Here is a 113,296-nt window from a genome sequence, read left to right as displayed (position 1 = left end):
CGCCGTGCTGGCGTCCTTCGCCCTCCCATCCTTCAATCCGGCATCCTTCCGGCAAAGCACAGGAGCGTACGCCAATGTCCTGGTTTGAATCATCCTTCGGGCCAGCCCTCCCCGGGGCGCAGCTCCTGCTCCTGGTGCTGGGCCTGCCTATCCTGTTCTTCGGACTCGTCAAACTGCTGGTGCTGCCGCTCTCCGTCTGGTTTGAAATCCGTGCCGCCAGGCGGCGGCGGCGGGAAGCCCCCACACTGCACGATGAATGGCCCAGCGTGTCAATCATCGTGCCCGCCTACAATGAGGCAACCGTGATCGAGAACTGCGTCCGATCGATCCAGCTCACCCGGTATGACCGTTACGAGGTGATCCTGGTGGACGACGGCTCAACCGACAACACGGCAGAGCTGATGGCAGGCCTCGCCGCCGGGGATTACCGGATCAGGGTCCTCACCCAGGCCAACGCAGGCAAGGGAGCGGCCCTGAATCTGGGCATCCGCAACGCATCGGGCGACGTCCTGATGTTCGTGGACGCGGACGGCATCTTCTCCCGGTACACCGTAGAGAAAATGCTCCAGGGTTTTGAGGACGGGCGCACCGGGGCCGTCTGCGGCGATGACCGGCCGGTGAACCTGAACCGGGCCCAGACCCGGATGCTGGCCTTCATCAGCCACATCGGCACCGGTATGGTCCGGCGCGCACTGACCGTCATCGGATGCCTGCCCATCGTCTCCGGCAACATTGGTGCATTCCCGCGCAGGGTTGTGGAGGAAATCGGGCCGTTCCGCGAAGACACCGTGGGCGAGGACCTGGAACTGACCTGGCGGGTGCACAAGGCGGGCTACCGCGTTGTCTTCACGCCGCGGGCACTGGTCTATGCCGAATCCCCGTCGACCATCGGAGCGCTGTGGCGGCAGCGGGTCCGGTGGGCCCGCGGCCTGCTGCAGACCATGGCTCTCCACAAGGGCATGATCGGCAATCTCCGGCACGGCAGGTTCGGCGCCTACCTGCTGTTCAACGCCATCACCATGGTGGTCCTGCCCGTGGTCCAGATCCTGGTCCTCCTGGACCTGACGTTCCTCCTCGCCCTGGGCTACAGCCCGCTCGGCGGCGATGCCTGGGCGTTCCTGGGCTGGCTCGGCTTGATTGTGACACTCGTCCTGTCGGTCTGCGCCCTGGGCATGAACCGGGCGTGGAAAGACCTGCGGCACTTCTGGGTGTTGCCGCTGATCCCGTTGTATTCCGTGTTCACCAGCCTGACGATGGTCGCCGCCCTCAGCCAGGAACTGCGCAGGAAGGAAGCCCGCTGGAACAAGCTCACCCGGACCGGGATTGTCAGCGTGAACGTCCCGGCGCCACGCGCGAAAGTCCGGGCTTGAGAGGGGTTGTGGGTCTCCTGTCCGTGCTGGCGCTCGCCGTGACCTCGTGTTCCGGGCCGCAGGAGCAGCCGGCGGCGGTCGCCTCGCCCGCCGCGGAACGGACCGTCGGCGTCGGTTACGAGACCGTCGTCGATGCCGCCCACACCCTGCCGGCGCTGGCCACGAGGCTCGACGAGGTCAACGCCAACAGCGTGACCATCAGCGTCGGACGGCTGGACTGGACGGCCTTCCCCTGGGCCGTCCACCCGGAGTTGGAGGCGGTCCCGGGCCGGGACCACGTCGCCGAGGCGATCAAAGCCCTCGGAACCGGCAGCGACGGCAGTAAGCGGAAAGTCACCCTAACCGTGGACCTGCTGATCCCGGGCTGGATCAGCACGAGCCCCGGCCTGGCGGGCATCAACTTCGACGGCACCCGGTCCACGGACTTTGCCAGCGTCACCGCCCTCACCACCGGGCCCGTCGGGGAACGGCTGGTGGAGTTCGTGGCCGAGGTGACCAAACGCTACCGGCCGGACGCCGTGGCCCTGACCGAGCTGATGTTCGACAACAACACCTACGGGGGCGACGACCGGGATTCTTACATGCTGGCCAGCGGCACCACCGACTGGCCCCGGCTGGCGAACGGGGACATCGACGCCGGACATCCGAGCATCGCGGCGTGGCGCTCCGGGGCGCTGGCCTCCGTGGTGGCGAAGGCCGCGGCGGCGGCACATCAAAACGGGGCCACCCTGGACATGGACGTCCGGGCTCCGTGGGACGATCCGGCCGGCGACCGCCGGGAGAGCGGCCATGACTACGGCCTCCTGGCCTCGGCCGCGGACCGGCTGGTGGTGTGGAACTACTTCGGGCTCAACGGCAAGGAACCCGGATACTCCGCCGAAGTGGCCCGGGCGATGGCGAAGCGCTCTCCCGAGTTCGTTATGTCCGTCGGCATGTGGGCGACGACGGGCAGCATCTCCGCCGAGGACCTGGCCGCCGGGCTGGCGGCGTCCGTCTCAGGCGGGGCGACCGCCGTCGCGGTCACTCCGTCCAGCATGCTCGACGACGACGCCTGGGCGGCACTCCGGACGGCGTGGGGCTAGCCGGCCCGACGGGCGTGTCGTTGCTGGCGTTTGTCTTTCCCTTCCCGCAACGGATGTCGTAGGCTCTCGCCTATCGCGTCTGGGAGCGGTGCACCACCACATCACACAGGAATTGGGGACCTCCATGAATCTTCGAAGCATCACACCGGCCGCGCTCCTTCTCGCGACAACGCTGGCGCTCGCCGGTTGCGGCTCGCCGTCTGCCGCCGGGGGCTCGTCCTCGCCGGCTTCGGGGGAATCGCTGGCGGCCTCGCCGGCCGCGAGCCCCTCCGCCACACCGACTCCCACGCCGAAGGCGTACGCGGAGAAGGAGCTGGCCGCGATCATCGCCGGGCTGAAAGACGCCGCAGGGCAGCCGCTGGCTGCCGTTCCGGCAAGCGAGCTGGACCAGGGCATTGAATCGGCCCGCGAGATGATGGCCGCCGCCAAGATCACTCCGGCGGAATGCGGCGCCCTTGCCGACAGCAGCGCGCAGATTCCCGAGGGCAGCACCTACGCCGCCGGCGGCTCCGAATCGGCCAAGGAGGAAGCCATCACAGTGCTCACCCTCGTGGCGGTCACCGACCCGGAGCTCTTGAGCAGCAACGTCGAGGCCTCCCAGATGAACAGCGCGAAGTGTTCCAACTTCACGTTGGAGCTCCAGGGCCAGAAAATCACCACCAAGACCGAAGTCCTGGACGTGCAAACAGCCGGAGACAATTCGTTCAGCTCCCTGTCCACCCAGACGCTGCCCTCCGGGCAGACGATGAAGACAGTAGTGGTCATGGGAACCAAGGGGACGTTGTCCGCCTCGGCCGTGGCGTCGGGCACCGGGCTCACCGCGGATGCGTCAGAGGACCTGGCCCGTCTCGTGGACGAAGCACTCGCCAAGGGCTGACACCCGGGTCGCGGGGCTACTCGATCGTGGCGTAGAGCGCGTTGAGCTCGGCGGTGAGCTGACGACGCAGCTCCGGGGTGCCGATTTCCTTGCCGTCGATGTGGTTGACGGGCGCCAGCAGCCGGATGCTTGAGATCAGCCAGACGGCGTCGGCGTCGTAGAGGTCGCGGGGTTCCAGCGGGCCGTAGCCCAGCTCCCAGCCAGCGGCCTTGGCCGCGGTGAACAGGGCACCCTGCGAGGTGCCGGGCAGGATCCCGCTGTCGAGCTGGGGGGTGATGAGGCGCCGGATGGTGCGGACCCCGCCGGCGCCGTCGTCGGTGGTCTCCAGGTGCGCGAGCAGCACGGTCGACGTCGGACCCTCCAGGACCCGGCCGTCCGCGGAGGTGAAGATGACGTCGTCCGCACCCTGGGCACGCGCGTACCGCAGTGCCGCCATATTGACCGCGTAGGAAAGGGTCTTGGCGCCCAGGAGCAGCCACGGCGCCCGCTCGCCCACTTCGCTGTCGTAGCCGCGGTCCAGCAGGATGACATCGACGCCGGTCTCGCGCTGGCGTCGCCCGGCGGGGCCGGGGGCGGACGTCTGGACCCAGCAGGTGGGCGCGGCGGATCCTTCGACGCCGCGGGTCACCAGCAGCTTCACCACGAGTTCGTCGTTCTCAACGGACCCCGGCACGTGCTGGCCGCGGTATTCGCTGATGGCCGTTGTGATGGCGCGGCGCCAGGACTCCTCCGCCGGGATGTCCAGCTCCAGCAGCCGGGCGGACCCGGCCAGGCGGTTCAGGTGCGCCTGGAGCTTGCGGGGCTGCCCGCCCACCGCCAGTAGCGACTCGAAAACACCATCGCCGCGGGTGGCGCCCTGGTCCGTCGCCATCAGCTGCGGCTTGGACGCATCGGCCAGCCGGCCGTCCTGGAACGCGGGGTCGAGGAAGACCAGCACCGTGGCGGGGGAGGAAGCGGCAGCAGGAGAAGTCATGGCTTCAGCTTAGTGCGGCGGGCAACGGGTTAGGATTTGACGGTTGCCCGTTCCGGAACTGTTCCGCGGGTCTGGAGCTTGAGGGGTTCGCCTGTGCTGTGGCCATTTTCGCTGGCGGAAACGCTGCCGTCCTGGGTGATCATGATCCTGACCGTGGTGGACCTCGCCATCCGGGTGCTGGCCCTCGGCATCATCCCGGGAAACCGCCGTCCCACCACGGCCATGGCCTGGCTGCTGATCATCTTCTTCGTCCCGGCCGTAGGCCTGGTCCTGTTCCTGCTCTTCGGCAATTTCCGCCTCTCCCGCAAGCGCCGGGCGCAGCAGGACGCAGTGAACACCCGCGTGCGCGCCGGCACCTCCGACCTCGCCATGCTGGAGAGCCGCTACGACGGCCCGGAGTGGGTGGGCTCCGCGGCGGAACTGAACAAGACGCTCGGCTCGCTGCCGATGGTGGACGGCAACTCCGTGGAGCTCCTGCCCGGGTACCCGGACTCGATCAAGGCGATGGCGGCGGCAGTCCGTGACGCAAAGTCTTTCGTCAACGCCGAGTTCTACATCCTGAGCTCGGACCACATCACGGACGATCTGCTGACCGCAATGGAAGAGGCCGCCGAGCGCGGCGTCGAGGTCCGCCTCCTGTTCGACCACCTGGGGACCCTGCGCATCCAGGGCTACAGCAAGCTGATCGCCCGGCTCAAGGCCGGCAAGATCCGCTGGCGTCCCATGCTGCCGCTGCGGCCCGTGCACGGGCAGTGGCGCCGGCCGGACCTGCGCAACCACCGCAAGATCATGGTGATCGACGGCGAGGTGGCCTTCACCGGTTCGCAGAACCTGATCGAGCCCTCCTACAACAACCCGCGGCACCGCAAAGTGGGCCGCGAATGGGTCGAGCTGATGGCCTGCCTGCGGGGGCCGATCGTCACCACGCTCAACGTCGTGTTCGCCACGGACTGGCTCAGCGAGACCGACGAGTCGCTTGAGGAGCAGCTGGCGCACCGTCCCGAACTGCACGCCGGCAACATCACGGCCCAGGTGGTGCCCAGCGGCCCGGGCTTCATCACGGAAAACAACCTGCGGCTCTTCAACACGCTCATCTACTCGGCGCAGCACAAGATCTCGATCTGCAGCCCCTACTTCGTCCCGGATGACTCGCTGCTGTACGCGGTGACGACGGCGGCGCAGCGCGGCGTCGACGTCGAACTCTTCGTCTCGGAAAAAGGCGACCAGTTCCTGGTCCACCACGCCCAGCAGTCGTACTACGAGGCGCTCCTCGAGGCCGGGGTCCGGATCTACCTGTACAAGGCCCCGTCTGTGCTGCACGCCAAACACTTCACCATCGACAACGAGGTGGCGGTGCTGGGGTCCAGCAACATGGACATGCGCTCCTTTTCGCTGAACCTCGAGGTCTCGGTGATGCTCCTGGGGGAGGACATCGTGCGGCGGATCAGCGCGGTGGAGGACACCTACCGGGGCATTTCGCGTGAACTGACCCTCGAGGACTGGATGAAACGGCCCATGGGGGTCAAATACGTGGACAACGTGGCCCGGCTGACGGCCACCTTGCAGTAGCCGCGCTGCGCCCGCGCTGCACTGGTCAGCCCGGTGACGGGGTTGCCGTCAGCCGGGCGGGAACTCCGCGCCGAGCGCCGAGAGGACCCCGAAGGCCTTGGTCCGGATCTCCTCGTACTCCTCCTGCGGCGAGGAATCTGCCGTAATCGCCCCGCCCACGCCGAGGCTGAGCCCGGTGCCGCCGCCGGCCCGCTGCCTGAGCACCAGGGTCCGGATTGCGACGGCGAGGTCGGTGGCGCCGTTGAGCGAAAAATAGCCGATCGCGCCGGAGTACACCCCCCGCGGCGCGCCCTCCAGCCGGTCCAGGATGGCCATGGTGCTGACCTTGGGGGCGCCGGTCATGGAGCCGGCGGGGAAGCATGCCGCGACGGCCTCGGCCCGCGGCATCCCCGGCCGGAGCCGGGCGTCGATGGTGCTCACCATCTGGTGGACAGTCGCGTAGCTTTCGATCGCGCAGAGCCGGCTGACGGACACCGATCCGGGCACGGCGAAGTGACTGAGGTCGTTGCGCAGCAGGTCCACAATCATGATGTTCTCGGCCCGGTCCTTGGGGGAGGACTCGAGGTCCTGCCGCAGCTGCGCGTCCCGCGCGGGGTCCGAATCCCGGTGCCGGGTGCCCTTGATCGGCTCGGCGCGCATCCCGCCGTCGGACGCGATCCGCAGGAACCGCTCGGGCGAGGTGCTCGCCACCGTCAGGTCCCCGAAGCGCAGATAGCTGGCGAACGGGGCCGGATTCCTCCGGCGCAGCGCCAGATAGGCCTGCCGGGGGTCCAGGGCCGCGGCCGGAAGTTCTGCCGTCAGTGCGGTGGTCAGGCAAACCTCGTAGGTGTTGCCTTCGGCAATCTGGTACTGGGCCTCGCTGATTTTGGCCTTGTAGGCGACCTCCGAGTCCCGCGCGGTGAAGTCCGGGCCAGTACGAGCGCCCGTGCCCGGCCCGGAAGATTCGGACGGTTCGACGCCGACGCCGGCGCTGACGCAGGCCCCGGTGACGGCGGTACGGGCGGCCGCGAGCCAGTTCCCGGCGTCGGGCGTGTCCAGCGCCAGCAGCCAGACCGTCTGGTCCACATGGTCCAGCACCACGGCGCGCCCGGCGAACAGCAGGCAGGCGTCAGGGGATTCAGCCGCGACGTCGCTGCCGCCGGTCTCGCGTTTGAGCTCGTAGCCGAGATAACCGATCCAGCCCAGGGTGAACTCGCAGGGGTACCCCTCGGGGCCGTGGACGGTGCGGCCGCCCCAGACGCCGTCGAGCCACCGGAAGAACGGCTCCTCCGTCGTGACAGCGGCGTTGCCGACCGTCACCTGGGTGCTGCCCGCAGCGTGCCGGACCGACTGGCCGAACGGGCCGCCGTCGTCGGCCAGGATGCTGAACCGGCTCCGTTCCGCTGCGGCGCCGGCGTCCGGCGGCAGGGACGAATCGAGCCAGACGGCGTTGGCTGAGCGGCCGTAGAGGGACTCGAACAGCCGGGCAGGGTCCGGCGCGGCTGTGATCCGTTCGGCGCGGACCTCCAGGCCGCGGCGGGCGGCGAGTTCCGGGAGCATCACCGTGGACAAAGCCGGGAGGTACTGGAGGGCCTGGAGCACTTCCGCCGGGGCGGCGCCGTCGGCCAGGTTAAGCACCCGGACATCGGCCCGGGCCGGAACGTCGTCCACGGCCAGCCACTCCTCTTCCTGGGCGGCCCACTCTTCCCAGTAGGGTGCGTAGCTGTCGCCGTCCCGGGCCAGGGCCCTGCTGCGCCGGTCCTGTTCGGGGGAATCGGCCCAGATGACCGCGGACAGGTAGGGACGGGCGGCCGCTGCGGCCGCGCCAACACCTTCCACCAGGACGATTTCGGCGGGCCGGGTGGTGCGGGTATCGCCGTCGTAATGCGCGGCCCAGTCCCAGCTGACCCATTCGGCCGGCTCGCCACGGTGCAGCGGGGCCAGGACGGTCGAGGCGTAGCGTTCGATGCCGGCGGCGAGCCCGTTCCAGCCGGGGTAGATGTCCTCGAGGTGAAACAGGGACACCTTGTGGTGCTCGCGGAGCCGTGCCGCCAGTTCGATCGCCAGGGTGGTCTTGCCTGCGCCGGAGCGTCCGTCGATGGCGATGATGACGGGTGCAGGACTCATGAAGTAGAGCGTACCGGCTGCCCTGCATTGGGTTGATCATGGGCTTGATCACTGCCGGGATGTTGCCCGTCCGGCCGCCGGAGCACGGCGAGCTCGGCCCGGACGTGCGCCACGATCCCGGGAAGCGCCGCGTGGATCAGGTTCCACGTGACGTCGAAGTCCGCGTGGCCGCCGTACCAGGGGTCTTCGATGCCCTGGTCGAGTGCGTCCTTGCCGGCGACGGCCGGATCGAAGCTGCGCAGCATCCTGATCTTGGACAGGCATGCGCGGTCCGGCGCCGCCTGCTGCAGCCAGCCGAAGTGGTCCACGTCCAGGGCGAGGATGAGGTCGCGGTTGTGGAACCATTCCGTGCGCCACTCGCGCGCCACATGGTGGTCCGAGGGGATGCTGTGGGCGGTGAGCTTGCGGGCGGCCCGCGGATCAATCGGCCGGCCCACCTCGTAGGAAGTGGTTCCGGCTGAATCCACGACGGCGCCGGCCAGGCCTGCGGCGGCCAGGGCCTCCGCCAGCATCAATTCAGCCATCGGCGACCGGCAGATGTTGCCGGTGCAGACCGCGATGATCCGGTACTGGTTCGGCCGTGAGGTCCCCGGCGCTGGGGTCCTCGGCGGTGATGTCATAGTGCAATCATGAATCATGCGGTTTCCCCTTGGCTAGTTTCCGGACCGTGAACATTACAAGCTTGTCACACTTATATTCCGGGCCTGTCACGCGGGGCTGCGGCCGGGGGCGTCAGTGGATGAGGGCCAGCATCACGCCGACGGCCATAAACAGCACGCCGAACGTCCGGTTGAGGATCCGCTGTCCGCGGGCATCGTGTGTGAAACGCTGGAAGGACTTGGCCGCGGCTGCGAAGAAGAACCACATCACCAGGATGTCGATCACCACCACGGTGGCTGACAGGACCAGGTACTGCGGCAGCAGCGGTTCCTCCGGGCGGATGAACTGGGGCATAAAAGCCAGGAAGAACACGATCGCCTTGGGGTTCAGCAGGTTGACCCACAGGCCGCGGCGGAACATGGAGAGGCCCGGCTCATTGCGCAGCGCGGCGGCCTTCTCCTGGTCCAGGTCGGGTTTGCGCCGGAACTGCTGGATGCCTAGGTAGACGAGGTAGGCCGCGCCGGCGTAGCGGATCGCGTTGAAGGCGAACGGCGAGCTGGCCACCAGGACGCCGACGCCCAAGGCGACGATCACAACGTGCACGATCAGTGCCGCCTGCTGCCCCAGGATTCCCCAGATGGCACGCCGGAAACCGGAGTTCAGCGAGTTGCTCATGGTGTTGATGGCGCCCGCGCCGGGCGTGAAGCTGATCAGGACGCCGGCGCCCGCCAGGGCCAGCCAAAGGGAGGGTTGCACGGAGCCAGTTTACGGCGAGTTCAGCGCCTGCGGCGGCAGGGAGTTCCGGCAGGAGGGACATAGTCGCGTCACATTCCGGGCGGCACCGCCGGGCTGGCCGGGGTGGCAGCTCAGGCCCGGGCGATGACCTCGCCGTTGGGGATCAGGAACCAGCCGTCTTCCGTGGAGCCCCAGCGGTGCCAGCCGGCCGATATCCGGGCCAGATCGGCGGCGTTGGCGAAACCGTACTCGAGCGCCTGGTCCGCGAAGGCCGAGTGCAGCACCCGTTCGCCCCACACCCGCGCCTGCCAACGGCGCTGCTGGCCGGTGGCGTAGAGCCAGTTGCTGCTGGAGGGTGCGACGTCGGTGAATCCGGCGGACTGGGCCCAGGAAACCAGGCGGCGGCCGGCGTCGGGCTCGGCCCCGTTGCGGCGTGCAATGCGCTGGTAGAGCTCCATCCATTCATCCAGCTCGGGGACGGCCGGGAACCAGCTCATGCCGTGGAAATCGGCGTCGCGCACCGCCACGATCCCGCCGGGTTTGGCGACGCGGCGCATTTCCCGGAGGGCGGCGACCGGGTCCGTGAGGTGCTGCAGCACTTGGTGGGCGTGCACGACGTCGAAGGTTTCATCCGCGAAGTCGAGGTCGTAGATGTTGCCGGCCACAAACTCGACATTCGGCACGCCGCGCTCCGCCGCGAGGGCAGTCGCGTGGCTGATCACCTCAGGCGAGCGGTCCAGGCCGGTGACTTTCCCGGGGGAGACGAGCCCGGCGAAATCGCATGTGATGCTGCCCGGTCCGCAGCCGACGTCGAGCAGTGAGGCTCCGGGGATGAGGTGCGGGATCACAAAGGCCGCGGAGTTCTCCGCCGTCCGCGAGGCGTGGGCGCGGACCACCGACTCGTGGTGGCCGTGGCTGTACACATCTTCAGGCTGCTGCGCACTCATAATGAAACGCTACCGCCGCGCGCCGGAAAATCCGCGGAACCGGGGGAAACAGCCGGAAGGAAGACGGCAGGAATTCATGCCTGCCCGTCTGTTTTGCTGCTTCTGCCCGGGGCCATGGTGCGGATGATTAGAGGAGTGAACATCAACAGCAGCAAGCAGGCAGGGCTCGGGCTGTTCCGGGCGACCGGTATCTATGTCGGGGCGATCCTGGGCTCCGGCATCCTGGTCCTCCCGGCGATCGCCGCCAAAGAGGCCGGCCCCGCGTCGCTCCTGGCGTGGACCCTGCTGCTGGTGTTCTGCACCCCCGTTGCCTTCAGCTTCGCGGAGATGAGCCGCCAGCAGCCCGACGCCGGCGGAATCGCCCACTTTGTGACGCGCGCCTACGGACGGCGCGCCTCGGCCGTGGCCGGCTACCTCTTCTACTTCGCCATTCCCTTCGGCGCTCCCGCGACGGCCGTCATCGGCGGCAACTACATCGCCCACGCCCTGGGCGGCGGCCGCGGGACGGCGCTGCTGGCGGCGGCGCTGCTGCTGGCCGCCGCGTTCGGATCCAACGCCGTCGGGATCCGGATGTCCAGCGGCATCCAGCTGGTGCTGATGGTGCTGCTGGTCGGGCTGCTGGCGCTGGCGGTCGCCCTCGCCGCGCCGTTCGCTAGAGCCGAAAACTTCACGCCGTTCGCGCCGCACGGCTACTGGGCCGTGGGCGGGGTGGCCAGCCTGCTCTTCTTCTGCTTCGCCGGCTGGGAGGCGGTCACACACCTTGCCGGCGAATTCCGCAACCCGGAACGCGACCTCAAGCGCGCCACCTGGCTCACCCTGATCGTGGTGGGCGTGGTGTACATCGGCGTCGTCGCGGCCTCGGTCGCCGTACTGGGACCGGCCCTCCCCGGCAGCGACGTGCCCATCGCGCAACTGCTCGAAAAGGGACTCGGCGGACTCGCCGCCCCGCTGACCGCCGTCGCCGCCGCGGTGCTGACGTTCGGCCCGATCAACACCTTCGTTGCCGGTGCCAGCCGGCTGGGCGCCAGCCTGGCGTCCGACGGCGTGCTGCCGCGGGCCCTGGCGCGGGGCGCCGGGCCGGGCCGGGTGCCCGGAGCCAGCCTTGGGCTGCTGGCTGCGATGACGTTCCTGTCCTTCGGGGCGGCCGCGGCCGGGCTGAGCAACATGCAGTTCCAGATCGGGGCGGCATCGGCCTGCTTCACCGCCGTGACGGCGTTCGGCCTGGTGGCCGGGATCCGTCTGCTGCCCGCCCGGACGCCGGCCTGGTACGGCGTTATTGTGGCCGCCGTGGTGATGCTGGCCGTGCTGCTCTTCAGCGGCTGGGCGCTTGTGGTCCCCCTGGGCCTGGCCGCGGGGGCAGTCTGGGCGGCCCGGGCGGACCGGAGGAGACCGCCCGCGGGGCGACCGGAAACGGTGGTTACTGCGGTTCAGCTGGAGGCTGTACCGTCTGGGGTGACGGCCGCTGCGCCGCCTCCTGCCCGGCCCTGACCGTCGCCTCGATCATCGACGTCATGAACCGGGTGGCAATCTCCTGCTCCTCCGGGGTGAATTCGGCCATGGCGGCGTCCATGTGGCGGGCCAGTGGAAGGAACATGGCGCCGCCGTCGCGGTAGGCCTTGGGGGTCATCCGCAGCTGGACCTGGCGGCGGTCCGTGCCAAGCCGTTCCCGGACCACATGTCCGGACTTATACAGCCGGTCGATCAGCGCCGTGGTGGCGGGGGAGCTGAGGTGGAGTTCCTTGCGCAGCACCCCGGGCGTGACGATCTGGTTCCGCGCGGTGTGCTGCATGATCACGGCCAGGGCGTTGAGGTCCGTGCGGTGCATGTCGTTGCGGCCGCCGGCGGAATCCACATAGCGGTTGGCTTCGAGGCTGAACTCCTGGAGCAGGCGGACCAGCGGCGGCGGCCCGGACGAGTCGGGGCGGCCCGACGGATCAGCTGTCACGGTGCACCTCCTCTTCCTGTCGCCGGCGACGCCCGCTCCGCAGTTGGCGGCGCCTTCCGGAGTTTACTTCAGCAGCACGGGGCATCGGACCCGGAGGCACCCCCGCAATGCTCCAAAGATCGCATCCGCGGGTCACCTCCGCGTCGATATTCCTGCGTTCATAAAAACTCTTCGGCTATATCTCTCCATAGTGGAGATAGTCTATGATGGACTCAATTCTACTCCTCCCAGGCAAACACCAGAAGGAACCATGAACAAGACTCCACGATCCGGTGCCCGCGTCCCCTTCTGGCTGCGCTGGCTGGTTCCCGTGCTGCTGGTTTTCACGTGGCTGGCCATCGCCGGGATCGGCGGACCCACCTTCGGCCGGCTGGAGGAGGTCTCCTCGAACGACCAGGCGTCCTTCCTCCCGGCAGGGGCCGAGGCCACGGCGGCCCAGGACTGGCAGGCCAAGTTCCGGGACACTGATGAGATCCCCGCCGTCATTGTCATCGAGAGTGACTCCGCCTTCACCCCGGCGCAGCTTGGTGAGGTGGCAGCCCTCAAGGGAGATCTTGAGGCCGTCGGTGCCGGCAGTACTGTCATCGGCCCCATCCCGTCCGAGGACGGCAAGGCCGTGCAGTTCGTTGTGCCGATCGATTCGGCCGGCGAAGTGAAGGAAATGGTTGCGGAACTCCGCGAGGAGGTGCAGGCGTCCGCCCCGGAGGGCATGCAGACCTTTGTGACCGGCCCGGCCGGGCTGACCGCTGATCTGGTCAGCGCCTTCGCCGGCATTGACGGCATCCTGCTGCTGGTGGCCCTGGGCGCCGTGTTCCTGATCCTGCTGATTGTCTACCGCTCGTTGCTGCTGCCGATCGCTGTGCTGTTCACGTCCGTCTTCGCCCTTTGCGCCGCCATCCTGCTGGTTTTCGGCATGGCGAAACTGGGCTGGATCCAGCTCAATGGCCAGAGCCAGGGCATCCTGTCCATCCTGGTGATCGGCGCCGCCACGGACTACGCGCTGCTCTACGTGGCACGGTTCCGGGAAGCCCTGACGCACACCACCAACCGCACGGCAGCCGTACTCACCGCATGGAAAAATTCCTGGGAACCTATCGTTGCCTCCGGCGCGACGGTCATCATCGCCCTGCTCTGCCTGCTGTTCTCCGACCTCAACTCCAACAAGGCCCTCGGACCGGTGGCCGCCGCGGGCATCCTCTGCTCGCTCTTCGCCGCGTTGACCCTGCTGCCGGCGCTGATGGCGCTGCTGGGCCGCGCCGCGTTCTGGCCCTTCGTGCCCAAGCTGCTCCCGGAGACCGAGCGCGAGCCTGAACTCGTCACCGGCCTTGAAGGGCAGAAGGGCGTATGGCGCGCCACCGGTTCCCTCGTGTCCCGCCGGCCCCGGACCGTCTGGATCGCCTCCGTCCTGCTGCTCCTCGTGGCCTCGGCCGGCGTCCTGCAGCTCAAGGCCAACGGCGTCCCGCAGACCGATGTCATCCTCACCGCCTCCAATGCCGTCGACGGCCAGGACGCCCTGGCCCGGCACTTCGACGCCGGCTCCGGCAGCCCCGCCGTGATCGTCGCCGACGAAGCGAAGGCGCAGGAAGTGCTGGAACAGACCAAGGCGACCGACGGCGTCGGGGACGCCTACCTGCTGGCCGACGGCGGCGTGCCGATCACCGGCGCGCCGGCTGCTCCCGGCGCTCCCGCGGCTCCCACGGAACCGGCGGTGCGGGACGGAAAGGTCCTGATCAACGCCACGCTGAACTTCGCCGCGGACTCCAACGAGGCGGAAGACGTAGTGGTGGCCCTCCGCGAGGACCTCAAGAAGATCGACGACGGCGCACTGGTGGGCGGCGTGACCGCCACCGCCCTGGACACGAACACCACCGCCCAGCGCGACCTCGTCACCATCATCCCGGTGGTGCTCGCGGTCATCCTGGTCATCCTGATGCTGCTGCTGCGCTCGGTGCTGGCGCCGGTGCTGCTGGTGGCCTCGGTGGTGCTTTCCTACGGCGCTGCGATGGGCGTCTCCGCCATCGTGTTCAACAACGTCTTCGGCTTCCCGGGAGCGGACGCCACGGTTCCGCTCTTCGGGTTCGTCTTCCTCGTCGCCCTCGGCGTGGACTACAACATCTTCCTGATGAGCCGGGTCCGGGAGGAGTCCCTGAAGCACGGCACCCGGGCCGGCGTCCTGCGCGGGTTGGGCGTCACGGGCGGCGTGATCACGTCCGCCGGTGTGGTGCTCGCGGCCACCTTCGCGGCACTGGGCGTCATCCCCATCATGTTCCTGGTGCAGCTGGCCTTCATCGTGGCCTTCGGCGTTCTGCTGGACACCGTCCTGGTCCGGTCCCTGCTGGTCCCGGCCTTGGCCTACGACATCGGCCCCCGGATCTGGTGGCCCAGCAAGCTGGGACGCCCCGAGGCGGATGCTGCCGCCCGCACCCTGCCCGCCGCGGAGCCGGAAGCCGCGGAGGCAGGAATCCGCTAGCTAACTCCGCTGGCCGGAAGCGTGCCAGCGGGAACTCACGCGGCAGCCGCCGTCACCGTTCCTGGTCCCCCCACCAGGCGACCGTGGCGGCGGCTGCCTCCGTGAGCGGGGTGGGCTGCAGCCCCAGGGCGGCTTCGCTGGCCCGGGAATCCATCACAAACGGGCGCTCGAACTGGTACAGGGTCTCCGCCAGTTCCCGTGTTCCGGGGGAGAACATACCCATGGTCCGCAGCACCCAGCCCGGGACGGCGGCCACACGCGGTGCCCGGGCCCCGGCGGCCGCTGCGAACGCCGCCGCGATCTCCCGCTGGCTCAGCGCGGGGCCGGTGGGCGCGTGCCACACCGTGTTCCACAAGGTGTGGTCCTGTGCGGCCACGATCATGGCCGCGGCCAGGTCCGGCACGTACGTGAAAGAGTGCGGCATTCCCGCGTTGCCGATCACCATCAGGGACTTGCCCGCCACCACGGGCTTCACCATCCGCTCGCCGGCGTGCGAATTACGGACCCTGGGCCCGAAGAAATCGCCCGCCGCCACGCTCACGGTGTCCGTTGCGGACGCCGCCCGGGCCTTCAGCAGCGCGGTGCGGACACCCCGCTTTCCGCCCTGCGCCTCGCGCGGACCCTCTTCCGTCATCGGCCGGCCAGGCTCGCTGTACGAATACAGACTCTCCGGGAAGACGACGACGGCGCCTGCCTCGCCTGCCGCGGCCAGGACGGCCTGCTCGGCGCCGGGCAGTTCCGCCGCCCAGACCTTCGCGCTGTACTGCGAGCCGTGGATGCAGTGGAACACGGCCGTGGCACCGCGGAACAGCCCGCCGAGCTGCGCGGGATCGGACACGTCCACTGCCTGCTTCTCGATCAGCGGGTGATCGGGCCCGCTGCCTGATCGGGTGAGCACCCGCACCCGGTGGCCCGCCGCAGCGAGCTGTTCGGCAACCGTCCAGCCCACCGGTCCGGCTCCGTTGACAACAAACAGGCCCGGGGTCTGCGGTTCCGGGGATTTGAACTGGGACACGGTGTTCTCACTTTCGCGGGTCAGTGGGGCGTCGGCACGGTCTGTCCGGGAACGTTCTGCCCTCGCCGGGAGCCGAAGATCGGCTTGAGAGCAGTGCTCTCTGAATACAGGATGGGGCCTGCGCCGCGGAAAGTCAAGAGCAGTGCTCACATTTGTTGACACTGCTCTGTTTCGTGAAAAACTGGGTCAGTGCCACAGAACCCCAGCCTCCCGTCCACGAAGCCGCCCACGCCCCGCGAGCGGGCCCGGGCCCGGACCATCGAGGACATTGTGCGCCTCGGCCGGGAACATCTGGCCCTGCACGGGGCTGCCGCATTGTCGCTCCGCGCCGTGGCCAGGGATCTCGGCGTCGTCTCTTCGGCGGTCTACCGCTATGTGGAGAACCGGGAGGAGCTATTGACCCTGCTGCTCATCGACGCCTACAACGAACTGGGTGATGAAGTGGACGCGGCGGTGGCAGCCCTTCCCGAGGCTGACTTTTCCGGCCGGTTCAACGCCCTCGGCTCTGCGGTGCGGCGCTGGGCGCTGCGCGAACCGGCCCGCTACGGTCTCCTCTTCGGCAGCCCTGTGCCCGGATACCGTGCGCCGGCCGAGCGGACCACCGGCCCGGGCACGCGGGTCATTTACGCGTTGATGGCGCTCCTCGACGGCGCCTACCGTGCGGGCCGGCTGGCAGCGCCCGGCGGGCGGGCCGCCGTCGCCGTACCGCTGGCTGCCGACCTGGAACGCATCCGGGCCGGCATGGGGCTCGCCGTGCCCGACGGGTTGCTGGCGCGCGGTGCGCTCGTGTGGACCTCACTGTTCGGAGCCATCAGCTTTGAGGTGTTCGGCCAGTACGGTGCAGACACCTTCGCCGCTCCGGAAGAGCTTTTCGCCCACCACCTGGCCGCGCTGGCGGACCTCGCGGGCCTGGACCCCTCGGCGGACCCTGCCGGCCGCCGCCCGGAATAGCCGCCCGGAATAGGGCCCCGATAGATGCCCCAAAATGGCCCGGGCGGGCTTTGTCCGCCCCCCTGTTGCCTCCCGCCGGTGCTCGATAGACTGCCACTGCGCCTGCCTGGGCGCGACGAGGCTTCCAGGAAGGATCCAAACATGTCCGAAAACAACGAGTTTGATCGCAAGGCGGCGGAAGCCGACGTCGAACCCGCCGAGGGCCAGTATGTCGAGGGAGACTACGGCGCGGCGGGCACTGCAGGGGAGAATCCGGCAGAAGCCGTGGAAGGCGAATACCCTACCGGTGACTACGGCGCGGCAGGCACGGCCGGCGCCACCGCCGTCGGCGCCGAAGAGGGCGACTACCCCGAGGGTGACTACGGGGCGGCAGGCGGCACCAACGCGCCGCCGGCTGCCGCAGAAGAAGGGGAGTACCCCGAAGGCGACTACGGCACCGCCGGGGCCGCCGGAACCGACCGCTAGCAGCGGACTTCGCGCACAGCGAACAGGGCGGCATCCCGCCGGTTGCCGCCCTGCCACGCCCGGAATTCCGGGAAAGAATGCCTCTCCGAGAGTGTTACGTGACGTCCGAAATTCAAAGTTGAGTCTATCTCGCTCAACTTTGAATTGACTTTGAAACGGCCCTGAGTAAAGTTGAGTGCAGATCACTCAATACCGTGTGGACCGCTCGCGGTCCGCATCCATCTCAGTAAGTTTCCAAGGAAAGAAGGAAGCAACACATGTCACGTGCAGTAGGTATCGACCTCGGAACCACCAACTCCGTCGTCTCCGTTCTCGAAGGCGGCGAGCCCACCGTCATTGCCAACGCCGAGGGTGGCCGCACCACGCCGTCGGTTGTTGCCTTCTCCAAGTCCGGCGAAGTGCTGGTCGGCGAGATCGCCAAGCGCCAGGCCGTCAACAACATCGACCGCACCATTGCCTCCGTCAAGCGCCACATGGGCACCGACTGGAACGTCGCCGTCGACGACAAGAAGTACACGGCGCAGGAAATCTCCGCCCGTATCCTCATGAAGCTCAAGAACGACGCCGAGTCCTACCTGGGTGAAAAGGTCACGGACGCCGTGATCACCGTCCCCGCGTACTTCAACGACGCCGAGCGCCAGGCCACCAAGGAAGCCGGCGAAATCGCAGGCCTCAAGGTGCTGCGCATCGTCAACGAGCCCACCGCAGCTGCCCTGGCCTACGGCCTGGACAAGGGCAAGGAAGATGAACTCATTCTCGTCTTCGACCTCGGCGGCGGAACCTTCGACGTCTCCCTCCTCGAGGTGGGCAAGGACGAGGACGACTTCTCCACCATCCAGGTCCGCTCCACCGCAGGCGACAACCGCCTCGGCGGCGACGACTGGGACCAGCGCGTTGTCGACTACCTGCTGAACCAGCTCAAGGTCAAGGGCATCGACCTCTCCAAGGACAAGATCGCCCTCCAGCGCCTCCGCGAGGCAGCCGAGCAGGCCAAGAAGGAACTCTCCTCCTCCACCAGCACCAATGTTTCCCTGCAGTACCTCTCCGTCACCCCCGACGGCCCGGTGCACCTGGACGAGCAGCTGACCCGCGCCAAGTTCCAGGACCTCACCAAGGACCTGCTGGAGCGCACCAAGAAGCCGTTCCACGACGTCATCAAGGAAGCCGGCATCCAGCTTTCCCAGATCGACCACATCGTGCTCGTCGGCGGTTCCACCCGTATGCCAGCCGTCTACGACCTGGTCAAGGAACTCGCCGGCGGCAAGGAGCCGAACAAGGGCGTGAACCCGGATGAGGTCGTCGCCGTCGGCGCCGCCCTGCAGGCCGGTGTCCTGAAGGGTGAGCGCAAGGACGTCCTCCTGATCGACGTCACCCCGCTGTCCCTCGGCATCGAAACCAAGGGCGGCATCATGACGCACCTGATCGAGCGCAACACGGCCATCCCCACCAAGCGGTCCGAGACCTTCACCACGGCGGATGACAACCAGCCGTCCGTGGCCATCCAGGTCTTCCAGGGCGAACGCGAGTTCACCCGCGACAACAAGCCGCTGGGCACCTTCGAGCTGACCGGCATCGCGCCCGCCCCCCGCGGCGTCCCACAGGTCGAGGTCACCTTCGACATCGACGCCAACGGCATCGTGCACGTCTCCGCCAAGGACAAGGGCACCGGCAAGGAACAGTCCATGACCATCACGGGCGGCTCCAGCCTCTCCAAGGAAGACATTGACCGCATGGTCAAGGACGCCGAGGAGCACGCAGCAGAGGACAAGGCCCGCCGCGAGGCAGCCGACACCCGCAACACTGCCGAGCAGCTGGCCTACTCGGTGGACAAGCTGATCGCCGACAACGCCGACAAGCTGCCGGAAGAGGTCAAGACCGAGGTCCAGGCCGACGTCGACGCGCTCAAGGCCGCCCTCGAGGGTACCGACGACGCCGCTGTGAAGACCGCGTTTGAGAAGCTCCAGGCTTCCCAGACCAAGCTCGGCGAGGCCATCTACGCCCAGGCAGGTTCCCCGGACGGCGCCACCGGCGCCCAGGGTGCACCCGCCGATGAGCCGGCGGCCGGCACCGACGAGGACATCGTCGACGCCGAGATCGTTGACGAAGACGAGAAGAAGTAATCATGCCGCACCACGGTAACGAAGAAGAGCACGGTTCTTCCGAGAGCCGTCGCGACGCAGAGCGGCGGGACGCCGCCAATCAGGAAGGTGAGCCGCAGAAGCCGATCATCCACGACAACCGCAAGGTTGATCCGAAGACCGGCCAGGCCCGCCACCCCGACCAGGAGCACGCCGCGGCAGGCGACGCGGATTCCGGGGACGCCCTGTCCCAGGCGGAGGACATCCTCAACAGTGTTGAGGTGCCCGCCGCGGAATCCGTGGCCCAGGGTGTCGACGGCGCGGAGGCGGAGGAGCTCAGGAATGATCTCCGCCGTCTGCAGGCCGAGTACGTCAACTACCGCAAGCGCGTCGAGCGCGACCGTGCCGTGGCAGGGGAGATGGCCGTCATCGGCGTCCTGAACTCCCTGCTCCCGGTCCTGGACGACGTCGACGCCGCCCGCCAGCATGGTGACCTCACGGACGGACCGTTCGCCGCGATCGCCGCCAAGCTGGAGAACGCGCTGAAGACGTACGGCCTGGTGCGGATCGATGAGACCGGCGTGGAGTTCGACCCCACGATCCACGAGGCCCTCATCCAGCAGCCCGGCCCGGACGTCGAGATCGACACCGTCAGCCAGGTCCTGCGCTCGGGCTACAAGTCCGGAGACCGCGTGCTCCGCGCAGCACAGGTGATCGTGGCTGTGCCGGCGTAACTACCTCCACGCCTCCGCGGATGAGGGGGCCCCGCCCCTCCGCGTGGTGGCAAAGTCCTAACGGACTTTGCCACCACGCTCCGGCAGGCCCGAAGCCACTCCCGGGCCCCCTCATCCGCTCCGGCGTTCAGCGTTCGTGTCACCTAAGGTGAGATGATCACAAGCTCGCAGCGATACATGGGCCCCGGGAGTGGCATCGGGCCTGTCGAAGCCGGGTGGCTTGGGATCGCAGATCCCAAGCCACCCGGCGAAGGGGCGGGGGCCCATGTATCGCGGAGGGCTCGGTAAGAACAGATTTGAAAGGAAACGCCATTGGCTAGCCAGGACTGGGTGGACAAGGACTTTTACAAGATCCTTGGAGTCGCCAAGGACGCTTCCGACGCCGACATCAAGAAGGCCTACCGGAAGCTCGCGCGGCAGCACCACCCGGACACCAACGCGGGGAATACCGCTTCGGAGAAGAAGTTCAAGGACATCTCCGAGGCCTATTCCGTGCTCTCCGATCCCGACGAGCGCCAGCAGTATGACGCTATCCGGGCCATGGGCGGCGCACGGTTCGCCCCCGGCGGCGGTGGCGGCGGCGCCGGTGGCGGGGCTGGCTTTGAAGACCTCTTTGGCGGCCTGTTCACCGGCGGCGGCGGTCGCCACTCCGGCGGCTACAGCACCTCCGGCGGCATTCCGCCGGAGTTCGCGGATCTCTTTGGCGGAGGCGCCGGCGGCTTCGGCGGCGGGCAGTCGTTCCAGCGGGCGCCGCAGAAGGGCGCGGACCGGACGGCGTCCACCTCCATTTCCTTCGCCGGCTCCATCCGCGGCACCACCATCGGCCTGCGGGAACCGGACGGCGAAGTCATCGACGTGCGCATCCCGGCCGGCATCAAGGACGGCCAGAAGGTCCGGGTCCGTGGCAAGGGCCAGTACGGTCCGGCCGGGAACGGGGACCTGATGGTCACGGTCTCGGTGAAACCGCATGACTTTTACGTCCGCGACGGCGACAACCTCCGCATCCACGTGCCGGTCACGTTCCCGGAGGCAGCCCTGGGCGCCGACATCGAGGTTCCCACCATCAACGGCGACAAAGTCAAAGTGCGGGTCCCGGCCGGCACGCCGTCGGGCCGCACGCTCCGGGTCAAGGGGCGTGGCGTCAAGCACGCCAAGGCCACCGGGGACCTGCTGGTGACCATCGACGTCGCCGTCCCGCGAAAGCTGAACAAGGACGCCGAAGCCGCCGTCAAGGCCTTCTCCGCGGCCACCGCCGGCGAGGATGTCCGCGCCGAACTGGCAGCCAAGGCCCGGCTCTAGGAACGGGCGCCCGCCATGGCCTTCGACTTTGAGCAGCCGATTTTCGTGATTTCCGTCGCCGCGGAGCTGGCGGATATGCACCCCCAGACGCTGCGGCAGTACGACCGGCTGGGCATCGTCTCGCCCAGCCGCGCCCCCGGCAAGTCCCGGCGGTACTCGCAGCGGGACATCACCATGCTCCGCGAGGTGCAGCGGCTCTCCCAGGAGGGCGTCTCGCTGGAAGGCATCAAGCGGATCCTCCAGCTGGAAAACCAGGTGGCCGCCCTGCAGCGGCGCGTCACTGAACTCAGCGAGGAACTCGAACGGCGCCCGCGCGCCCTCGACTCCCGCATCTTCGCTGCCGGAGCCGCCGGTGACGTCGTCAGCCTGGCCCGCGGCAAGCGCCCCCGGCCGCGCTCCCAGGCCGTTGTGGTGTGGCGGCCACGGAACAGCGAGTAAGGGGCCTGTTGCCCGCTTCTTCCACGTAGTGAACGCCCCGGAGCGAGTACCGGCTCCCGGGGATCGGGTAGCCGGCGTCTCAAAGTCGGGTACAGCGTTTGCGTGACTTACACGCCGCCCGGCCGCTTGAATTGTTCATGGCAGGATGCTGGCGTCATTGCCAGGGGAGCAGCGAAGACAGCCGGGGGGCACTGCATGTTTAATCCAACTTTGCCGGGGAAATCGGCACCTGGACCCGCACTGATCGCGGGCAGGTCATGAACTCCGGGCTCCAGGTCCTGGCCATGTTCGCGGGGTCCCTGACGGGCTCGATCCTGCTGTCCCTGGGCCAGACGATCGTGGTGGTGTGTGTCTGCTTCGACATGGTCCGTGCCCTGTCGGTGCCGCGCTCCCACCGCCGCTACGTGGCCAACACCGTCTTCACAACCTTGGCCTGGCCCTCCATCCTGATCTGCGCGGTGAGTGTGCTGATCGACGCGGCCAGTGGAACGTGGCAGAACGTCGCGGGCGGAGTCTTCGTGATGGTCATGGTGATCTTCCGGTGGCGCCACGGCAGCGACGAGGACAGTTGGTGGAAGGGCAAGGGCAAGGCGCTGCGGCGCTGGGCGCGGGGCAAGCTTGCCGCAGCGGGGCCGCTCGTTGCTCCGGCGGCAGCCTGAGCCGCTCCCGAGGACACCCGTTGCGGCTGTACCCCCTCAGGCGGCGCCGTCTAGAAGATGGCGTTCATGATGTTCCAGCCGACCCCGGCACGGACCCTGGGCAACCACTTGCCGGCTCCGTTGCCCGGATAGAGCCACAACACCCCGGCGCTGTCGCGGGCCAGGACGTCGGGGGTCCGGTCACCGTTCAGGTCGCCGGGGCTCATCACCGCGGTCATGGCATTCCAGCCGGTGCCGAGCAGCACGCGCGGCAGCCAGCCGCCGGTGCCGGTTCCGCGGTAGAGCCACAGCCGGCCGGTGGCCGTTTCCCGCGCCAGCACGTCGGACGCTCCGTCGCCGTCAAAGTCCCCCGGGGCGACCAAGGCGTTGAAGGCGTTCCAGCCGCTGCCCACCCGCACCCGGGGCTGCCAGCCGCCTGTACCGGTGCCGGGGTAGAGCCACATGATGCCGGTTGCCGCCTCGCGGGCCAGCACGTCGACGCGCTGGTCGCCGTTGAAGTCTCCTGGCCCGACGATGGCACTCATTGCTTGCCAGCCGCTGCCTATCAGGATGCGGGGCAGCCAGCCGCCGGAGCCGTTACCCCGGTACAGCCACAGCCGCCCGGTGGACGATTCCCGGGCCAGCACGTCCAGCGCCCCGTCCCCGCTGAAATCCCCGGGGGTTTCGAGGGCGTTGAAGCCGGCCCAGCCGGTGCCGATTTTGAGGCCCGGGGAAAGCCCGCCCCGCCCGGTCCCTGCGTACAGCCGCATCTCCCCGGTGGCCGCGACCCGGGCCAGCACGTCATTGTTCCAGTCGCCGTTGAAGTCCGCAGTGGCCCCGGAGAGCGCGGAAGCCGGCATGGGCAGCGGCGTGAACGCGTACGGGTCGCAGGTGAGGTCATAGTCGCGGACGTCGTCGTACCACTGCGAGAGATAGACGCGTCCGCCGGAGAAGCTCGGCTGCCGGCATCGGTCGAGCGCCTCGGTAGGGTAGTCCAGGCGCCCTGCGGTGGCCCAGACCGGGACGCCCGGCAGCCGCCAGGAGCCGGTGATGGACTGCCAGCCAGAGGCGTAGGAGTACAGGCCGTAGGAGAAACCGGCGTCCCGCAGGCCCCGCATGAGGCCTTCGACGATGTACCGGTTTTCCCGCTGCTGCACGGCCGTGGCGGTCGGCCAGGGCTGGGCCGGCCGCGGCTCCACATCGATCCAGACGACCGGGGGCCGGAACCCCGCGCGCTGCAGGCTCGCGACGGCGTAGCGGGCCTCGGCGTAACCGACATTGGAAAGCTGCCCGGCCCGGGTCGTTGCGGACCAGGGTCCCTGCGCGCGGTACGTCGTCAGCTGGGCCGCAGTGGGGAAAGCGGCCATGGTGTAGGCGTGGGCCCGTTTGTTGTTGCTGTTGACCCAGCCCACCTGGCTGGCCAGACAGGGATTCTCGGTGAAGGGAAGCCCCCGCGTCAGCCCGACCACAACGAACTGCGTCGTGGTCGGCGGAAGCGGGAGCCCCAGCCCGCCGACCGCCGTCGGACATTGGGGCCAGGAAATATCGTGGCCGTAGAGGGTGGCCGCCTGGGCCGGCGGAGCGGCCGCGGTCAGCATCCCGGCCAGGAGCGCCAAGACGGCCGAGACCGCCCCCAGCATTGCCAAGATCCGCCGCCGCGGGCGGCCCGAAGCGCCCCTGAATCCCATCCGCGCAGCCATGGCCAGCTCCTTCGCCCGCGATCCTACCGTTACGGACTATTGGACACCCGTCGGGGCGGAACCGGTAGGGCCGAACGGAGGGCAGTCCAGGGACGGCTTCCTCGGCGAACCGGCGCTGGAACCGGCATAGGTCCTGGTCAGTAACTGGTGGGGGTGGCGCCGGAGGCCGGTGTCACGAAGCTCGCAGCGAGGGCTTCGCTGCCCCGGGCGAGGAGGGCCACATCGGCGCCCACCAGGACAAAGGCCGCTCCGGAGGCCAGATAGTGCTGCGCGGTGGCCGGATTAAAGGCGTTCACGCCGGCGGGTTTGCCGGCCGCTGCGGCCGCGGCTAGGCAGTGTTCGACGGCGGCACGCACGTCCGGGTGTTCCTGCTGCCCCAGCACGCCCATGGACGCGGCGAGGTCCGAGGGTCCCAGGAAAATGGCGTCCACACCGTCGACCGCCAGAATCTCCGCCACGGCCTCGACGGCCGCGGCGGATTCAATCTGGACCGTGACGCTGACGGTGCCGGAGGCCCCGGGCAGATAATCGGGGACCCGGTTCCAGCGGGATGCGCGGGCCAGCGCGGAGCCCACGCCGCGCACGCCGTGCGGCGGGTACCGGGTTGCGGCCACGGCGGCTTCCGCCTCGGCCGCCGAGTTCACCATGGGGATCAGCAGGTTCTGGGCGCCCAGGTCCAGGTACTGCTTGATCAGCACGGTGTCGTTGACCGGAGGCCGGACCATCACCTGGACCGGGTAGCCGTTCACGGCCTGGAGCTGCGCGAGGATGGACTCAAGGCCGTTGGGGCTGTGCTCGGCGTCGATCAGGAGCCAGTCTAGTCCGGCGCCCGCGCAGATCTCCGCCACCAGGGGGCTGCCCGAACACACCCACATCCCCGCCAGGGGACGGCCGGCAGCGCCCGTTTGGTTGCGCAGGGCGTCCCGGAAAGTGGCGTCTGGTTCTACTCGAAACGGCATGTGATGCTCCCAAGGGGTCCGTAGTCGGCGTGGACGGTATCGCCCTGGTACACCCAGAGCGGACGGGTGAACGAACCGGCCAGGATGATGTCCCCGGCCTTCATGGCGTCACCGTGGGCGGCGATCTTGTTCGCCAGCCAGTGGACCCCCGCGGCCGGATGGTCCAGGACCCCTGCCGCCACACCGGTTTCCTCCACGGTCTGGTTCTTGTAGAGGATGGCGGAGACCCAGCGCAGGTCCACGGCGTCGGGACGGACGGGGTTGCCGCCCACCACCATGGCGCCCATCGCCGCGTTGTCCGCGATGGTGTCCACGATGGTCCGGCCCTCCATTTCGATCCTGGAGTCCAGGATCTCGAGGGCCGGCACCACGTAGTCGGTCGCGTTCAGGACGTCGAAGATGGTGCAGCCGGGGCCGGACAGGTCCTTCTTCAGCACGAACGCCAGCTCCACTTCCACGCGGGGGTGGGTGTACCGGTCCCACTGGACGGCGCAGCCGGTCTCGAGCACCATGTCATCGAAGATGGCGCCGTAATCCGGTTCGGTGATGCCGGTGGCCGCCTGCATGGCCTTGGAGGTGAGGCCGATCTTGCGGCCCACCAGCTTCCGTCCGGCCTCCTCGTTGCGCCGGCGCCACAGCTGCTGCACGGCGTAGGAGTCCTCCACCGTCATGTCCGGGTAGCGGGAAGTCAGGCGGGGGACCGGGGTCCGGCTGCGGCCGGCTTCCAGTAGCTCGTCGGCGATGGCCTCGATCGTCTTGGCATCCAGCATGGCTACAGCTGCGCGCCGAGCTTGAAGCCGGTCTTTTCCCCGGTGTGGCCGTCCTCTTCCTTGCGGGTGTAGGAGAAGCCGTCGGCTCCCACGGTCACGGCCATTTCGCTCTTTTCCTCGCGGACGACGACGGGCTGCGGGTTGCCGTCGAGGTCCAGCACCAGAGAAGCCTCGGTGTACCAGGACGGGACCACGGGGTTGCCCCACCAGTCGCGGCGCTGGTTGTCATGGACGTCCCAGGTGATGGTGGGGTTGTCCGGGTCGCCGGTGTAGTAGTCCTGGGTGTAGATCTCCACGCGGTGCCCGTCCGGGTCCAGGATGTAGAGGTAGAAGGCGTTGGAGACGCCGTGCCGGCCGGGGCCGCGTTCGATCCTGTCGCTGATGCGCAGGGCGCCCATCTTGTCGCAGATCTGGATGATGTTGTGCTTTTCGTGGGTGGCGAACGCGACGTGGTGCATGCGCGGGCCGTTGCCGCCGGTCAGGGCGGTGTCGTGCACCGTCTGCTTGCGGTGCATCCAGGCGGCGTACGTGACGCCGTCGGAGTCCTGGATGTCCTCGGAGACGCGGAAGCCCAGGTCCTCCAGGTACTTCCGGCCGCGGGGAACGTCCGGGGTGACCTGGTTGAAGTGGTCCAGCCGGACCAGCTCGCCGGCGGAGTAGAGGTCGTAGCGCTGGGTGAGGCGTTCCACATGCTCCACCTCGTAGAAGAATTCATAGGGAAAGCCCAGCGGGTCTTCCACCCGGACGGAGTCGCCCACCCCCTTGGTGAAGCCGTCCTTGCGGCGTTCGGTGCGGCAGCCCAGCTCCTTGTAGTACGCCTCGGCGGCGTCCACCTCGGCGGGGGACTTCACCCGGTAGGCGAAGGCCGCGACGGCGGCGATGGGGCCTTTGCGGAGCACCAGGTTGTGGTGGATGAACTCCTCGAGGGAGCGCAGGTAGATCGCGTTTTCGTCCTCTTCGGTGACGTGCAGGCCCAGAAGGTCCACGTAGAACTCGCGGGACTTGGCGAGGTCCGTGACCACGATCTCCATGTAGGCGCAGCGGACGATGTCCGGCGCCGGGACCGTGGGGGTGGGGACGAAGTTGTGCTGTGAAACTTGGCTGGTCATGGGATTCTCTCTTCGTTGAAAGGGTGCCGGTGAGCGCTGTTAGGCGCCGAACTTGGGGGTGTGGACGGTGCCCAGCGTGATGTGCACGGCCTGCTGGTCGGTGTAGAAGTCGATGGAGCGGTAGCCGCCCTCGTGGCCCAGGCCGGACGCCTTGACGCCGCCGAACGGTGTGCGCAGGTCACGGACGTTGTGGCTGTTGAGCCACACCATGCCGGCCTCGACGTTCTGCGAGAAGTTGTGGGCGCGGGTCAGGTTCTGCGTCCAGATGTAGGCGGCCAGGCCGTAACGGGTGTTGTTCGCCAGGGCGAGGGCTTCGTCGTCGCTGTCGAAGGGGGTGATGGCAACAACGGGACCGAAGATCTCCTCCTGGAAGATCCGCGCATCCGGCGCGACGTCGGCGAACACCGTCGGGGCGATGTAGTTGCCTTCTGGAAGGTGCTCGGGGCGGCCGCCGCCGGCCAGAAGCCGGCCCTCGGACTTGCCGATTTCCACGTAGGAGGCCACCTTGGCGTAGTGCTCCGGGTGGACCAGGGCCCCCACCTCGGTCTTGGGGTCGTGCGGGTCCCCGACCACGATCTTCTTGGCCCGGGCGGCGTACTTGTCGCAGAATTCCTCGTACACGGCGCGCTCCACCAGGATCCGTGAGCCCGCGGTGCAGCGCTCGCCGTTGAGCGAGAAGACCCCGAAGAGGGCGGAATCGATCGCGGCGTCGAGGTCGGCGTCGGCGAACACGACGCACGGGGACTTGCCGCCAAGCTCCATGGACAGGCCCTTGAGGTTGGCCGCGGCGTTGCGGAAAATCGTCTGCCCGGTGGTGGTCTCGCCGGTGAAGGAGATCAGCGGGACGTCCGGGTGCTTCACAAGGGCGTCGCCGGCTTCCTCGCCGAGTCCGTTGACAAGGTTGAACACGCCGTCGGGAAGGCCGGCGTCCTTGAAGATCTGCGCCCACAGGGAGGCGGAGAGCGGGGTGAATTCTGCCGGCTTAAGCACCACGGTGTTGCCGGTGGCCAGTGCGGGGGCCAGCTTCCAGGACTCCAGCATAAACGGGGTGTTCCACGGCGTGATGAGGCCGGCGACGCCGATCGGCTTGCGGTTGACGTAGTTGATCTGGGCGCCGGGGACCTTCATGGCGTCGTCGAACTGGGCCACGATCAGGTCCGCGAAGAAGCGGAAGTTCTCGGCCGCGCGGAGCGCCTGGCCCTTGGCCTGGGTGATGGGCAGGCCGGTGTCGAAGGTCTCCAGCTCGGCGAGCCGGGCCTCCTGGGCCTCGACGGCGTCGGCGATCCGGTTCAGCACGCGGGCGCGTTCGCGGGGCTTCATCTTCGGCCACGGGCCGTTGGTGAACGCCTCGCGGGCGGCCGCGACGGCGAGGTCGATGTCTTCCTTCTGCCCGGCGGCCGCGGTGGCGTAGTTGGTGTTGGACACCGGGTCCAGGACGTCGAAGGTCTTGCCGCCCACGGAGTCAACGAACTCGCCGTTGATGTAGTGCTGGATGTGGGTGGGCAGGTCCTGCGGAATGTAGTGGGTGGTGGTAACAGGAGCAGTAAACGTCATTGTTGTCTTCCTAACTGTTGCTTTGGGCGAGGTACGCGTCCAGGGTGGCGGAGCGGTGCAGGCGGGCGGCCCGTTCGATCTCATCCGCGCCGGCGCCGGACTCGATGAGCTGCAGGAGCTCCTCGTGTTCGTCCACGGACTCGTGGGCGCGGCCGGGGACGAACCGGAACGTGGAGGACCGCAGCGACGCGAGGCGGTTCCAGCCCCGGTGGACCAGGTCCAGGATGTGCGGGTTGGGGCAGTGCTCGAACAGGACGCTGTGGAAGTCCTGGTTCAGCTGCGTGAACCGGACCGGGTCGAAGTGTGTCAGGCAGTCGCGCATCTCGGCGTTCACGGCCCGGGCGCGTGCCACGTCCGCCGGCCCGATGAGCGGAGCCGAAAGGGCCGTCGCGGCGCCCTCGATGATGCTCAGCGTCTGCATTGTGTACAGGTATTCGGTGGGGTCAATGCCGGCCACGGTGGCGCCGACGTTCCGCTCGAACTTCACCAGGCCTTCCGCCTCGAGCCGGCGGATGGCCTCGCGCACCGGCACTACGCTGACGCCCAGGTCCTCGGCGATCTTGGCGAGCACCAGCCGGTAGCCGGGGGAGTAGGTGCCGTCGACGATGCGGGTTTTGACGGAGGCGTAGGCCCGCTCGGATTTGCTGGCGGTGTGCGTGCCTGCGTTAGCGGCGGCGCTGGTGCCTGTGGCAGCGGCAGTCACTGTGTCAGCCATTGGTTTTGCCCGCCTCCCATCGCTTCCCATTCGTCGTACCTGGCGCGCCATGCGGCGTTCAGCGGGTAGAGGCCGTCCACGCTGTGGCCCTGCTGCACCATCTCGGCGATAAACGTTTCCTCACGCTCCTGCGCGATGGAATCATCCGCGAGCTCTTCGGCGAGGGCCGGCGGGATCACCAGGATGCCGTCGGAATCCGCCACAATGATGTCCCCGGGCTGCACGGTGGTGCCGCCGCAGGCGATGGTGATGTCCGTGTCCCACGGGATGTGCCGGCGTCCCAGGACCGCGGGGTGCGGGTTGGCGTAGTAGGTGGGCATGTCCATGGCGGCGACGGCGGAGAAGTCGCGGACGCCGCCGTCGGTAATTATGGCGGCGGCTCCGCGGACCTGGGCGCGGAGGGCCAGGATGTCGCCGATAGTGCCGGTGCCCTTTTCGCCGCGGGCCTCCATGACCAGGATTTCACCCTCGTTGACGGAGTCGATCGCCTTCTTCTGGGCGTTGAATCCGCCGCCGTGGGCCTTGAAGAGGTCCTCGCGGTTGGGCACGTAGCGCAGGGTCCGGGCCAGGCCCACAATGCGCTTGTCGGGGCGGGTGGAGGTGAGGCCGTCAATGCTGACGTTGTTCAGCCCGCGCTTGCGCAGCTGGGAGGACAGGGTGGCGGTGCAGACGCTTTCCAGCTTCGACTTCAGCTCCGGGGACAGGACATGCCCGACGGCGGTGGCCTCCGCTGCCGCTGGTGCCTGAAGCGCAAGCCCCGCCGCTTCGCGGGAACCGTAGGCTTCCTCCCGCTGCGTGTCGTCCGTCTTGGGCCGGGCGCCGAAGTCCGCGAACGGCGTCGTGCCTTCCTCCACCCGGGTGGCCAGCCGGCCGGTAGTGAGGTCAGCGCTGCTGACTTCAACCTCGACGACGTCGCCCGGCGTGGCGACCGAGGCCCCGGCCGGGGTGCCGGTGAGGATGATGTCCCCTTCTTCGAGGGTGAGCAGCTGGGAGAGGTCGGCCACGAGCCGGGCGAACGGGAAGAGCAGGTCGTGGGTGGTGTCGTCCTGGACCAGTTCGCCGTTGTGCCACGTGCGGATCCGCAGTGCGTCGGGGTCCACGGCGTCCGCCGGGATCAGGCCCGGGCCCACGGGCGTGAAGCCGTCGCCGCCCTTGGACCGGAGGTTGGAGCCCTTGTCCGCATAGCGGAGGTCGTACACGCCGAGGTCGTTGCTGGCCGTGACCCATTCGACGTGGCTCCAGGCGTCCCCGAGGCTTACGCGCCGGGCGGGCTTGCCGATGATCAACGCGATTTCGCCCTCATAGCCGAGGAGTTCGCAGCCGGCGGGGCGCTCCACTGTTGAAGGGGCTGCTGCCGAACCGACTGTCAGGGAGGACGATGGCTTCAGGAAGTAGGAAGGCTGCTCCGGCGTCCGGCCGCGCTGGGCGGCCCGGCTGGGGTAGTTGATATGCACCGCGATGACCTTGCGGGCCGCGGCCAGGGTGTGGTCGGTGACCTGTTCCAAGAATGTCTCCTCATCGAGTACGAAATCGTATACGATGACTATGGCTGAGGAAGTCAGGATCGTCAACCCCTGATTCCGCGGATTCTCAAACCACTTGTAACCCACGTCATATCTGCCGTACAGTTCTGGATCACAGACTAAATTTCGATTATCGAACACTAAATTCTATTATCGAACACGCAAGACGGCGACAGGCCGCCACACAACGAAGTGAGGAAAGCCCGTGCATTTCCACCATCACGGATACGTATCCGGTGACCCGCGCGTCCAGCCGGCTGCCGGCGTCGGCATCGACCGCCCCACCCAGCTTCCTGACGAGGTGGACGTGCTCATTGTGGGCACCGGGCCCGCAGGTATGCTCGCGGCCGCCCAGCTGTCCCAGTTCCCGGGCGTCACCACCCGCATCGTTGAGCGCCGCGCCGGGCGGCTCGCCATCGGCCAGGCCGACGGCATCCAGGCCCGGAGCGTCGAGACCTTCCAGGCCTTCGGCTTCGCGGAGCGGATCATCGCCGAGGCCTACCGCATCACCGAGATGGCATTCTGGAAGCCGGACCCCCAGAACCCCTCGAAAATCGTCCGCAGCGCCCGCACCCTCGACGATCCGGGCGGGATCAGCGAGTTCCCGCACCTCATCGTCAACCAGGCCCGTGTGCTGGACTACTTCGGCGAATTCATGGCCAACGCGCCCTCCCGCATGGCGCCCGACTACGGCTACGAGTTTGTCGGGCTCGAGGTCGGTGAGGGCGAGTACCCCGTCTCGGTGACGCTTCTCCGCACCTCCGGCCCCGACGAGGGCCAGACCCGCACTGTCCGGGCCAAGTACGTTGTGGGCGCGGACGGCGCGCGCAGCAGGGTCCGTGCTTCGATCGGCTGCACCATGGCCGGTGACCAGGCCAACCACGCGTGGGGCGTTATGGACGTGCTGGCCAATACGGACTTCCCCGACATCCGCCTCAAGTGCGCCATCCAGTCCCACGACGGCGGCAGCATCCTGCTGATCCCGCGTGAGGGCGGGCACCTCTTCCGGATGTACGTCGACCTGGGCGAGGTGCCCGCGGACGACAACGGGGCGGTCCGCAAGACCACCATCGAGCAGATCATCGCCAAGGCCAACGCGATCATCCATCCCTACACGCTCGACGTGCGCAACGTGGCGTGGCACAGCGTGTACGAGGTGGGCCACCGCCTCACTGACAGGTTCGACGACGTCCTCCCGGAGGACCTCGGCACCCGCACGCCGCGTGTGTTCATCACCGGCGACGCCTGCCACACGCACAGCGCCAAGGCCGGCCAGGGCATGAACGTCTCCATGCAGGACGGCTTCAACATCGGCTGGAAGCTCGGCCACGTGCTGGAGGGCCGCAGCCCGGAGAGCCTGCTTTCCACCTACTCGGCGGAGCGGCAGGTCGTCGCGAAGAACCTCATCGACTTCGACAAGGCGTGGTCGACGCTCATGGCCAAGAAGCCCGAGGAGTTCGAGAACCCCTCCGAGCTCGAGGACTTCTACGTGCGCACCGCCGAGTTTCCGGCGGGCTTTATGACCGAGTACTCGCCGTCGATGATCGTCGCCGAGGCGACGCACCAGAACCTGGCCACCGGCTTCCCTGTCGGCAAGCGCTTCAAATCCGCGCCGGTTGTGCGGGTCTGCGACACCAACCCGGTCCAGCTCGGCCACCAGGCCGCGGCGGACGGCCGCTGGCGCATCTACGTCTTCGCGGACGGGGCAGCGCCGGGTCAGTCGGCGGCGGCCCCGTCGCCGGCCGCGGATCTTGGCGCGTGGCTGTCCACGGCTCCGGATTCACCGCTCGCGGCCACCCCCGAAGGTGCCGACAGTGACGCGTGGTTCGACGTGAAGGTGGTCTACCAGCAGGACCACACGGGCATCGACATCGGCGCCGTGCCGACGGTGTTCAAGCCGGAGGTGGGGCCGTTCAAGCTCGCCTACCTGGAGAAGGTCTACGGCACCGATCCTGAGGCGGACATCTTCGAGCTGCGCGGCATCGACCGCGGCGGTGCGGTGGTGGTGGTGCGGCCGGACCAGTACGTGGCGAACGTCCTGCCGCTGACGGCGACGGCGGAGCTGGCCGCGTTCTTCGCACCCCTGCTGCGTTCCGGAAACCGCGCCCCCGAATTGCAGGATCACGCGGGCTGAGCCCCGGCACGGGCACCCCTGCCGGGGCCTGCCGACGCTCCTGCCCAGTTGCTGCTGTCCGCACCTCCGCTTGCACCTAGGATCCCGCGGAATCCCGCGGTTTCCGGGCGCGGAGGCGGGGTGCGGTGCCGAGTAACTGGGCGGGAGCGTCGCCACGGGAGGCGGAAACGATCGCTGCAGTCGCGGCAACGCGGGGTCAGCTCCGGCCCCTCCCCGGCGGGTCTTGCCGGCGCTAAATGACCCCGCGTTGCTGTGTGGATCCAGCGCGTCAGTCGGTGAACAGCCCGGCCAGGTCCTCCGCGGTGAGCGCCCCGCCGGAGAGCGCGTCGCCCTCCATGACGTCGGCGAACAGCCGGGACTTCCTGGCCTTGAGCGCCATGACCTTTTCCTCGATGGTGTCCTTGGCGACCAGCCGGTAGACCATCACGTTCCGCGCCTGCCCGATCCGGTGCGTGCGGTCCACGGCCTGCGCTTCCGAGGCGGGGTTCCACCACGGGTCCAGCAGGAACACGTAGTCCGCCTCCGTCAGGTTCAGGCCGAAGCCGCCGGCCTTGAGACTGATCAGGAACACCGGGGCGGCGCCGTTCTTGAACTCATTGACGACGTCGGTGCGGTTGCGGGTGCTGCCGTCCAGGTAGCAGAACTCGATGTTCTCCTCGACGAGCCGCTCGCGGACCTTGCCGAGGAAGCCGGTGAACTGGCTGAAAATCAGAGCGCGGTGCCCTTCCGCCACGAGGTCCTCCAGCTGCTCGAAGAGCACATCGAGTTTGCTGGAGCGCACCCCGGAGAGTGAGGGATCGATCAGCGAGGGGTCCAGGCTGAGCTGTCGCAGCAACGTAAGCGACTGGAAGATGGTGAAGCGGTTCTTGTTGACGTCATCGATCAGGCCCAGGATCTTCTGGCGTTCGCGCTGCAGGTGGGTCTGGTAGACCTTCTGGTGCCGCGGGTTCAGCACCACCTCGAGGATCTGCTCCTGCTTCGGCGGCAGGTCGTGGATGACCTGTTCCTTGGTGCGCCGCATCATCAGCGGACGGACCCGGCGCCGGAGCTTGTCCAGCTGCGCCTTGTCCCCATTCTTTTCGACCGGCTTCTGGTAGTACTCGGCGAACCGCTTGGGGCTTGAGAAGAGCCCCGGCGCGACAATCGAGGTCAACGCCCAGAACTCCATCAGGTTGTTCTCCAGCGGGGTGCCGGTGATGGCAAGTTTGAACACTGCCGGGAGCTTCCGGGCGCACTGGTAGGCCTTGGACTGGTGGTTCTTGACGAACTGGGCCTCGTCCAGGACCAGGCCGGCCCATTCCTTGGACGCATAGGCCTCGTAGTCGATCCGGAACAGGGCGTAGGAGGTGATCACGATGTCCGCGCCTGCGGTGGCGGCCACCGGGTCCGAGCCGCTCTTGGCGAACGTCTCGCTGATGGCCCGTACTGTCAGGCCCGGGGCGAACCGGGCGGTTTCGGCCTCCCAGTTGCCCACGACACTGGTGGGAGCCACGACGAGAAAAGGCGCAGCGCCAGGGGCAGTGCCGGGCGCAGCGCCGGCAGGCTCAGCAGCGGCAGCACCGCCGTCGGCCGCTTCGGTCAGTGTCCCGGCCACACCCCCGGCCGCTTCCTTGGCGGCGCAGATCAGCGCCAGCGCCTGCACAGTTTTGCCCAGGCCCATGTCATCGGCCAGGACCCCGCCCAGGCCGTGGCGGTAGAGGAAACTGAGCCAGTTGAACCCTTCCAGCTGGTAAGGCCGCAGCTCCGCGTTGAGTGTGGCCGGCAGCGGCAGGCCCACAACGTCGCCTTCCAGGAGCCCCCCGACGGACTCGCGCCACGCCGCGGCCTGCTGGTCCACGATGCCGAGTTGCGCCAGTTCGTCCCAGAGTCCGGCCTGGAAGCGGCTGATCTGCAGCGGGGCGTCCTTGTTGTCCTGCAGTTCCCGGGCCTCTTCAATGAGGGCCCGCAGCTGGTGCAGTTCGGGCAGGTCCAGGGAGAAGTAGGCGCCGCTGGGCAGCAGCATCTTGGTCTGGCCTGCGGCCAGTGCGGAGAAAACGGCCGCGAAGGACACCGGCTGGCCCTCCAGGGAAATCTGGATGCCCAGGTCGAACCAGTCCCGTTGTTCGGTGGCCTTCGTGGAGATGGAGACCACCGGGGCCTCCTCCGCCTCGCGGTAGTCGGCGATCTCGCCGGCGGTGTCCACGGTGACGCCGGGAACCTCACTGAGCCGGGGGAGCAGTTCCTCGGTGAAGGCCAGGGTGTCGAGGCCGCTGAGTTCAGCCGAGGCCGCCAGGCGCGGTGTTCCCCAGCCGCCGGTGGCCGACTCGCCCAGTGCCGGCACCACGTCCCACGGTTGCCCGACGGCTTCGAGGATCCGGGCTTCGGCGGGGTCGTCCCGGTAGCCGTGATCGCCCGGGTGGCGCCACAGCGGCTGGGCCGTGACGAGCTTGCCGGACTTGTAGTGCCATTCCCAGTGCAGCCGGACCCGGTGGTCGGCGCCGTAGTTCGCCAGCAGCGACAGGGTGGGGACGGCCAGCTGGGGCAGTTCCACGGACTCGTCGGTGGCCGTGACCCGGGCGCTCTGCTTGAGTTTCGGATAGAAGCCGGTCAGGAACCGGCTCTCGTCCCGGGCTGGTATATGCAGCGTGGTCCCGGCCGTGACGAAGGTCAGCAGTTCCTCGCTGAGCCCGCCCTCCAGCGGGGCCAGCGTGATGACGGAGTCGGATGGTGCGACGCCGGGCAGGGCATCCGCGCCGGAGGTCAGGAAGATCCCGTGAGCCGGGCGTCCGATGGTCCCGACCGACGCCGGATCCACCACCTCCCCCTCGACTGTGATGGTGGGGGCGAGCGACAGCCCGCCGCCGTCCCTGCCGGCGGCTGCCGGCAGCGCGGTGCCCGCGTCGGCGTCGGGTCCGTCGGCCGGTGCGGTCCCGTAGCGGGTCAGGTTGAGCCCGACGGCGGCCGGCTGCTCCACGAGGCGCACGGGGTCCGAACCTCGGCTGTGCACCAGGGCGACGCCGATCTTCCGGGCCTGGGCCAGCAGGCTCCACAGGTTCTTGCCGGCATAGGTGTTCAGTCCCAGCCACAGCCCGGTCCCGGCGTGCTGGCGGTTGGCTTGGGCGGTGTGCGAGGCGAGGAACTCCTGCATCCACTCGACGTGGGCCTCATTGCACTCGCGCCGGTAGCTCAGGTAGCTCAGGGTGCTCCACGAGACATCGCCGCGGATCCACTTGCCCTTGGCACCCATGATGACGGGACGCGCCTTCAGCTGGCGCACGCTGCGCAGCGGATCCCGGCGGCCGGTGTAGGAGAAATGCGGGGCGGGTTCCTCGATCTCGAACTGCAGTGCGAGCGGGACGCCGTTGGTGGACTGGGTGATCCCCGGCTGGGCGATCAGCGGGCTGAGGGCCTGCTCCCAGTCCGGGACGTCCAGCACCGGGGCCTGCCGGGACAGTCGGCTGACATCGGCGGGGGCCAGCAGCTGGACCCGGATCGCCGGGTTGTCTTCGGCGGAAAACAACAGGGCGGCCACATGCTTGCAGTCCTTCCGGACCGGGCAGCTGCAGACGCCCACGGTGCAGCTCCAGCCGCCCGCCTTCCGGACCAGCTTCGCCGTCGTCGAGTACGGCACATCGGCGCCGCCCCGCACCTTGCCGAGCATGAGCCCAGTGGAGGCATCGAAGGAAATCCCGGAAACGCGGCTTCCCATGGCGTAGGCAAGTCCGGCCGCAAGGGAGCGGTCGTTGATCGCGGGGGTCTGTATTGCCAGTGCCGCACTATCGTCCGGATGGGATGGCATGTGCGCACTACTTTCAGCAGTTGGTCATCTGATCCATCTTAGCGAGCCGGGCGGGCCCCCCGTACCCGGGGCAGCAGGGACCACAGTGCGTGCTTCGCTAGGCCGCCAACGCTGTGTCGAAGAGGCGTTCGGCCAGCCGGAGCAGGTGTGCAGGGGCGTCCGCTTCGTCGCCGTTGCTTCCGTGTCCGAGGAACACAGCCGTCCCGCTTACGGTCCCCTCGAGATGCAGACCCGCTTCGCGGATCAGCACTTCGGCCCGGGCGTTCAGGGGCAGGGGGATGAAGTCTGCCTCGTCGTTCAGATAAACGTGCCAATCCATATACGACATTGCTCCGACGTTCCCTTCGACTAAGGTCTGCCGCGTGGCCAGAGATGTGTCGATCTCTTCGATGCGAAGGGAATGGCTAAAACGGGCCGGAATTATCAGGGCAGCACATATCTGGCGCATGACAGGGTCTTTCTGTGACTGAACGGTTGACAATTTCCACGGGTTTAAAAGCGTTATCCAGCCGGCAGTCACCCGGTCCCTGATGAGAGCCTTGTGAAACCCCGGCTCGTTCGCTTGAAGGTCGTTGGGCCAGTCGGCCATAACTTGGACGCCCTGGCCGTTTGTTTGCGGGCAGCCGATCACGGCTAGGAGTCTCGCGTCCGGCTGCCCGCAGTTCTTGGGTGCATCAGGGCGGAGGTGTCACCTCTGGTTTTTACGCGGCTTTGCGAACAGCGTTTCGCTGGATTCGTTTTTTGCCTTTTTCTCGGCCCGCTTTTCGAGGATCGACTTTCCCGTTTTTTTGGCACTAATATTTCTGGGAGACTTTCCTGACAATGGAATCACGCCTTTCTAAACGCTATCTACCATCACCATACCGAGTTATATTTTAAATGCCAGTCCACGGGTCTAAGGCAAATTTTGGACAGTGCCCGGACGCAAAAAATACCCGGACATTTACCGTCCTAACGGTCCCCCGACGGCCCGCCCGGATATGCCGCCCCGGGACACCCCCGGGCACCCAAACTTCGCCGGCCGTTCAGCTCCGGCTCACCTGCAGTACCGGGGGCGCAACGTACGTTGAAAGGGTTCGGAGCGCCACCCGCCTTCTGTAGTGAGGATCTTCCATGAGCAACGGCCTTGCCACCACCCTTCCCGCCACGAAGTACGCGACGGTCCTGCCGCGGGAGTGCATCAACGGCAGCGACGCCGACGTCGTCGACGCGAACGTGGACGTGGTCAACACGATGTACGCGGAGCTGCTGGACATCGAGGAAATCGCGACGGCTGCACTGCGCAGCTACTACGTTGACTTCTACCTGACGCAGTCGCTGGGCGGCGGGTTCGCGCAGTACGTGTTCACCGCGCCCGAACGCGAGGAGATCGACGCCTTCATCCGGGCCGGTCTGGAGGGGATGGCCGCCGCCGCGCACCTGGATCTCTTCAACCGCAGCACGGCGGCCTTCGACTCACTCTCCGAGGAGGAAGCAGCCGCGTACCTCGACGGGGACACGGAGCTGGACGGGGACACCGACGGCGGCGTCACGGACGCCGTCCGGCTCATGGAAGAGCTCGACGGCGAGTTCGACACCCTGCTGGAAACCGAGGACATCGTCGCGCTCAACGCCGCCTGGCTCCGGAGCCAGGCGGACCTCCTCATCCTGGACGAGGAGGAGCTGGACCACCACATCGCCGAACGTGTGTCCCGCATCCCCAACCTCGCGGAACGCCAGGCCGAGGCCGCCGAGGATGACCTGCTGGATGCCCCGGAGTTCGAAGTAATCATCCGCGAGCTCTGCGACGTCGCCGGCCACACGCTCCTGAAAATCACCATGGGCGACCCCAACTATGAACATGACGGCCAGACCTCCCTGGCCTGGCATTTCACCACGGACCAGGGCGAGTTCCTCATGCTGGACGGTGAGGACGAAGCGGTCATGATCCACCCGGACACCAAGGAGATTCTGGCCGCCGTCGAGTTCGCGCACCAGGACGACTGAGCCCACTCCCGGCCGCCGGGACCGGCCGACTGCAGGTCAGTACCCGGCGGCCGCGGTGATCATTTCACCGGAAGGCGCCACGAGATACCAGACGCCGCCGACGCCCTGGCCCGTGATGTCCCCGGCTGCCTTGTCCTCGGCGTAGTAGTACACGGGCATCCCGTTGACGGTCAGCTGTTTCTTGCCATCGGGGGTGGCGATGGTGCCCACGGTGGCGGTGACGCCGTCGACCGTTGGTGTGTCCGACGCGGCGAGGACCGGGGGCCACGCTTCGAGGCAGCCGCCGGTGCAGGCGCTTGTCCCGGAGTCCTTGACGTCCTTGGTGTAGTAGTAGACGCTCATGCCCTCGCCGTCCACCACGATCGGCCCGGCGGTGGATTCCGCGATTTTCAGGTCCGCGGTGGCCGCAGCCGGAGCGGACGTCGCCGGCGCGGACGTCGACGTCGGAGCCGCTGGGCTGCCGGCCGTCGTCGTCGGCGACGTGGCGGTTCCGCCAGTGCCGGCGCAGCCGGACAGCAGGGCGGCGAGGGCGAAGGTGGACAGACCGATGCTGAAACTCTTTTTCATCTGCTGATCCTTGACTCGGACCGGCCGGCTGGCCCGGCCGACGCTAACCGTTACGACGCCGCCGGGGGAAGAATGGTTCACAGCAGGTCCCGGACTTCGCACCGGAATCCGGGGCGGCGTGAACCTTTCCGGCGGCCCGCACGTCGTAAGGACAGAAGCGCCGAAACCGGAGAGCGCGGAACAGTGCGGAAACCTCAGGGCCAGGGAGGGCGGTCATGCCGCTGGACGAAGACGTGGTGGCAGCGATCTACCGCGACCACGGGACCGCCCTCCGGCGCTTCGTCCTCAGCGCCTGCCGCGACCCGCAGCTGACAGATGACATCGTGCAGGAGACCGTCCTACGGGTCTGGCAGCAGGCCCCTCACATTACGGGAAGCCTGCGGAGCTACCTGTTCAGGACGGCCCGGAACATCATGATCGACAACTACCGCAAGGCCCAGCGCCGGCCGCGCGAGACGACGGACCACGAACTGGCCGACCCGGCGGGCGGGGCGGAACGCGTGGATGAACTCCTCAACAAGGTCCTGATGGAAGAGGCACTGCTGCGGCTCAGCGCGGAGCACCGGGACGTTCTGGTGGCACTCCACTACCGCCGCTACACGGTCCAGGAGGCGTCGGTCAGTTTGCACATTCCGAGCGGAACGGTGAAGTCCCGGGCGTTCTACGCCGTGCGCGCCCTCCGGACGATCCTTGATGAAATGGGGGTGCAACGGTGAGTGCCACAGAACCGCACCAGCTGCTGGGCGCCTATCTGCTGGGCGGCCTGGAGCCTGAGGAAGCCGCCCTCTTTGAGCAGCACCTGGGCCGTTGCCCGGAATGCCGGCATGAGCTGGACGAACTGGCCAGCCTCCCGGCGCTCCTGGACGCGCTCCCGGTGCCCGACGCCGTCGCCCTCGGCACGGCGGCCGGGCGGGAACCGGCGACGTCGGTTCCCGCGCCGGCTGCCGCGCCGCGGCGGCTGCTCGACCAGCTCGCCACGCGGCGGCGGAAAGCACGGCTCCGCTGGAGCGCGGCGCTGGCTGCGGCGGCCGCGGCGTGCCTCGCGTTGGGGATCCTGGCCGCGCCGCTGTTCAACCCGCCCCCCAAACCGGACGCCAGCTACTCCGTCCAGGCCGGCGACGGACTGCAGGTCACGGTGGGCATGGTCAAGAAGACCTGGGGTACGGAGCTCGCGGTTGAGGGCCGGAGCCTGCCGGTGGACGGCACCTTGTCACTGTGGGTGACAGACAGCGACGGCGGTGAAGACCGGGCCTGCTCCTGGACGGCCACGCCCAGCGGCAGGGTACGGATCACCGGGGCCACGCCCCTGCAGCTGACCAACATCGCCAGCGTCGAGATGCGGAACGCGCAACAGGAGACCATGGCCGTCATCGCCGTGCCGCACGGGTAACGGCGGCGGTCCGGCTACTTTGTCAGAGCCCCCTGTTCTACTCATGGTGGGAGAGCCGTCGGCCTCTCCGCCACCTGCGGCATGGACGTCCGCACCTGCGAATGGGGATTCGTTATGGAACAGGGTTATGTGGTTGTCACTTCCGGGAAAGAACTCGCTCTGCGCCTGACGGCCGCCGGGCGGACCAAACCGGCGGCGGTTGTTTCCTGGCATCCGGACCAGCGGGACAACCGGATCGACGTTGAACATATCGCCCGGGAGGTGGGGGACCTGGCCGAAGTCTTTTGGCTGGAAAACGGTCCGGAGAGCTATGCGTTCGGCGACAGCCTGCCGTACGGGGCACACGTGTTCGGCAACGCGGCTCGCGTCTACGCGGAGGATCTTCGCTGGATGGCGGACGTGCACCGGAGTCCGCTCCGGATGGCGCGGGACCGCCGGGCTGCTGTCCGCGCGGCCGAGGACATCATCGAGGACGTGCTGAACCTGATCACCGTGGTTCCGCCGAAGGCTCCGCCGGTCCGCACCGTGCCCCGGCGCGTCCGGGGTACGGTCAAGGCTTTCGCCAGCGCCGGGTCCCGGGCCATCGTGGAACTCGGCGATGGCAGCTGCTGCACGATCCAGCGCGAGCACGTGTCCCCGCCGGTCCGCCTCGATTGGATGCTGGCGCTTGGCCAGGCCGTCGAGGGGGTACTCAACGACGACGACAAGACGCTTGATATCAAGGACCTGCGGACGACTCCCCGGCTCGCGGACCTGTACCGGTCCGGGGATCTGGTCCTCGCCCTGGCGGAACAAGTGAGCGCCAGGAGCGCGAAGCTCACCCTCTATCCCGGATCAAGCTGGACCGTTGAACAGACCCGGGTCTCGTCCAACCCCCTCGACACGGTGGACAGCCTGGTGACGGAAGGCGAAGTGGTGGTGGCGCGGTTCCTGCGGGAACACGGGGCGGTGGTGCTGTCGCTGCTCGACGTCGACGATGACGCCGCCGTCGAGGAAGCACCCGCGCTGTTGACCGGCGGCACGCCCTGGCTGCTGCCCGGCAGGCACCTCACCGGCCAGCCCGCCTCGGGCCGGACGTTCCCGGCCGGGGGGACCGGCGCCCCGCAGGTAACAGCGGCCGTTGCCGCGGTGCCCGACGGCGGCTCCGCGGCAACTGCACTTCCCGCCCCCAAAGCGTCGGCAGCCCTGATGACCGCGCAGCTCCAGCTGGAAGCGGAGCGGCGGAAGGTGGCAGCCCTGCAGGAGCTGGTTGCCGCCGCCAGCCAGGCAGGGGCCAGGCTCGTCAGCGTCCAGCAGGAGCTCGATGCCCTCCGGGCGGAACTCGACGCGGAAAAACAAATCGCGGAGGCCGCCGGGGCGGCGTTGGAGGACGCGGCGGACCGGCTCGTCCGGCGGCAGGATGAGCTCCTCGGTCTGCGGGCCTACAAACGCCGGACGCAGCAGGTGCTCAAGCGCGCACTGGCCGCTGATTCGGCGGGGCTGTTCGTGACCGACGAGGAGCGGCTGCGGCACGATGTGTACCTCGCCTGGGCCAAGAACGTACCCGCATGCGACAAGGCGCGGCTGCAGCTGCCTTCAGACTGGACGGCGGGCCCCCGGTTTGCGGCATCCCTCTACGGCTTCACCGAACCCGGCGTGGTGGGCAAGGCGCTGAAGGCCGCGGTGGAGGTCCTCACCGGAGTGGCGGAGCGGAACGCCGCGCGGGAAATCCATGCGCTGCGGACCAGCGGGAGCGGCGACGCGGCCCAGGTGGCACGCGGGGACGGGGCGAAATGCTTCCGCGCGGCGATCGAGCAGAACGTGGCGTCGGCCCGCCGGCTGCACTTCTGGCGCCTGCCGGACGGAACGATTGAGCTGTCGAGGGTTGTGGTCCACGACGACTTCAAGCCCTGACATTCGGCGGGAGCCAGGCGGCGGGAGCGCCGCCGTCGGGCCCTACATCTTGGCGAGTTTCGCCCGCACCATCATGAAGACGCCGTAGCAGATCAGGCCGATGCCGACGGCGGCCAGCATGTACACGCCGAACGGCTGTTCGCGGAGGGCCTTCAACCCGCCGTCGATCCCCGTTGATTCCTCGGGGTTCGCTTTGATGGTGGCGATGATGACCAGCAGCCCAACCAGCAGCAGGGCGACGCCCTTGGCCGCATAGCCGACGACGCCCAGGACCGTCACCGCTTTCCTAGCCTTCTCCGAGGCCGGGAGGCGGAGGTGTTTGGCGAAGGACTGGCGGAAGCCCCGGATGGCGTACACGACGCCGGTGACCGCCACGGCCGCTCCGATGGCGAGCAGGAGGGCGACGCCTCCGGGGGCTTTCAGCAGGGAGGCCGTGAGATCGCTCGTCGAGCTGCCTTGGTCAGTGCCGGCGCCGCGGGCGAACGAGAACAACGTGATGGCAAGGCCTGCATAGACCACGGCCTGGAGTGCGGCCTTGAGCTTCTTGGCCAGTTTCTTCTTGGCCGGCAGGTGCTCGAAATCAAAGATGGCGTCGCTGACCTGCCAGATGGCGAGGGCCACACACGCCGCGAACGATGTCCACAACAGCAGCGGACCGGCCGGCTGACCGCCGAGCTGCTCCACGGCCCCGCTGACGTCGGCCTTGCCCTGGCCGCCCATGGCGAGCCGGATCGCGACCACTCCGATGAGGAGGTGCAGGATGCCGCTGACGGCAAAACCAGCCCTGGCCACCAGCTCCAGTGCACGGGAATTGGTGATGCCTTCCGCAGTGTCCGCGGCGGTTTTCAGTTCTCTTTTGATGGTGGATTCCTCAGCTGACTCGGTGGTTCTGCCGGACTTCCGTTTTCGCCCGGTTCTTTCATCTTCGGTAATCGTGCCACGCGGAGCCGCCCGGGAACAGCATCCCTGAATCCGGGCACCGGCGGGGCGGCACGCGGGGCCGCCGGAGACGGACCTGGCCTACCGGCGGCGGTAGCTGAGGTCGAAGATCAGCCGGCCCGCCTCGTGCGCCTTGTTCTCAAAACTCGTCAGGATCCGGCCGTCGAACCGCGGCGCCCAGCCGCCGGCCTCGTCGATGCCCTCGTTCGGTCCGGTGTGTTCGGTGCTCACCGGGGCGCGGCCCTCCTTGACCGGGGCACCGCCCACGAGGGATTCGACGCCGGATTCCCACACCTGGGTCAGGGGGCTCTCCGGGCCGCTGCGCTCGCCGTCGTGCAGGTTCTCGAAGTCGGGGGAGCCGGCCAGGACCTCCCGCACGTGGACTGCGTAGTTGGACCAGTCCGTCGCGATGCGCCAGAGGCCGCCCGGCTTGAGGGCGCGTGCGGCGAGCTCGGCGAACGCGGGCTGGATGAGGCGGCGCTTGTGGTGCCGTGACTTGTGCCAGGGGTCCGGGAAGAAGACCCAGAGTTCCGTCACGGAACCGGGCGGCAGCATGGTGGCGAGCACCTCGGGGGCATTCGCCTCCACAACGCGGACGTTGCTCAGGCCTCGGCTGTTGATTTTGATCAGGGTGTTGGCCAGTCCCGGGGTGTACACCTCGACGGCAAGGAAGTCCTTGTCCGGGTTCTCCTCGGCGGCGTGGCAGACGGCGTCGCCGAGCCCCGAGCCGATCTCCACAATCAGCGGTGCCTTGCGGCCGAACTCGGCTTCGGCGTCGAAGACGTAGTCCGGATGCACGGAGGTGTTGGCGACGTGGCGCGGGACGTCGACCGCCCACCGGTCGGAATGCTCCTCCCACGCAACCTGCCGGCGGCCCTGCAACCTGGTGCCGCGGCGCACAAAGCTGACCGGACGGCCTCCATACGTGCCGAAGGAGGCCTGGCTGCCGGGGGTCACCGGGCGCGGTGGCTGCGGCGTTTCGGGGAATTCTGGGGATTCACTCATCCCTTCCAGAATAGTGGAGTTCCGCCGTCCGGCAGGCTGGTCCCGGGGCACTGTTGCTGTCCGGGGTGCGTGGCAGACTGTCCGCATGATCGACGCAACACGCGAGTACTGGGACGGTCAGGCGGCGGACTTCGACCGGGAAGCCGATCACGGCTGCTGGATCCCGGCGTCCGCCGGGCCTGGGCGGAACTTATCCTGCCGCTCATTTCCCAACCCGGCAGCGAGGTGGCGGATCTGGGCTGCGGGACCGGCAGCTTGTCCGTGCTGCTGGCGGAGGCGGGGCACCGCATCAGGGGCCTGGACCTCTCCGGCCGGATGGTTGCAGCCGCCCGTGCCAAGGCCGCCGCTGCGCCAGCGCCGGGCTTCCTGCGGTTGAGTTCCTGCAAGGTGATGCTTCTGAACCGCCCTACCTCCCGGCAAGCTGCGACGTTGTGCTGGTCCGCCATGTGCTGTGGGCGCTCCCGGATCCGGACGACGCCCTCGGCCGGTGGACGAGGCTCCTGCGTACCCCCGGAACCATGCTCCTGGTGGAAGGACTGTGGGGCACCGGCGCCGGCATTGCGTCGGGGACGTGCCGGGAACTTGTCCTCCGGCACCGCAGCCGCGCCGACGTCGTGCCGCTGACTGACCCGTCGCTGTGGGGAAAGGAGATCAGCGACGAACGTTACCTGGTCATCAGCCGGAGTTGACGGGACCGCCCGCAGCGCGCTGGTGGCATGGCCGCTGTTGACAACGCCTGCGGCGATGGGCCTGCCAGAATGGGTCCGTGACTGTACCGAAGAACTCCCAGGAGTCCGCCGTCAGCGGCATCGAGGCCGGCGGCCGCCGGGGCACGCTGGTGGACGCCGAAATCGACGACGTCCCGGCGGCGGAACCCACGCGGGTGGCCAGCCGCCGCGCTCTGGCCTACCTCGGTGTGTGCCTGGTCCTGATCGGGCTGAACCTGCGTACGGTCTTCTCCAGCTTCTCCGCAGTGCTTCCGGAGGTGACGGCCGACGCCGGGCTGCCGGGCTGGGCGGTGGTGGTCCTCACCACCGTGCCGGTGACGCTGCTAGGAGTTTTCGCGCCGCTGGCGCCCGTCCTGGCCCGCCGCTTCGGCGCCGAACGTGTGTTGCTGGGCGCCATGGCGGTGCTCACCGCCGGACTGCTGCTGCGGCCCCTGGACGCCGGCGACGCCGGGCACCTCCCGGCGCTGCTGGCCGGGACGGCGGCCTGCGGCGCCGCGATCGCCCTCTGCAATGTGCTGCTTCCCGGCCTGGTGAAGCGGGATTTCCCGCACCGGCTCGGCCTGATGGGCGGCCTCTACACCACCGCGATCTGCGCCTCCGCGGCCCTCGGCGCCGGTTTCACCTACCCGGTGTTCAGCGCGACAGGGGAGTGGACCGCGGCGCTACGGTTCTGGGCGCTGCCGGCCGGCGTCGTTCTGCTGCTGTTCCTGCCGGTCGCGATCCGGCAGCGCCACGGCCGGCACCGGACGTCGCACGGCGGCGTGAACGTGTGGCGCTCGGGCATTGCCTGGCAAGTGACCATCTTCATGGTGCTGCAGGCGATGATGTCCTTCAGTGTGTTCGCCTGGCTGGCGCCGATCCTGCGCGAACGCGGCGTGGACGGCGGCACGGCCGGGGTGATCGTCTCCGTCTCGATCGTGCTGCAGATGCTGGGGTCACTGTTTGCGCCGGCGCTCGCCACCCGATTCCGGGACCAGCGCGGCATCAATACCGTGGTGGCGCTGATGACCGGTGCCGGCTTCGCCCTGAGTATCTTCGGCCCGCTCGAGCTGATCTGGCTGTGGACCGGGCTGCTGGGCCTGGGCCAAGGCAGTCTGACCGCCGTCGCGCTGACCATGATCATGGTCCGCACCCGGGACGGGCACACCGCCGCTCACCTGTCCGGCATGATGCAGGGCGTGGGCTACGGCGTGGGCTCCACCGGCACTTTGATGGTGGGGCAGTTGCACCAGGCCACGGGGTCCTTCGCGGCCGCCGGCGTGCTGTTCCTCATCGTGGGCTCGCTGGCCGCGGTGTTCGGCTACCGCGCCGGGCGGAACCGGTTCATCGGCGGCTGACGCCCGGCGGCGGTTCGGTACCGGCTCAGCGCCGGATCAGCGCCTGCTCAGCTACGGGGGGCGCGGGGGCCGGACAGCAACCATCCGGTGACCCCGCCCAGCACGGTGAGGACGGGAACAAGGTTCCAAGAGAGGCCCTGAAGCTCCCGGATCCATCCCGGGCTGGCTTCCAACACCGGCGTTACCAGCAGGTAGACGATTGATGCCAGCACGAAGCCAGCCGCCGCGCCGCCGAGTGCTCCCCAAAGCCTGCGGCGACGTCCTGACCGCTTCGGGTCGGAGGACGGTGACTGGTTCATGGGTCCTCCCGGTTGAGTCCTGGTGTTGCGGTGTCCTTGGGGGCGCCGTCCTGCGTCATTGCGTTCTGGTCGCCGCGGTCTTCCCGCGAGTATAGACCGGGGCTGCCCCGGCGGAGGCTGCGTCAGGCCCGCCGGCTGTGGCATGCTTCCCCTTGAGCCAAACATCCCGGCTCCGCGGGTTTCACCCGACCGTCCGTCACCACCGATCAGGCCATCACCTTGCCCCGAACCACCCCCGCTCCCAGCCTGGAATCAGCCGGCATCTTCCACCGCGAGTACCTGCTGGTGACCCTGGGAGCCTGCGCGCTCGTGTTCCTGGCTGCCTTCGAATCTTTGGCAGTGACCACGATCATGCCGCTGGTCAGCCGTGAGCTGGACGGGGCCTCCCTATACGCCCTGGCGTTCGCCGGACCGCTCGCCACCGGCGTCATCGGGATGGTGGCAGCCGGCAACTGGTCCGACCGGCGCGGGCCGGTGGGGCCGCTGTACGCGTCCGTGGCCATGTTTGTGCTGGGCCTGCTGATTGCCGGAACAGCAGCGAACATGCCGGCCCTTGTGGCGGGCCGGCTGGTCCAGGGACTGGGCGGTGGCGCCATGACCGTGACGCTGTATGTGGTGATCGCCCGGGTCTATCCGCCCGTGCTGCACCCGAAGATTTTCGCCGCGTTTTCCGCGGCCTGGGTGATTCCTTCGCTGGTGGGGCCCTTCGCCGCGGGTGTCGTGGCGCAGCTGGTCAGCTGGCACTGGGTGTTCCTCGGCGTTGTGGGGCTTGTGGTGCCCGCGTTGCTGATGACTGTGCCGGCGCTGCGCGGGCTGCGAGGAACACCAGGCGGATCCCCAAGCGGAACCCGCGGGACGTCCGCGCCGGAGGACATGTCCATGCCTGCTCCGCACAAGTCCTCGGGCACGCACCGGCTGGCCTGGGCCGCCCTCGCGGCGCTCGCCGTGCTGGGCCTGAACCTCTCCGCCCGGCTTCCGGTGGCGGGCGGAGTCGTGGCTGTGGCGGCCGTCGCCGTAGCCCTCATCGCCGTCCGCCCGCTGGTACCGCAGGGAACCCTGACGGCCCGACGCGGGCTCCCCAGCGTTATCCTCACGCGCGGCCTGGCCTCCGCCGCGTTCTTCGGCGCCGAGGTGTATCTGCCCTATCTCCTGGTGGAACGCTACGATTTTTCGCCCACCTTCGCCGGCCTGGCGCTCACCGGCGGGGCGGTCTCCTGGGCCGCCGGTTCGGCGGTCCAGGGCAGGCTCGGGACGCGACTGGATCACCGCCGTGCGGTCCGGATTGGAGCGGCCCTCGTCCTCGGGGCCGTCGTCCTGGTGCTGGTGACCACGCTCCTCAGCTGGCCGGCCGCCGTCGCGATCGCCGCCTGGGTGATTGCCGGGGGCGGCATGGGGCTGATGTACGCGCGCCTCAGCGTCATGACCTTGGCCCTGTCCAGCAGGGACAACGAGGGCTTCAACAGCTCGGCGATGTCCATTTCCGATTCACTCGGCGGTGCGCTGTCCCTTGCCACCACGGGGATCATCTTTGCCGCGTTCCCGACGACGGCGGCGTCCTTCGGCGGCGTCTTCGCCCTCACCGCGGTGATCGGCGTCGCGTTGGTGGTCATCGCCCCGAGGGTTGGCGGGCGGCGGTAGGCCGGCGCGATGACGGGAGCCCCGGCCGGTTGGATCCGGCCGGGGCTCCCAGGGGGTCTGCCCTACACAGGGCAGGCGGGTGCCGCCTAACCCGCTACGGGGACTGTTTCGGCGTCGCGGACGGCCTTCCATTCCGCAATCCGGGCCTGCTGCAGTGGCGTCTGGCGGTTGAAGTGCCACGCCCCGCCGAGCAGCAGGAACCAGAGCGGTGCCACCAGCAGCGCCAGCCGGGTGTCGTCGGCCTGGCCCAGTGCCACCAGCATGAAGCCGAAGAAGGCGAGCACCACGTAGGGCATATAGCCCGAGCCGGGCATCTTGAACTTCGAGGCCGCGTGCAGCCCGGGACGGCGGCGGCGGAACACGATGTAGCTGATCAGGATCATGGACCAGACGAACATGGTGAGCACGGACGCCACCGACGTGACCACGGTGAAGGCCCCGATCACGGAATCACCCGAGTAGAGCAGGACCAGCCCCGCCAGCAGGAAGATGCAGGAGAACAGCAGGGCGTTCTGCGGAACCTTGCGGATGCTCAGCTTGCCGAAGGCCTTCGGGGCATTGCCGTCCTGGGCCAGGCCGTAGACCATGCGCGAGGTCGAGTAGATGCCGGAGTTGGCGCTGGAGGCCGCGGAGGTGAGCACCACCAGGTTGATGACCACTGCGGCGATGCCGAGCCCGGCCAGGGTGAACATGCCGATGAAGGGGCTGCTGGCGGCATCGATGGTGCGCCACGGGTTGACCGCCATGATGACCACCAGGGCGCCCACGTAGAACAGCAGGACCCGGATGGGGATTGAATTGATGGCGCGGGGCAGGTTCTTCTCGGGATCCTTGGTTTCTGCTGCCGCGGTGCCCACCAGCTCGATGCCGGCGAAGGCGAAGATGGCGATCTGGAAGCCAAGGATGAACCCGAACATGCCGTGCGGGAACATGCCGCCGTCATTCCACATGTTGGCCAGGCTCGCCACCGCGCCGTTGGGGGAGGTGAAGTTCGTGGCGATCATGACGATGCCGGTGCCGATCAGCGCGAGGATGGCCACCACCTTGATGATGGCGAACCAGAATTCGGCTTCGCCGAAGGCCTTGACGGTGGGGAGGTTCAGCAGGATCAGCACAACCGGCGTGATCAGGGCCGGGATCCACAGCGGTGTGCCGGGGGCGAGTTTGTCCACGTACCCGGCGATCGCGACGATGTCGGCCACGCCCGTCACCACCCAGAAGAACCAGTAGGACCAGCCCGTGAAGAAGCCCGCCCAGGGGCCCAGGAGGTCGCCGGCGAAGTCGCTGAAGGACTTGTAGTTCAGGTTGGAGAGCAGGATCTCGCCCATGGCCCGCATGACGAAGAACAGCATGAAGCCGATGATCATGTAGACGAAAATGACGGACGGACCGGCCAGCGAGATGGTCTTGCCGGAGCCCATGAACAATCCGGTGCCGATCGCGCCGCCGATGGCCAGCAGCTGGATGTGGCGGTTGCCCAGGGCGCGGGCGAGGTGCGGTTCTTGGCCTTGGCTGCTGGGGGACTCTTGGGCGGTATTCGGGACAGCCGTGGTGGTGCGTTCAGACATTAGGCTTCTTCCTTGTTACAGGCGAGCCGCGGGCGGAGGACGTTCCGCCGGGCCCGCACGGATCCATCGAAGGTGTGACGGAGGTAACACTTCGTCGTGCGGATTAAGCCTACGGGCGGCATTCGGGGGACCCCGCACCGCCGACGACCGCCGGCCCGGCGCCGTCGTGCGTCCCGCGGCGGGGCCTCCCGGGGTGGCGCGCGCCGTCCCCGTCGGACCGGAAGAATGCCTTCTCCGGTGCGAGTCCGGGGAATTCCCGACGCCGGCAGCGGCCCGCCGACGCCGGTCCGGCGCGCACCGCGGGGCAGGTGTGCGCAGCCGTCCCTGGCTCGACATCTGTCGACAAACCTTGCCTCAGTTGTCGTCCCGTGTCCCATGTCATATCTGAGACCGCCGGCGGCTTCGAAATGTGCGAGGTCGCCGGAAGGGTGTGGGGATCGCGGGAACCTTCGTGTGCGACCCGGCGGGCAACCGGCGACCTCGACGGCGGATGAGGCGCTTCCGGCGCCGCGTTCAGCGGGCGGCGAGGCGCGTGGCGCGCAGCACGGCGTCCGTCAGCGAGGCAGCCTCGCCGTCGGGTCCGGTGGCACTGCGGTGCCGGGTGTCGACGACGTCGAGCCGCCACTCGGGTGACTCAAGGCCCAGTTCGCGGGCCAGTTGCTCCGCGGTGTAAAACCGCTCCGGCCCGTGATCATGATGCTGCCCCCAGGGCGGCAGGCCGTCCGGGTGGTGGCCCACAATCAGCAGCGTGCCGCCGGTCCGCACGGCCGCGGCGGCGAGCTGCAGCGCCTGCTGCCAGGGCATCACGGTGGAATGCAGGAACTGCGCCGTCACCAGATCGAAGAGTTCCCCGGGCACCCAGGCGGCCAGGTCCTGCCGCACCCACGTGATGCTCCCGCCCTGGCCGCGTTCCTGCGCGTGCGCTTCGGCCCGTTCCAGTGCGACGGCGGACACGTCGACGGCGGTGACCTTCCAGCCGCGGCTGGCGAGCCAGATGGCGTCCGCGCCCTCGCCGCAGCCCAGGTCAAGGGCTGTCCCGGGAGGAAGCTGCGCGGCCTCGGCGATCAGCTGCGGATTCGGCTCGCCGCTCCAGATTCTGGTCCGGCTGCGGTACATCTCGTCCCATACCTGGGCCGCGCTGGCGTCGGTGTTGTGCCCTGAGTGATCATGCTTCGCCATGGTTGTCCTCGCAGCTCTGTAGGTGTCGGGTTGGGGGTGTTTCCCACATCATTGCAGGGGATGGCTGCCCGAGAAACCGGCGAATCGGCGACACGAGAAAATCACCCCACGGAAACGCCGTCGAAACCTTTCTGGTGGAGGCTGGAGCCGGAGAGCGGAATGACACTGGGGTGAATCCGGATCCGGGAAGGAGCAGACCATGACTGCAGAGGTTTCGCAGCAGGTTCAATCGTGTGGGGAGTTGTCGGTGGGGGACCGGATTGAGGCGTGGCACAACGGGAGACTCTTCCACCGGGGCGAGGTGATCCGGACGGTGGCGGCCACGGACCTGTTCTGGATCCTGGATGAGAGGACCGGAACCCGGCGGCTGATCGATTCCGAGGCCCTGGTCATCGTGCGCGCGGCAGCCCCGGAGCCCGTGCGCGCGGCGGCCCCGGAGCCCGTGCGCGCGGAGGCCCCGCAGCCCGTGCGCCCGGCGTCGCACGTCCCGCTGTTCCAGGCCCCCGCGCTGGTGCCCTGAGCGGGCGGAAACGGCCCTGGCCTCGCCGGATGATAGACTGAGGGAACTTGATGTGCAGTGATGCCCACTTTGGTCTTGAATGATCGGTCCGGTTCATCAACCGGTTCCCCTGCTGGATTCCTCCCGGAATCCGTCCACAGGGAGTGGGGTTTTTTCATGTGAGAGGCACATCCTGCGTCGATGAACGCGTTCTATTTGGTCCCGGCCGCCACTGCCGCAAGGTTGGTAGCGGCCCGGTTGATCACCTGACTTTTCTTCGGCGAACCCTTGGGCCAACCGGCACCGGGGGCCGATATCCGCATGGATACCGCCTGAAAGACCTTTGACACCTATGACTACTTTTGCTGCCCTCGGCACGCCCAAGGCTCTCGCCGACACCCTCACCGCCCAGGGGATCGTGGAACCGTTCCCCATCCAGGTCAAGACCCTGCCGGACACGCTGGCCGGACGCGACGTCCTGGGCCGCGGCCGCACCGGCTCCGGCAAGACCATCGCCTTCGCCATCCCGCTTGTAGCACGACTCGCTGAGCGGGAAGCCAAGCACTTCCGCAAGCCCGGCCGCCCGATGGGCCTGGTCCTCGCGCCGACCCGCGAACTGGCCACCCAGATCAACGCGACCATCGAGCCGATGGCCAAGGCCATGGGCCTGAACACCACCGTCATCTACGGCGGCATCTCCCAGGCCCGCCAGGAAAAGGCCCTGCGCGCCGGCGTCGACATCGTCATCGCCTGCCCGGGACGCCTCGAGGACCTGATCCGCCAGCGCATCCTGACCCTCGAAGGCGTCGAGATCACCGTGCTGGACGAGGCCGACCACATGGCCGACCTCGGCTTCCTCCCCGTGGTCAAGAAGCTCATGGACATGACCCCCAGCCAGGGCCAGCGCCTGCTGTTCTCCGCCACCCTGGACAACGGCGTGGACAAGATCGTCCAGCGCTACCTGTCCAACCCGCTGACCCACGCCGTGGATGAGTCACAGGCCGCGGTGACCACCATGGAACACCACGTCCTGGTGGTCAACGACCAGACCGTGAAGAAGCAGCTGATCGTCGAGCTCGCCTCCGGGTCCGGCCGCCGCGTGCTCTTCCTGCGCACCAAGCACCACGCCCGCAAGCTTGCCAAGACCCTGACCGACGCCGGCATCCCCGCCGTCGACCTGCACGGCAACCTCTCGCAGAATGCCCGCGACCGCAACCTGGCCGAGTTCTCCTCGGGTGAGGTCCGCGTCCTGGTCGCCACCGACGTCGCCGCCCGCGGCGTCCACGTCGACGACGTCGAGCTGGTCATCCACGTGGATCCGCCCACGGAGCACAAGGCCTACCTGCACCGCTCGGGCCGTACCGCCCGCGCTGGTTCCGACGGCACCGTGGTCACGCTGACCCTCCCGGAGCAGCAGTCCGACGTCAAGAAGCTCATGAAGGCTGCCGGCGTCGAGGTCAACTTCGAACGCGTCACCGCCAACTCCCCGCTGGTTGCCGAACTGGTGGGCGAAATGGCCGACAAGATCGATCCGCGCACCCGCGCCGCACTGCTGGCCGCCAAGTCCAACCAGGGCGGCGGCACCTCCACCGGTGCCAACGCCGAGCGCAAGCGCGCCCGCCGCACCACCCAGGCTGCACCCACCGCGGGTGGCCGGGGCGGCCGTGGCGGACGCGGGCGCGTCGGAGCCGAGGCTCCCCGCACCGATCTTCCCCGCGCCGAGCGCCGCGCCGTGGCTTACGAAGGCCAGGCAGCTGCCCGCAACGCTGCAGAGCGTGTCATCGAGCGGAACGAGGACCGGATGGATGCCGAGCGCGCCGAGCGCCGCAGCGCCCGCGCCCGCTCGACGTCGTACGGCGCGCACCGCAACGATGTCCCGGCCGCAGGGGGCCGCGCATCGGCCGGCCGCGGCTCCGACGGCCGCGCAGCAGAAGGACGCAGCGACGCCCGGGGCGCTTCGGCTCCCCGCAGCGGCACACAGCGCGGCGGCTCACCCCGCACGGGTGGCGCACCCCGCGGCGGTGCGGCCCGCACCGGTGGCGCAACCGGCGGCCAGCGCGGCGGGCGTCCGGCAACGGGCCAGCGCGCAGCTGCCGGCGCCAAGGCCGGCAACGCCGGTGGCAACGCGGCTGTCTGGTCCTCCAACACCGGCGGCACCTCGGGCGGGTCCTACGCAGGCGGCGGCAACGGCCGCTCCGGCGAAGGCCGTCCGGCACGCAGCGGCGGACCTCGCCGCGCGTCAGCCCCGGCGTCGAACGAACGCCGCAGCCGCTAAGGTTCCGGCTTTCCGCTACACAAACGGACGGACGCTACGGGGATTCCCGCAGCGTCCGTCCGAAAGCGCAGCGCCAGTCTGAAAGCGCAGCGCCAGTCTGAAAGCGCAGCGCCAGCTACCAGCCGCGGGCGCGCCACTCCTCCAGGTGCGGGCGTTCCGCACCCAGGGTGGTGGGCTTGCCGTGGCCCGGGTGGACCACGGTGTCATCCGGGTACACGTCGAACAACCGCTCGCTGACATCGCTGATCAGCTGCGCGAACCGCTCGGGATCCTGCTGCGTGTTGCCCACTCCGCCGGGGAACAGCGAGTCGCCGGAGAAGATATGCGCCGGGCCCTCCGGGTCCTGGTACACCAGCGCGATCGACCCCGGGGTGTGGCCGCGCAGGTGCACTGCCGTCACATCGAAGCCGTCGAAGTTGCCGACGTCCCCGTGATCCAGCAGTACATCCACCGGCACCGGTAGCTCCGGGGCATCGTCCGTCCCGGCCGCCGTCTTCACGCCGGTGGCTTCCACCAGGCCCGGCAGCGCACGGACATGGTCCCAGTGCTGGTGGGTGGTGGCAATCAGCGCCAGCTTCGGCGTCGCGGAGGTATCTGCGGCGGCGTCGGCCAGCAGATCCTGGATGGCGGCCAAATCGTCGGCCGCATCGATCAGGAGTTGTGCGCCCGATGCCTTGCCGGTGAGCAAATACACGTTGTTGTCCATCTCGCTGACCGAAATCCGGCGGATGGTGACGTCACGTAACGAGTGAATGAGCGAGTCCATGGGCATCAGTCTACGAAAGACGTTGTTCACGGCCCTCGGACACCCAGTTGGGGTCTGCGGAGCGGGAGCCGACGACGGCGTCCGCGGCGGCGTCGAGTTTCTCCAGTTGCGCTGCGGTGAAGTCGAGCGTCAATGCGACGGCGCCCCAGTTTTCGTCGATCCGGGCCGCCCTGCGGGTGCCGGGGATGGGGACCACGGGCAGCCCCAGCTTCCGGCCCTGCGCGAGCAGCCAGGCCAGGGCCACCTGGGCAGGAGTTGCAGCCTGCCCGGCCGCAGCAAGTTCAGCGGCGACGGACTGCACGGCCGCGACCACACCCTGGTTGGCGTCCAGCGCCTCCTCGGCGAAGCGCGGGATGTTGCGGCGGAAGTCGTTGCTGCCCAGTGACGCCGCGTCGACGGTGCCGGTGAGGAATCCCCGGCCCAGCGGCGAGTAGGGCACAAAACCCACGCCGAGTTCGGCCGCCGCGGGAACAACGCTGCGTTCCACGTCGCGGCTCCAGATGGACCATTCGCTCTGGACCGCGGCGATCGGGTGGACGCTGCTGGCTTCGCGCAGTTCCTCGGCTGTCACTTCCGACAGGCCAAGGTGCCGCACCTTGCCGGCCTGCACCAGCCCCGCCATGGCCTCCACGGTTTCCACTATCGGAACGCGGAGGTCACGGCGGTGCATGTAGTACAGGTCGATGGTGTCGGTGCCCAGCCGGCGCAGGCTCCGGTCCACGGCCTGCCGCACATAGTCGGCGTCGCCCCGGATATCGGTGTAGCCGGTGGACGGGGTGCCCACCAGGCCGAACTTGGTGGCCAGCTGTACCTCGCCGCGGAGTTCCTTGAGAAGCCTGGCGATCAGTTCCTCATTGCTGCCGCCGCCGTAGATGTCCGCCGTGTCGATGAAGCTGACGCCGACGTCCACCGCGTGGTGCAGGGTCTGCAGGGCCTCGGCCGGATCCACGTCCCCGTACACCGGGGTCAGGGCCATGCCGCCGAACCCCAGCGGACTGACCGTCAAACCGTCGCCGAGCCGGACTTTTGCTGCATTCATGGGGTCTCCATTCGCTGTTTCTAGCCCCAACCCCGGTCCGCTCCGGGGTATTCCAACGCTCCTGCCCGGTTGCTTGCCGCGAGGGGGCCGCAGCCACGGCGTGTCGCCCGGGATGACCCCTCCAGGCGCGGACTAACTGGGCGGGACCGCCGAAACGCCTAGGATTTCCCGGCCGGCAGCAGCTTCAGGCCCGCCGCGCAGCCCACGATGCCCGCGATGAACAGCAGTTTGAGCGGGCTGGCCGGTTCGACGCCGGTTGCCATCGCCCAGCCGACCGTCAGGGCCGCGCCGATCCCCACCCAGACGGCGTAGGCCGTGCCGAGCGGAATGCGTTTCACGGCCATGCCGAGCCCCACCATGCTCAGGGTCGCGGTCAGCGCGAACACGAGGGTGGGCAGCGGCCGGGTGAAACCGTCGGAGAGGCCCAGGGCTGTGGCCCAGACCGCCTCCAGCACGGCAGAAACGAGCAGGATGAGCCAGGCCAGAGTGGTGCCCGGTGCTTTGCTTGTCATTTTCGTTGTGCGGTTCGCGGCCATGGTTACGCCACCAGCTTCAGGCCGGCCACGCAGGCGACGATCCCGCCGAGCAGCAGGATCCGCGCCGCCGTCGCGGGTTCCACGCGGGTGATCATGGCGTAGGCGGAGGTCAGCACCACACCGACGCCCACCCAGACGGCGTAGGCGGTTCCGGTCGGGATGGACTGCATGGCGATGGCGAGTCCGCCGGTGCTGGCGAGCACGGAGACGAGGAAGACTGCGGCCGGTGCAATCCGGCGGCGGCCCGTGGCCTGCGCTGTCCGGTGCAGGGCTGCAGCCCAGACGGCTTCCAACGAGCCTGAAAGAATGAGAATTAACCACGACATGACTGCTCCTGTGGCCAGTCTTGTCGCGTGCCGGGTACTGAACCGTCGTCCGGAGGCCCAAGATGGGGCCTTCATTCCAGCTTAGCAACGCCCCGGCGCCGGGGCGAACCCGCGGGCCCGGCAGTCGGCCGGCCCTTGCCGAAGTCCCGGCCGGGCCCGGTTGGTGCCGGCGTGCCCTGGTCTGTGAACGTGTTTCCAGGGGTTACCGAGAGACCAACAAAGGGGCGTTCTTCGGGCGGTGAGGTCTTGGCCGTTCGTGGATACACGGGTGCATCCGATGAGGAGTCCGGTCATATTTTGGATGTACCGTTTAGCCCCACCGGGCATTTTCGCGGGCGGGTCCTACGGGAATCGGGCCGCCGCGGAATCCCGGCGATCGTGATCCGGAATTTTGGCTGGTGCTTGCTCCGGTGGGGGACCGGCTTACGGGCACTCAGGTCATGCTGGGCAAGTTCGTACTCAAAGAACCAGATCAACTGTCGAGTGGGGATCCTTGGTGCCCGTCGTCTGGGTGGGGATGGTGTCGGATACAACTGCTAGGGTCCGTCTAAACCGAGCAGGGAGTATCGATGTCGTCAGTTGAATACCCGTTTCCAGTTGCCGTGTCCCAACTGGGCGCTAATGACTCCCGTGAAGCGCAGGATGCCCGCGCGATCGCCTGGCTCTCGCAACAACCTGGTGGCCCAATTACCGTTGTCACGCCACGGCGACGGTTCGAGGGCGAAACCCTCAAGCGGTTGGTGGGAAGACCTGATGCGGTGCACCTCACCTGGCGCGATTTCTCTCACGGGTCCCTTACCCACCGACGTGTCGTTTATGCATGGCCCGATCGGCAACATCTGAACGACCTGTGGGGCTCACAAGCTGACGCCATTGTCGTCATCGAGTGGGGAACCGCCGAAACAGCCACTTGGCTGGAAGACGCTCAGCCGGTACGGCTTCTTCCGGGACAGACTCCGCAGCCTGCGTCAGGACCACAAACCGCCCTGGCAGCCGTCGGCGAACCCCTACCGGATGACGTGATCCGGATTCTCAAGAGCCTTACGCAGTGGGCAGCCGGATACGACTCCGGACTCAAATGGAATGAAGAAGACAAGCTCAAGGCCGACATGATGAACCGCCCCGAGCGGTGGACCTCCGTCACGGTCGAGCAAGTCAGAGGCAAGTGTCGTGAACTGAAGATGCGGCCAAAGGACATCGAGACGATCGTTGGGTTCTTGGAGCGAAGGAAGCAAGGCCGGCGGTTCAACGTGCGGAGCACCTACCGGGATTACCAATTCTGATCACGGTTCCATGCCCGTTATCGGGTGGCCCAACGGGTGCTCCTGTGGTCAATAGGGGATCCCTTACCGGACGCTACTTTGAGCCTGGCCGGTTTGCCACAGCGAGGCCAGACAAAGGACACTCTAGGTTCAATCGCGCGGAGAGCTTGGGCCTCTAGCCTTGCGAAGGTACGAGACTACTACGGTGATCAAGAGAAAAACCGTGCAGCCAATGAGTACCCACGACGCTATGTGAGTGCCGGGAGTACCGCTGATCGTAAAGAGTTGACCGGTGATGATCAGGGCACAAGTAACCGCAACCCAGATAACTCCGGTCTTGTTGGGTTGTCCTACGGTTCGAGCCATGCCCGGAACTCTACCGGGCAGGGATTGCGATGTCTTGAGTCATGCACCCAACGCGCCCGTTCAGGGATCGGTCAACGGGCAATCGCCGTTGTGTTGGATGTGCCACTGCTTGAATAGGGCTTACGGACTGAACGATCGACTTAGGGGATCTGACGTGACACAAGTGGCAAAGGAAGCAGACGATTCTTGGGACCGGGGAAGGTGGCGCAACCCGCCCGTGCGTGTCGTCGCGGATGGTCGGACTCTGCGGGTAACCGCAGCCGAGAACAGTGACGCGTGGAGGCACACCTCGTACGGCTTCGTCCATGATAGCGCGCATGCCCTGTTGGCACCGCTGCCCGCTGAGGGGGCGGTGGAGGTTTCATTCCTTCTGAATTACACCGAGCAGTTCGACCAGGCGGGGATCTATCTTCACGTTTCGGAATTTTCTTGGATCAAGGCCGGTGTGGAGGTGTCCGACGGAGTCCCACAGGTTGGGGCCGTCGTAACACATGGGGTCTCCGACTGGTCGGTGGCACCTGTCCCTGAGTGGATCAATCGGGAAATCACAGTGCGGCTGAGCAGGGCCGGTAACGCCGTCACCATCAGGGCCCGCGCCGGGGATGAGGCTTTCCGGCTAATTCGCGTTGCTCCTCTGGATGAAACAGTAAGTGCCGAGGTTGGCCCATTTTGTGCCTCGCCCACTCGGGCTAACCTCACCACCACCTTCACCCGATGGGTTGAGACCGATGCAGATGCATCCCTGCACCCTGAACACGACTAAAGCCGCAGCACTCATCCGTGAGTCGTACTGGGAGCGGTGAAGGATCGGCTTACGGACGCACCTCGAGACCCGTTATGCAATCCGCAGGACGACGCACCGCTCTCTCGCTTGGCGATTCGACTTGTTGAGCGAAATGACCTTTGCGTCGTCGGGTCGGCGGGATGACTGGGCCGTGGGCTGTGATGATTCTTTCTTGGCCGAGATGCACCGAATCTGGTCCTCCTCTGGCCAAAGACCGCGGTGTCTCCCAAACTGAGCTATGGACACGACATCACTTCTCGAGATCGAAACCGGTCGTGGGTCGATGACCGCCTATGTGGCGGTGCCGACGACGGAACCACCGTGGCCAGGCGTCGTCGTGATTCACGACTTCACTGGGATGAGCCGGGACCTTCAGGGCCACGCCCGCTGGCTGGCTGGGGAAGGGTTCCTGGTGATCGCACCTGACCTCTACTACTGGGGCAGCAGATTGCGCTGCCTGCGCACGATCATGAGAGACCTTGGCCCGCGCCGGGGTCGGTCCTTCGACGACATCGAGGCAGCGCGGCAATGGCTCCGAGATCACGACGGGTGCACAGACGTCGTCGGCGTGGTCGGGTTCTGCATGGGAGGCGGGTACGCCATCGCCTTGGCCGAGGGCCACGGTTTCAATGCTTCGGCCGTCAACTACGGCGGCTGCCCCTCAGATGCCAGGAACTGGTTGACGCAGGCGTGCCCAGTCGTGGGGAGCTTCGGAGGTGCTGACAGGTCCCCACTGGGCGCGCGCGCCGGTCAGCAGCTGGACGAACTGCTCGCCGAGTTCGAGGTGCCCCACGACGTCAAGATCTACCCGGGGGTGGGTCACGGGTTCATGAATGACCACGCACCCGAGGATCAGACCCTGTTCCTGCGTTTCCTCGCCCGCATCTCCGGCACCAGGTACGACGAGGCCGCCACCGCGGATGCCCGCCGGCGCATCGTTCGGTTCTTCAACACACACCTGCGCCCAGATACACCCTCCTCGGCATGACCATGAGCAGCGGCTGATCCATCCGCGACACCATCCTTGAGCGCGACGGCTGGCCTGGGTGAACCGCCCCTCTCAGGGTTCCCTCACCGGGACAGTCAGGTTCGGCCAACACCGGGCTGTATTTTTCTCATGGATGGGCAGACCAACGTGAGGTCTGCATCCATGCCGAACTGTGGACAAAGTTTCACTTGATGTGTACCTATTGAAGGGCCGAACACCGACGGGCGTGCTTACCGGATCCGTCGGTGAGTTCCAGCCCGTTCCTCCGGATCCGGGCACATCCACCATCCGCGCGCGAAACTTTGGGGGGCACGTTTGAAACTCTTGCTTACGTCAGGCGGCGTGACGAACCCGAGCATCCACTCCGCGCTCGTGCAGCTTCTCAACAAGCCCATCGCCCAGTGCAACGCCTTGGTCGTCCCGACAGCGCAGTGGGGTCACCCGATGTGCGGACCGGCGTCGGTGCGGGGCCTCCTGACCGCCGAGCACGACTTCCGTCATTTGTCCGGCCTGGGTTGGGCGTCGCTCGGCGTTCTCGAGCTCACCGCGCTGCCCACCATCGGCGCAGAGCGGTGGGTCCCCTGGGTTCGGGAGGCCGACGTGCTCTTGGTCGACGGCGGCGACGCTACGTACCTGTCCCATTGGATGCATGAGTCCGGGCTGGCCGAGCTGCTGCCGTCACTTCCCGACACGGTGTGGGTGGGAGTGAGTGCCGGAAGCATGGTGATGACGCCCCGGATCGGGGAAAACTTCGTCGAGTGGCCGTCCGCTCCGGATGATCGGACTCTGGGGGTGGTGGATTTTTCGATCTTTCCGCATCTGGACGCCTTCCCGAGCAACACCCTGGCCCACGCAGAGCGGTGGGCCGCCGACATCGGCGTACCTGCCTACGCCATCGACGAACAGACAGCTATCAAGGTCGTCGACGGCTCCGTCGAGGTGGTTTCCGAAGGCCAATGGAAGAAGTTCGGCTGACAGGTGCCCAGCATTTGTGACGCCGCGAACTTGTTGAGTCCTTCACCTGAGGCCGCAGCGCCCGGTGATGGATCGGCTTACGGATGGGCTCCAGACACCGTGCGCGGGCGCATGGGCCGCAGGGCATCCCGCTACCGCCGAACGCAGTACGGCTGAAGACTACGCCGAGCAGTTCCCGGGAAAAGGATTGCGAAGATCATTCCGACTATCCGTTGACCTTTCCACCAGCGGTTTGCAACATGAGGATTCACGGACAGGCGAGGATGTAGGCATGAGTTCTCAACTGCCGATTGCTATCCGAGCCACCGCACATTGGAAGACACGTCGCTGGTTGAAGAGCCGTTATCTCAGCACTCGATATGACGCGCGGTTCGCGGACGGGCGTGAGGAGTACGACGTCAATTTGGACGCAGTGCTTCAGGGATCCCGCTACCCCGCGGACTACCGGTCCACGAAAAACGGCGCAGACCATGCGTGCCCGGCAGAAGGTACCGGAGCCTGGGTGAAATACCCTTACGGTCGGCCGCTCTGACCCGCCCAGTGCAGTCTCGGCTCCCAGCCATCCACCATCGAATGCTCCGTAAATGCCCTTTTGAACCCTCTAAACGGCAGTTATGGAGCACTCGACGGGAGTTCGCATGGGGAGGTCACAGCGCTGTGGCGCCGCTCCAGATGCGGCACTTCCGGCCCGCGGGATAGACGCTGCAGCCCTCCTCGGCGGCGGTGAGGTCCCCGGCGGCGATGTCCGGGGCTGCAGAGACAATGGCGCGGCCGTCGGAGTTCACCAGGGTGGCCCGTTCGCCGATCCGGCGCAGGCCGGGCATGGCGCCGCGCTCCAGCCGCTGCACGGTGACGTCCATCCCCACTATGCCCACCACCGGACCGTCCGGGCGGCAGAACACCGGGTGCGTGAAGGTCAGGACGTATTCGTCGGTGCACAGGAAGTCCACGTAAGGCCCGGTCACGTGGGCCTGGCCGGTTTCCACCGGGACGCGGAACCACTCAGACTTAACGTAGCGGCTGATGGAGTTGGGGCTGAAGTTGGCGAGGGCGTCCACGTGCTCCATCTCCTCACCCTGCCACCAGGCGATGTAGCTGCGGTCGGGTCCCAGCAGCCCGGCGTTCGCGAGGAAGCCGGCGCCGGCGACGTAGCCGTCGGGAGCCCGGACCAGTTCCTCGACCACCGGCCGGATGAGCTTGTCCACGGCGGTGCCCGTGATCTTGGCGGAGAGCGCCGCCAGCGCGGTTCCCGTTTCCGACGCCCACACCTCGAGCCTGCCCTCGATGCCGGTGATGGCGGCGTTGAGCTCCCCGGCGGCGTCCAGGGTCAGTGAGTCGGGGGATGCGGTGGTTTCAGACATCGGGAGTCCTTGGCTCGAAGGAACGGATCAGTAGCGTTGGGACTGCTCGGTCAGCAGCCAGTCCGTGGTGGCAGCGACCAGGGCCTTCACCGCGGTTTCCGCGGCCGCCGGCTGGTGGGCTTCGACGGCGGCCGCCACCTCCTCGAGAAGGCCGATGGTCCGCACGCGGTAGCCGGAGTCGGCGCACGGCAGCAGCGTGAGCGTGCCCAGGTCCGCCTGCAGGCGGATCAGTTCCCGGGCCAGCCTGGCCGAGCGGGCGATGGCGGCCACCTCGAGCAGGAACTCGGAGAGAGCCAGCCGCCACTGCAACGGATCCTCCTCCGTGGTGGGAATGAAGGATCGCAAGGTTGCCATGTCCGCGGCATCGGAGCGCCGGGCCGCGACGCTGGCGCAGGCTGCCGCAATGGCCTGGTAGTGCAGTCCTAGGTCACTGATCTGGAGCCGGGTCAGTTCCCGGAGCTGGTCCAGGGCCCGCTCCCGGGAAGGCAGGACGTCATCCGCAATGAAACTTCCGCCGTTGCGGCCCCGCGCCGTGCGGATGATGCCCGAGGTCCGGAGCTGCGCCAGGGCTTCCCGGGCGGTCACCGCGGAGACCCCCAGGGCAGCGGCCAGTTCCGTTTCGTTGGGCAGCCGCTGCCCGCTGGTGAGCAGCCCGGTTTCCACCGCCTGCTCTATCCGGCCGCATACCTCATCCACCAGGCCCCGGGACTTGATCGGCGTGAACACGGCAGCCAGGCTCCGGGAAGCGCCCTGCGGTGTCAGCAGCATCCGGGCCCTCCCTGACAGTTTTCGGCGTCGCGGTTCCAGAACCAGGAGCGGGTGCTGGGGGCTGCCTGCGCCCGGTTGAAGCCATCCTAATGCGGGCATTCGTAGGGGTCTATACACAAAACCTATGGAGTAATAGTATTTGGCCCAGCAGCCCGTTGTGGCATGGATCACACCCCGCTGTGTCGCATCTGGGACGATCCGGCAACGGAGTTAGGCGCACCCCATGACCGAAACGCTGGCCGCCGGCAGGCAGACGCAGTCGGACGCGGTTCCCGCGATCCGCCTGCGGAAACTCACCAAAGTCTTCGGCGACACCGTCGCCGTCAACACGCTGGACCTGGACATCCGCCAGGGCGAATTCTTCTCCATGCTGGGGCCGTCGGGATCCGGCAAAACCACTGTCCTGCGCCTGATCGCGGGCTTCGAGCTGCCCACCTCGGGAAGCATCGAACTTGAGGGCAAGGACGTCACCGGGATGGCGCCCTTCGAGCGTGACCTCAACACGGTGTTCCAGGATTATGCGCTGTTCCCGCACATGTCCCTCATCGACAACGTCGCCTACGGCCTGCGCGTCCGCGGCATGGCCAGGAAGGAACGCCACGAGCGGGCCCGTGAAGCCCTGGAACGCGTGCAGCTGGGGAAGTTCCTTGGACGCAAGCCCGCCCAGCTGTCCGGCGGTCAGCGCCAGCGCGTCGCGCTGGCCCGGGCACTGGTAGTGCAGCCGAAGGTCCTGCTGCTGGATGAGCCCCTGGGTGCCCTGGACCTCAAGCTCCGGCAGCAGATGCAGGTGGAACTCAAGGAACTGCAGCGCTCGCTCGGCATCACCTTCATCTTCGTCACCCATGACCAGGAGGAGGCCCTGACCATGAGCGACCGCATTGGCGTCTTCAACAACGGAAGCCTCGAACAGATCGGCACGGCGCACGAGATCTACGAGCGCCCCGGCGGCGCATTTGTGGCCAACTTCGTCGGCACCTCCAACATCTTCGACGCCGGCCACGCCCAGGAACTTTACGGCCGCGCGGAGCAGGTCTGCATCCGGCCGGAACGGCTGCGCCTGTCCTGGACGGCGGCCCCGGAACCGCGCGCCGGCGTCACCTCCCGCCCCGGCACTGTCACCTCGCTCGTCTACGTCGGGCACGCCACCCAGGTGCGGGTACAGCTCGACGACGGTCCCGCCGTCGTCGTTCTTGCACCGGAAACGCTGCCCGGCGGCGACGCGGACCTGGTGGGCCGCCCGGTCACGGTGAACTGGGACGACGACGCCGCCGTCTGGCTGCCGTCCAGCGGCACACCTGACGCGTCGGCGTCGCGTTGACGCCTGTTTCTGATTCACCCTCCAACGAAAGGTAAGGATCATGGCATCAAGGAATAGGGCCTCCCTCGTGGTCGGGGTGGCCGCGGCGGCAGCGCTCGCACTCGCGGGCTGCGGCACCACCGGCGGCGGGTCCGCCAGCCCGTCCGCGCAGCCGGTCAAGACCGAAATCGGCACCGGCGAAGGGCAGCTTTCCATCCTCGCGTGGCCCGGCTACGTCGAGGACGGCAGCAACGACCCCGCCGTCGACTGGGTGACGCCCTTCGAGACCCAGACCGGGTGCAAGGTGAGCTTTAAGCCCTTCGGCACCTCGGACGAGGCCGTGACGCTGATGCGCACCGACCAGTACGACGTCGTGTCCGCCTCCGGTGACGCTTCCCTGCGGCTGATCGCCGGCAACGACGTGGAGCCCGTCAACATGGACCTGCTGAAGAACTATGCCGACGTGTACCCGTTCCTGAAGGACAAGGCGTGGAACACCGTGGACGGCCAAAACTACGGGATGCCGCATGGGTGGGGAGCCAACCTGCTGATGTACTCCGTGGATACCGTCACCCCGGCGCCCACGTCCTGGAGCGCCGTGTTCGACGACGCCGCCCAGCACAGCGGCAAGGTCACCGCGTACGACTCGCCGATCTACATCGCCGACGCCGCCGTCTACCTCATGACGCACAAGCCGGACCTCGGCATCAAGAACCCCTACGCCCTGGACAAGGACCAGCTCGCGGCCGCGGTTGACCTGCTGAAGGAGCAGCGCAAGCACGTCGGCGAGTACTGGAGCGACGTCGTCAAAGAGGTCCAGGCCTTCGCCAGCGGCAGCACGGTGGTGGGCACCACCTGGCAGGTCGGGGCCAACATCGCCGTCCAGAACGGGACCAATGTGAAGACCCTGCTCCCCGAAGAAGGCGCCACCGGCTGGTCGGACACATGGATGATCAGCTCGGCGTCCAAGAACAAGAACTGCGCCTACCTGTGGCTCGACTACATCGCCAGCCCCGAGGCCAACGCGGCGGTGGCGGAGTACTTCGGCGAATCGCCGGCCAACCCCAAGGCCTGCGACCTGACCAAGGACAAGGCGCACTGCGAGACCTTCCACTCCGGTGACGAGGCCTACGCGGAGCAGATCTGGTACTGGACCACCCCGGTGGCCGAATGCCTGGACGGCCGGACGGACGTCCAGTGCACCGACTACTCGGAGTGGACGCAGGCCTGGACCGAGATCAAGGGCTGACATGTCGCTGCAGACGAAGCACCCGGTCCCCGGCACACCCCCGGCAGCCGCCGCCGTGCCCCGGCCCAAGGCCCACAGGTTCTCGGCGCTGCTCCACCGCTCGCCGAACCTTCGGCTGGCGGGGCTGGTCACCGCCCCCGCCGGCTGGCTGGTGCTCGTCTACATCGCCGCCCTCGCGGCGCTGCTGATTACCGCGTTCTGGACCGTGGACACCTTCACCGGCAAGGTGTCCACGGAATGGACCACCGAGAACGTGGTGACGGTCCTGACCGATCCGGTCTACCAGCGGATCACCCTGCGGACCCTGTGGATCGCGATCGCCGTGACGCTGATCGACCTGGTCCTTGCGCTGCCCATGGCGTTTTTCATCGCCAAGGTGGCCAGCCCCCGCTGGCAGAAGCTGCTGGTGGTGGCCGTGCTGATGCCGCTGTGGGCGAGCTACCTGGTCAAGGCCTACGCGTGGCGGAACGTGCTCGCCGACGGCGGCCTGTTGGAGTGGCTGGGCGCACCGATCGGGCTGGAGTCCCCGGGGTACGGTGAAACCGCCGTGATCCTGACGCTGGCCTACATCTGGCTGCCGTTTATGATCCTGCCGATCTACGCCGGGTTCGACCGGGTACCCGACTCGCTGCTGGAGGCCTCCGGCGACCTGGGGGCGAAACCGCTGACCACCATGCGCCTGGTCATGTTCCCCCTCCTAGTGCCCTCCATTATTGCCGGGACGATTTTCACGTTCTCGCTCTCCCTGGGGGACTACATCACGGCGCAGATCGTCGGCGGCACCACCCAGATGCTCGGCACCGTGGTTTACGCGAACGTGGGGGCCGCGAACAACCTGCCGTTCGCCGCGGCCGTCTCGCTGGTCCCGATCGCGATCATCACCCTGTACCTCTTTATCGTCCGGCGCTCCGGCGCCCTCAACAGCCTGTGAACAGAGCGGCGTGCAGCCCGGACCAGGCGGCAGGAGCACCATGAGACTTTCCCGAAGCGCCAAAGTCATCCTCGGCGTCGTCACCGCGGCGGTGTTCCTGTTCATCTACCTCCCGCTGCTGCTGGTGGTGGTGAACTCCTTCAACGCGGACCGGACCTTCGGCTGGCCGCCGCAGGGCTTCACCCTGGAATGGTGGGGGCGGGCCTTTGATTCCACCGGTGTCCGCGAGGCCGTGGTGTCCTCGCTGTGGGTGGCGGCGGTCTCCACCGTCATCTCGCTGGTGCTGGGCACGCTCCTGGCGCTGGCCCTGCTGCGCTACAAATTCTTCGGCCGGGACGTCATCAGCCTGCTGGTGATCCTGCCGATCGCGCTGCCCGGCATCGTGACCGGCATCGCCCTGAACAACATGTTCACCACCATCCTGGGAGTCTCGCTGAGCATGTGGACGGTGGTGATCGCGCACGCCACCTTCTGCATGGTGACCGTGTTCAACAACGTCATTGCGCGGCTGCGCCGGATGCACGGGGGCCTGGAGGAGGCGTCCGCCGACCTGGGCGCCGGCGTGTTCACGACCTTCCGGCTGGTCACGTTCCCGCAGCTCCGGTCCGCCCTGCTGGCCGGCGGGCTGCTGGCCTTCGCGCTGAGTTTCGACGAAATCATCGTGACCACGTTCACCATCGGCGCCGGCGACACCACGCTGCCGATCTGGATCCTGCAGAACCTCTTCAGGCCCAACCAGGCGCCGGTGGTCAACGTGGTGGCCGTGGTCCTGATTGTCGTCTCGATTGTGCCGATCTGGCTCGCGCAGCGCCTGTCCCAGGATTCGGTGGGCATCGGCGGCACGCGGGTGAAGGCCGCGGAGGGCTAGCCGGCGACGGGGTCGATCGACACCACGGCCAGGAAGCCGCGGCCCAGGATCTCCGGGGTGTCGGTATCGGAACCCACGACGGCGTCATAGCGGGCGAGCGTCGTTGGCCCGGCCTGGGTTCCAGCCGCGCCGGCGGCACTTCCGGCGGGTACGACGTCGGCCTGGCTGGCTCCGGCTGTGCCGGGCGTGACCGCAGCCTGGCCTTGCAGCAGGATCCCCAGCTGGCCGGCAAACACAGGATGCGCCCGCTTCTTGGAGAGCTCGATGATGGACGTGTAGCCCTTGAACACGCCGTTGCGGGTGATGACGTTAAGGTCCCGGATGTCGCCCGTGGGAAGCGAACCGGCCGCAGCGGCGTCGCCGGAGAACCGGAACGGACGGTATTTCTCGAGCGGGTGCTCGGCGCCGTCGACGCTCAGCAGCAGCAATTCACCTTCCAGCACGGTGAGGACGCGGTCCATGCCGGGAAATGCCGAGAAGTCGCCGGCTTTGGAGACGTCGGCGATGCTCACCCGCCAGTCCCAGCCGCCATCACCTGTGCCCGGCACGGAAGATGCGGCCGCAGGATGGCTGGCCACCTCGCGGGTCACCCCGCCGCCGTTGCGCCAGGGTTGGGCTTTCAGCTCGGCATAGCGGATGATCTCCATCCCTCCACCCTATCCGCCGGCCGCGAGCGCCGAAGTCTCACCTCGCGGTCCGGGCAGGCCAACAGGCCTCGGTCCTTGCTACGGTCGGAGACAGAAACGTCGGGCAGAAGCAGGAAACACAGCAGAAGGAGCCAAATGTTCGTCAAGGTATGCGGGCTCAGCACCCCGGATTCGGTGCGGACCGCCGCGGAGGCCGGGGCGGACGCCGTCGGCTTCGTCCTGACCCGCAGCCCCCGCGAAGTGACACCGGCGCAGGCCCGGGAACTCCTGGCCCACGTCCCGGCAGGGCTCCCCGCGGTCGGCGTCTTCCGGCACGAGGCGGCGGCGGACGCGATCGAACTCGCCCGTGAAGCCGGGCTGGACTGGGTCCAGCTCCACGGCGACCGCACGCCCGGAGACGTGCGCACAGTGCACGACGCCGGGCTCAAACTCATCAGGGCTGTCACCATGTCCGCTGCGCCCGATGCATTTGCGGACTGGGGCGAGGACCTGCTCCTGATCGACGCCGCGGTGCCCGGGTCCGGCGAGGCCTGGGACTATGCCTCGGTCCGCGCCAAGGGGCTGGCGGGGCGCAAGTGGCTGTTGGCCGGCGGGCTTGATCCCGCCAACGTCGCCGACGCCGGGCAGCAGGCGGGCGCGTGGGGGGTGGACGTCTCCTCGGGCGTCGAGTCCTCCCGCGGAGTCAAGGACCTGGCCAGGATCCGGAACTTCGTGGCGGCCGCCAAATCCTTGGCGCCGAAGCCCTGACCCCGAAGCACTGAGCCATTGAGCCTGGCCCGCTGAGCCCTGGCCCGGCTTGCGGCGCTCCAATCGTGCCGAAAGACCGTAGACATCCCGCGCGTGGCTGCTCAAGAATCGGAAGGTGACTCTGACCGAGCAGCATGGGCTGTTCTTCGAAGGTGAGCGGCTGCCGATGCGCTCCCTGCGCACGGCGTGGCTACTGGCGTTGTTCCTGGGCTTCACCGGCGCGGACCGGTTCTACCTCCGCCAGCCCGTCTCCGGCACCCTGAAGCTGCTGACGCTCGGTGGGCTGGGGATCTGGTGGCTCATTGACCTGTTCCGAATCACCAAAGAATACGCCGCCGACGGTGCGTCCATGCCGTTGGCCGGGACGAACGCCCTGCGCCGAGGCCTGCGTGTGGCTTCGGCCGTCTTGGTGGCCGCCGTCGCGGGTGTCCTGATCTGCGTCAGCGCCGCCCCCATCGCAGGGACTGTCACCGCCATCAAGGCATTGCTGGACCCGGTCCCACCGCCACCGATGAAAGAGTGGGTCACCGTCGCGGAGTCCTCCGCCACGAAGGCCCCGGCGTCGCTGGTGACCCTCACCGGCAGGGTCCACATCGAGTACACGTTCACTGGGGCGGCCGTCGCTTACCTTCAACCCGCGAAAGGACCGGCCATCACTGTGCTGTCCCTGGGTAAGGCCGGCGGCTCCGGCGCGATCGGCGTCACCTTGGACCCCGGGACGTACACACTGATAGTGAGCGCCACCGGAACCGACTGGACGCTGACGGCCCAGGAATTCCGGATCCCCGGGTAGCGCCAGCCGGCACCAGGGAATCATCTTCCGCGGATGAGGTCCGCACCACCGGTGCGGCCCGAAAATGATCGTACGCTCCAGTGCAGAGCCACCTGTCGCAATCCTCATCGGAAAGAAGCCTCCAATGTCGAGACGTCACGCATTCCAACGTCAGGGCGCTTCCGGGCTCTTGAACCATCAGCCCCGATGAGTTCGACAGGATCAAGGGCAAGGTACTGGCCTGGCAGTGACATGAAGTTCTACGAGTCAAAGACGCTGATCAATGCCCGGCATTGCACGGTATGGGACATCATCACTGACGGCGGCAATTACACCGTCTGGAACTCGGGGATCACTCACATTGACGGCGAACTGCGCCACGGCGGCATGATCAGAGTCCGCACCCGGACCGGCGGGAACCGTACCTTCCGCTTACGCGTCCGGCAAATACCGGGCGAAGTAATGACCTGGACCGGAGGCATGCCCCTTGCCCTGTTCAAGAGTGTGCGCACATTCACGCTCACCCCCCACGGGGGGCAGACGATCCTGCACGTCAGGCAGGATTTCGCCGGCCCGCTGCGGGGCCTGCTTTGGAACGCAGCCCCGGGGATCGAGGAGGCGTTCGCCGAGTATCTCAGCGCCGTCAAGAAACGCGCCGAACTCCTCAGCCGACACGAAGTTAGGATCCACGCTTCACCGCTCCCGGACTGCGTAGGTCAGGTGGGTCGCCCGCTGCGTCGGCTCCGATCGGACCGGTTCCAGGGCCACGCGGCCGGCGTCCACGCCCTCGAACAGGCGGATTCCGGCGCCGAACAGCACGGGTGAGAGCGCGATCGAGAACTCGTCGATCAGGCCGGCGTTCACGTACTCCAGAATCGTTGCGCCGCCGCCCGCGATGCGGACGTCGCGGCCGCCGGCGGCCTCGCGGGCCCGGCCGAGCGCTGATTCGATGCCGTCGTTGACGAAATGGAACGTGGTCCCGCCCGGCCGCTCCCAGGGGTCACGCTTCTCGTGCGTCACGACGAAGACCGGCGTGTGGAACGGCGCCTCCTGGGGCCATGCGTGCTCGCCGGCGTCGAACATTCGCTTGCCCATGACGCTCGCGCCGGTGCGCTCGAACGTCTGCCGGGCGATGTCGTTGTCGCGCCCTTCCTCGCCGCCTGCGCCGAGTTTCAGGTTCTCCCGGAGAAACCGCGTCGGGAAGATCCACCGCTGCAGTTCCATCCACTGCTGCCCCATCAACTCCTCGGGGGACTCGGGCGCGATGTACCCGTCCAGCGACATCGAAACGCTGAAGAACACTTTCCCGGCCATCAGCCTTCGGCCCCTGTCCGTAAGATCTCGGTGATGTAGGCAGCCAAGTTGCTGAGGGTCTGCTGGCCGCCCTCGATCGCGTGGTACTTCTGGACCGCCTCGTCGCGCAGGTCCTTGGTGGGGAACACCGTACGCATCGCGATCCTGGTCGCCGCACCGTCGGGCTCGAACGTCAGGACCGATTCGAAGGCGTTCGGGTCGCCGCGGAACTCACCGTGGAGCATCGCAATCCGCTCCGGCGGAGCGATCTCGATCCAGGTGATCCACTCCTGGTAGTCCGTCCCGTCCGGCCCGTGCATCACGAAGTCCCACTCCCCGCCGACCCGGAACTCGAAGGACCGCGTGGTAGTGGTGAAGCCCTCCGGTCCCCACCACCGCGACAGGTGCCGTACCTCGGTGAATGCCTCGAACACCAGCTCCCGCGGGGCCTCGATGACCCGGGAGATGTCGATCTCGCGGTCGGCCGTCGCGGACTGCGCCGGCGCTACTCGTCCCATCTCGCTCATCAGCTACTCCTCCTGTCTTGCCTGCTTCAGGTCCTTAACGTACGTGTCCAGCCGGTCGAAGCTCTGGTTCCAGAACTGCTCGAACCCGCCGGTCCACTCGTGAACAGTGCGCAGCCCGCGGGCGTCCAAGCCGTAGAGGCGCTGCTTGCCTGCCTGGCGGTCCCGCACCAGCCCGACCTCTCGGAGCACCCGCAGGTGTTTGGACGCCCCCGGCTGGGAGATTCCCAGCTCCCGGGACAACTCGGTCACCGGCCGTTCACCCGCCCGCAGCAGCATCAGGATCTCCCGGCGCTGCGGCTCGGCGATCGCGTTAAAGACGTCCGACGTCGTCGCTGCTCGTGCCATGACAACAATCATATACCCATATGGGAATGCGTCAAGCGGAAACTGGGCGGCTGATAGCCTCCGGACCCAGCCTCTGCGCGGGAGTATCCGATGAGTTCACAGGTCCGCCGACAACCTCCACGGGCAGCACCATCCTGCCTGGCTTTGTGGGCCGGGTGTCATAGGACCCTCTTCGGCCGGTGCCCGGGCCGGCGGGTCCTATGTGCCGGGTCGTCCAGACATTCGTTGAGGGTAATGGCGGCGTCGATGAGCGCGAGGTGCGTAAAGGCCTGCGCAAAATTGCCGATCTGTTCACCGGTGGTAGCGATTTCTTCGGAGTACAGGCCGAGGTGGTTTGCGTACGTCAGCATTTTCTCGAAGGTCAGCCGTGCTTCGTCGACCCGGCCGGCGCGGGCAAGAGCGTCTACGTAAAGGAAGGTGCAGAGCGAGAACGTGCCTTCGGAGCCGCGGAGACCGTCCGGCGATGCGCTGGGGTCATAGCGATAAACCAGGCTGTCGGAGACGAGTTCGGTGTCCATCGCCGTGAGGGTCGATTGCCACATCGGATCATCCGGCGACACGAAACCGACCTGCGACATCTTCAGCAAGGAGGCGTCGAGCACCGTCTCACCGTACTGCTGGACAAAAGCCTGGCGCTCGGGGCTCCAGCCCTTTTCCATGATTTGGTTGTAGATCGCGTCGCGCTCGGCCATCCACCGGTCCATAGGCGCCGGCCGGCCGTGGGAAGTAGCGAGCCGAATAGCCCGATCGAAAGCAACCCAACACATCAACCGCCCGTAGGTGAAGTCCTTGCGTCCGCCTCGAGTCTCCCAGATTCCTTCCTCGGGCTGGTCCCAGTTGTCCGCGAGCCACTCCAGCAGGCCGCAGACGGCGACCCACCCCGGTTGTCCGATTTCCACTCCGACACGGTCGAGGTGGTAGAGGGCGTCGAGCGCCTCGCCGTAGATGTCGAGCTGAAGTTGCCCGGACGCCCCGTTCCCGATCCTCACCGGGTAGGAGCCGCGATACCCCTCCCAGTCGGCCACGATTTCCTCATTGAGGTCCGGATTGCCGTCAACACGGTACATGATGTTAAGCGGCCCTGTTTCGCTTTCCAGCTGCTCCGTGATGCGGTCCCGGAGCCAGCGGCTGAAGGCGACCGCCTCGTCGACGAATCCCATCCTAACGAGCGTGTGAACCGAAAAGGATGCATCGCGGATCCACGTGTACCGGTAGTCCCAGTTGCGTTCACCGCCGATCTGTTCGGGCAGGCCAGCGGTCGGGGAAGCTACCAGTGCGCCTGTGGGAGCGTACGTCAGGAGCTTCAGCGTGATTGCCGAGCGTTCCAGCTCCTCCCGCCATCGGCCGCTGTATGTCGACTGGCTGACCCAGTCATGCCAAAAGCGTGCGGTGTCGTCGACCAGTCGCTGGGCCTCATCAGGATGCATGATCCGGGGCACCACATCCGGGCCCGTTTCCAGGACGACGCCGCGCATCTGGCCCTGTTCCAGGTGCAGCGTGTTGTGAAGGTCGCCCGCCTCCGTGATGTTCTTATTGGTGAGCGGGCCGACGTTTTCCTCGAGGATGAGGCTGAGTGCCAGGCGCGTCTCTCCGGCATCAAAAAGTGCGCCGTCGCCGTCGACGTTTACGTGGTGGGGGCGCCGCCCGTAATCGAAGCGTGGAGCCACTTCGATGTCGAACGAGATCTGTCCGCGCACGCAGCGCAGCATCCGCACCATGCGGTGCTGTTCACTGGGCGAGGAGCTGGCGACCGGCATGAAGTCCATAAGTTCGCCAACCCCGCCCTCGGTCAAGAACCTGGTGATGAGGATGGCCGTATCCGGCAGGTACAGCTGCTTCGTGGCGAAAGCTTCGCCCCGCGGGCGGGTACTGAAGTGACCTCCGCGTTGACTGTCCAGCAGGGAGGCGAAGATGCTGGGGGAGTCGAAGCGCGGGCTGCAGAACCAGTCAAGCGTGCCGTCTGTTGCCACCAGCGCAGCTGTTTGAAGGTCGCCGATGAGTCCGTGATCGGCAATTAGCGGGTATTCGTTCATCGGGGGCCTCCTCGGACCTGGGGGGTAGATCCACGTCAACGCCTTGCGTGGCTCGCAATGGCCACGGCCGGCCTGTGTCAGGTGAGCACTCCGCTCCTGACTCGCTTTAACTCCACAACAATGTTGGTTCCAGCGTCACTGAGCGGTTTGCCCATGGCGGCCCTGACCGGCCCGCCGGGCTACCTGGCGGGCATGAACATTCGTTGAACCTGGCAGCACAGTCACTGGCACTCACCACCAGTGTTGGTGCGGCTCAGCGCGGGCGCCTCACCCGCAGCGGGTGATCCCGAACCCTTCCGCTGTTTCGGCCCGGATCCGTCGTTGATCCGGCGACCCCACCCGCATCCGGCGCCGCTGATGCCATGGACCTAAGACCCTGTTGAGCGGGCTGGTGCGGCGACTAGCGTGACGTTTAGATACACGGCGACACGCAGATCCGAGCCCGTGTGCGGTGCGCCGCGATGCAGGCGTTTTAGTTTTCCCAATGGCCGGCACTTCAAGGGTGACGCCGTTGCCCGCCGGAACAACCGAAGTTGGTATGCCGGACGGGCAGGTTTCCTTGTTCGCGTCCCGGACCCGGGCCCCGTTGCTGTGGCCCCGGACCCGGCACCCGGCCGGTTGATCACAGCGAGCGGAACCTTAGGAAGCAGGGACGAAGATGAAAACGGTCATTGTCGGAGGAGTTGCCGCGGGAGCGTCGACAGGAGCGCGTCTGAGGCGCCTCGATGAGTCGGCCGAGATCGTCATTCTCGAGCGTGACCAGTACGTCTCGTTCGCCAACTGCGGCCTGCCTTACCACATCGGCGGGGCGATCCCCGAACGTGGCAGCCTCCTGCTCCAGACACCCGAGAGCCTGGCAAAGAGCCTGGCACTCGACGTGCGGACCGGACAAGACGTGGTCCGCATCGACCTGGCTATGAAGGAAGTCGAGGTGCACGACCAGGAACATAGCCGGACGTACCGGGAGTCCTACGACAAGCTCGTGCTGTGCACTGGTGCTGAGCCAATCCGGCCTCCGATCCCGGGCGCGGATGACCCCCGGGTCGACGTGCTGCGCAACATCCCGGACATGGACCGGATCATGGCCCATGTGGACAGCGGGGCCTCCAGCGCCGTGGTGGTCGGCGGCAGCTACATCGGACTGGAACTCACCGAGGCGTTCCGGGCGCGGGGGCTCAAAACGGCAGTCGTCGAGCGGACTGAACGGCTGATGCCTTGGCTCGACCCCGAGATGACCCGGATCCTGGACTTCCACGTCAGCACCCAGGACGTGGACCTTCGCCTCGGCACCTCCGCCACCGCGGTCCGCCGCACCGAGGACGACCGGCTGGTGGTCGACCTTTCCGACGGCACCTCCATCGAGACCGACGTCGTGGTCATGGCCTCCGGTGCGCGTCCGAATGTGAACCTCGCCCGGGACGCCGGCCTGAAGATTGGAGACCGCGGCGGCATCGTGGTTGACGCGCAGATGCGCACGTCGGCGCCCGACGTCCTGGCTGCCGGTGACGCTGTGGAGACCGCCCACTTCCTCACGGGCCAGCCGGTACTCTCGATGCTGGCGGGCCCGGCGAACCGGCAGGGCCGGATCGCCGCTGAGACGATCGCCGGCCGGACCAGCGCATACCGCGGCACACAGGGCACGGCTGTGGTCAAGGTATTCGAGATGACCGCCGGGGGTACCGGTATGACCGAGACCGAGCTGCGCGAGGCCGGAATGGAGTACCGCAAGGTCTACACTCACCAGAACGGCCACGCGGCGTACTATCCCGGCACCTCGCCGCTGTTCCTGAAGGTGCTGTTCGCCCCCGACGACGGGAAGCTTCTGGGCGGGCAGGTGCTCGGCTGGGACGGTGTCGACAAGCGCATCGACGTACTTGCGGTTGCGTTGCGCGCCGGAATGACGATTTTCGATCTGGAACACCTGGAGCTCGCCTACGCCCCGCCGTACGGTGCGGCGAAAGACCCCGTTAACATGGCTGGCTTCATCGGTTCCAACCTGCTGCGCGGCGACGTCGACCTCTGCTACCCGGAGGAGTTCCCGGACTGCGCCGACCGGGTGACCATTCTCGATACCCGTACCCAGGCGGAGTTTGACGCCTGGCATATCCCCGGGGCGATCCTGGTTCCCTACACGGAGCTGCGCCAGCGGCTTGACGAGGTGCCCCGCGACAAGCCCGTGTACACCTATTGCCGCTCGGGGTTCCGCAGCTACATCGCCTACTGCGTGCTGAAGCAGAACGGGTTCCAGGACGTGGCACTGCTCTCCGGCGGAGTGATGACCTACCACGGCTACCACCGGACGCCTCTGACCGTAGGCCACGGCGGCATGCCGATGGTGGCCCACGCCGAGGACGATCTTGCCCGGCTGCCCGGCGCACTCGAACACATCTGAACAACCCAACCGGGTGGAGGTAGGTACGCGTCATGGGTGATACACCGGTCGACGTTGCGTTGAGCATCCGGGCCCAGCACGCGGAGGGCCCGCTGTGGGACGCCGCCACGGCCGCCCTGTGGTGGGTCGACATCACAGGGCAGCGAGTGCACCGGTTCCACCCGGAGTCCAGCAACGACAGTTCCTGGAGCACCGCCGGACAACCCGGCGGAGTGGTCCTCGACCCTCACGGGGAGCCGGTGGTGGCCACCCCCGAAGGGTTGGCCGTCCTCGACCGGTCAACGGGTGCGCTGGATCTAAGGGTGCCGATCGAGCAGGACAGGCCGGAGAACCGAGCAAACGACATCAAGGTCGACAGCCGGGGGAGGGCCTGGGTCGGCACGATGGCTTTCGACAAGCGTCCGGGCAGTGCCGCGCTTTACCGGGTCGAGGCAGGCAAGGCCAATTGCGTCGTCGACGGCCTCACCATCTCCAACGGGCCCGCATTCGATGAGGTGCGGGGGCGGCTTTACCTCGCTGACACCGATCTGTGCGTCATTGACGTGTTCGATCTGGAGCCCGAAACGGGCGCGCTGTCCGGACGCCGTCGTTTCCTTGACTTCAGCGACGAACAGGTCTGGCCGGATGGCATGAGCGTCGACGACGAGGGAATGCTCTGGGTCGCCCTGGGCCGGGCCGGCGCGGTTCGCCGGTTCCGACCGGACGGTGCGCTCGACGGAACCATCGAGGTACCCACCAGCAACCCGACCTCCCTCACCTTCGGGGGACCCCACGGAGAGGACCTCTACATCACCACGTCGTGGACCGACCTGGACGAACACAGCCGCGCCACCCAGCCCTTGGCCGGCGCCATCTTCCGGTGCCGCCCCGGCGTGGCCGGCCGGCCCTCCGAGCGGCTCGCGGACCTGCCGGCAACGGCGCACCCCCCGGGCGCATCCTTCGAGAAAGAGACGACCCCATGATCGAGAGAATGGTTCTCCTGGGAGCTTCAGGCGACCTCACCAGCCGGCTGCTGCTTCCCGCCATCGCCCAGCTTGCCCAGGCGGGGCTCCTGCCGCCGGGGTTTACGATCGTCGGCGCCTCCAATGCGGAGTGGACAACTGAAGACTTTCGCCAGCACATTGCGGCCGGGCTGGAGCAGCACTCCACCGCCTCGGCGTCCACGAATGAGGCAGTCGTCCGCATGCTCACTTTCCAGCCCGCGGACGTCACGCAGGCCGAGGACATCAGCCGCCTGCTCGGTGATGACCGCCCCGACGCCCTGGTGTACCTCGCGCTGCCCCCGTCTCTGTTCGAACCCGTGCTGACGGCCCTGGCCGGAAGCAAGCTGCGGCGTTCGGATGCGGTGGCCATCGAGAAGCCCTTTGGCAACGACCTGGCGTCAGCCCAGCACCTGAACGAGATCCTGCACCTCCGATTGCCCCAGCCGACGATCTTCCGCATCGATCACTTCCTGTCCAGCGAGCTTGTCCGCCGGGTGGTCGCCCTCAGGTTCCTCAACCGGGTCTTCGAGCCGGTGTGGAACTCGACGCACATCGAGAGCGTGGACATCAGCTGGCTGGAGAGCCTGACGCTCGAGGGCCGGGCCACCTATTACGACGGTGCAGGGGCCATGAAAGACATGGTGCAGAACCACCTTATGGAGGCCATGGCGCTGGTCCTCATGGAACAGCCCGCCCGGATCGACGCCCGTTCCTTCAGGGACGTCCGCGTGGAAGCGCTCCGTGCAGTGGCCACGCCGACGGCGGAACGGATGAGCCGCGACACGATCCGCGCGCGCTACACCGAAGGCAGCATCGGCACGAGACAGGTGCCCTCATACGTCAACGAACCCGGCGTCGACCCCGGCCGCAACACCGAGACCTATGCCTCCCTGACCCTGCAGGTGAACTACCCGCGGTGGGCGGGCGTGCCTTTCACCCTGCGTTCAGGCAAGGCCCTCGCGGAGGACGCAGCCGAGATCGCCATCCGCTTTCGTCCGCTGCCGGCGTACCTCACAGATCAATGGCCCGGCGTCGAGCCTAATGTGCTCAGGATCGGACTCAACGAGCCGTACGTGGGGCTTTCCACAACCCTGAACGGTCCCGAAACGACGGCAGAGGTCCGGGAGCTTCACGCGACCACCACGCCTCCGCAGTTCACCGCCTACGCCCACCTGATCCTCCAGATGCTGCACAGTGACCCGATGCTGTTCATCCGCGGCGACGAGGCAGAAGAGTCCTGGCGCATCATCGACCCCGTCATGAAGGCGTGGGCCGCCGGCCAGGTCCCCCTGCAGGAGTACGCCGCAGGCCAGGCACCGCCGGGTCCCGCCGCCTGAGATCACCCGGCATGTCGCCCCGGCCATTGGCCGGGTATCGAAGTCCGGGCCGCGGCACCGCGAAAAGGCTGCCCGCGCTGCGGCACCGCGAATGGCTAGCCGGGCCGCGGCGCCGTGGCTAGCATGGCTGTTTGGGGGAGTACCCCGATGATCCGGCGGGTCCGGCCCGCCACGCGTGCGAAGGAGACCGTTGTGACTCTGCCCCAAGGTTTGACCCCCGGCGTCTGGACACTGGACATGTCCCACAGCGAAGTCGGCTTCAGCGTCCGGCACGCCGGCATCAGCAAGGTCCGCGGCCGCTTCAACGAGGCCTCGGCGGAGGCGCACGTGGGCGATTCCCTCGCCGACTCCAGCCTGCATGCGAGCATCAAGACCGCCAGCTTCGACTCCGGCGACGCCAACCGCGACGCCCATGTCCGCGGCGCCGACTTCTTCGACGTCGAGCAGTATCCGGAGATGACATTCCGGGCCACGGGGATCCGGGGCGACGGCGAGGACTACGTGCTGACCGGCGAACTGACCATCCGCGGCATCACCAAGCCGGTGGACCTGGAGGTCGAGTTCACCGGTATCGCGGTGGATCCGTTCGGTGCCACCCGCGCCGGGTTCAGCGCGGAGGCGGACATCAGCCGCAAGGAATTCGGCCTGACCTGGAACGCCGCGCTCGAAGCCGGCGGGCTACTGGTCAGCGACAAGGTCAAGATCAGCGTCGAAGCCGCCATGGTGAAGCAGGGTTAGCGGGCGGCGCCGCCGGCCGGTCAGAAAAGCAGCAAAACGAAGCCGCCCACCGTGGAGAGCACGCCCACCCCGGTGAGGATCCAGCCCAGGGTCCAGGCAGCGTTGTCGTGCTTCGGCGGTTTGAGTCCCCAGCGGGACGGGTGGCAGACGTCGTAAAAGAGGTCGACGTCGGAGCCGACCACCAGGCCGTCCGACTCGGCCGCGGGCAGCAGGGACCGGTGGTCGGCGTCGTCGTGGTCAGTCCAGCTGTACCCGGTGAAGCCGCCGGCGCTGATCACCTTGCCGGTGGTCCCGACCCACACGCAGTGCCGCCGCCGGGAAATCCAGCCCCACACCAGCAGCGGCAGGCCCAGGATGAAGCCCACCCACGTCATGACCTCAAGAATGGGCCCAAGGAGGTCTCCGAAATTAGTCACCTGCGCGCGTGCCGGACGGGCGGTGTCAGCGCGTGATGCGCGAGCGGCGCAGGAAGAACAGGATGCCAGCGCCCACCAGGACCAGGAGGCCCACGTAGAGCAGGAACTGCACGGCCTCCACAACAAGCCCAACAACCAATAGGACGAGGGCGACAATCAGGGCAATCTTCAGGAGTGCAGGCATGCTCCCAGTATTGTGCCCTTTTGGGCGTTCGCAAAGCTCCCCGCCCGCGGCGGGCGTCACCGGGGCCAATTCAGGAATTGTTCAGGGTGAACCCCTAGGCCGGATCGGCCTCCGGCGGAGGACAATGGAGCCATGAAGACATTGCTAAACATCATCTGGCTGCTCTTTGGCGGGCTCTGGCTCGCGCTCGGATACTTCGCGGCCGGAATCATCTGCTGCCTGCTGATCGTCACCATCCCGTGGGGGCTCGCATCGTTCCGGATCGCCAACTATGCGCTCTGGCCGTTCGGCCGCACGGTGGTGGACCGCCCGGGCGGAACGGGGTTGTTCGCCCTGCTTGGGAACGTCATCTGGCTGCTTGTGGCCGGGATCTGGATTGCGATCGCCCACGTGGTGACCGCCTTTGCCATGGCCATCACCATCATCGGCATCCCGCTGGCCATCGCTAACCTCAAGCTCATCCCGATTTCGCTGATGCCCCTGGGCAAACAGATCGTTCCGACTGACCGGCCCTTCGTGACGACCTACAGCAAGGCCTACCGCTAGCCACCATCAGAGGAGGACCGCAATGTCCGAGCATGTCACCGCTGTTCCGGCAATGACCGGCCAGGGTGAATCCCGCACGTCGACCGAAGACCTCATGCTGGTCATCACCCGTGAATTCCAGTCCCCCATTACCCGGGTGTGGTCCGCCCTCACGGACCCGGAGCAGGCCGTGGCGTGGTGGGGGCCGCGCGGCTTCCACACGCCCAGGGACAGTATCGACGCGGACCTGGAGATAGGCGGCCTCTACCGGGCCTGCATGGTCCAGGACAGCACGGGGGAGGAGCACTGGTGGAGCGGGGTCCACACCGACATCGAACCGCCCAACCTCCTCGTCTTCACCCATGCCTGGGACAAACCCGACGGCACCCGTGGTTTTGAAACGGAAGTGACCTTCCAGTTGGACGAGATCGACGGCGGCACCCGGATGACGTTTATCCAGGGACCCTTCGACACCATCGACAACCGCGACGGACACGGCGTCGGCTGGCGCGAATCCTTCGACCGGCTCGCCGAGCAGCTCCGCCGGGGCGCCTGACCGCCACAAAAGCAACACGGCCCGCGGCGCGCGGCCCGTTACCCCAGTTCGGCCTGCAGGTTCCGCCGTGCCGGCTCCAGCCACAGGTCCCTGCCCCGCGGGGTGTGGAAGAGCGGATCCAGCTGCAGGAGCTGGCGGACGACGGCGGCGCGTCCGGCCGCGAAGTCGTCGTCGCCGATGTGCGCAAAGTCCTGCCGGACGGCGGCCAGGTAGCGGGCGTACGCCGCCGGGGTTCCGCCCAGCACGGAGAGGTCGGCGTCGCTGAGCAGGGCGGCGGCGGCGTCGCCGGTCTCCGGCCGGTGGTCGGCCGTCATCCGCACCAGCCGGGCCACCTCGTCCACTTCGGCAGCGGGAAGGCCCGCATGGGCCAGCCGGTCCTCGGCGAGCCGGGCCGAGTCCTCCTCGTCCTGGCCCGCGATCCCGCGGTAGACGGCGTCGTGGAACCAGGCGGCGAGCAGCACGGTGCGGGGTGGGTAGGCCGGTTCGGTGAGGAGGTCCAGGGCCTCCAGAACGGTGAGCAGGTGGGTGCGGCCGTGGTACTTCCGGTGCTCCTCGCCCCAGCGGTCCAGCAGGTCCAGGAAGAGCGCGTCGTGGCCGGGAAGCACGGCGTTCCAGCGGGTCAGCAGGGGAAGCTTGAGGGAGCTGCTGCGCCGCCGGGCCGGGATCCGCAGGCCGCTGGCGATCAGTTTGCGGACCAGCACCCGCCCCTCCACAGGGACGGCCCCGGCCGCCACGAGCGCGCCGTACCGTGCTTCCGCGACGTCGTAATGGTCGCCGTCGAACGCCCGGTCCGGAATGCCGGCCGCCGCCGCGAAGGCGTGCAGCTCCGCCAGGGACGTGTCCGAGATCAGGTGCGAGAAGTGCGTTCCGTGCGCCGGCCAGAGCGGAGGATCAATGTAGATGGCCATGGGGGAAGTCTATTCCGGCCCCGGATCCCGCGGATCAGCCCTGGCTGGCGTCAGCGGCTGCGGTGTCGGACTGCTCCTCCTCCGGCGTCCGGGCGCCGCGCGGCTTGGAACGCACACCTTCGCCCTGTTCGTTCAGCCGGGTTTCATGCTCCGCTTCGGCAACGGCCTCGGGGGTGATGTCGCCCTCCGAATTCCAGGCCTTGATCGCGGCCCAGGCCACGGCCACCAGAGGAACGGCGAGGATCGCGCCGATGATGCCGGCGAGGATGGTGCCGGCGGTGAGGGCCAGCAGGATCACGAGGGCATGGACGTTGAGCGCCTGGCCCATGACGACGGGCTGAAGGAAATTGCCCTCCAGCTGGTTGACGACGATCACAACAATGATGACCACCAGGGCCGCGAGCGGTCCGTTGGCCACCAGCGCGACGAGCGCCGCGAGGATGCCGGCCAGGGTGGCGCCGATCAGCGGGATGAAGGCGCCGATGAAGGTCAGCGCGGCGAGCGGCAGCGCGAGCGGCACGCCCATGATCACCAGCGCCAGGCCAATGAAGAACGCGTCCACGAAGGCCACGATGGAGGTTCCGCGCACGTAACCGCCCAGCACGGTGAGGCTCCGCTCCCCGGCGCGGCGTGCCCTGACCAGCTTCTCGCCCTTGAACGCCCGCAGCACAAAGGCCCAGATACTTTCGCCGTCCTTCAGGAAGAAGAACAGGATCACGGCCATGAGCACGGCGCCGGTGATGAAGTTGCCGGCCGCGCTGAGTCCGGAAATGGCGCCCGCGCCGACGGTGCTGCTGGTTGCGAAGTCGATGGCGGCGTCGCGCGCCTGCTGGATCTGCTGGTCATCGATCGGGATGGGGCCGGTGCGGATGAAGTCGTAGACCCGGTCGAAGCCTTCCGTGGCCTTGCTGCCCAGTTCGTCCGCCTGGCTCATGACGGCGAAGACGATGCCGGTGATCACAGCCCCGAACGCGAGCAGGAGCAGCACGAACGACAGGGTGGTGGCGGCCGTGCTGGGCCAGCCGCGGCGGCGCAGCCAGTGCACGAACGGGGCGATCGCGGCGGCGAGGATGAGGGCCAGCAGCGTCGGAATCACCACGAGCCGCACCTGGATCAGGGCATAGACCACCACGACGGTCAGGACCAGCAGCAGGAGCACCTGCGCGGTCCTGATGCTGGCGCGGCCTAGGCTGTCGCCCCAGGGGGTTGTCTTATCCGGACTGCCCATGCTGATGTGTCTCCCACTGTCGGTTGGTCATGTTACTTACCAACCGTCTCACAGCCGGAGCCGCAGGCCCGCGGGACTTGCCCGCACATGCTATCCGGGCCTCAGACGCGGCGGTGGCGCCGGGCACAGGAGGATAACTGCGGGCGGCCGGAAGGGGTCGTTGGTGCGGATCCGGAATTACGGGCACAATCGCTGACCGGTTCCGCATATGCGGGTTAGAGTGGCACTATGCCCAATATTCGCGTTTCCGAGGCGGCCCGGTTCCTGGGCGTCAGTGACGACACCATCCGGCGCTGGACCGAGAACGGAAGCCTGACCCCGCTCAGGGACGACGCCGGCCGGCTGGCCGTGGACGGGCTGGAGCTCGCCCGGCTCGCCCGGGAGCAGGCCCAGCTTCCCGACGACCCGGCCAAGGCAGGCAGTTCGGCCCGCAACCGTTTCGTTGGTCTCGTCACCGCCATCACGGCCGATACCGTGATGGCCCAGGTGGAACTGCAGTGCGGGCCGTTCCGGGTGGTGTCGCTAATGAGCAGCGAGGCCGTGCGGGAGCTGGGCCTGGAGCTCGGCTCGGTGGCGACCGCCGTCGTCAAGGCCACCACCGTGATCATCGAAACACCCAAGGGCAAGGGCGTTATATGAGGCCCGGCATCCGGGCCGCCGCCGCGCTGGCGGCCGCCGGCCTCATGGGCTGCGCCGCTGCCGCCGGCCTCACGGGCTGCACCGCACCGGCCAGAGACGCCGGCAAGACCCTCACCGTCTTCGCCGCGGCATCCCTCCAGGCCCCCTTCACGGCGCTCGCCGAGGAGTTCGAGGCCGCTCACCCGGGAACCACCGTGACCCTCAGCTTCGCCGGGTCCTCCGACCTCGCCACCCAGATCAGCCAGGGCGCCCCGGCGGATGTCTTCGCCTCCGCCGACACGAAGAACATGGCCAAAGTGGGCGAGGCAGGCCTGGTGGAGGGGTCACCCCGGGACTTCGCCACCAACGTGCTGACCATCGCCGTGCCCCCGGAGAACCCCGCGTCCATCGCCACCTTCGCGGATCTCGCCAAGCCGGGGGTCAGGACCGTGATTTGCGCGGAGCAGGTCCCGTGCGGCGCGGCCACGAAGACCCTTGAAAAGGAAACCGGCACCACACTCATGCCCGTGAGCGAGGAATCGTCCGTGACCGATGTCCTGGGCAAGGTCGTCTCGGGCGAGGCCGACGCCGGGCTGGTCTACGTTACGGATGCGAAGGCCGCCGGGAGCAAGGTGCAGGCGATCCCGTTCCCCGAATCCGCGCGGGCCGTCAACACCTACCCCATCACCGCAGTGCGGAACGGTAAAAACAAGGAGCTCGCGGCCGACTTCATCGAGGCGGTCACGGGCCCCGACGGCCAGCGGATCTTCCGCGGCGCCGGCTTCGGAACGCCGTAGGCCCGCATGAAACGCCGGAGAGACACCACCTACACCGGGATCCCGCGCTGGGTCGCGGCCATTGCCGCCGTCGGGGCCCTGTTTGTGCTGCTGCCGCTCGCGGCCATGCTGGGCAGGGTCAACTGGCCGCAGTTCATCCCGCTCATCACCTCCGAGTCCTCGCTCACCGCGCTGGGGCTCAGCCTCCGCACGGCCGCGGCGAGCACGGTGCTGTGTGTCCTGTTCGGGGTGCCGCTGGCGCTGGTGCTGGCCCGCGGCGACTTCCCTGGCAAGCGGCTGCTGAGGTCCTTCGTCCTGCTGCCGCTCGTGCTGCCCCCCGTGGTGGGCGGCATCGCGCTGCTCTACGCCTTCGGCCGCCAGGGCCTCCTGGGGCAGGGCCTCGAAGTCGCCGGCCTCCGGATCGCGTTTACGACGACGGCGGTGATCCTCGCCCAGACGTTCGTGGCGCTTCCGTTCCTTGTGGTCAGCCTCGAAGGCGCCCTTCGCTCGGCCGGCAGCCGGTACGAGGCCGTGGCCGCCACTCTCGGTGCGCGCCCCACCACCGTCCTGCGCCGGGTCACCTTGCCGCTGGTCCTGCCCGGGCTCGCGTCCGGGGCGGTGCTCTCCTTCGCGCGGAGCCTGGGCGAATTCGGCGCCACGCTCACCTTCGCCGGGAGCCTACCGGGGGTCACCCGCACCCTGCCGCTGGAAATCTACCTGCAGCGGGAGACCGACGCCGACGCCGCCGTCGCGCTGTCCCTGCTGCTGGTTGTGGTGGCGGTCGTCGTCGTCGGGCTCTCCTACCGTGGACCGGCGCCCGCCGGGTCCGGCGGCAGGTCGGCGCGGGTCGGCACTCCCGGCCGGGTGCCGGCATGACGTTTACGCTCGACGCCGCCCTCGCCGCCCGCCGCTTTGACGTGTCACTGAGCCTGGCGCCGGGCGAGACGGTGGCCGTGCTCGGGCCCAACGGGGCGGGAAAATCCACCCTGCTCTCGGTGATCTCCGGGCTGCTGCGCCCGGACACCGGCCGGGCGGAGGTGAACGGCAGGGTCCTGTTCGAGCTTGGTCCCGGCGTGCACACGTGGACCGCGCCGCACCGCCGCGGAACCGCCCTGCTGGCCCAGGATCCCCTGCTGTTTCCGCACCTGAGCGCTCTCGAAAACGTCGCCTTCGGGCCGCGGAGCGCAGGGATGCCCAAGCGGGAGGCCCGGGAATCTGCCCGGCACTGGCTGGCCGAGGTGGACGCCGCGGATCTCGCGGACCGCCGGCCGGGGGAGTTGTCCGGCGGGCAGGCGCAGCGTGTGGCGGCTGCCCGGGCCCTGGCCGTGGATCCGGAGGTGCTGCTGCTGGACGAGCCCCTGTCCGCCCTGGACATCCACGCGGCTCCGCTGCTGCGACGGCTGCTCAAACGGGTGCTGGCCGGCCGGCGTGCCATCATCGTCACCCATGACGTCCTGGACGCCTACATGCTCGCGGACCGGGTGATTGTTATGGAGGAGGGCCGGATCACCGAGGACGGGCCCACCCGCGAGGTCCTCCGGCGGCCACGCAGCCGTTTCGCCGCAGGGCTGGCCGGCCTGAACCTGGTCCCTGGGACCGTGACGTCGGCGGGAATCAGGACCGCCGAGGGCCTCGAATTCGCGGGCCAGCACGACGCGCCGCTCGTCGCCGGGCAGGCAGGCGTGGCGGCGTTCCCGCCGTCGGCCGTCTCGGTGTTTCTGGGCGAGGCGCACGGCAGCCCGCGGAACTCGTTCCGGGTCACGGTCACCGACCTGGAGCCGCACGGGGACCAGATTCGGATCCGGGCCGGGGACCTCTCCGCGGACGTCACCCCGGCTGCCTCCGCGGACCTCGGCCTGGCTCCGGGCCTAGAGGTCTACTTCGTGGTCAAGGCGGCGGCGGTGTCGATCTACCCGTCGTAACGGCGGGCGGGTGCGGTGGGGCTGCCTGTTGGGGCCGGGCGGCCGGCTACCCGCGGTCCTTGCGTACGGGGTGCTGGCTGACGATCGACACCCGATTGAACGCGTTCATGGCGATCACCAGCCAGCTGACCGCGGAGAATTCCGCGTCGGTGAGGTGCTTCCTCGCGGCTGCGCCTTCGTGCTCGCGGGCGCGGGCGTCGGAGATGTTGGTGATGGCTTCGGCCAGGATCAGTGCGGCGCGTTCCTTCTCGGTGAACAGATCCGTGTCCCGCCAGGCCGGCAGGACGGCAAGGCGCTGCGCGGTTTCGCCGTTTTTTACGGCGTCGCCCACGTGCAGGTCCAGGCAGTAGGCGCAGCCGTTGATCTGCGAGATGCGGACATTCAGCAGCTCGATCAGGGTCTGGTCCAGGCCGGCGTCATCGGCGGCTTCCTTGGCCTTCAGGCCGAGCCCATTGAGGGCCCGCCAGGCGGCGGGATGGGCCTTGTCCAAGAAAACGGACCGGGTGGTGTGGTGCTGCGCTGCTGCTGTCTCATCCATGGTCAAAAGACTACCCACGGGAAACCCCAAAAATACCGCGTGACAAATCTGTCACATGTGTGACAAGATGCATGAACAGCGAAATCCCCTGCAGGAGCGGTTCCCCCGGCCGCTCCACCGGAGCTGGTCCGCCGACATCGGACCAGCTCCCATTAATCGGCGGTCGGCTCCTTGGGGGAGCCGATCGCCGAAATGGTTTAACGGGGTTCGGGCGGCCGACGCTCCGAGTGCGCGGCGTGCGCGGGACATGTCCAGTCGCGCGCTCCTGCCCCTGGCGCACAAGGGGCATGCCCGGTCTTGCGGCCTCGATCCAGGGGGACATGCCCATTCTTTGGCGCCACGAGTGCGCATATTGGGACTATGTCCAGTGGTTGCAGCCAGCGGAGGGCATGCCCAGCGAATGCGCAGGTTGGCTCGGGCCGGAACGCGACTCCGCGCCTCCAGGGGGGACATGTCCAGCCATGGGCTCGCGATGCGCGGGGACATGTCCGGCCTTTGGCGCCATGAGTGGGCATATAGGGACTATGTCCAGTGTTTGCAGCTGCCGGAGGGCATGTCCCCCGGGCGGGAGCGGCGCGCCGCGGGGACTCCGGCCCTAGACAGCCATTTCGCCGTCGGCAAACATGGACCCAAACGGACCCAATGCAAAGTTGAGCGGAGTACACTCAACTTTAATACCAGCATGTTCCCGAAAGGAGCTCTCTTTGGACGCCAAGTTCACCACCAAGAGCCAGGAGGCTCTCGCCGCCGCCGCCATGAATGCCTCGACGGCCGGGAACCCCCAGCTCGAACCCGCCCACTTGCTCAAGGCGCTGATGGACCAGCGCGAGGGTGTCGCCGTCGCGCTCCTCCGCGCCACCGGGGCGGACCCGGATTCGGTCAGTGTCCAGGCGAGCACCGCCATCAAGGCCCTTCCCGCCACCTCCGGCAGCAGCGTGCAGCAGCCGCAGCTGTCCCGTACCGCCCTTCAGGCCATCAAGAACGCCCAGAGCGAGGCCGAGCGGCTCGGCGACAGCTTCGTCTCCACCGAGCATCTGCTGCTGGGGCTCGCCTCCGGAAGCGACGCCGTCGGTAAGCTGATGCGCGACGCCGGCGCCTCCCATGAGGCCCTGCTCGCCGCATTGCCGGGCGTCCGCGGTGACCGCAAGGTGGATAACGCGGACCCCGAAAATTCCTTCCAGGCGCTGGAGAAGTACGGCACCGACCTCACCGCGATTGCCCGCTCGGGGAAGTTGGATCCGGTAATCGGCCGCGACGCCGAGATCCGCCGCATCATCCAGGTGCTGAGCCGGCGGACCAAGAACAACCCCGTGATCATCGGCGAACCCGGCGTCGGCAAGACCGCCGTCGTCGAGGGGCTGGCCCAGCGGATCGTGGCCGGCGACGTCCCCGAAAGCCTGCGCGGCAAAACCCTGATCGCCCTGGACCTCGCGTCCATGGTGGCCGGCGCCAAGTACCGCGGTGAATTCGAGGAGCGGCTCAAGGCCGTGCTGGAGGAGATCAAGGGCTCCGAAGGCCAGATCGTCACGTTCATCGACGAGATCCACACCGTGGTGGGGGCCGGCGCCACCGGGGACAGCTCCATGGACGCCGGCAACATGCTCAAGCCCATGCTGGCCCGCGGCGAGCTGCGCCTCATCGGCGCCACCACGCTGGACGAGTACCGCGAAAACATCGAGAAAGACCCCGCCCTGGAACGCCGCTTCCAGCAGGTCTTCGTCGGCGAGCCCAGCGTGGAGGACACCATCGGCATCCTGCGCGGGCTCAAGGAGCGCTACGAGGCGCACCACAAGGTCGCCATCGCCGACTCCGCCCTCGTCGCCGCCGCCGCGCTCTCCAACCGCTACATCTCCGGCCGGCAGCTGCCGGACAAGGCGATCGACCTCGTGGACGAGGCCGCGTCCCGGCTGCGTATGGAGATCGACTCCGCCCCGGAGGAGATCGACCAGCTGCGCCGCTCCGTGGACCGCCTGACCATGGAGGAACTGGCGCTGGCCAACGAGACCGATCCCGCGTCGGTGGAGCGGCTGGCCGCGATCCGGTCGGACATGGCGGACAAAAAGGAAGAACTGGCCGCGCTTAACGCCCGCTGGGAGTCCGAGAAAGCGGGCCTGAACCGTGTGGGCGACCTCAAAGCCCGCATCGACGAGCTGCGCTCCGCAGCCGAAAAGTTCCAGCGCGAAGGCGACCTCGAGGCGGCCTCGCGGATCCTGTATGGCGAACTTCCCGCCCTGGAGCGCGAACTCAACGAGGCCGCCGAAGCCGAGACCGCCCGGGTGGCCGGCGGCGGCGCCAAACAGGACCTTATGGTGGCCGACGAAGTCACCGCCGATGACATCGCCGAGGTGATTTCGGCCTGGACCGGGATCCCCGCCGGCCGCATGCTGCAGGGCGAAAGCCAGAAGCTGCTGGAGATGGAGCACGTGCTGGGCGAGCGGCTGATCGGCCAGTCCAAGGCCGTCACCGCGGTCTCGGACGCCGTCCGGCGCGCCCGCGCCGGGATCAGCGACCCCAACCGGCCCACCGGGTCCTTCCTGTTCCTGGGCCCCACCGGCGTCGGCAAGACCGAACTGGCGAAGGCCCTGGCCGACTTCCTGTTCGACGACGAACGCGCCATGGTGCGGATCGACATGTCCGAATACTCGGAGAAGCACTCCGTGGCCCGCCTCGTCGGCGCCCCTCCCGGCTACGTGGGCTACGAGGAGGGCGGCCAGCTCACCGAAGCCGTCCGCCGCCGCCCCTACTCCGTGCTGCTGCTGGACGAGGTGGAGAAAGCCCACCCCGAGGTGTTCGACATCCTCCTGCAGGTGCTCGACGACGGCCGCCTCACCGACGGCCAGGGCCGCACCGTGGACTTCCGCAACGTGATCCTGGTGCTGACCTCCAACCTGGGCAGCCAGTTCCTGGTGGACCCGGCCCTGGACGCGAACGCCAAGCGCGAGGCCGTTATGGCCACCGTGCACGCCTCCTTCAAGCCCGAGTTCCTGAACCGGCTCGATGAAGTGGTGCTCTTCGACCCGCTGAACATCGAGGAGCTGTCCCGGATCGTGGAGCTGCAGGTCAAGGAACTGGGCGAACGCCTCAAGGGCCGCCGCCTCACCCTGGAAGTGACCGAGGGTGCCCGCGCCTGGCTCGCGGTGACCGGCTTCGACCCGGCCTACGGCGCCCGGCCGCTGCGCCGCCTCGTGCAGCGGGAAATCGGCGACCGGCTGGCCAAGGCCATCCTGGCCGGGACCATCGCCGACGGCGACACCGTGCTCGTGGATACCGCGCCGGATCTGACGGAGCTGACCATGGGAGGCGCCGAGGCGTCGGACCGGCCCGACGGCGGCGCCTCCACCGGCAGCGGGCTGTCCGTCCGCCGCAAGGGTTAGGCCCGAGTCGTAAAACAAGACTGCCAGCCGGAGCGCGCTCCGGCTGGCAGTTTCTTTTCGGGACCAGCGCCCTGGGTTAGCGGAGGGCCCTTAGGGGATCAGCGATTCCATGATGACGTTGCCGGCATCCGCGGTGACATAGCAGTCAACGCGCCGGTCGCCGTTCTCCCAGCTCGTGGAGCTCGGGTAAGCGTTGCGCTGCTTCAGGTCGTAACCGGTGGCGGCGGCGGCCAGCTGCGCGTTCCGGCAGGTCTCGCGGCCTTTGTCCTTCAATGCGTTCAGCCCGGGATAGCCGGCCGACTCCTCAAAGTGGTGGACCGCGATCAGCTGGGCCGAGTGCCCTGTGGCGCAGTCCACCACCGTTGACTCCGGAGCCTCCGGGTCGAAATCCTTGAAACAGTCGCCGGGCTGGAATTCCAGCGGGCCGACTCCCTCCAGCGGCAGCGGTCCCCGCTTCACGGGGGCGGACGACGTCGTGGCGGACGCGGCCGGGGACGTATCCGCGACAGGCTCCTTGTCGCCGCCGCCCAGAGACGACACCAGCCAGACCAGCAGGCCCACGACGACGACGGCGGCCGCGGCGGTGCCCATCCGCACGGGGTTCTGGCGGCGCAGCCAGCCGCCGAGCTGCGAGGCCTTTTCCGAGGCTGCCCTGCCCGCGCCGGCGAGGGTGCTGGACGCCGCGGACGCGCGGCCCGGCGTCGGGGTCTGAGCAGGCGTGGCCGGGGGCGCAGCGGGAGCGGACGGTTGCGCAACGGGGGATGCCGGAGTCGAAGCGGGACCGGCCGGGGGTGTAGCAGGAGCCGCCGGGGGCGCCGGCACGATCGGCGTCGCGGAGGTCGGCGGCGTCGACGGTTTCGGCGGGATGGCAGATGCGGTATGTGGTGCGGCGGGGGCGGACCGTTCGCCCGGTCCGCCGGCAGGTGGAACCGCAGGCGGGCGGGGGCCGCTGCGCCTCTCGTTCTCTTCGGTCACTGAGAATTCACCACTTTCGAGCGTCTTTGCCGCGGCTGGATGCGCGGCGGACGGACCCGTTTCCGCGAGTCCACTACGGAACTCTATCTAAGTTGCCGGGCGGGCTGCATGCTGCCGCGGCGCTGCCCGGGGTTCCGGCGCGCGCAAGACTGCCCCCGGCGGCCGTCCCGGGGAGCAGTTGCAGCAGAAAGCATGTAATCTAGGTGTACGACAAATTGACCAAACATTCCGGGGCCTCACCGAACGCCAATGGTGACCACCTCCGGTCCGAGTACAAAAGGGGGTCACGCCATGGGGCGCGGCCGTCAAAAGGCAAAAGCTACCAAGCAGGCTCGGGATATTAAGTACTATTCCCCGAACACTGACTACTCTGCGCTTCAGCGTGAGCTCAAGAGCTCAGAGGGTCGTGCACCGAGTCGTTTCTCGAGTGAGCCGGTTGAGCCGGATTATTCGGCTTATGTGGATAAGTACGCGGACGATGTGGAAGAGGACGACGACGAGGTAGATTCGCGTCGGATAGGTTAGTCGACACTTCTTCCCGGCATCAGCTTTTTTAGCGGATTGCCGACCACATGATTTCAGGCCCGCCGGCCACTCCCGCAAGGGGGTGGACGGCGGGTTTTCTGCTGCCCGTTTATGCCGGAGTCGCTCCCGGGGGCGGGCGCGGTTGTCCGGGCCGCACCCTCAGGCTAGGTTGAAGCTGCGGCTCCGCCCGGCCCGCACCAACCGTTCCGGAAGGATTGCCATGAACATGCGCACGGGGTTCACCGAAGGCGAGATCTGCTGGACGGACCTCCAGACCAGTGACGTCCCGGCGGCCAAGGAATTTTATGCCGCGGTGTTCGGCTGGCGCTTCGAAGACCTGCCCACCCCGGACGGGCGCAGCTACGCGCGGGCATTCCTGGGCGAGGACCTGGTCAGTGTGATCGCGCCGCAGAACCCGCACCAGTTGGCCGCCGGAGCCACTCCGCAATGGAACGTGTACTTCGCATCCCCCGATGCTGGAGAGCTCGCCGCCGGCCTGGTCCACGCCGGCGGAACCCTTGAATTTGGGCCCGAGGCGGTGGGTGGCACGGGCGTGATGGTCTTCTTCTCCCCGCCCGGAGGTGGCACCACCGGCGCCTGGCAGGCCGGAACCCATCTTGGTACCGCGCGTGGCGGGGAGCCCGGCGCCCTGACCTGGGCCGAATTGCTGACGCCCGAGCCGCAGTCCGCTGTCGGATTCTTCCAGCAGCTGTTCGGGCACGACGTCACCGAATACCCGCAGGACGACGGCGGCAAGTACTCCACGCTGATGGTGAACGGCACCGAAGTGGCCGGGATTGCCGCGGTCCCGGCGGACGCCGAGGGCACGCTCAGGCCGGGGTGGCAGGTGTATTTCGGAGTGTCCAGCGTCGCGGAGGCCGTCGCGGCGGCGGAAGCGGCCGGGGGGACGGTCCTGATCGCACCGGACGAGGCCGACGAAGCCGGCACGATCGCCACCCTCGAGGATCCGCAGGGCGGCGTGTTCAGCGTGCTGGAGGTTTAGGGCCGCGGCTTAAGCACGTCGAGTGCTCCCAAACTGCCGTTTTGGAGGCTCTAAACGGCAGTTACGGAGCACTCGATGAGTGGTTAGGCGTAGGCGTTGACCAACCGGACGGCGCCGCCGTCGACGCCCTTCGCGCCCTGCACGTAGTCCGGACCCGTCTTGACCACGGAGTCCGAGTTTTCCTCGACGGTGCCCATGACCCATGCCGGCAGTCCGCGTTCGTTGAGCCGGTTCACCGCGGCGTCGGCGGCTTCGGGGGAAACGATCGCCACCATGCCCACCCCAAGGTTCAGCGTGCGCTCCAGGTCGGCCAGCGGGACGTTGCCCAGTTCGGCGACGAGCCGGAAGATGGCCGGGAGCTGCCAGGTGGCGCGGTCCACGGTGGCCAGCAGGCCCTGCGGCAGGACACGGGCCAGGTTGGCGGCGAGCCCGCCGCCGGTCACGTGGCTGAAGCCGTGCACGGCCTGGCCGCCAGCGGAGCCGTTCACCGGGAAGGTGCGGGCCAGGTCCAGGCAGTCGGCGGCGTAGACGCGGGTCGGTTCCAGGAGTTCCTCGCCGAGGGTGCGGCTGAACTCGGAGACGTGGCGGTCCAGGGCCCAGCCGGCGTGGTTGATGACGCGGCGGACCAGGGAGTAGCCGTTGGAGTGCAGCCCGGAGGAGGCCATGCCGATCACCACGTCGCCGGCGCGGACGCGGTCCGGGCCCAAAAGGTCGGCGGCTTCGACAACACCGGTGGCGGCACCGGCCACATCGTACTCGTGTTCGCCCAGCAGGCCCGGGTGCTCGGCGGTTTCGCCGCCCACCAGGGCGGTGCCGGCAACGGAGCAGGCGGCCGCGATGCCGCGGACGATGTCCGCGATGCGCTCCGGGACAACCTTGCCGCAAGCGATGTAGTCGGTCATGTACAGCGGCTCGGCGCCCACCACCACGATGTCATCGACCACCATGCCTACGAGGTCGAAGCCGATGGTGTCGTGGATGTCCATGGCCTGCGCGATGGCGACCTTGGTGCCGACGCCGTCGGTGGAGGTGGCCAGCAGGGGGCGCTTGTACGTGAGCAGCTTCGAGACGTCGTACAGGCCGGCGAAGCCGCCGACGCCGCCGATCACCGAGGAGTTGTGGGTCGCCTTGATGGCGTCCTTCATAAGTTCGACGGCGCGGTCGCCCGCTTCGACGTCGACGCCGGCGGAGGCGTAGGTGATGCCAACGGCGTTCTGGGCGGCGTTCATGTCAGCGGCCGGGGAGGCGGAAGTCATACGGGCTCTTTCTTGTCGGCTGTGGTGACGCGGTCGGCATCGGTGAGCAGGTCTTCGAATTCGGCGTCCGGTCCCGGATCGCAGCCGGTGGCGCCGGGCTTCTCTGCCGGGTCCTCATCCTCGGCGGTGCCGGGATCGACGTCGGCGGCCCCCGCAGCAGAGACGGTCGGGGCAGGGGCGCCCGCGGGCGCAGCGGTTCCGGCGGCAGGGAGCCCGCCCAGATCGGTGCGTTCGAGCAGGTTCTTGCCCAGCCTGTCGGCGGCCGGGAGTTCAATGGGGTATTTGCCCGTGAAGCAGGCGGTGCACAGGCGTTCGCGCGGCTGGCGGGTGGCTTCGATCATGCCGTCTTCGGAGATGTAGGCGAGCGAGTCGGCGCCGATGGCCTGGGTGATCTCGTCGATGGTGGCGCCGTTGGCGATCAGCTCCGCGCGGGAGGCGAAGTCGATGCCGTAGAAGCAGGGCCACTTGACCGGCGGGGAGGAGATCTTGATGTGGACGCTTGCCGCGCCTGCCTCCCGGAGCATCCGCACGATGGCGCGCTGGGTGTTGCCGCGGACGATCGAGTCGTCCACCACCACCACCCGCTTGCCGCGGATCACCGATTCCAGGGCGTTGAGCTTGAGCCGGATGCCGAGCTGGCGCAGGGTCTGCGAGGGCTGGATGAACGTGCGGCCCACGTAGGAGTTCTTGACGAAGCCGTGCGCGAAGGGAATGCCGGATTCTTCGGCGTAGCCCACGGCGGCGGGGGTGCCTGATTCCGGCACCGGGATGACGATGTCCGCTTCCTGGGTGTTTTCCCGGGCCAGCTGGCGGCCCATTTCCACGCGGGATTCGTACACGGAGCGGCCCGCGATAGAGGCGTCCGGGCGGGCGAGGTAGACGTATTCGAAAACGCAGCCGGCCGGTGTCGCCTCGGCGAAGCGCTGCGAGCGGACGCCGTCCTCGTCGATCGCGATGAACTCGCCGGGCTCGATTTCGCGGATGAAGCTGGCGCCGACGGTGGCGAGGGCGGACTGCTCGGAGGCCACCACCCAGCCGCGTTCCAGCCGGCCGAGGCAGAGCGGGCGGATGCCGTAGGTGTCCCGGGCCGCGTAGAGGGTGCCCTCATCCATAAAGACGAAGCAGAAGCCGCCCTTGATTTTGGGCAGCAGTTCCATGGCGGTCTCTTCGAGGGACTTGCCCTCTTCGCCCTCCAGCAGGGCGGTGACGAGGGCGGTGTCGGAGGTGTTGCCCTGTTTCATTTCGCCGGTGAGCTGGCCGCCGTTGCGGTCCACGATCATGGCCTTGAGCTCGGCGGTGTTGGTCAGGTTGCCGTTGTGCGCCAGGGCCACGGTGCCGGTGGCGGTCGCGCCCAGGGTGGGCTGCGCGTTGGCCCAGTGGCTGGCGCCTGTGGTGGAGTACCGGCAGTGGCCGACCGCCAGGTGCCCGGTCAGGGTGTTGAGCGTGGTCTCGTCGAAGACCTGGGATACGAGTCCCATGTCTTTGTAGACGTTGATCCGGTTGCCGTCGCTGGTGGCTATACCAGCGGACTCCTGACCGCGGTGCTGCAGTGCGTACAGCCCGTAATAGGTGAGTTTTGCAACCTCTTCGCCGGGAGCCCAGACCCCAAAGACGCCACATGCGTCCTGAGGGCCTTTTTCGCCAGAGAGAAGGTCATGAGAAAGTTTTCCATCGCCGCGTGCCACTGGTCGATTATCTCACGTTGTGCGCTAGGACTTTCCCGGCGGCCGGTTTATGACCTGCAGCGTTTGACCGGCAGCCCTCAAGCTCCCGGCTGGTCCCCGGTGTCGGGAACGGAATCCGGGACGGATTCGACGACGGCGCGCTTGGCCCGGCGGACGCTCAGCCGGTCCAGGATGAGCGCAACGGTGCCACCCAAAATGACGCCTCCCGCGCCGCACATGATCATAAAGAAGCCGAAGACGGCGCTGGCGTCGTAGCTTTCGTCGCCCGGGAGGCCGTAAGCGAGGAAGGCGGCGACGCCGAAGCCCACCAGCCCGCCCAGGACCAGGAACGGCACGTACTTCGGCGCCCGGCGCACGGTGATCTCGCGCCGTTCGGGGACGTGCTGCTCGCTTGGGGTGCCGGGGTTTTCGGGGGTAGACATGCCGTTAAGCCTACTGCCACAGGAACCATTGCCTCCGCCCCGGACGGGGGAGCACACTAAGGGATGGGGGAGGGCAAGGAACAGCCAAGGAGCGCCATGTCAGCCTCAGCGGAGCAGATCAGGGACCAGCAGCGCAGCACCTGGGACGAGTTCTCCGCAGGCTGGCGGAAATGGGACGCCGAAGTGATGGGCTGGCACGCACCCTTTGGGGACGCCGTCATCGAGGAGGCGTGGCTCCGCCCGGACTCGGCGGTGCTCGACGTTGCGGCCGGAACCGGAGAGCCGGGCCTGACCGCCGCCGCCTTCGTTCCCCGCGGAAGCGTCGCCCTCCTGGACATCTCCGAGGGGATGCTGCGGGTGGCCTCCGAGAAGGCCGCGACCCGCGGTCTGGCCAACGTGGAGACCGCCGTCGGCGACGCCGCCTCCCTGCCGTTCGACGACGGCTCCTTCGACGCGGTCCTCTGCCGCTTCGGCATTATGTTCTTCCCCAGGATGTCCACCGCCGTGGGCGAAATGGTACGCGTGGCCAAACCGGGCGCCCGGATCAGCGCCGCCGTCTGGAGCCGCGCCGCCGAGAACCCGTGGGCCAGCCTGGTCCTCGGCACCATCGCCCGCCATACCGAACTGCCAGTGCCCCCGGCGGGCACGCCCGGGCTGTTCCGTTGCGCGGCGCAGGGGTTCATGACCCGGATGTTCACGGAGGCCGGGCTGGTCGACGTCAGCGAGCGAAAAATCAGCACGGACCTGGTCCAGGAATCACCGGAGCTCTACTGGGAGTTCATGACCGACATCGCAACCACCGTGGCCACGGGCCTGGCCCGGGCGGACAGGGAAGCCCGGGAAATGATCCGCGCCGACGTCTTCCGGCTGCTGGGCCGCTATGAGCACGACGGCGCCCTCCGGCTCCGTTCCACGGCCACCATTGTGGCGGGGACCCGGCCGTAGGCCTGTCCCGCCGTTTTTGCGCCTGTTTCCGTCTTACGCCGCGATTTCGGACGGGCGCGGCGCGGATCCGGGGTGCCTGTGTCTGAATCCGCAGCCGTTTTCCGGAAGCGTGTCCGGATCAGGGAAGGCAGGACGGGAGTGTGGCCCGCGGAACGCCCGCCTCCGCCAGGAATGCGGCAAATCGTGCGGGACTGGACAGCTCAGACCACGTCCAGCGGACCACGCGCCGGCCCGTGGCGCGGATCCGGTCCTCCCGGCGCTTCTCGTCGGTGAGGGCCTGCGCCGGCGTCCGGCCCCGAAGGTACTCCGGATTCCGGTATTTCACCAGGCCGTCGAATTCTCCGCACAGCTGCTCCTCGGGCCAGTCAAAGTCTGTGATGGCCACCAGCCCGCGCCCGTCCCGGATTTCGACCTGAAGGAGAGGAACCCGGAAGCCAAGCCGGTGCATCATGGCGCGGCTGACGGATTCGCCCGGGGAACCGGACGCGGGATCGGCAAACCTTAGGGCGGTCCGGATTCGCCGGGCGGCGGCCGCCGTGTAATTGCCGTCGACGCCGGCGTCGAGTTCCGCTTTGCTGAGCGGTGCAAGGGTGCCGGGCTGCGGCCGGAGGACGTGGTCGAATACCGCGACGCCCTGCTCAAATGATTCGAAGGCTGCCAAGTCCAAGGCTGTACGCGCGCGGCCGGTGACCAGCAGCCCGTGGCGCTCTTCGATCCGGGCCGAGTCCAAGTCGACGAAATGCCGGCGCACCCCGGCCCGCGAGCGTCCGCCCCCGGCGTCGGAGGTGCATGCGTGCACAGAATGTTGAAGGCCCAGCACCGGCATGTCCCAGAGCACGCCGGAGGACTGGCGGCAGAAGACCGTGCGGCTCTTCAAAGTGGCGGCCGTCGCCCTGATGAGGAGCGGATACCGGTCCCACGGGGTCAGCGCCTCCCAGTCCTGCGCCCGGACGTAGACGCCCTGTCGGATGCGGCGGAGCTGCCCGGACTTCGCCTTCCGGGCCAGCCCCCGAGCATCCTGGCCAAGCCGTGCGAGGTCACTGCTGAGAATCAGTTCTGGTCCGTCCATGCCACAGATGCTGATCCGTGAAGACGGGCCGGGCAACGGCCGGCCCAGCGGATGTGGAGAACTTTCCCGCGGCGACTTCGGCCCGGCGCGGCGGTATCGGAAAAGTGCGGCGGAATCGGACCGCCGCGCCCTGGATCCCCGGTGCGTCTGTCCGAAAACGGTGCGTCTGTCCGAAAACGGGGCGGAAAGCGTGGACCGGGCAGCGGAAACCGTGGCGTCAGATGCCGAGGGCGTCCTTCAGCGCGGCGACATGGCCCTGCGCCTTGACCTGGTACTGCGCCAGCTTGACGTTGCCCTCAGGATCCAGGACCACTGTGGAGCGGACGATGCCTTCGGTGACTTCGCCGTTGACCAGCTTTTCGCCCCAGGCGCCGTAGGCCAGCGCCACGGCGTGGTCCTCGTCGGCGAGCAGCGGGAACGTCAGCGCGAAGTCGCCGGTGAACTCGGCCAGGGCCTCCGGGCCGTCGGGGGAGACGCCCAGCACCTCATAGCCGGAGCCCTGCAGGGAGGACAGGCTGTCGCGGAAATCGCAGGCCTCGGTGGTGCAGCCCGGGGTGGCGGCCTGCGGGTAGAAATACACGATGACGTTCTTGCCGCGGTAATCGGCCAGGGATACCTTCTGGCCCGCGGCGTCCGGGAGCGTGAACTCCGGGGCGGGGGTTCCGGGCTGGAGCTTGGTGGTCAGGTTGGGGCTCATCGGGATCCTTCTGGGTCTGGTGTGGTCTGTCGACCGGGAAAGGCGGTTTGCTGATGCACAACCACGGGTTCAGATGCTGTATTCCGCCGGGCCGCGCACTTTGGTCCGGGGTCCGGGCACAAACTGGTAGCCGCCGCCGCGGACCGTCGCGATCGCGTGCCGCCCGTGCCGCAGTTTGCGCCGCACCCGCCCCACGTACACGTCAATGGACCGCGAGGCCGCCGCGGAGGAATCGAACGATTCCAGGAACAGCCGCAGTTCCTCCCGGCTGACGGTGCGCGAGCAGTTCTCCACGAGATGGCGCAGCAGCCTGAATTCGACGCCGGTCAGCGCCACCGGCCGGCCGTCCAGCTGCACCTCGCCGGCGGCAAGGTCCACGCTCACCAGGGTGTCCGGACCGGCCGACGGCGGGAGCCGGGTTGCGCCGCTGTCTTCCGGGGAGTCCACCGGAGCGGACGACGACGGCACCCGGGTTCCGCTGCCGGGTGTTCCCGCCGGTCCTTCCTGCGGGAGCAGCGGGGCAGCGGAGGTTGCAGCCCCGGCGGCGGGCCGGAAGTGGACTTCCGCCTCCGGGGCAATCTTCAGGGCGCGTGCCAGCAACAGTTCCGCGGCACGCACGATCACGGCCTCATCAATATCCTGCCCGCCGCCCGGCGCAACCCAGACCGCCAGGCCGTGGGCCTTGAGAGCCGGCCCCGCCTGAACCGGCCCGGCCTGAACCGGCCCCGCCTGGGCGCGCCCGGACAGGGCAGGCGCCCGGCTGGCGGGCATCGGCTTCGCCGGTGCGATTGCGCATATGCCGCGCGGGGCATGTACCTGGACTGCCACGGTCATGCGCCTTAGACGCCGCCGCGGCGGATGAGCTTTCCGCCGGGGGTCTGGCCGTCGATTTCATGCCCGCGCAGGAATGTCCTCCGGACCACCCCGGAGAGAGCCTTGCCGTCGTAGGGCGTGATGGGGTTCTTGTGCTTGAGCTTGGACACGTCCACCACGAAGGCCTTGTCGGGCGCGAAGACCGAGAAGTCCGCGTCGAACCCGAGGGCCAGCTGGCCCTTGGTGGAGAGCCGGGCAAGGGCGGCCGGCTTCTCGGCCATCCAGGACACCACCTGCTCCAGGGGGATCCCGCGGTGCCGGGCCTCCGTCCAGACCAGGGACAGGCCCAGCTGCAGCGACGAAACCCCGCCCCAGGCCACGGCAAAGTCGCCGTTTTCCAGGTCCTTGAGGTCCAGGGTGCTGGGCGAGTGGTCGGAGACGATGCAGTCGATGGTCCCGTCCTCAAGGCCCTTCCACAGCAGCTCGCGGTTGGCGGCCTCGCGGATGGGCGGGCAGCACTTGTAGGCGGTGGCACCGTCGGGGATTTCCTCGGCCATGAGGGTGAGATAGTGCGGGCAGGTCTCCACGGTGAGGTGGACGCCGTCGCGCTTGGCCGTGGCGATCATCGGCAGGGCATCGGAGGACGAGAGGTGCAGGATGTGGGCGCGTGCGCCGGTCCAGCGGGCCCGCTCGATCACTTCCGCGATGGCCTTGTTCTCGGCGCCGCGCGGGCGGGAGGCCAGGAACGTGGCGTAGTGGTCGCCGCCCGGGTGGGGCGCGCGGTCGATCGCGTGGGAATCCTCGGCGTGGACGATCATGAGCGAGTCGAAGGACTTGAGCTCGGCCATGTCCTCTTCCATCTCGTCCGCTTCCAGATGCGGGAACTCATCCACACCGGAGTGCAGTAGGAAACACTTGAAGCCGAAGACGCCCTCGTCGTGGAGTCCGCGCAGCTCCGCCTTGTTGCCCGGCACGGCGCCGCCCCAGAACCCGACGTCGACGAACGCCTGGTCCTCGGCCACCTCGCGCTTGAGCTTGAGCCCTTCCACGGTGGTGGTGGGCGGGATGGAATTCAGCGGCATGTCGATGATGGTGGTGACGCCCCCGGCTGCGGCGGCGCGGGTGGCGGATGCGAAGCCCTCCCACTCGGTGCGGCCGGGCTCGTTGACGTGGACGTGCGTGTCCACCAGGCCCGGGATGAGGGTTTCGTCGTCGGCGAGTTCAATGATTTCCGTGCCGGAGAGCCCGTTCCCAAGCGGCACGATCGCGGCGATCCTGCCGCCGCGCACCCCCACCTCCCGTGCGGCGACGCCGGCCGTGGTGAGGATGCGCCGGCCACGGATGACAAGGTCAAAGTTTTCTTCAGACATTGAGTGGCTCCTTTGTGCGGGCACTTTTCGCCGGCGCGGGGGCGTCCCGGGTCAAGTCCGCCAGATCCGCGCCGATCTGCTTGCCCACTTGTTCAAGCAGGGGTCCTGCTTCGGCTATACACAGTTCTACCTTGGCCTCCAGCGCGGTCAGGGGGTAGACCTGCCGGAATCCGGAATCCTTCTGCTGCTCCGGCGTCAGCGTGGTGCGGCCGCAGACGGCCACCACCGGCACGCCGGCCCGAGCGGCCGCCCGCGCAACCCCCATGGGTGTTTTGCCGAGCAGGCTCTGTTCGTCCAGGCTGCCTTCGCCGGTGATCACCAGATCCGCGCCGGCCAGCCGGTCGGCCAGCCCGGTGAATTCCAGCACGACGTCGATGCCCGGCCGGCGGGTCGCGGCCAGTACCGCGATCGCAGCGTAGCCCACTCCGCCCGCCGCGCCGGCGCCCGGAGCGGCCGCCGCCTTCAGTGCCCGGGGCCCGATCTCGGCTGCGAGGACGTCCACAAAGCGGGCCAGAGCGGCGTCGAGGACTGCGACGTCCTCCGCCGTGGCGCCCTTCTGCGGGCCGAAGACCGCCGGGGCGCCCTCCGCGCCGAGCAGCGGGTTGTCCACGTCACTGGCCAGGATGAAGCGGGCGCCGTCCAGCCGGGAATCGAAGCCGGAGAAATCGATCCGGTCCAGCCGGGCCAGGGCTGCGCCGCCGGGCGGGAGCTCGTTACCGTCGGCGTCGAGGAGCCTGGCTCCGAGTCCCTGCAGGACGCCGGCGCCGGCGTCGGTGTTGGCGCTGCCGCCGACGCCCAGGATGATTTGCCGGCACCCGGCGTCGAGCGCGGCGCGGATCAGTTCCCCGGTGCCGAGGCTGGTGGCGGACCTGGCGCTGGCCGAATCCGGCCGGCCGCCGAAGCCCCCCTCGCCGGTTCCGGCACTGCTGCCGGGCAGGACGGCAAGTCCGGACGCGGCGGCCATTTCGATGACGGCCTCCCGGCCGCGGACCGCGAAGTCCGCCCGGATCCGCTGCCCGGTGGGGCCGCTGACCACGGCGCTGCGGCGGGCGAAACCGGAGCCGACGGCGGCGTCGAGGGTTCCCTCCCCGCCGTCGGCCACCGGAATCCGGAGGACGTCAAGGTTGGAGCCCGTCGCCGCCTGCAGCCCGGCCTCGACGTGCCGGGCGACGTCCGGGGCGGACAACGACCCCTTGAACTTGTCCGGAGCGATGACTACGCGCATGTCTTAGGCCTGCAGGGCCAGGATGGCGGTGGGGGCGTCCTCGCGGGTCTCGGCCAGGGCCTCGAACTCGTTGACGGCGTTGATTTCCACGCCCATGGAGATGTTGGTGACCTTTTCCAGGATCACCTCGACCACAACGGGAACCTGGAACTCGCCCATGATGGCCTTGGCCTTGCCGAACGCGGACGCCAGGTCGTTGGGGTCCTCCACCCGGATGGCTTTGCAGCCCAGGCCCTCGGCAACTTTGACGTGGTCCACGCCGTAGCCGCTGGCGGTGGCGGAGAGCCCGGTGGAGTTGATGTTTTCGAAGGCCAGGGACACGTTCTGTTCCATGTTGAAGCCGCGCTGGGACTGGCGGATCAGGCCCAGGTAGGAGTTGTTCACCACCACGTGGATGTACGGCAGGTTGAACTGCGCGCCCACGGCCAGCTCTTCGATCATGAACTGGAAATCGTAGTCGCCGGAGAGGGCGACGACGGTCTGGTCCGGCTTGCCTCGCACGACGCCGAGCGCGGCCGGGGCGGTCCAGCCCAGGGGACCTGCCTGGCCGGCGTTGATCCACTGGCGGGGGCCGAACACGTGCAGCATCTGGGCGCCGGCGATCTGGGACAGGCCGATGGTGGAGACGTACGTGGTGTCCTTGCCGAAGGCCTTGTTCATCTCCTCGTACACCCGCTGCGGCTTGATGGGGATGTTCTCGAAGTGGGTCTTGCGGTGCATCGTGGCCTTGCGCCCGGCGCATTCGGCGGCCCAGCCGGAGTAGTCCGGCAGGGTGCCGGCGGCCTGGCGTTCCCGGGCGAGGTCAACCAGGCCCGCCAGCGCCGCGCCGGCGTCGGAGGCGATGCCCAGGTCCGGGGAGAACACCCGGCCGATCTGCGTGGGCTCGATGTCGATGTGGACGAACGTGCGGCCCGCCGTGTAGGTGTCCAGGCCGCCGGTGTGGCGGTTGGCCCAGCGGTTCCCGATGCCGATGACGAAGTCGGAGGCCAGCATGGTCTCGTTGCCGTAGCGGTGCGAGGTCTGCAGGCCCACCATGCCGGCCATGAGCGGGTGATCGTCGGGGATGGCGCCCCAGCCCATCAGGGTGGGGATGACCGGCACGCCCAGCAGCTCGGCCAGTTCCACCAGCTGCTCGGACGCGCCGGCGTTGATGACGCCGCCGCCGGCCACGATCAGCGGGTGCCGGGCAGCGGTGAGCATGTCCAGCGCCTTCTCCAGCTGCTTGCGGCTGGCCCGCGGCTTCTCGACGGCCAGGGGCTCGTAGGCGTCGATATCGAATTCGATCTCGGCCAGCTGGACGTCGATGGGCAGGTCCAGCAGCACCGGTCCCGGGCGGCCGGAGCGCATCAGCTGGAAGGCCTTCTGGAAGGCGCCGGGGACCTGGCCGGGTTCCAGGATGGTCATGGCCATTTTGGTGACAGGCTTGGCGATGGACTCGATGTCCACGGCCTGGAAGTCTTCCTTGTGCAGTTTGGCCACGGGAGCCTGGCCGGTGATGCACAGCATGGGGATGGAATCGGCCCAGGCAGCGTAGAGCCCGGTGATCATGTCCGTGCCGGCGGGCCCGGAGGTGCCGATGCAGATACCGATGTTGCCGTCCTGGGCCCGGCTGTAGCCGTCAGCCATGTGGCTGGCGCCTTCCACGTGGCGGGCCAGGGTGTGGCGGATCCCGCCGTGGTTCCGCATGGCGGAGTAGAACGGGTTGATTGCCGCGCCTGGCAGGCCGAACGCCTCGGTGGCGCCCTCCTTTTCCAGGATGGCGACGGCAGCGTCTACGGTGCGCATCTTAGTCATGGGGTGCTCCTTGAAAGTCTGATTTTGGGTGTGCTGAAGGGAGGCCCGGCGGTCGCGGGGCACTTTGCGGAGAGCCGGCGTCGTAATCCACGACGGCGGCCGGCGTGTCCGTGTCGAAGTGCCCCCGGTCGGCCGGGCTGGGCCGGGCCGGGCTGGGCCGGCGGGTGGTGGGGCCGGGCGGCTGCGGTGGCTGGTGGCGGCCGGGTCTACTGTCGGCCGGAGAGCTGCAGGACCTGCTTGAAGAGCCCGGAGTGGTCCAGTCCGCCGTCGCCCTGGTTAACGGTGGCGGCGACGAGTTGCGCGACGACGGCGCCGAGGGGGACGGCGACGTTGGCTTCGCGGGCGGCCGAGGTGACGATGCCCAGGTCCTTGTGGTGCAGAGCCAGGCGGAAGCCGGGGTCGAAGTTGCGGTCCAGCATCTTCTGGCCCTTCTGGTCCAGGACCTTGGAACCGGCCAGGCCGCCGCCCAGGACCTTGAGGGCCGCGTCCGTGTCCACGCCGTAGGCCTCAAGGAAGGCGATGGCCTCCGCGAGGACCTCGATATTGACGGCGACGATCAGCTGGTTGGCTGCCTTGACGGTCTGGCCGGACCCCGCGGGGCCGACGTGGACGATGGTCTTGCCCACGGCGTTGAGGACATCCTGGGCGGCCTCGAAGTCTGCCGCGTCGCCGCCCACCATGATGGAAAGGGCGGCGTCGATGGCGCCCTGTTCGCCGCCGGACACCGGAGCGTCCAGGGCGCGGATTCCCGCAGCCGTGGCGTCCTCGGCGAGGCGCTTGGCGACGTCCGGGCGGATGCTGCTGGCGTCGATCCACAGGGCTCCGGACTTGGCGTTGGCGAACACGCCGTCGGGGCCGCTGACGACGCCCTCGACATCGGGGGAGTCCGGCACCATGGTGATGACGACGTCGGCGTCCTTGACGGCGTCGGCGACGCTCGTGGCGCCCCGGCCGCCTTCGGAGACGAGCTTGTCGATTTTGTCCTGGCTGCGGTTGAAGCCGGTGACGGTGTGGCCGGCGTTGACCAGGTTGATGGCCATGGGCAGGCCCATGATTCCGAGTCCGATGACTGCAACGTTGCTCATGATGGTTCTCTTTTCTGAAGTCTTTTTAGCGCGGGTGTGCTGCGTGGCGGGTGCGGGTGGTGCGCCCTAGCTGGCCACGGGCTGGCGGATGGCCCAGGCGAAGGCGGTCTCCGCCGGTTCCTTGTATTCGAGGCCGATGTAGCCCTCGTAGCCGAGTTGGCGGCTGCGGGCGATCCACTCGCCGAGGGGAAGCTCACCGGTTCCGGGAGCCCCGCGGCCGGGGTTGTCGGCGATCTGGATGTGGCCGAAGTCCTTGGCATGCTTTTCAATGACGGCGGGGACGTCGTCGCCGTTGACCGACAGGTGGTAGAAATCGGCGAGGAGCCTGATGTTCTCCGCGCCGGTTTCCGCCTTCACCCGGGAGATGACCCGGAGCGCGTCGTCGGCCGTGAGGAGCGGGTAACGCGGGGCGCCGCTGACCGGCTCCAGCAGCACGGTGCCGCCGATGCCGGCCACGCCGGCGGCCGCGGCAGCGAGGTTCTGGACCGCCAGCTCGTCCTGCGCCTCCGGGGTGTGCCCGTCCTGCCGGTTGCCGTAGAGCGCGTTGAAGGACGTGCAGCCGAGCCGTCCGCCGATCCCGGCGACAACGTCGATGTTGTCTTTGAACTCGGCGCAGCGGCCCTTCCAGGACACCAGGCCCCGGTCCCCGGCCGGCATGTCGCCGGCGTTGAAGTTGAGTCCGGCGAGCTGGACGCCGGCGTCGGTGATGGCCCGCTCAAAGCGGGTCAGTTCGGCATCGCCGGGCACCGATTCGGCGAACGGCCACCAGAACTCGACGGCGTCAAAGCCGGCGGCCTTCGCCGCGGCCGGCCGCTCGAGGAGGGGCAGCTCGGTCAAGAGGATGGAGCAGTTCACGGAGTACGTCATGGTGGGCTCTTTCCGGTGAGGGCGGGAACTGGATCCAGGGCGTCCTTGCCCGTGTATCGCTTACAGTTTGTAGTTCCTGATTATGTTTCCGCTTTGTGGAATCTTAATTCTGCTTTATGAAAAGTGTAGGGAAGGTGGGGCAGGTGAGTCAAGGGGGTGACGGGCGGGGTGTGTCTATGACAGGGGATGTCCCTAGCCCTTGGAGGGGTCCTTCCGGGCGGCCAGGCCCACGAGCGCGCCGACGCCAAGGCCAACCAGCAGGCCGGTGAACGGCTTGTCGGCGCTGACCACGCCGATCACCAGGCCCAGGGCCGCGCCCACGAGCATGCCGATCCACAGGCGTTCGTATTTCACAGCCTCAGGCTAGCAACCACTGCGCAGGGCACAAGGGGGCCAAGGCACAAGGGGGCCAGCGCACAAGAGGGCGTGCAGAAAGGGGTCCGCCCCGCAGTGCGGAACGGACCCCTGGCGCGGCCGGCTCTTAGGTGAGGCGGATCTGGCGGTTCATGTCCTTGTACAACAGGTAACGGAACTGGCCGGGACCACCGGCATAGCAGGCCTGCGGGCAGAAAGCGCGCAGCCACATGAAGTCGCCGGCCTCCACCTCAACCCAGTCGTTGTTGAGCAGGTACATGGCCTTGCCCTCCAGGACGTACAGGCCGTGCTCCATGACGTGGGTCTCCGGGAACGGGATGACCCCGCCCGGCTGGAACGTCACAATGTTCACCTGCATGTCATGGGCCAGATCGCTGGAATCCGTGAAGCGGGTGGTTTTCCAGGCGCCGTTGGTATCCGGCATCGCGGTGGGCTCCACCTCGGCATCACTGGTAACGAAGGACTTTGCCTCGTAACCCTCAAGCCGCTCGTAGGCCTTGCGGATCCATTGGAAGGAGACGATGTCATCCGAGACGTTCTCCAGACCCCATGTGGCACCGGCGGCCAGGTAGGCGTAGCCGCCTTCCTCAAGCTGGTGCAGTTCGCCGTCGAGGGTCAGGCTGACCTTGCCCTTGGTGACGAAGACAACGCCTTCAACACCTGCCTCGAACTCGGCCTTGGGGGCGCCGCCGCCGGGACCGATCTCAACGATCAGCTGCGAGAACGTGGTTGCAAACCCGGAGATCGGGCGGGCCAGGATCCAGGAGCGGGTGTTGGAGAAACCCGGCAGGGTGCTAGTCACGATGTCGGTCATGACGCCCTTGGGGATGACCGTGTAGGCCTCCGTGACGATGGCCCGTTCCGTGGTGAGGTGAGTCTGCGGCGGCAGTCCGCCCTGGGGGTAGTAGTACTTGCCCATCATTGGTCCTTACTTCGAAGTGGAGTGGGCCAGCCGGGGGTGGGCCAGCGCAGCAAGTTGGGGGAGTCCGAGGCCGGTCAGGTCCAGGACTTCCTCAGCGCCGGCGGCACCGCACTGGATGCCGCGCAGCACGAAGGCCGCGAGGGCCCTGGCCGTGGCGGGTTCGTCCATCACGCCGCCGTCGGTGCGCTCCACATAGTTGCGGAGCCGCGCGGCGGCGGCGGGAAGGCCCTGCCGGTAGAACGCGTAGGTGGCGGCGAAGCGGCTCGGCAGCTGGGCGGGATGGAGGTCCCAGCCCTGGTAGTAGCCGCGTTCCAGCGAGCGGCGGACCAGGCGGCCGTGGAGCCGCCAGGCGTCCTGCACTCCGTCGCCGACGGGGATGACGTTGGTGGACCCGTCGGAGAGCCGGATGCCGGTTCCGGCCACGGCCAGCTGCATCACTTCCTTGGCGTAGTCCGCCACCGGGTGCTCCATGGACTGGTATTCCGCGGAGATCTGCAGGGACGCCGAGTAGTCGTAGGTGCCGTAGTGCAGGGCGCTGATCCGGCCGGGAACGGCGTGCGGCAGCTGCGCCACCGGGGAGGTGCCGTCCGGTCCCAGGATCAGTTGCGGCGTTTCCACCTGGACCTCAAAGCGCAGGCGTCCGGCGGGCAGTGAGTGGACCTCCTCCAGCCGGGACACGGCGTAGTCCATCGCCTGCACCTGGGCCACGGTGGTGACCTTCGGCAGGGTGAGGACCAGCCCTTCCGGGAGCTCGCCGGCGGCGGCCAGACCGGAAACGAACAGGTCCAGGGTGCGCAGCCCGCGGGCCCGGGTGGGCGCCTCGAAGCACTTGAACCGGATCCCGATGAACGGCGGGGCACTGCCGTCCGCCACTGCGGCGGCCACGGCGGCCGCGGCAGCGACGGCGTCGGCGTCCTCGGCGTCGTCACCCCGGTCCCCGTAGCCGTCCTCGAAGTCCAGCCGGAGGTCCTCGATCGGCTCGCTGCCGAGCTTCGCGGCCACGCGGGGGGCCACGGCGCCAGCCAGCGCCGGATCCTGGCCGAGCAGGGTGCAGAGCTGTTCCAGCCCGCCGTGGGCGTCGGCGGCGGCCAGCGCCTGGGCGCCCCAGCTCGCGGCGAAGTCCGGCGTGAAGCGATCGGCCGGGACATAGACGGTGTGCACCGGCTGGCGGGTGCCGTCGTCGCCGGGGTAGTTACGTTCCAGGAGCAGGTCCGTCGCCGCGAGCTGGGCATCGATCCTGCCGAGGTCGGCCGCGGAGAGCGCCGCCCCGGAGGGCGTCCCGGAAGGAGACACAGCCATCGCTCAGCCCACCAGTTCGTAGGCCGGCGTGGTGAGGAAGTCCGTGTAGTCCTCGGAGAGGCAGATATCGCCGATGAGCTTGCTGGCGGGCAGGTAGTGCTTCGCGAACGCGTCCTCGCCCACTTCGCCGCGGAGCTTCTCCGTTTCTTCGGCCAGGATCCCGGTCACCAGCTCGCGGGTCACGGTCCGCCCGGTGTCGGCGAGGACCACCTGGTTGCGGATCTGCTGCCAGACCTGCGAGCGGGAGATCTCCGCCGTCGCGGCGTCCTCCATCAGGTTGTGGATGGCGACGGCGCCGTTGCCCGAGATCCACACCGCGGTGTAGGCGATGGCGACGTAGAGGTTCAGGCGCAGGCCGGCCTCGGTGACCGTGCCGCCGGCGGAGGCGACGTCCAGGAGCTGGTCCGCGGTGACGGAGACTTCCGGGCGCTGCTTGTCCAGCTGGTTCGGCCGGTCGCCCAGGACTGCGCTGAAGACGTCCCGGCAGACCGGCACCAGGTCCGGGTGGGCCACCCAGGAACCGTCAAAGCCGTCGTTTGCCTCGCGGGTCTTGTCCGCGCGCACCTTCTCGAAGGCCTGGGCCGTCACCTCGGGTTCGCGGCGGTTGGGGATAACGGCCGCCATGCCGCCCATGGCGAAGGCGCCGCGGCGGTGGCAGGTCTTAACCAGCAGTTCGGTGTAGGCGCGCATAAACGGCGCGGTCATGGCCACGGTGGCGCGGTCCGGCAGCACGAACCGCGGGCCGGCGTCGCGGAAATACTTGATGATGCTGAACAGGTAGTCCCAGCGCCCGGCGTTCAGTCCGGAGGCGTGGTCGCGGAGTTCGTAGAGGATCTCGTCCATCTCGAACGCCGCGGGGATGGTCTCGATCAGGACCGTGGCGCGGATGGTGCCCTGCGGGATGCCGAGGTAGTCCTGCGCGAAGACGAAGATCTCGTTCCAGAGGCGGGCCTCGAGGTGGCTCTCCATCTTGGGCAGGTAGTAGTACGGGCCCTGTCCGTTCTCCAGCAGCCGCTTGGCGGTGTGGAAGAAGTGCAGGCCAAAGTCCACCAGGGCGCCCACGGTGTGTTCGCCGCCGATCAGCAGATGGCGCTCGCTCATGTGCCAGCCGCGCGGGCGGGCCACGACGACGGCCAGCGGGGCGTCGGTGCGGAGCGTGTATTCCTTGCCTTCCGGGGAGGTGTAGGCCAGGGTGCCCGCCGCGGCGTCGCGGAGGTTCAGGATGGATTCGATCACGTTGGACCAGGTGGGGGTGCTGGCGTCCTCGAGGTCGGCCAGCCAGACCTTTGCCCCGGAGTTGAGGGCGTTGATCGCCATTTTCGCCGGTGCGGCAGGTCCGGTCATTTCCACCCGGCGGTCCTGGAGGGCTGCGGGGGCCGGGGCGACGGCCCAGTCTCCCTCGCGGATGTCCCGCGTTTCCGGCAGGAAGTCGAGCCGGCCGGTGCGGGCCACCTCCTCCCGCTTGACCGCGCGGGCCTTGAGGAGCTCCCCGCGGGTGGCGGCGAACCGCTGGTGCAGTTCCTCGATGAAGGCCAGCGCCTCCGGGGTGAGGATCTCCTCCGCGCGGTCTACGGGGCGGTGGGCTGAAATTGTGAGAGCCATTGTGGTCCTTCCTGTTCGGTGAGTCAGGCGGTGAATCAGGCGCTTGGTCAGGCGGCGGATCAGGCGTGGGAGAGGGCTGCGGCCGGGGCCGCAGCGTGGGCGGCGGCGGAAACGGCGGCGGCGACATCGGAGGCCACGTGGGGGTCGAAGACGCTGGGAATGATGTAACTGGCGTTGAGCTCGTCGTCAGCCACCCGGTTCGCGATCGCCTCGGCGGCGGCCACGAGCATCTGGGGGGTGATGTCCGACGCCCCGGCGTCCAGCAGGCCGCGGAAGAATCCGGGGAATGCCAGGACGTTGTTGATCTGGTTGGGGAAGTCGCTGCGGCCGGTGGCCACCACGGCGGCGTGCCGTGACGCGACCACGGGGTCGATTTCCGGCGTGGGGTTGGCCATGGCGAACACAATAGCGTCCTTGGCCATGGAAGCCACCTGCTCCTCGCCGATCACGTGCGGTGCGCTGACGCCGATGAAGACGTCGGCTCCCCTGAGGGCCTCGTGCAGCGTGCCGGAGAAGCCCTGTTCGTTGGTGTTCTCGGCAATCCAGGTGCGGTGCTCGTCGTCGTACTGTTCGCCGAAGTGGATCGCTCCTGAGCGGCCGGCGGCGATGATGTTGCGCGCGCCCTGCGCCTTGAGCAGCTGGATGATGGCGGAGCCGGCCGCGCCGACACCCGACACCACGATCCGGACGTCGGGGAGCTTCTTGTCCACAACGCGCAGGGCGTTGGCGAGGGCCGCCAGCGTAACGATGGCGGTGCCGTGCTGGTCGTCGTGGAAGACCGGGATGTCGAGCTCCTCGCGGAGCCGGTTTTCGATCTCGAAGCAGCGCGGCGCGGCGATGTCCTCGAGGTTGACGCCGCCGTAGACCGGGGCGAGGGCCTTGACGATGCTGATGATCTCCTCGGTGTCCTGGGTGTCCAGGCAGACCGGCCAGGCGTCGACGTTGGCGAACTGCTTAAACAGTGCCGCCTTGCCTTCCATCACGGGCAGCGCGGCGGCCGGGCCGATGTTGCCGAGGCCCAGGACGGCGGACCCGTCGGTCACGACGGCGATCGTGTTGCGTTTGATGGTCAGGTTGCGGGCGGCCTCGGGGTTTTCCGCGATGGCCAGGCAGACGCGCGCCACCCCGGGGGTGTAGGCGCGGGAGAGATCGTCGCGGTTCCGCAGCGCGACCTTCGGAACAACCTCCAGCTTGCCGCCAAGGTGCATCAGGAAGGTGCGGTCGGAGACGTTGCGGACGGTGACGCCGTCGAGCGCGTTGAGCGCGTCCTTGACGCGCGCCGCGTGGTCGTCGTCCGTGGTGTTGCAGGTGACGTCGACCACCAGGGTCTCGTGGTGGGATTCGGTGACGTCCAGGGCGGTGATCGCGGCTCCGGCGGCGCCGACGGCGGCGGCCAGCTCGGACGTGGCGGTGAAGCTGGACGGTGCCTCCACGCGCAGGGTGATCGAATTTCCGGGGCTCGGATTCGCCATTGAATTTCCTCCTAGTCGGCCCGCGGACGGGCACTCGCTGCAATCACTTATTTCGTATTATGGATATTATTATCTACTTTGTGGAAATACAAGCCCCGAATGTGACGCGGACGCGGCGTCGACGGCGGGCGGGCGGTGCTGTATCTTGGGTCTACTAAGCACTTTTTTCACGATGCGGATAAAAGTTGTCGCAAGCGAACTCTCAGGAGACCCAAGCCATGGCGGAAAAAGCCCCCGGAGGCGTGCAGTCCGTTGAACGCGTTTTCGATCTTCTGGAACTGATCACTGATGCCGGCGGCGACGTCACCCTCAGTGAACTTTCTTCCTCCACCGACCTGCCGCTGCCCACCATCCACCGGCTGCTCCGCACGCTGGTCACGCTGGGCTACATCCGGCAGCTGCCGAACCGCCGCTATGCGCTGGGCCCGCGTCTGATACGCCTGGGCGAGGCCGCCAACAAACAGCTGGGAGCGCTGGCCCGGCCGGAGCTTCAGTCGCTGGTGGAGCGGCTCGGGGAAACAGCCAACATGGCGGTGCTGGACTCGGACATGGTGATGTACGTGGCCCAGGTCCCGTCCCTGCACTCGATGCGGATGATCACCGAGGTGGGCCGCCGCGGCTTTATGCACGCCACCGGCATGGGCAAGGCCATCCTGGCCCAGCTGGATGACGAGACGGTGCGCGGCATCGTCACCCGCAAGGGCATGCCCACCCCCACGCCAAAGAGCATCGGCGACGTCGAGTCCCTGTTTGCGGACTTGAAGCTGATCCGGGACCGCGGCTACTCCATCGACGAGGAGGAGCAGGAGCTGGGCGTCCGCTGCTTCGCGATCGCCATCCCCAATGCGCCCACCCCGGCGGCGATTTCCGTCTCCGGCCCCGTGTCCCGGGTGGACGAGGCGTTCGCCGCACGGGCCGTGCCGCTGCTGCGCGAGGCCGCCCTGGCGATTTCGCAGGACCTGAACAAGGCCTGACCCCCGGCGTTGAACCTGCGGCCCGCGCGGCCGCGCAGCGGCCCCTTTTCCTGTCGGGAAAGGGGCCGCTGCGCTCATCACGGTGGTGCCGCCGGCTGTCAGTGCTCGGATTTCGACGCCGACTCCACGGGGACTTCCTTGCCGTCGCAGTCGATCAGCTTGCCGCCCTCGAAGCGGTCGCCGTCGGCCAGGCATTTGAGGTCCTGTTCCTTCACGATTCGTTCGGTCCCCGCCACGAAAACGGACTGGTTCTCCGAGTTGCCCGCCTTGAGGTGGTTGAAGAGCAGGTTCAGCAGGATGGCCATCACGGCCGCCGAGCTGATGCCGGAGTGGAAGATGGTGGCGAACCAGGACGGGAACTGGTCGTAGAAGGTCGGGGCGGCGATCGGGATCATCCCGAAGCCGATCGACGCGGCCACGATGACCAGGTTCATGTTGTTCTTGTACTCCACCTTCGCCAGCGTCCGGATGCCGCTGGCGGCCACCGTGCCGAAGAGTACGACGCCGGCGCCGCCCAGTACCGGTGTGGGCACCGCGGCCACCACCCGGCCCAGGACCGGAAGGAGGCCCAGGATCACCAGGATGGCGCCGCCGGCGCTGACCACGAAGCGGCTCTTGACCCCCGTGATGGCGACGAGTCCCACGTTCTGGGCGAAGGCGCTCTGGGTGAAGGAGTTGAACAGCGGGGAGATGGCGCTGGAGAGCATGT

104 protein-coding genes, 3 pseudogenes and 1 riboswitch (2 of these 108 only partly in view) are annotated in these 113,296 nt (G+C 68.0%); of the genes and pseudogenes, 51 read left to right on the top strand and 56 right to left on the bottom strand.

The window, feature by feature from the left end; genetic code table 11:
* The 4 genes from FS787_RS08485 to FS787_RS08470 form a co-directional block, all read left to right on the top strand.
* Window positions 1–88, top strand: the 3' end of a protein-coding gene (locus FS787_RS08485; protein ID WP_144671721.1) for an ATP-grasp domain-containing protein. Its footprint begins 857 nt before the window's first position; 88 of the gene's 945 nt are visible here — the last part of the coding sequence; its start codon lies off the left edge, out of view; the stop codon is at window positions 86–88.
* On the top strand, window positions 75–1,370 hold the full coding sequence (locus tag FS787_RS08480; RefSeq protein WP_144671720.1) for a glycosyltransferase family 2 protein: 1,296 nt from the start codon (window positions 75–77) through the stop codon (window positions 1,368–1,370). Before FS787_RS08485 ends, FS787_RS08480 begins: the two co-directional genes overlap by 14 nt.
* Window positions 1,367–2,452 (top strand): hypothetical protein, encoded by a 1,086-nt coding sequence (locus FS787_RS08475; protein ID WP_186329115.1) that lies wholly within the window; start codon window positions 1,367–1,369, stop codon window positions 2,450–2,452. The genes FS787_RS08480 and FS787_RS08475 overlap by 4 nt, the downstream gene beginning before the upstream one ends.
* Before the next feature lie 124 nt (window positions 2,453–2,576).
* A complete protein-coding gene (locus FS787_RS08470; RefSeq protein ID WP_144671718.1) occupies window positions 2,577–3,329 on the top strand; it encodes a hypothetical protein in 753 nt (250 codons plus the stop codon).
* A gap of 16 nt (window positions 3,330–3,345) precedes the next feature.
* Here FS787_RS08470 and FS787_RS08465 read toward each other — a convergent pair whose 3' ends face one another.
* Window positions 3,346–4,302, bottom strand: a complete 957-nt coding sequence (locus FS787_RS08465; RefSeq protein WP_144671717.1) for an aminodeoxychorismate lyase — start codon at window positions 4,300–4,302, stop codon at window positions 3,346–3,348.
* Between the two features lie 141 nt (window positions 4,303–4,443).
* On the opposite strand from FS787_RS08465, the gene cls reads away from it, so the two are divergent.
* Window positions 4,444–5,871 (top strand): cardiolipin synthase, encoded by a 1,428-nt coding sequence (cls, locus tag FS787_RS08460; RefSeq protein ID WP_186329145.1) that lies wholly within the window; start codon window positions 4,444–4,446, stop codon window positions 5,869–5,871.
* Between the two features lie 48 nt (window positions 5,872–5,919).
* Here the strand turns inward: cls and pabB are convergent, their stop codons facing one another.
* From pabB to FS787_RS08440, 4 genes are all read right to left on the bottom strand, one after another.
* The gene (gene pabB / locus FS787_RS08455) at window positions 5,920–7,977 is read right to left on the bottom strand and encodes an aminodeoxychorismate synthase component I (RefSeq protein ID WP_144671716.1); all 2,058 of its coding nucleotides are present in this window, start codon (window positions 7,975–7,977) and stop codon (window positions 5,920–5,922) included.
* Window positions 7,974–8,597, bottom strand: a complete 624-nt coding sequence (locus FS787_RS08450; RefSeq protein WP_144671715.1) for a low molecular weight protein-tyrosine-phosphatase — start codon at window positions 8,595–8,597, stop codon at window positions 7,974–7,976. The genes pabB and FS787_RS08450 overlap by 4 nt, the downstream gene beginning before the upstream one ends.
* Window positions 8,598–8,709: 112 nt before the next feature.
* Window positions 8,710–9,333, bottom strand: coding sequence for a LysE family transporter (locus FS787_RS08445; RefSeq protein WP_144671714.1), 624 nt, complete (start codon window positions 9,331–9,333; stop codon window positions 8,710–8,712).
* A gap of 110 nt (window positions 9,334–9,443) precedes the next feature.
* Window positions 9,444–10,259, bottom strand: coding sequence for a methyltransferase domain-containing protein (locus FS787_RS08440; RefSeq protein WP_144671713.1), 816 nt, complete (start codon window positions 10,257–10,259; stop codon window positions 9,444–9,446).
* Window positions 10,260–10,394: 135 nt separating this feature from the next.
* Here FS787_RS08440 and FS787_RS08435 point away from each other — a divergent pair, with 135 nt between their 5' ends.
* Window positions 10,395–11,747, top strand: coding sequence for an APC family permease (locus FS787_RS08435; RefSeq protein WP_260982455.1), 1,353 nt, complete (start codon window positions 10,395–10,397; stop codon window positions 11,745–11,747).
* Here FS787_RS08435 and FS787_RS08430 read toward each other — a convergent pair.
* Window positions 11,677–12,204: a MarR family winged helix-turn-helix transcriptional regulator gene (locus tag FS787_RS08430; protein WP_144671711.1), complete on the bottom strand. Its 528-nt coding sequence runs from the start codon at window positions 12,202–12,204 to the stop codon at window positions 11,677–11,679. The genes FS787_RS08435 and FS787_RS08430 overlap by 71 nt on opposite strands.
* 250 nt (window positions 12,205–12,454) lie before the next feature.
* Here FS787_RS08430 and FS787_RS08425 point away from each other — a divergent pair, with 250 nt between their 5' ends.
* Window positions 12,455–14,674, top strand: coding sequence for an MMPL family transporter (locus FS787_RS08425; RefSeq protein WP_144671710.1), 2,220 nt, complete (start codon window positions 12,455–12,457; stop codon window positions 14,672–14,674).
* Between the two features lie 52 nt (window positions 14,675–14,726).
* On the opposite strand, the gene FS787_RS08420 is transcribed toward FS787_RS08425, so the two are convergent.
* Window positions 14,727–15,650, bottom strand: coding sequence for an NAD-dependent epimerase/dehydratase family protein (locus tag FS787_RS08420; RefSeq protein ID WP_144672065.1), 924 nt, complete (start codon window positions 15,648–15,650; stop codon window positions 14,727–14,729).
* Between the two features lie 228 nt (window positions 15,651–15,878).
* Here FS787_RS08420 and FS787_RS08415 point away from each other — a divergent pair, with 228 nt between their 5' ends.
* The 7 genes from FS787_RS08415 (at window position 15,879) to FS787_RS08385 (ending at window position 22,313) form a co-directional block, all read left to right on the top strand.
* Window positions 15,879–16,640 carry a TetR/AcrR family transcriptional regulator gene (locus tag FS787_RS08415; RefSeq protein WP_144671709.1) on the top strand — a complete coding sequence of 254 codons (762 nt, stop codon included), beginning with the start codon at window positions 15,879–15,881 and terminating at the stop codon, window positions 16,638–16,640.
* Between the two features lie 141 nt (window positions 16,641–16,781).
* Window positions 16,782–17,105 (top strand): hypothetical protein, encoded by a 324-nt coding sequence (locus FS787_RS08410; RefSeq protein ID WP_144671708.1) that lies wholly within the window; start codon window positions 16,782–16,784, stop codon window positions 17,103–17,105.
* A gap of 257 nt (window positions 17,106–17,362) precedes the next feature.
* Window positions 17,363–19,225 (top strand): molecular chaperone DnaK, encoded by a 1,863-nt coding sequence (dnaK, locus tag FS787_RS08405; protein WP_144671707.1) that lies wholly within the window; start codon window positions 17,363–17,365, stop codon window positions 19,223–19,225.
* A gap of 2 nt (window positions 19,226–19,227) precedes the next feature.
* Window positions 19,228–19,917 carry a nucleotide exchange factor GrpE gene (locus FS787_RS08400; protein WP_144671706.1) on the top strand — a complete coding sequence of 230 codons (690 nt, stop codon included), beginning with the start codon at window positions 19,228–19,230 and terminating at the stop codon, window positions 19,915–19,917.
* Between the two features lie 312 nt (window positions 19,918–20,229).
* Window positions 20,230–21,216 (top strand): DnaJ C-terminal domain-containing protein, encoded by a 987-nt coding sequence (locus FS787_RS08395; RefSeq protein WP_186329114.1) that lies wholly within the window; start codon window positions 20,230–20,232, stop codon window positions 21,214–21,216.
* Window positions 21,217–21,231: 15 nt separating this feature from the next.
* Entirely contained in the window at window positions 21,232–21,654 is a 423-nt protein-coding gene (locus FS787_RS08390) for a heat shock protein transcriptional repressor HspR (RefSeq protein ID WP_144671705.1), read from the top strand.
* A gap of 257 nt (window positions 21,655–21,911) precedes the next feature.
* On the top strand, window positions 21,912–22,313 hold the full coding sequence (locus FS787_RS08385; RefSeq protein WP_144671704.1) for a hypothetical protein: 402 nt from the start codon (window positions 21,912–21,914) through the stop codon (window positions 22,311–22,313).
* 50 nt (window positions 22,314–22,363) lie between these two features.
* On the opposite strand, the gene FS787_RS08380 is transcribed toward FS787_RS08385, so the two are convergent.
* The 7 genes from FS787_RS08380 to FS787_RS08350 all read right to left on the bottom strand — a co-directional run bounded on the left by FS787_RS08380 (window position 22,364) and on the right by FS787_RS08350 (window position 30,604).
* Window positions 22,364–23,992, bottom strand: coding sequence for an FG-GAP-like repeat-containing protein (locus tag FS787_RS08380; RefSeq protein ID WP_186329113.1), 1,629 nt, complete (start codon window positions 23,990–23,992; stop codon window positions 22,364–22,366).
* A 137-nt stretch (window positions 23,993–24,129) separates the two neighbouring features.
* On the bottom strand, window positions 24,130–24,951 hold the full coding sequence (locus FS787_RS08375; RefSeq protein WP_186329112.1) for an aldolase/citrate lyase family protein: 822 nt from the start codon (window positions 24,949–24,951) through the stop codon (window positions 24,130–24,132).
* Window positions 24,936–25,721 (bottom strand): 2-oxo-hept-4-ene-1,7-dioate hydratase, encoded by a 786-nt coding sequence (hpaH, locus tag FS787_RS08370; protein WP_144671703.1) that lies wholly within the window; start codon window positions 25,719–25,721, stop codon window positions 24,936–24,938. Before hpaH ends, FS787_RS08375 begins: the two co-directional genes overlap by 16 nt.
* Window positions 25,722–25,723: 2 nt before the next feature.
* A complete protein-coding gene (gene hpaD / locus FS787_RS08365) occupies window positions 25,724–26,830 on the bottom strand; it encodes a 3,4-dihydroxyphenylacetate 2,3-dioxygenase (protein ID WP_144671702.1) in 1,107 nt (368 codons plus the stop codon).
* Window positions 26,831–26,869: 39 nt separating this feature from the next.
* A complete protein-coding gene (gene hpaE, locus FS787_RS08360) occupies window positions 26,870–28,384 on the bottom strand; it encodes a 5-carboxymethyl-2-hydroxymuconate semialdehyde dehydrogenase (protein ID WP_144671701.1) in 1,515 nt (504 codons plus the stop codon).
* 10 nt (window positions 28,385–28,394) lie between these two features.
* Window positions 28,395–29,099, bottom strand: a complete 705-nt coding sequence (locus tag FS787_RS08355; protein WP_260982454.1) for a GntR family transcriptional regulator — start codon at window positions 29,097–29,099, stop codon at window positions 28,395–28,397.
* Entirely contained in the window at window positions 29,084–30,604 is a 1,521-nt protein-coding gene (locus tag FS787_RS08350) for a fumarylacetoacetate hydrolase family protein (RefSeq protein ID WP_144671700.1), read from the bottom strand. The genes FS787_RS08355 and FS787_RS08350 overlap by 16 nt, the downstream gene beginning before the upstream one ends.
* 223 nt (window positions 30,605–30,827) lie before the next feature.
* On the opposite strand from FS787_RS08350, the gene FS787_RS08345 reads away from it, so the two are divergent.
* The gene (locus FS787_RS08345) at window positions 30,828–32,756 is read left to right on the top strand and encodes an FAD-binding monooxygenase (protein ID WP_144671699.1); all 1,929 of its coding nucleotides are present in this window, start codon (window positions 30,828–30,830) and stop codon (window positions 32,754–32,756) included.
* Window positions 32,757–33,024: 268 nt separating this feature from the next.
* On the opposite strand, the gene FS787_RS08340 is transcribed toward FS787_RS08345, so the two are convergent.
* Window positions 33,025–36,534 (bottom strand): DEAD/DEAH box helicase, encoded by a 3,510-nt coding sequence (locus FS787_RS08340; protein WP_144671698.1) that lies wholly within the window; start codon window positions 36,532–36,534, stop codon window positions 33,025–33,027.
* A 97-nt stretch (window positions 36,535–36,631) separates the two neighbouring features.
* Entirely contained in the window at window positions 36,632–37,165 is a 534-nt protein-coding gene (locus FS787_RS08335; RefSeq protein ID WP_260982453.1) for a hypothetical protein, read from the bottom strand.
* Between the two features lie 482 nt (window positions 37,166–37,647).
* On the opposite strand from FS787_RS08335, the gene FS787_RS08330 reads away from it, so the two are divergent.
* Entirely contained in the window at window positions 37,648–38,520 is an 873-nt protein-coding gene (locus FS787_RS08330) for a hypothetical protein (protein ID WP_260982452.1), read from the top strand.
* A gap of 36 nt (window positions 38,521–38,556) precedes the next feature.
* Here FS787_RS08330 and FS787_RS08325 read toward each other — a convergent pair whose 3' ends face one another.
* Window positions 38,557–39,087 (bottom strand): hypothetical protein, encoded by a 531-nt coding sequence (locus FS787_RS08325; protein ID WP_144671697.1) that lies wholly within the window; start codon window positions 39,085–39,087, stop codon window positions 38,557–38,559.
* Window positions 39,088–39,302: 215 nt separating this feature from the next.
* On the opposite strand from FS787_RS08325, the gene FS787_RS08320 reads away from it, so the two are divergent.
* The 3 genes from FS787_RS08320 to FS787_RS08310 all read left to right on the top strand — a co-directional run bounded on the left by FS787_RS08320 (window position 39,303) and on the right by FS787_RS08310 (window position 42,370).
* Window positions 39,303–39,803, top strand: a complete 501-nt coding sequence (locus tag FS787_RS08320) for a sigma-70 family RNA polymerase sigma factor (RefSeq protein ID WP_144671696.1) — start codon at window positions 39,303–39,305, stop codon at window positions 39,801–39,803.
* The gene (locus tag FS787_RS08315) at window positions 39,800–40,477 is read left to right on the top strand and encodes an anti-sigma factor (RefSeq protein ID WP_144671695.1); all 678 of its coding nucleotides are present in this window, start codon (window positions 39,800–39,802) and stop codon (window positions 40,475–40,477) included. The genes FS787_RS08320 and FS787_RS08315 overlap by 4 nt, the downstream gene beginning before the upstream one ends.
* A gap of 114 nt (window positions 40,478–40,591) precedes the next feature.
* Window positions 40,592–42,370 (top strand): hypothetical protein, encoded by a 1,779-nt coding sequence (locus FS787_RS08310; RefSeq protein WP_144671694.1) that lies wholly within the window; start codon window positions 40,592–40,594, stop codon window positions 42,368–42,370.
* Window positions 42,371–42,412: 42 nt separating this feature from the next.
* Here FS787_RS08310 and FS787_RS08305 read toward each other — a convergent pair whose 3' ends face one another.
* Window positions 42,413–43,219: a DUF1206 domain-containing protein gene (locus FS787_RS08305; RefSeq protein WP_144671693.1), complete on the bottom strand. Its 807-nt coding sequence runs from the start codon at window positions 43,217–43,219 to the stop codon at window positions 42,413–42,415.
* Window positions 43,220–43,390: 171 nt separating this feature from the next.
* Window positions 43,391–44,314, bottom strand: coding sequence for a tRNA (guanosine(46)-N7)-methyltransferase TrmB (gene trmB / locus FS787_RS08300; RefSeq protein WP_144671692.1), 924 nt, complete (start codon window positions 44,312–44,314; stop codon window positions 43,391–43,393).
* 69 nt (window positions 44,315–44,383) lie between these two features.
* Here trmB and FS787_RS18130 point away from each other — a divergent pair.
* The 3 genes and pseudogenes from FS787_RS18130 to FS787_RS08290 all read left to right on the top strand — a co-directional run.
* Window positions 44,384–44,662: pseudogene (locus FS787_RS18130) on the top strand (class I SAM-dependent methyltransferase); the annotation flags it as partial.
* On the top strand, window positions 44,554–45,003 hold the full coding sequence (locus FS787_RS18125) for a methyltransferase domain-containing protein (protein ID WP_313959646.1): 450 nt from the start codon (window positions 44,554–44,556) through the stop codon (window positions 45,001–45,003). The pseudogene FS787_RS18130 and the gene FS787_RS18125, both read left to right, overlap by 109 nt.
* Before the next feature lie 119 nt (window positions 45,004–45,122).
* Window positions 45,123–46,379, top strand: a complete 1,257-nt coding sequence (locus FS787_RS08290) for an MFS transporter (protein WP_144672058.1) — start codon at window positions 45,123–45,125, stop codon at window positions 46,377–46,379.
* Window positions 46,380–46,426: 47 nt separating this feature from the next.
* Here FS787_RS08290 and FS787_RS08285 read toward each other — a convergent pair whose 3' ends face one another.
* On the bottom strand, window positions 46,427–46,678 hold the full coding sequence (locus FS787_RS08285; RefSeq protein WP_144671691.1) for a hypothetical protein: 252 nt from the start codon (window positions 46,676–46,678) through the stop codon (window positions 46,427–46,429).
* Between the two features lie 219 nt (window positions 46,679–46,897).
* Here FS787_RS08285 and FS787_RS08280 point away from each other — a divergent pair, with 219 nt between their 5' ends.
* On the top strand, window positions 46,898–48,316 hold the full coding sequence (locus tag FS787_RS08280; protein ID WP_144671690.1) for an MFS transporter: 1,419 nt from the start codon (window positions 46,898–46,900) through the stop codon (window positions 48,314–48,316).
* An 86-nt stretch (window positions 48,317–48,402) separates the two neighbouring features.
* Here the strand turns inward: FS787_RS08280 and FS787_RS08275 are convergent, their stop codons facing one another.
* Window positions 48,403–49,884, bottom strand: a complete 1,482-nt coding sequence (locus tag FS787_RS08275; protein WP_144671689.1) for an amino acid permease — start codon at window positions 49,882–49,884, stop codon at window positions 48,403–48,405.
* Window positions 49,885–50,397: 513 nt separating this feature from the next.
* Window positions 50,398–51,063 carry a cyclopropane-fatty-acyl-phospholipid synthase family protein gene (locus FS787_RS08270; protein WP_144671688.1) on the bottom strand — a complete coding sequence of 222 codons (666 nt, stop codon included), beginning with the start codon at window positions 51,061–51,063 and terminating at the stop codon, window positions 50,398–50,400.
* Window positions 51,064–51,262: 199 nt separating this feature from the next.
* On the opposite strand from FS787_RS08270, the gene FS787_RS08265 reads away from it, so the two are divergent.
* Window positions 51,263–51,583, top strand: coding sequence for a hypothetical protein (locus tag FS787_RS08265; protein ID WP_144671687.1), 321 nt, complete (start codon window positions 51,263–51,265; stop codon window positions 51,581–51,583).
* A gap of 331 nt (window positions 51,584–51,914) precedes the next feature.
* On the top strand, window positions 51,915–53,837 hold the full coding sequence (locus FS787_RS08260; RefSeq protein ID WP_144671686.1) for a DEAD/DEAH box helicase: 1,923 nt from the start codon (window positions 51,915–51,917) through the stop codon (window positions 53,835–53,837).
* Between the two features lie 115 nt (window positions 53,838–53,952).
* Here the strand turns inward: FS787_RS08260 and FS787_RS08255 are convergent, their stop codons facing one another.
* The 4 genes from FS787_RS08255 to FS787_RS08240 form a co-directional block, all read right to left on the bottom strand.
* A complete protein-coding gene (locus FS787_RS08255; protein WP_144671685.1) occupies window positions 53,953–54,603 on the bottom strand; it encodes an MBL fold metallo-hydrolase in 651 nt (216 codons plus the stop codon).
* 10 nt (window positions 54,604–54,613) lie between these two features.
* On the bottom strand, window positions 54,614–55,642 hold the full coding sequence (locus tag FS787_RS08250; RefSeq protein ID WP_144671684.1) for an aldo/keto reductase: 1,029 nt from the start codon (window positions 55,640–55,642) through the stop codon (window positions 54,614–54,616).
* 158 nt (window positions 55,643–55,800) lie between these two features.
* Window positions 55,801–56,154 (bottom strand): multidrug efflux SMR transporter, encoded by a 354-nt coding sequence (locus FS787_RS08245; RefSeq protein WP_144671683.1) that lies wholly within the window; start codon window positions 56,152–56,154, stop codon window positions 55,801–55,803.
* Between the two features lie 26 nt (window positions 56,155–56,180).
* On the bottom strand, window positions 56,181–56,504 hold the full coding sequence (locus tag FS787_RS08240) for a multidrug efflux SMR transporter (RefSeq protein WP_144671682.1): 324 nt from the start codon (window positions 56,502–56,504) through the stop codon (window positions 56,181–56,183).
* Window positions 56,505–56,513: 9 nt separating this feature from the next.
* Window positions 56,514–56,578: riboswitch (guanidine-III (ykkC-III) riboswitch) on the bottom strand.
* Window positions 56,579–57,073: 495 nt separating this feature from the next.
* On the opposite strand from FS787_RS08240, the gene FS787_RS08235 reads away from it, so the two are divergent.
* From FS787_RS08235 to FS787_RS08220, 4 genes are all read left to right on the top strand, one after another.
* A complete protein-coding gene (locus tag FS787_RS08235) occupies window positions 57,074–57,787 on the top strand; it encodes a hypothetical protein (protein WP_144671681.1) in 714 nt (237 codons plus the stop codon).
* Window positions 57,788–58,061: 274 nt separating this feature from the next.
* Entirely contained in the window at window positions 58,062–58,895 is an 834-nt protein-coding gene (locus FS787_RS08230) for a DUF1349 domain-containing protein (protein WP_313959645.1), read from the top strand.
* Between the two features lie 259 nt (window positions 58,896–59,154).
* Window positions 59,155–59,904, top strand: coding sequence for a dienelactone hydrolase family protein (locus FS787_RS08225; protein WP_260982451.1), 750 nt, complete (start codon window positions 59,155–59,157; stop codon window positions 59,902–59,904).
* Window positions 59,905–60,219: 315 nt separating this feature from the next.
* A complete protein-coding gene (locus FS787_RS08220; RefSeq protein ID WP_144671680.1) occupies window positions 60,220–60,879 on the top strand; it encodes a Type 1 glutamine amidotransferase-like domain-containing protein in 660 nt (219 codons plus the stop codon).
* 647 nt (window positions 60,880–61,526) lie between these two features.
* Here the strand turns inward: FS787_RS08220 and FS787_RS08215 are convergent.
* Together FS787_RS08215 and FS787_RS08210 are read right to left on the bottom strand one after the other, a co-directional pair.
* On the bottom strand, window positions 61,527–62,240 hold the full coding sequence (locus FS787_RS08215; protein ID WP_144671679.1) for a cache domain-containing protein: 714 nt from the start codon (window positions 62,238–62,240) through the stop codon (window positions 61,527–61,529).
* A gap of 27 nt (window positions 62,241–62,267) precedes the next feature.
* Window positions 62,268–63,008: a FadR/GntR family transcriptional regulator gene (locus tag FS787_RS08210; RefSeq protein WP_186329111.1), complete on the bottom strand. Its 741-nt coding sequence runs from the start codon at window positions 63,006–63,008 to the stop codon at window positions 62,268–62,270.
* 223 nt (window positions 63,009–63,231) lie between these two features.
* Here FS787_RS08210 and FS787_RS08205 point away from each other — a divergent pair, with 223 nt between their 5' ends.
* From FS787_RS08205 to FS787_RS08190, 4 genes are read left to right on the top strand one after another with little or no spacing between them, the layout of a single operon-like run.
* Complete coding sequence (locus FS787_RS08205) at window positions 63,232–64,326, top strand: ABC transporter ATP-binding protein (protein WP_144671677.1); 1,095 nt, start codon at window positions 63,232–63,234, stop codon at window positions 64,324–64,326.
* Between the two features lie 40 nt (window positions 64,327–64,366).
* Window positions 64,367–65,554, top strand: a complete 1,188-nt coding sequence (locus FS787_RS08200) for an ABC transporter substrate-binding protein (RefSeq protein WP_144671676.1) — start codon at window positions 64,367–64,369, stop codon at window positions 65,552–65,554.
* 1 nt (window position 65,555) lies between these two features.
* The gene (locus tag FS787_RS08195; RefSeq protein ID WP_144671675.1) at window positions 65,556–66,485 is read left to right on the top strand and encodes an ABC transporter permease; all 930 of its coding nucleotides are present in this window, start codon (window positions 65,556–65,558) and stop codon (window positions 66,483–66,485) included.
* 40 nt (window positions 66,486–66,525) lie between these two features.
* The gene (locus FS787_RS08190; RefSeq protein ID WP_144671674.1) at window positions 66,526–67,353 is read left to right on the top strand and encodes an ABC transporter permease; all 828 of its coding nucleotides are present in this window, start codon (window positions 66,526–66,528) and stop codon (window positions 67,351–67,353) included.
* Here FS787_RS08190 and FS787_RS08185 read toward each other — a convergent pair.
* A complete protein-coding gene (locus FS787_RS08185) occupies window positions 67,350–68,000 on the bottom strand; it encodes a HutD family protein (RefSeq protein WP_144671673.1) in 651 nt (216 codons plus the stop codon). The genes FS787_RS08190 and FS787_RS08185 overlap by 4 nt on opposite strands.
* Before the next feature lie 135 nt (window positions 68,001–68,135).
* On the opposite strand from FS787_RS08185, the gene FS787_RS08180 reads away from it, so the two are divergent.
* The 3 genes and pseudogenes from FS787_RS08180 to FS787_RS18265 form a co-directional block, all read left to right on the top strand.
* Window positions 68,136–68,747, top strand: coding sequence for a phosphoribosylanthranilate isomerase (locus tag FS787_RS08180; RefSeq protein ID WP_144671672.1), 612 nt, complete (start codon window positions 68,136–68,138; stop codon window positions 68,745–68,747).
* 115 nt (window positions 68,748–68,862) lie between these two features.
* Window positions 68,863–69,540 carry a TM2 domain-containing protein gene (locus FS787_RS08175; RefSeq protein ID WP_260982450.1) on the top strand — a complete coding sequence of 226 codons (678 nt, stop codon included), beginning with the start codon at window positions 68,863–68,865 and terminating at the stop codon, window positions 69,538–69,540.
* A 33-nt stretch (window positions 69,541–69,573) separates the two neighbouring features.
* Window positions 69,574–70,167: pseudogene (locus tag FS787_RS18265) on the top strand (SRPBCC family protein); the annotation flags it as partial.
* A 45-nt stretch (window positions 70,168–70,212) separates the two neighbouring features.
* On the opposite strand, the gene FS787_RS08165 reads toward FS787_RS18265, so the two are convergent.
* From FS787_RS08165 to FS787_RS08150, 4 genes are all read right to left on the bottom strand, one after another.
* Window positions 70,213–70,833, bottom strand: coding sequence for a dihydrofolate reductase family protein (locus FS787_RS08165; RefSeq protein WP_144671670.1), 621 nt, complete (start codon window positions 70,831–70,833; stop codon window positions 70,213–70,215).
* Window positions 70,833–71,339, bottom strand: a complete 507-nt coding sequence (locus FS787_RS08160; RefSeq protein WP_144671669.1) for an SRPBCC family protein — start codon at window positions 71,337–71,339, stop codon at window positions 70,833–70,835. The genes FS787_RS08165 and FS787_RS08160 overlap by 1 nt, the downstream gene beginning before the upstream one ends.
* A gap of 3 nt (window positions 71,340–71,342) precedes the next feature.
* A complete protein-coding gene (locus tag FS787_RS08155) occupies window positions 71,343–71,684 on the bottom strand; it encodes a helix-turn-helix transcriptional regulator (RefSeq protein ID WP_144671668.1) in 342 nt (113 codons plus the stop codon).
* A gap of 158 nt (window positions 71,685–71,842) precedes the next feature.
* On the bottom strand, window positions 71,843–73,717 hold the full coding sequence (locus FS787_RS08150) for a glycoside hydrolase family 15 protein (protein WP_144671667.1): 1,875 nt from the start codon (window positions 73,715–73,717) through the stop codon (window positions 71,843–71,845).
* 658 nt (window positions 73,718–74,375) lie between these two features.
* Here FS787_RS08150 and FS787_RS08145 point away from each other — a divergent pair.
* The 4 genes from FS787_RS08145 to FS787_RS08130 all read left to right on the top strand — a co-directional run bounded on the left by FS787_RS08145 (window position 74,376) and on the right by FS787_RS08130 (window position 79,167).
* Window positions 74,376–76,109 (top strand): FAD-dependent oxidoreductase, encoded by a 1,734-nt coding sequence (locus FS787_RS08145; RefSeq protein ID WP_144671666.1) that lies wholly within the window; start codon window positions 74,376–74,378, stop codon window positions 76,107–76,109.
* 32 nt (window positions 76,110–76,141) lie between these two features.
* Complete coding sequence (locus FS787_RS08140; protein ID WP_144671665.1) at window positions 76,142–77,071, top strand: SMP-30/gluconolactonase/LRE family protein; 930 nt, start codon at window positions 76,142–76,144, stop codon at window positions 77,069–77,071.
* Window positions 77,068–78,429 carry a glucose-6-phosphate dehydrogenase gene (locus tag FS787_RS08135; protein WP_144671664.1) on the top strand — a complete coding sequence of 454 codons (1,362 nt, stop codon included), beginning with the start codon at window positions 77,068–77,070 and terminating at the stop codon, window positions 78,427–78,429. The genes FS787_RS08140 and FS787_RS08135 overlap by 4 nt, the downstream gene beginning before the upstream one ends.
* Window positions 78,430–78,621: 192 nt before the next feature.
* Window positions 78,622–79,167: a YceI family protein gene (locus FS787_RS08130; protein ID WP_144671663.1), complete on the top strand. Its 546-nt coding sequence runs from the start codon at window positions 78,622–78,624 to the stop codon at window positions 79,165–79,167.
* A gap of 20 nt (window positions 79,168–79,187) precedes the next feature.
* On the opposite strand, the gene FS787_RS08125 is transcribed toward FS787_RS08130, so the two are convergent.
* Window positions 79,188–79,583, bottom strand: coding sequence for a hypothetical protein (locus FS787_RS08125; protein ID WP_260982449.1), 396 nt, complete (start codon window positions 79,581–79,583; stop codon window positions 79,188–79,190).
* 25 nt (window positions 79,584–79,608) lie between these two features.
* On the bottom strand, window positions 79,609–79,767 hold the full coding sequence (locus tag FS787_RS08120; RefSeq protein WP_144671662.1) for an LPXTG cell wall anchor domain-containing protein: 159 nt from the start codon (window positions 79,765–79,767) through the stop codon (window positions 79,609–79,611).
* Window positions 79,768–79,899: 132 nt separating this feature from the next.
* Here FS787_RS08120 and FS787_RS08115 point away from each other — a divergent pair, with 132 nt between their 5' ends.
* Both FS787_RS08115 and FS787_RS08110 read left to right on the top strand, forming a co-directional pair.
* Window positions 79,900–80,313 carry a YccF domain-containing protein gene (locus tag FS787_RS08115; protein ID WP_144671661.1) on the top strand — a complete coding sequence of 138 codons (414 nt, stop codon included), beginning with the start codon at window positions 79,900–79,902 and terminating at the stop codon, window positions 80,311–80,313.
* 22 nt (window positions 80,314–80,335) lie between these two features.
* The gene (locus FS787_RS08110) at window positions 80,336–80,848 is read left to right on the top strand and encodes an SRPBCC domain-containing protein (protein WP_144671660.1); all 513 of its coding nucleotides are present in this window, start codon (window positions 80,336–80,338) and stop codon (window positions 80,846–80,848) included.
* A gap of 38 nt (window positions 80,849–80,886) precedes the next feature.
* On the opposite strand, the gene FS787_RS08105 is transcribed toward FS787_RS08110, so the two are convergent.
* Together FS787_RS08105 and FS787_RS08100 are read right to left on the bottom strand one after the other, a co-directional pair.
* Entirely contained in the window at window positions 80,887–81,756 is an 870-nt protein-coding gene (locus FS787_RS08105; RefSeq protein ID WP_144671659.1) for a DUF4031 domain-containing protein, read from the bottom strand.
* A gap of 34 nt (window positions 81,757–81,790) precedes the next feature.
* Complete coding sequence (locus FS787_RS08100; RefSeq protein ID WP_144671658.1) at window positions 81,791–82,984, bottom strand: AI-2E family transporter; 1,194 nt, start codon at window positions 82,982–82,984, stop codon at window positions 81,791–81,793.
* 228 nt (window positions 82,985–83,212) lie between these two features.
* On the opposite strand from FS787_RS08100, the gene FS787_RS08095 reads away from it, so the two are divergent.
* From FS787_RS08095 to FS787_RS08080, 4 genes are read left to right on the top strand one after another with little or no spacing between them, the layout of a single operon-like run.
* Window positions 83,213–83,623 carry a molybdopterin-binding protein gene (locus FS787_RS08095; protein ID WP_144671657.1) on the top strand — a complete coding sequence of 137 codons (411 nt, stop codon included), beginning with the start codon at window positions 83,213–83,215 and terminating at the stop codon, window positions 83,621–83,623.
* Window positions 83,620–84,399, top strand: a complete 780-nt coding sequence (gene modA, locus FS787_RS08090; protein WP_144671656.1) for a molybdate ABC transporter substrate-binding protein — start codon at window positions 83,620–83,622, stop codon at window positions 84,397–84,399. The genes FS787_RS08095 and modA overlap by 4 nt, the downstream gene beginning before the upstream one ends.
* A gap of 6 nt (window positions 84,400–84,405) precedes the next feature.
* Entirely contained in the window at window positions 84,406–85,254 is an 849-nt protein-coding gene (locus FS787_RS08085) for an ABC transporter permease (protein ID WP_144671655.1), read from the top strand.
* The gene (locus tag FS787_RS08080) at window positions 85,251–86,300 is read left to right on the top strand and encodes a sulfate/molybdate ABC transporter ATP-binding protein (protein WP_144671654.1); all 1,050 of its coding nucleotides are present in this window, start codon (window positions 85,251–85,253) and stop codon (window positions 86,298–86,300) included. Before FS787_RS08085 ends, FS787_RS08080 begins: the two co-directional genes overlap by 4 nt.
* 46 nt (window positions 86,301–86,346) lie before the next feature.
* Here FS787_RS08080 and FS787_RS08075 read toward each other — a convergent pair whose 3' ends face one another.
* The gene (locus FS787_RS08075) at window positions 86,347–86,838 is read right to left on the bottom strand and encodes a carboxymuconolactone decarboxylase family protein (RefSeq protein WP_144671653.1); all 492 of its coding nucleotides are present in this window, start codon (window positions 86,836–86,838) and stop codon (window positions 86,347–86,349) included.
* Window positions 86,839–87,542: 704 nt separating this feature from the next.
* Between FS787_RS08075 and clpB the strand changes: the two genes are divergently transcribed.
* Window positions 87,543–90,212, top strand: coding sequence for an ATP-dependent chaperone ClpB (clpB, locus tag FS787_RS08070; protein ID WP_144671652.1), 2,670 nt, complete (start codon window positions 87,543–87,545; stop codon window positions 90,210–90,212).
* 90 nt (window positions 90,213–90,302) lie between these two features.
* Here clpB and FS787_RS08065 read toward each other — a convergent pair whose 3' ends face one another.
* Entirely contained in the window at window positions 90,303–91,187 is an 885-nt protein-coding gene (locus FS787_RS08065; RefSeq protein WP_144671651.1) for a septum formation family protein, read from the bottom strand.
* 291 nt (window positions 91,188–91,478) lie between these two features.
* On the opposite strand from FS787_RS08065, the gene FS787_RS08060 reads away from it, so the two are divergent.
* The gene (locus FS787_RS08060; protein ID WP_082492711.1) at window positions 91,479–91,712 is read left to right on the top strand and encodes a DUF3073 domain-containing protein; all 234 of its coding nucleotides are present in this window, start codon (window positions 91,479–91,481) and stop codon (window positions 91,710–91,712) included.
* A 220-nt stretch (window positions 91,713–91,932) separates the two neighbouring features.
* A complete protein-coding gene (locus tag FS787_RS08055; RefSeq protein WP_144671650.1) occupies window positions 91,933–92,715 on the top strand; it encodes a VOC family protein in 783 nt (260 codons plus the stop codon).
* Window positions 92,716–92,798: 83 nt separating this feature from the next.
* On the opposite strand, the gene purM is transcribed toward FS787_RS08055, so the two are convergent.
* From purM to FS787_RS08040, 3 genes are all read right to left on the bottom strand, one after another.
* On the bottom strand, window positions 92,799–93,971 hold the full coding sequence (purM, locus tag FS787_RS08050; RefSeq protein WP_144671649.1) for a phosphoribosylformylglycinamidine cyclo-ligase: 1,173 nt from the start codon (window positions 93,969–93,971) through the stop codon (window positions 92,799–92,801).
* Window positions 93,968–95,656, bottom strand: a complete 1,689-nt coding sequence (purF, locus tag FS787_RS08045) for an amidophosphoribosyltransferase (RefSeq protein WP_144671648.1) — start codon at window positions 95,654–95,656, stop codon at window positions 93,968–93,970. Before purF ends, purM begins: the two co-directional genes overlap by 4 nt.
* A 77-nt stretch (window positions 95,657–95,733) precedes the next feature.
* A complete protein-coding gene (locus FS787_RS08040) occupies window positions 95,734–96,078 on the bottom strand; it encodes a hypothetical protein (protein WP_144671647.1) in 345 nt (114 codons plus the stop codon).
* Between the two features lie 96 nt (window positions 96,079–96,174).
* On the opposite strand from FS787_RS08040, the gene FS787_RS08035 reads away from it, so the two are divergent.
* Complete coding sequence (locus tag FS787_RS08035) at window positions 96,175–97,023, top strand: class I SAM-dependent methyltransferase (protein ID WP_144671646.1); 849 nt, start codon at window positions 96,175–96,177, stop codon at window positions 97,021–97,023.
* A 118-nt stretch (window positions 97,024–97,141) separates the two neighbouring features.
* On the opposite strand, the gene FS787_RS08030 is transcribed toward FS787_RS08035, so the two are convergent.
* The 13 genes and pseudogenes from FS787_RS08030 to FS787_RS07975 all read right to left on the bottom strand — a co-directional run bounded on the left by FS787_RS08030 (window position 97,142) and on the right by FS787_RS07975 (window position 111,613).
* The gene (locus FS787_RS08030) at window positions 97,142–98,092 is read right to left on the bottom strand and encodes a type IV toxin-antitoxin system AbiEi family antitoxin domain-containing protein (RefSeq protein ID WP_144671645.1); all 951 of its coding nucleotides are present in this window, start codon (window positions 98,090–98,092) and stop codon (window positions 97,142–97,144) included.
* A gap of 217 nt (window positions 98,093–98,309) precedes the next feature.
* A complete protein-coding gene (bcp, locus tag FS787_RS08025) occupies window positions 98,310–98,789 on the bottom strand; it encodes a thioredoxin-dependent thiol peroxidase (protein ID WP_144671644.1) in 480 nt (159 codons plus the stop codon).
* Window positions 98,790–98,858: 69 nt separating this feature from the next.
* On the bottom strand, window positions 98,859–99,617 hold the full coding sequence (locus tag FS787_RS08020; RefSeq protein WP_260982448.1) for a winged helix-turn-helix domain-containing protein: 759 nt from the start codon (window positions 99,615–99,617) through the stop codon (window positions 98,859–98,861).
* Between the two features lie 11 nt (window positions 99,618–99,628).
* Window positions 99,629–100,972, bottom strand: a complete 1,344-nt coding sequence (gene allB, locus FS787_RS08015) for an allantoinase AllB (protein WP_144671642.1) — start codon at window positions 100,970–100,972, stop codon at window positions 99,629–99,631.
* On the bottom strand, window positions 100,965–102,197 hold the full coding sequence (locus FS787_RS08010; protein WP_144671641.1) for a glycerate kinase: 1,233 nt from the start codon (window positions 102,195–102,197) through the stop codon (window positions 100,965–100,967). Before FS787_RS08010 ends, allB begins: the two co-directional genes overlap by 8 nt.
* Window positions 102,198–102,200: 3 nt before the next feature.
* Window positions 102,201–103,991 (bottom strand): glyoxylate carboligase, encoded by a 1,791-nt coding sequence (gcl, locus tag FS787_RS08005; RefSeq protein ID WP_144671640.1) that lies wholly within the window; start codon window positions 103,989–103,991, stop codon window positions 102,201–102,203.
* A 206-nt stretch (window positions 103,992–104,197) separates the two neighbouring features.
* A pseudogene (locus FS787_RS08000) lies at window positions 104,198–105,100 on the bottom strand (2-hydroxy-3-oxopropionate reductase); the annotation flags it as partial.
* A 42-nt stretch (window positions 105,101–105,142) separates the two neighbouring features.
* On the bottom strand, window positions 105,143–105,943 hold the full coding sequence (locus FS787_RS07995) for a hydroxypyruvate isomerase family protein (RefSeq protein ID WP_144671638.1): 801 nt from the start codon (window positions 105,941–105,943) through the stop codon (window positions 105,143–105,145).
* A gap of 192 nt (window positions 105,944–106,135) precedes the next feature.
* A complete protein-coding gene (locus tag FS787_RS17970) occupies window positions 106,136–106,297 on the bottom strand; it encodes a hypothetical protein (RefSeq protein ID WP_186329146.1) in 162 nt (53 codons plus the stop codon).
* 127 nt (window positions 106,298–106,424) lie between these two features.
* Complete coding sequence (locus tag FS787_RS07990) at window positions 106,425–107,237, bottom strand: bifunctional allantoicase/(S)-ureidoglycine aminohydrolase (protein ID WP_144672053.1); 813 nt, start codon at window positions 107,235–107,237, stop codon at window positions 106,425–106,427.
* 9 nt (window positions 107,238–107,246) lie between these two features.
* On the bottom strand, window positions 107,247–108,539 hold the full coding sequence (locus FS787_RS07985; protein WP_144671637.1) for a DUF6986 family protein: 1,293 nt from the start codon (window positions 108,537–108,539) through the stop codon (window positions 107,247–107,249).
* 3 nt (window positions 108,540–108,542) lie between these two features.
* Window positions 108,543–110,141, bottom strand: coding sequence for a malate synthase A (gene aceB / locus FS787_RS07980; RefSeq protein ID WP_144671636.1), 1,599 nt, complete (start codon window positions 110,139–110,141; stop codon window positions 108,543–108,545).
* 59 nt (window positions 110,142–110,200) lie between these two features.
* A complete protein-coding gene (locus FS787_RS07975) occupies window positions 110,201–111,613 on the bottom strand; it encodes an NAD-dependent malic enzyme (RefSeq protein WP_144671635.1) in 1,413 nt (470 codons plus the stop codon).
* Window positions 111,614–111,831: 218 nt separating this feature from the next.
* On the opposite strand from FS787_RS07975, the gene FS787_RS07970 reads away from it, so the two are divergent.
* Window positions 111,832–112,587, top strand: a complete 756-nt coding sequence (locus FS787_RS07970) for an IclR family transcriptional regulator (protein WP_144671634.1) — start codon at window positions 111,832–111,834, stop codon at window positions 112,585–112,587.
* A 98-nt stretch (window positions 112,588–112,685) separates the two neighbouring features.
* Here the strand turns inward: FS787_RS07970 and FS787_RS07965 are convergent, their stop codons facing one another.
* Window positions 112,686–113,296, bottom strand: partial view of a nucleobase:cation symporter-2 family protein gene (locus FS787_RS07965; RefSeq protein WP_144671633.1) — the 3' portion only. The gene runs 895 nt beyond the window's last position; 611 of the gene's 1,506 nt are visible here — the last part of the coding sequence; the start codon falls outside the window, past its right edge; it ends in the stop codon at window positions 112,686–112,688.

The organism is Arthrobacter sp. U41 (assembly GCF_007679325.1).
In the GTDB taxonomy this organism is placed as follows: domain Bacteria; phylum Actinomycetota; class Actinomycetes; order Actinomycetales; family Micrococcaceae; genus Arthrobacter.
The sequence above is the reverse complement of the archived record's forward strand: the minus strand, read 5'-3'. Positions and strand labels throughout refer to the sequence as shown.

Bases quoted from the DNA above. Each gene is read 5' to 3' on its own strand.
- FS787_RS07990 (WP_144672053.1), bottom strand. From the start codon at position 107,237: ATGGGCAAGTACTACTACCCCCAGGGCGGACTGCCGCCGCAGACTCAC.
- FS787_RS08110 (WP_144671660.1), top strand. From the start codon at position 80,336: ATGTCCGAGCATGTCACCGCTGTTCCGGCAATGACCGGCCAGGGTGAA.
- FS787_RS08155 (WP_144671668.1), bottom strand. From the start codon at position 71,684: ATGGCACGAGCAGCGACGACGTCGGACGTCTTTAACGCGATCGCCGAG.
- FS787_RS08245 (WP_144671683.1), bottom strand. From the start codon at position 56,154: ATGACAAGCAAAGCACCGGGCACCACTCTGGCCTGGCTCATCCTGCTC.
- bcp (WP_144671644.1), bottom strand. From the start codon at position 98,789: ATGAGCCCCAACCTGACCACCAAGCTCCAGCCCGGAACCCCCGCCCCG.
- FS787_RS08140 (WP_144671665.1), top strand. From the start codon at position 76,142: ATGGGTGATACACCGGTCGACGTTGCGTTGAGCATCCGGGCCCAGCAC.
- FS787_RS08075 (WP_144671653.1), bottom strand. From the start codon at position 86,838: ATGGATGAGACAGCAGCAGCGCAGCACCACACCACCCGGTCCGTTTTC.
- FS787_RS07975 (WP_144671635.1), bottom strand. From the start codon at position 111,613: ATGGCGAATCCGAGCCCCGGAAATTCGATCACCCTGCGCGTGGAGGCA.
- FS787_RS08400 (WP_144671706.1), top strand. From the start codon at position 19,228: ATGCCGCACCACGGTAACGAAGAAGAGCACGGTTCTTCCGAGAGCCGT.
- FS787_RS08275 (WP_144671689.1), bottom strand. From the start codon at position 49,884: ATGTCTGAACGCACCACCACGGCTGTCCCGAATACCGCCCAAGAGTCC.
- FS787_RS08250 (WP_144671684.1), bottom strand. From the start codon at position 55,642: ATGAATGCAGCAAAAGTCCGGCTCGGCGACGGTTTGACGGTCAGTCCG.
- FS787_RS08060 (WP_082492711.1), top strand. From the start codon at position 91,479: ATGGGGCGCGGCCGTCAAAAGGCAAAAGCTACCAAGCAGGCTCGGGAT.
- FS787_RS08225 (WP_260982451.1), top strand. From the start codon at position 59,155: ATGGACACGACATCACTTCTCGAGATCGAAACCGGTCGTGGGTCGATG.
- hpaH (WP_144671703.1), bottom strand. From the start codon at position 25,721: ATGCTGGATGCCAAGACGATCGAGGCCATCGCCGACGAGCTACTGGAA.
- FS787_RS08010 (WP_144671641.1), bottom strand. From the start codon at position 102,197: ATGCGCGTAGTCATCGCTCCGGACAAGTTCAAGGGGTCGTTGTCCGCC.
- hpaE (WP_144671701.1), bottom strand. From the start codon at position 28,384: ATGACGTTTACTGCTCCTGTTACCACCACCCACTACATTCCGCAGGAC.
- FS787_RS08320 (WP_144671696.1), top strand. From the start codon at position 39,303: ATGCCGCTGGACGAAGACGTGGTGGCAGCGATCTACCGCGACCACGGG.
- FS787_RS08145 (WP_144671666.1), top strand. From the start codon at position 74,376: ATGAAAACGGTCATTGTCGGAGGAGTTGCCGCGGGAGCGTCGACAGGA.
- FS787_RS08385 (WP_144671704.1), top strand. From the start codon at position 21,912: ATGAACTCCGGGCTCCAGGTCCTGGCCATGTTCGCGGGGTCCCTGACG.
- dnaK (WP_144671707.1), top strand. From the start codon at position 17,363: ATGTCACGTGCAGTAGGTATCGACCTCGGAACCACCAACTCCGTCGTC.
- FS787_RS08450 (WP_144671715.1), bottom strand. From the start codon at position 8,597: ATGACATCACCGCCGAGGACCCCAGCGCCGGGGACCTCACGGCCGAAC.
- FS787_RS08375 (WP_186329112.1), bottom strand. From the start codon at position 24,951: ATGCCGTTTCGAGTAGAACCAGACGCCACTTTCCGGGACGCCCTGCGC.
- cls (WP_186329145.1), top strand. From the start codon at position 4,444: ATGATCCTGACCGTGGTGGACCTCGCCATCCGGGTGCTGGCCCTCGGC.
- purM (WP_144671649.1), bottom strand. From the start codon at position 93,971: ATGACTTCCGCCTCCCCGGCCGCTGACATGAACGCCGCCCAGAACGCC.
- FS787_RS08120 (WP_144671662.1), bottom strand. From the start codon at position 79,767: ATGCCTGCACTCCTGAAGATTGCCCTGATTGTCGCCCTCGTCCTATTG.
- FS787_RS08480 (WP_144671720.1), top strand. From the start codon at position 75: ATGTCCTGGTTTGAATCATCCTTCGGGCCAGCCCTCCCCGGGGCGCAG.
- FS787_RS08195 (WP_144671675.1), top strand. From the start codon at position 65,556: ATGTCGCTGCAGACGAAGCACCCGGTCCCCGGCACACCCCCGGCAGCC.
- FS787_RS08055 (WP_144671650.1), top strand. From the start codon at position 91,933: ATGAACATGCGCACGGGGTTCACCGAAGGCGAGATCTGCTGGACGGAC.
- FS787_RS08340 (WP_144671698.1), bottom strand. From the start codon at position 36,534: ATGCCATCCCATCCGGACGATAGTGCGGCACTGGCAATACAGACCCCC.
- FS787_RS08040 (WP_144671647.1), bottom strand. From the start codon at position 96,078: ATGTCTACCCCCGAAAACCCCGGCACCCCAAGCGAGCAGCACGTCCCC.
- FS787_RS08380 (WP_186329113.1), bottom strand. From the start codon at position 23,992: ATGGCTGCGCGGATGGGATTCAGGGGCGCTTCGGGCCGCCCGCGGCGG.
- FS787_RS08355 (WP_260982454.1), bottom strand. From the start codon at position 29,099: ATGGCTGACACAGTGACTGCCGCTGCCACAGGCACCAGCGCCGCCGCT.
- FS787_RS08310 (WP_144671694.1), top strand. From the start codon at position 40,592: ATGGAACAGGGTTATGTGGTTGTCACTTCCGGGAAAGAACTCGCTCTG.
- FS787_RS08205 (WP_144671677.1), top strand. From the start codon at position 63,232: ATGACCGAAACGCTGGCCGCCGGCAGGCAGACGCAGTCGGACGCGGTT.
- FS787_RS08270 (WP_144671688.1), bottom strand. From the start codon at position 51,063: ATGGCGAAGCATGATCACTCAGGGCACAACACCGACGCCAGCGCGGCC.
- FS787_RS08425 (WP_144671710.1), top strand. From the start codon at position 12,455: ATGAACAAGACTCCACGATCCGGTGCCCGCGTCCCCTTCTGGCTGCGC.
- hpaD (WP_144671702.1), bottom strand. From the start codon at position 26,830: ATGACCAGCCAAGTTTCACAGCACAACTTCGTCCCCACCCCCACGGTC.
- FS787_RS08100 (WP_144671658.1), bottom strand. From the start codon at position 82,984: ATGGGCAGTCCGGATAAGACAACCCCCTGGGGCGACAGCCTAGGCCGC.
- FS787_RS08235 (WP_144671681.1), top strand. From the start codon at position 57,074: ATGTCGTCAGTTGAATACCCGTTTCCAGTTGCCGTGTCCCAACTGGGC.
- FS787_RS08035 (WP_144671646.1), top strand. From the start codon at position 96,175: ATGTCAGCCTCAGCGGAGCAGATCAGGGACCAGCAGCGCAGCACCTGG.
- FS787_RS08095 (WP_144671657.1), top strand. From the start codon at position 83,213: ATGCCCAATATTCGCGTTTCCGAGGCGGCCCGGTTCCTGGGCGTCAGT.
- FS787_RS08210 (WP_186329111.1), bottom strand. From the start codon at position 63,008: ATGCTGCTGACACCGCAGGGCGCTTCCCGGAGCCTGGCTGCCGTGTTC.
- FS787_RS08200 (WP_144671676.1), top strand. From the start codon at position 64,367: ATGGCATCAAGGAATAGGGCCTCCCTCGTGGTCGGGGTGGCCGCGGCG.
- FS787_RS08185 (WP_144671673.1), bottom strand. From the start codon at position 68,000: ATGGAGATCATCCGCTATGCCGAGCTGAAAGCCCAACCCTGGCGCAAC.
- FS787_RS08080 (WP_144671654.1), top strand. From the start codon at position 85,251: ATGACGTTTACGCTCGACGCCGCCCTCGCCGCCCGCCGCTTTGACGTG.
- aceB (WP_144671636.1), bottom strand. From the start codon at position 110,141: ATGGCTCTCACAATTTCAGCCCACCGCCCCGTAGACCGCGCGGAGGAG.
- FS787_RS08410 (WP_144671708.1), top strand. From the start codon at position 16,782: ATGTCCGAAAACAACGAGTTTGATCGCAAGGCGGCGGAAGCCGACGTC.
- FS787_RS08165 (WP_144671670.1), bottom strand. From the start codon at position 70,833: ATGGCCGGGAAAGTGTTCTTCAGCGTTTCGATGTCGCTGGACGGGTAC.
- FS787_RS08230 (WP_313959645.1), top strand. From the start codon at position 58,062: ATGATCAGGGCACAAGTAACCGCAACCCAGATAACTCCGGTCTTGTTG.
- FS787_RS07995 (WP_144671638.1), bottom strand. From the start codon at position 105,943: ATGACGTACTCCGTGAACTGCTCCATCCTCTTGACCGAGCTGCCCCTC.
- FS787_RS08190 (WP_144671674.1), top strand. From the start codon at position 66,526: ATGAGACTTTCCCGAAGCGCCAAAGTCATCCTCGGCGTCGTCACCGCG.
- FS787_RS08215 (WP_144671679.1), bottom strand. From the start codon at position 62,240: ATGTCTGAAACCACCGCATCCCCCGACTCACTGACCCTGGACGCCGCC.
- FS787_RS08135 (WP_144671664.1), top strand. From the start codon at position 77,068: ATGATCGAGAGAATGGTTCTCCTGGGAGCTTCAGGCGACCTCACCAGC.
- FS787_RS08255 (WP_144671685.1), bottom strand. From the start codon at position 54,603: ATGGACTCGCTCATTCACTCGTTACGTGACGTCACCATCCGCCGGATT.
- FS787_RS08030 (WP_144671645.1), bottom strand. From the start codon at position 98,092: ATGGACGGACCAGAACTGATTCTCAGCAGTGACCTCGCACGGCTTGGC.
- trmB (WP_144671692.1), bottom strand. From the start codon at position 44,314: ATGAGTGAATCCCCAGAATTCCCCGAAACGCCGCAGCCACCGCGCCCG.
- FS787_RS08470 (WP_144671718.1), top strand. From the start codon at position 2,577: ATGAATCTTCGAAGCATCACACCGGCCGCGCTCCTTCTCGCGACAACG.
- FS787_RS08440 (WP_144671713.1), bottom strand. From the start codon at position 10,259: ATGAGTGCGCAGCAGCCTGAAGATGTGTACAGCCACGGCCACCACGAG.
- FS787_RS08285 (WP_144671691.1), bottom strand. From the start codon at position 46,678: ATGAACCAGTCACCGTCCTCCGACCCGAAGCGGTCAGGACGTCGCCGC.
- FS787_RS08240 (WP_144671682.1), bottom strand. From the start codon at position 56,504: ATGTCGTGGTTAATTCTCATTCTTTCAGGCTCGTTGGAAGCCGTCTGG.
- FS787_RS08390 (WP_144671705.1), top strand. From the start codon at position 21,232: ATGGCCTTCGACTTTGAGCAGCCGATTTTCGTGATTTCCGTCGCCGCG.
- FS787_RS08325 (WP_144671697.1), bottom strand. From the start codon at position 39,087: ATGAAAAAGAGTTTCAGCATCGGTCTGTCCACCTTCGCCCTCGCCGCC.
- FS787_RS08265 (WP_144671687.1), top strand. From the start codon at position 51,263: ATGACTGCAGAGGTTTCGCAGCAGGTTCAATCGTGTGGGGAGTTGTCG.
- FS787_RS08180 (WP_144671672.1), top strand. From the start codon at position 68,136: ATGTTCGTCAAGGTATGCGGGCTCAGCACCCCGGATTCGGTGCGGACC.
- allB (WP_144671642.1), bottom strand. From the start codon at position 100,972: ATGTCTGAAGAAAACTTTGACCTTGTCATCCGTGGCCGGCGCATCCTC.
- FS787_RS08115 (WP_144671661.1), top strand. From the start codon at position 79,900: ATGAAGACATTGCTAAACATCATCTGGCTGCTCTTTGGCGGGCTCTGG.
- gcl (WP_144671640.1), bottom strand. From the start codon at position 103,991: ATGACTAAGATGCGCACCGTAGACGCTGCCGTCGCCATCCTGGAAAAG.
- pabB (WP_144671716.1), bottom strand. From the start codon at position 7,977: ATGAGTCCTGCACCCGTCATCATCGCCATCGACGGACGCTCCGGCGCA.
- FS787_RS07985 (WP_144671637.1), bottom strand. From the start codon at position 108,539: ATGGCTGTGTCTCCTTCCGGGACGCCCTCCGGGGCGGCGCTCTCCGCG.
- FS787_RS08465 (WP_144671717.1), bottom strand. From the start codon at position 4,302: ATGACTTCTCCTGCTGCCGCTTCCTCCCCCGCCACGGTGCTGGTCTTC.
- FS787_RS08105 (WP_144671659.1), bottom strand. From the start codon at position 81,756: ATGGCCATCTACATTGATCCTCCGCTCTGGCCGGCGCACGGAACGCAC.
- FS787_RS08150 (WP_144671667.1), bottom strand. From the start codon at position 73,717: ATGAACGAATACCCGCTAATTGCCGATCACGGACTCATCGGCGACCTT.
- FS787_RS07970 (WP_144671634.1), top strand. From the start codon at position 111,832: ATGGCGGAAAAAGCCCCCGGAGGCGTGCAGTCCGTTGAACGCGTTTTC.
- FS787_RS08260 (WP_144671686.1), top strand. From the start codon at position 51,915: ATGACTACTTTTGCTGCCCTCGGCACGCCCAAGGCTCTCGCCGACACC.
- FS787_RS08330 (WP_260982452.1), top strand. From the start codon at position 37,648: ATGAGCAACGGCCTTGCCACCACCCTTCCCGCCACGAAGTACGCGACG.
- FS787_RS08160 (WP_144671669.1), bottom strand. From the start codon at position 71,339: ATGAGCGAGATGGGACGAGTAGCGCCGGCGCAGTCCGCGACGGCCGAC.
- modA (WP_144671656.1), top strand. From the start codon at position 83,620: ATGAGGCCCGGCATCCGGGCCGCCGCCGCGCTGGCGGCCGCCGGCCTC.
- FS787_RS08085 (WP_144671655.1), top strand. From the start codon at position 84,406: ATGAAACGCCGGAGAGACACCACCTACACCGGGATCCCGCGCTGGGTC.